At 71.9% G+C, this 107,228-nt stretch carries 94 protein-coding genes, 1 tRNA gene, 1 pseudogene and 1 riboswitch; of the genes and pseudogenes, 34 read left to right on the forward strand and 62 right to left on the reverse strand.

Going from position 1 to position 107,228, the window contains the following annotated elements:
- Nucleotides 1-153 precede the first annotated feature (153 nt).
- Nucleotides 154-324 carry a DUF3073 domain-containing protein gene (locus Pta02_RS29300; RefSeq protein ID WP_203878203.1) on the reverse strand — a complete coding sequence of 57 codons (171 nt, stop codon included), beginning with the start codon at nucleotides 322-324 and terminating at the stop codon, nucleotides 154-156.
- Nucleotides 325-573: 249 nt separating this feature from the next.
- On the opposite strand from Pta02_RS29300, the gene Pta02_RS29305 reads away from it, so the two are divergent.
- Nucleotides 574-966, forward strand: a complete 393-nt coding sequence (locus tag Pta02_RS29305; RefSeq protein WP_203878204.1) for an ArsR/SmtB family transcription factor — start codon at nucleotides 574-576, stop codon at nucleotides 964-966.
- Here the strand turns inward: Pta02_RS29305 and Pta02_RS29310 are convergent.
- Nucleotides 910-1,251: an ArsR/SmtB family transcription factor gene (locus Pta02_RS29310; protein WP_203878205.1), complete on the reverse strand. Its 342-nt coding sequence runs from the start codon at nucleotides 1,249-1,251 to the stop codon at nucleotides 910-912. The genes Pta02_RS29305 and Pta02_RS29310 overlap by 57 nt on opposite strands.
- 180 nt (nucleotides 1,252-1,431) lie before the next feature.
- On the opposite strand from Pta02_RS29310, the gene Pta02_RS29315 reads away from it, so the two are divergent.
- Both Pta02_RS29315 and Pta02_RS29320 read left to right on the forward strand, forming a co-directional pair.
- Complete coding sequence (locus tag Pta02_RS29315; protein WP_203878206.1) at nucleotides 1,432-2,259, forward strand: DUF4253 domain-containing protein; 828 nt, start codon at nucleotides 1,432-1,434, stop codon at nucleotides 2,257-2,259.
- A gap of 228 nt (nucleotides 2,260-2,487) precedes the next feature.
- Nucleotides 2,488-3,339, forward strand: coding sequence for an alpha/beta fold hydrolase (locus Pta02_RS29320; RefSeq protein WP_203878207.1), 852 nt, complete (start codon nucleotides 2,488-2,490; stop codon nucleotides 3,337-3,339).
- A 69-nt stretch (nucleotides 3,340-3,408) separates the two neighbouring features.
- Here Pta02_RS29320 and Pta02_RS29325 read toward each other — a convergent pair whose 3' ends face one another.
- The 6 genes from Pta02_RS29325 to Pta02_RS29350 form a co-directional block, all read right to left on the reverse strand.
- Nucleotides 3,409-3,780: a hypothetical protein gene (locus tag Pta02_RS29325; RefSeq protein ID WP_203878208.1), complete on the reverse strand. Its 372-nt coding sequence runs from the start codon at nucleotides 3,778-3,780 to the stop codon at nucleotides 3,409-3,411.
- Nucleotides 3,781-3,793: 13 nt separating this feature from the next.
- The gene (locus Pta02_RS29330) at nucleotides 3,794-4,174 is read right to left on the reverse strand and encodes a roadblock/LC7 domain-containing protein (protein ID WP_203878209.1); all 381 of its coding nucleotides are present in this window, start codon (nucleotides 4,172-4,174) and stop codon (nucleotides 3,794-3,796) included.
- A gap of 58 nt (nucleotides 4,175-4,232) precedes the next feature.
- Nucleotides 4,233-5,276, reverse strand: a complete 1,044-nt coding sequence (locus Pta02_RS29335; RefSeq protein WP_203878210.1) for a hypothetical protein — start codon at nucleotides 5,274-5,276, stop codon at nucleotides 4,233-4,235.
- A 3-nt stretch (nucleotides 5,277-5,279) separates the two neighbouring features.
- Nucleotides 5,280-5,660, reverse strand: a complete 381-nt coding sequence (locus tag Pta02_RS29340) for a roadblock/LC7 domain-containing protein (protein ID WP_203878211.1) — start codon at nucleotides 5,658-5,660, stop codon at nucleotides 5,280-5,282.
- A gap of 155 nt (nucleotides 5,661-5,815) precedes the next feature.
- Nucleotides 5,816-7,030: a DUF4032 domain-containing protein gene (locus Pta02_RS29345; RefSeq protein WP_203878212.1), complete on the reverse strand. Its 1,215-nt coding sequence runs from the start codon at nucleotides 7,028-7,030 to the stop codon at nucleotides 5,816-5,818.
- 3 nt (nucleotides 7,031-7,033) lie between these two features.
- On the reverse strand, nucleotides 7,034-7,681 hold the full coding sequence (locus tag Pta02_RS29350; protein WP_203878213.1) for a class II aldolase/adducin family protein: 648 nt from the start codon (nucleotides 7,679-7,681) through the stop codon (nucleotides 7,034-7,036).
- A gap of 118 nt (nucleotides 7,682-7,799) precedes the next feature.
- Between Pta02_RS29350 and Pta02_RS29355 the strand changes: the two genes are divergently transcribed.
- Complete coding sequence (locus Pta02_RS29355) at nucleotides 7,800-8,093, forward strand: 4a-hydroxytetrahydrobiopterin dehydratase (RefSeq protein ID WP_203878214.1); 294 nt, start codon at nucleotides 7,800-7,802, stop codon at nucleotides 8,091-8,093.
- Nucleotides 8,094-8,211: 118 nt separating this feature from the next.
- Nucleotides 8,212-8,778 carry a superoxide dismutase family protein gene (locus Pta02_RS29360; protein ID WP_203878215.1) on the forward strand — a complete coding sequence of 189 codons (567 nt, stop codon included), beginning with the start codon at nucleotides 8,212-8,214 and terminating at the stop codon, nucleotides 8,776-8,778.
- A 196-nt stretch (nucleotides 8,779-8,974) separates the two neighbouring features.
- Here the strand turns inward: Pta02_RS29360 and Pta02_RS29365 are convergent, their stop codons facing one another.
- Complete coding sequence (locus Pta02_RS29365) at nucleotides 8,975-9,859, reverse strand: NAD(P)-dependent oxidoreductase (RefSeq protein ID WP_203878216.1); 885 nt, start codon at nucleotides 9,857-9,859, stop codon at nucleotides 8,975-8,977.
- Between the two features lie 49 nt (nucleotides 9,860-9,908).
- On the opposite strand from Pta02_RS29365, the gene Pta02_RS29370 reads away from it, so the two are divergent.
- The gene (locus Pta02_RS29370; protein ID WP_203878217.1) at nucleotides 9,909-10,316 is read left to right on the forward strand and encodes a MerR family transcriptional regulator; all 408 of its coding nucleotides are present in this window, start codon (nucleotides 9,909-9,911) and stop codon (nucleotides 10,314-10,316) included.
- On the opposite strand, the gene Pta02_RS29375 is transcribed toward Pta02_RS29370, so the two are convergent.
- Nucleotides 10,271-10,957 (reverse strand): class I SAM-dependent methyltransferase, encoded by a 687-nt coding sequence (locus tag Pta02_RS29375; protein WP_203878218.1) that lies wholly within the window; start codon nucleotides 10,955-10,957, stop codon nucleotides 10,271-10,273. The genes Pta02_RS29370 and Pta02_RS29375 overlap by 46 nt on opposite strands.
- Before the next feature lie 189 nt (nucleotides 10,958-11,146).
- On the opposite strand from Pta02_RS29375, the gene Pta02_RS29380 reads away from it, so the two are divergent.
- Together Pta02_RS29380 and Pta02_RS29385 are read left to right on the forward strand one after the other, a co-directional pair.
- On the forward strand, nucleotides 11,147-12,349 hold the full coding sequence (locus Pta02_RS29380; protein ID WP_203878219.1) for a sensor histidine kinase: 1,203 nt from the start codon (nucleotides 11,147-11,149) through the stop codon (nucleotides 12,347-12,349).
- Nucleotides 12,350-12,475: 126 nt separating this feature from the next.
- Nucleotides 12,476-13,192, forward strand: a complete 717-nt coding sequence (locus Pta02_RS29385) for a response regulator (protein ID WP_203878286.1) — start codon at nucleotides 12,476-12,478, stop codon at nucleotides 13,190-13,192.
- A gap of 48 nt (nucleotides 13,193-13,240) precedes the next feature.
- On the opposite strand, the gene Pta02_RS29390 is transcribed toward Pta02_RS29385, so the two are convergent.
- Nucleotides 13,241-14,611 carry a serine hydrolase gene (locus Pta02_RS29390; protein WP_203878220.1) on the reverse strand — a complete coding sequence of 457 codons (1,371 nt, stop codon included), beginning with the start codon at nucleotides 14,609-14,611 and terminating at the stop codon, nucleotides 13,241-13,243.
- 337 nt (nucleotides 14,612-14,948) lie between these two features.
- On the opposite strand from Pta02_RS29390, the gene Pta02_RS29395 reads away from it, so the two are divergent.
- On the forward strand, nucleotides 14,949-16,718 hold the full coding sequence (locus Pta02_RS29395; RefSeq protein ID WP_203878221.1) for a sensor histidine kinase: 1,770 nt from the start codon (nucleotides 14,949-14,951) through the stop codon (nucleotides 16,716-16,718).
- A 23-nt stretch (nucleotides 16,719-16,741) separates the two neighbouring features.
- Here the strand turns inward: Pta02_RS29395 and Pta02_RS29400 are convergent, their stop codons facing one another.
- A complete protein-coding gene (locus tag Pta02_RS29400; protein WP_373872422.1) occupies nucleotides 16,742-17,590 on the reverse strand; it encodes a spermidine synthase in 849 nt (282 codons plus the stop codon).
- 57 nt (nucleotides 17,591-17,647) lie between these two features.
- Between Pta02_RS29400 and Pta02_RS29405 the strand changes: the two genes are divergently transcribed.
- The 3 genes from Pta02_RS29405 (at nucleotide 17,648) to Pta02_RS29415 (ending at nucleotide 20,349) form a co-directional block, all read left to right on the forward strand.
- The gene (locus Pta02_RS29405) at nucleotides 17,648-19,180 is read left to right on the forward strand and encodes a penicillin-binding transpeptidase domain-containing protein (RefSeq protein WP_203878222.1); all 1,533 of its coding nucleotides are present in this window, start codon (nucleotides 17,648-17,650) and stop codon (nucleotides 19,178-19,180) included.
- Nucleotides 19,181-19,283: 103 nt separating this feature from the next.
- The gene (gene trhA / locus Pta02_RS29410) at nucleotides 19,284-19,958 is read left to right on the forward strand and encodes a PAQR family membrane homeostasis protein TrhA (RefSeq protein ID WP_203878223.1); all 675 of its coding nucleotides are present in this window, start codon (nucleotides 19,284-19,286) and stop codon (nucleotides 19,956-19,958) included.
- Nucleotides 19,959-19,968: 10 nt separating this feature from the next.
- Nucleotides 19,969-20,349 (forward strand): PPOX class F420-dependent oxidoreductase, encoded by a 381-nt coding sequence (locus Pta02_RS29415; RefSeq protein WP_203878224.1) that lies wholly within the window; start codon nucleotides 19,969-19,971, stop codon nucleotides 20,347-20,349.
- Nucleotides 20,350-20,468: 119 nt separating this feature from the next.
- On the opposite strand, the gene Pta02_RS29420 is transcribed toward Pta02_RS29415, so the two are convergent.
- Nucleotides 20,469-21,668 (reverse strand): M20 metallopeptidase family protein, encoded by a 1,200-nt coding sequence (locus Pta02_RS29420; protein WP_239131316.1) that lies wholly within the window; start codon nucleotides 21,666-21,668, stop codon nucleotides 20,469-20,471.
- A 240-nt stretch (nucleotides 21,669-21,908) separates the two neighbouring features.
- Here Pta02_RS29420 and lat point away from each other — a divergent pair, with 240 nt between their 5' ends.
- Nucleotides 21,909-23,207 carry an L-lysine 6-transaminase gene (gene lat / locus Pta02_RS29425; RefSeq protein ID WP_203878225.1) on the forward strand — a complete coding sequence of 433 codons (1,299 nt, stop codon included), beginning with the start codon at nucleotides 21,909-21,911 and terminating at the stop codon, nucleotides 23,205-23,207.
- 67 nt (nucleotides 23,208-23,274) lie between these two features.
- Here lat and Pta02_RS29430 read toward each other — a convergent pair whose 3' ends face one another.
- Nucleotides 23,275-23,520, reverse strand: coding sequence for a helix-turn-helix domain-containing protein (locus Pta02_RS29430; RefSeq protein WP_203878226.1), 246 nt, complete (start codon nucleotides 23,518-23,520; stop codon nucleotides 23,275-23,277).
- 378 nt (nucleotides 23,521-23,898) lie between these two features.
- Between Pta02_RS29430 and Pta02_RS29435 the strand changes: the two genes are divergently transcribed.
- Nucleotides 23,899-25,212 (forward strand): xylan 1,4-beta-xylosidase, encoded by a 1,314-nt coding sequence (locus Pta02_RS29435; protein WP_203878227.1) that lies wholly within the window; start codon nucleotides 23,899-23,901, stop codon nucleotides 25,210-25,212.
- A gap of 40 nt (nucleotides 25,213-25,252) precedes the next feature.
- Here Pta02_RS29435 and Pta02_RS29440 read toward each other — a convergent pair whose 3' ends face one another.
- The 9 genes from Pta02_RS29440 to Pta02_RS29480 all read right to left on the reverse strand — a co-directional run bounded on the left by Pta02_RS29440 (nucleotide 25,253) and on the right by Pta02_RS29480 (nucleotide 34,797).
- Complete coding sequence (locus Pta02_RS29440; protein ID WP_239131317.1) at nucleotides 25,253-26,059, reverse strand: inositol monophosphatase family protein; 807 nt, start codon at nucleotides 26,057-26,059, stop codon at nucleotides 25,253-25,255.
- 59 nt (nucleotides 26,060-26,118) lie between these two features.
- Nucleotides 26,119-26,442, reverse strand: a complete 324-nt coding sequence (locus Pta02_RS29445) for a DMT family transporter (protein ID WP_203878228.1) — start codon at nucleotides 26,440-26,442, stop codon at nucleotides 26,119-26,121.
- A gap of 19 nt (nucleotides 26,443-26,461) precedes the next feature.
- A riboswitch (guanidine-III (ykkC-III) riboswitch) is annotated at nucleotides 26,462-26,528 on the reverse strand.
- Between the two features lie 209 nt (nucleotides 26,529-26,737).
- A tRNA-His gene (locus tag Pta02_RS29450) sits at nucleotides 26,738-26,810 on the reverse strand.
- Between the two features lie 85 nt (nucleotides 26,811-26,895).
- Nucleotides 26,896-27,498, reverse strand: coding sequence for an oligoribonuclease (orn, locus tag Pta02_RS29455; protein ID WP_203878229.1), 603 nt, complete (start codon nucleotides 27,496-27,498; stop codon nucleotides 26,896-26,898).
- A gap of 23 nt (nucleotides 27,499-27,521) precedes the next feature.
- Nucleotides 27,522-28,748, reverse strand: coding sequence for a DUF2510 domain-containing protein (locus Pta02_RS29460; protein WP_203878230.1), 1,227 nt, complete (start codon nucleotides 28,746-28,748; stop codon nucleotides 27,522-27,524).
- Between the two features lie 55 nt (nucleotides 28,749-28,803).
- Entirely contained in the window at nucleotides 28,804-30,261 is a 1,458-nt protein-coding gene (locus Pta02_RS29465) for a protein kinase family protein (RefSeq protein WP_203878231.1), read from the reverse strand.
- Between the two features lie 166 nt (nucleotides 30,262-30,427).
- Nucleotides 30,428-31,954, reverse strand: a complete 1,527-nt coding sequence (locus tag Pta02_RS29470) for a serine/threonine-protein kinase (protein WP_239131318.1) — start codon at nucleotides 31,952-31,954, stop codon at nucleotides 30,428-30,430.
- A gap of 118 nt (nucleotides 31,955-32,072) precedes the next feature.
- Nucleotides 32,073-34,055, reverse strand: coding sequence for a serine/threonine-protein kinase (locus Pta02_RS29475; protein WP_203878232.1), 1,983 nt, complete (start codon nucleotides 34,053-34,055; stop codon nucleotides 32,073-32,075).
- A gap of 88 nt (nucleotides 34,056-34,143) precedes the next feature.
- Nucleotides 34,144-34,797, reverse strand: coding sequence for a pyridoxamine 5'-phosphate oxidase family protein (locus Pta02_RS29480; RefSeq protein ID WP_203878233.1), 654 nt, complete (start codon nucleotides 34,795-34,797; stop codon nucleotides 34,144-34,146).
- 25 nt (nucleotides 34,798-34,822) lie between these two features.
- Here Pta02_RS29480 and pdxR point away from each other — a divergent pair, with 25 nt between their 5' ends.
- Entirely contained in the window at nucleotides 34,823-36,388 is a 1,566-nt protein-coding gene (gene pdxR / locus Pta02_RS29485) for a MocR-like pyridoxine biosynthesis transcription factor PdxR (protein ID WP_203878234.1), read from the forward strand.
- Here pdxR and Pta02_RS29490 read toward each other — a convergent pair.
- Nucleotides 36,336-37,481: a DegT/DnrJ/EryC1/StrS family aminotransferase gene (locus Pta02_RS29490; protein WP_203878235.1), complete on the reverse strand. Its 1,146-nt coding sequence runs from the start codon at nucleotides 37,479-37,481 to the stop codon at nucleotides 36,336-36,338. The genes pdxR and Pta02_RS29490 overlap by 53 nt on opposite strands.
- A gap of 40 nt (nucleotides 37,482-37,521) precedes the next feature.
- Nucleotides 37,522-38,607, reverse strand: coding sequence for a GNAT family N-acetyltransferase (locus Pta02_RS29495; RefSeq protein ID WP_239131319.1), 1,086 nt, complete (start codon nucleotides 38,605-38,607; stop codon nucleotides 37,522-37,524).
- Between the two features lie 228 nt (nucleotides 38,608-38,835).
- On the opposite strand from Pta02_RS29495, the gene Pta02_RS29500 reads away from it, so the two are divergent.
- Together Pta02_RS29500 and Pta02_RS29505 are read left to right on the forward strand one after the other, a co-directional pair.
- A complete protein-coding gene (locus Pta02_RS29500; protein ID WP_203878236.1) occupies nucleotides 38,836-39,864 on the forward strand; it encodes a phosphotransferase family protein in 1,029 nt (342 codons plus the stop codon).
- Between the two features lie 198 nt (nucleotides 39,865-40,062).
- On the forward strand, nucleotides 40,063-41,439 hold the full coding sequence (locus Pta02_RS29505; RefSeq protein WP_239131320.1) for a GH39 family glycosyl hydrolase: 1,377 nt from the start codon (nucleotides 40,063-40,065) through the stop codon (nucleotides 41,437-41,439).
- Between the two features lie 136 nt (nucleotides 41,440-41,575).
- Here the strand turns inward: Pta02_RS29505 and Pta02_RS29510 are convergent, their stop codons facing one another.
- The 11 genes from Pta02_RS29510 to Pta02_RS29560 form a co-directional block, all read right to left on the reverse strand.
- On the reverse strand, nucleotides 41,576-41,950 hold the full coding sequence (locus tag Pta02_RS29510; RefSeq protein WP_203878237.1) for a hypothetical protein: 375 nt from the start codon (nucleotides 41,948-41,950) through the stop codon (nucleotides 41,576-41,578).
- 41 nt (nucleotides 41,951-41,991) lie between these two features.
- Nucleotides 41,992-43,689 (reverse strand): aa3-type cytochrome oxidase subunit I, encoded by a 1,698-nt coding sequence (gene ctaD, locus Pta02_RS29515; protein WP_203878238.1) that lies wholly within the window; start codon nucleotides 43,687-43,689, stop codon nucleotides 41,992-41,994.
- A gap of 906 nt (nucleotides 43,690-44,595) precedes the next feature.
- The gene (locus Pta02_RS29520) at nucleotides 44,596-46,821 is read right to left on the reverse strand and encodes a hypothetical protein (protein ID WP_203878239.1); all 2,226 of its coding nucleotides are present in this window, start codon (nucleotides 46,819-46,821) and stop codon (nucleotides 44,596-44,598) included.
- Between the two features lie 44 nt (nucleotides 46,822-46,865).
- Nucleotides 46,866-48,311 carry a lipopolysaccharide biosynthesis protein gene (locus Pta02_RS29525; RefSeq protein WP_203878240.1) on the reverse strand — a complete coding sequence of 482 codons (1,446 nt, stop codon included), beginning with the start codon at nucleotides 48,309-48,311 and terminating at the stop codon, nucleotides 46,866-46,868.
- 35 nt (nucleotides 48,312-48,346) lie between these two features.
- Nucleotides 48,347-49,150 (reverse strand): polysaccharide deacetylase family protein, encoded by an 804-nt coding sequence (locus Pta02_RS29530; RefSeq protein ID WP_203878241.1) that lies wholly within the window; start codon nucleotides 49,148-49,150, stop codon nucleotides 48,347-48,349.
- Nucleotides 49,147-50,088, reverse strand: coding sequence for a glycosyltransferase family 2 protein (locus Pta02_RS29535; RefSeq protein WP_203878242.1), 942 nt, complete (start codon nucleotides 50,086-50,088; stop codon nucleotides 49,147-49,149). The genes Pta02_RS29530 and Pta02_RS29535 overlap by 4 nt, the downstream gene beginning before the upstream one ends.
- A 2-nt stretch (nucleotides 50,089-50,090) precedes the next feature.
- A complete protein-coding gene (locus tag Pta02_RS29540) occupies nucleotides 50,091-50,918 on the reverse strand; it encodes a glycosyltransferase family 2 protein (protein WP_203878243.1) in 828 nt (275 codons plus the stop codon).
- Nucleotides 50,919-51,082: 164 nt separating this feature from the next.
- On the reverse strand, nucleotides 51,083-52,210 hold the full coding sequence (locus Pta02_RS29545) for a GNAT family N-acetyltransferase (RefSeq protein WP_203878244.1): 1,128 nt from the start codon (nucleotides 52,208-52,210) through the stop codon (nucleotides 51,083-51,085).
- Nucleotides 52,207-52,578, reverse strand: a complete 372-nt coding sequence (locus Pta02_RS29550; protein WP_203878245.1) for a hypothetical protein — start codon at nucleotides 52,576-52,578, stop codon at nucleotides 52,207-52,209. Before Pta02_RS29550 ends, Pta02_RS29545 begins: the two co-directional genes overlap by 4 nt.
- 153 nt (nucleotides 52,579-52,731) lie before the next feature.
- Nucleotides 52,732-54,306, reverse strand: a complete 1,575-nt coding sequence (locus Pta02_RS29555) for a sigma factor-like helix-turn-helix DNA-binding protein (RefSeq protein WP_203878246.1) — start codon at nucleotides 54,304-54,306, stop codon at nucleotides 52,732-52,734.
- Nucleotides 54,307-54,500: 194 nt separating this feature from the next.
- Nucleotides 54,501-56,279, reverse strand: coding sequence for a substrate-binding and VWA domain-containing protein (locus Pta02_RS29560; protein ID WP_203878247.1), 1,779 nt, complete (start codon nucleotides 56,277-56,279; stop codon nucleotides 54,501-54,503).
- 250 nt (nucleotides 56,280-56,529) lie between these two features.
- Here Pta02_RS29560 and Pta02_RS29565 point away from each other — a divergent pair, with 250 nt between their 5' ends.
- The 3 genes from Pta02_RS29565 to Pta02_RS29575 all read left to right on the forward strand — a co-directional run bounded on the left by Pta02_RS29565 (nucleotide 56,530) and on the right by Pta02_RS29575 (nucleotide 60,726).
- Complete coding sequence (locus tag Pta02_RS29565) at nucleotides 56,530-57,303, forward strand: DUF4184 family protein (RefSeq protein ID WP_203878248.1); 774 nt, start codon at nucleotides 56,530-56,532, stop codon at nucleotides 57,301-57,303.
- Nucleotides 57,296-58,153 carry a TrmH family RNA methyltransferase gene (locus Pta02_RS29570; protein WP_203878249.1) on the forward strand — a complete coding sequence of 286 codons (858 nt, stop codon included), beginning with the start codon at nucleotides 57,296-57,298 and terminating at the stop codon, nucleotides 58,151-58,153. Before Pta02_RS29565 ends, Pta02_RS29570 begins: the two co-directional genes overlap by 8 nt.
- A gap of 149 nt (nucleotides 58,154-58,302) precedes the next feature.
- Nucleotides 58,303-60,726 carry an AfsR/SARP family transcriptional regulator gene (locus Pta02_RS29575; RefSeq protein ID WP_203878250.1) on the forward strand — a complete coding sequence of 808 codons (2,424 nt, stop codon included), beginning with the start codon at nucleotides 58,303-58,305 and terminating at the stop codon, nucleotides 60,724-60,726.
- A 112-nt stretch (nucleotides 60,727-60,838) separates the two neighbouring features.
- Here the strand turns inward: Pta02_RS29575 and Pta02_RS29580 are convergent, their stop codons facing one another.
- The 5 genes from Pta02_RS29580 to Pta02_RS29600 all read right to left on the reverse strand — a co-directional run bounded on the left by Pta02_RS29580 (nucleotide 60,839) and on the right by Pta02_RS29600 (nucleotide 66,929).
- Entirely contained in the window at nucleotides 60,839-63,592 is a 2,754-nt protein-coding gene (locus Pta02_RS29580) for a S8 family serine peptidase (protein ID WP_203878251.1), read from the reverse strand.
- A gap of 45 nt (nucleotides 63,593-63,637) precedes the next feature.
- Complete coding sequence (locus Pta02_RS29585) at nucleotides 63,638-63,961, reverse strand: hypothetical protein (RefSeq protein ID WP_203878252.1); 324 nt, start codon at nucleotides 63,959-63,961, stop codon at nucleotides 63,638-63,640.
- Nucleotides 63,962-64,004: 43 nt separating this feature from the next.
- A complete protein-coding gene (locus tag Pta02_RS29590; protein WP_203878253.1) occupies nucleotides 64,005-65,060 on the reverse strand; it encodes a hypothetical protein in 1,056 nt (351 codons plus the stop codon).
- Between the two features lie 189 nt (nucleotides 65,061-65,249).
- Entirely contained in the window at nucleotides 65,250-66,137 is an 888-nt protein-coding gene (locus tag Pta02_RS29595; protein WP_239131322.1) for a D-alanyl-D-alanine carboxypeptidase family protein, read from the reverse strand.
- A 201-nt stretch (nucleotides 66,138-66,338) separates the two neighbouring features.
- The gene (locus Pta02_RS29600) at nucleotides 66,339-66,929 is read right to left on the reverse strand and encodes a DedA family protein (RefSeq protein WP_203878255.1); all 591 of its coding nucleotides are present in this window, start codon (nucleotides 66,927-66,929) and stop codon (nucleotides 66,339-66,341) included.
- Between the two features lie 152 nt (nucleotides 66,930-67,081).
- Between Pta02_RS29600 and Pta02_RS29605 the strand changes: the two genes are divergently transcribed.
- Nucleotides 67,082-67,609: a hypothetical protein gene (locus Pta02_RS29605; protein ID WP_203878256.1), complete on the forward strand. Its 528-nt coding sequence runs from the start codon at nucleotides 67,082-67,084 to the stop codon at nucleotides 67,607-67,609.
- Between the two features lie 236 nt (nucleotides 67,610-67,845).
- On the opposite strand, the gene Pta02_RS29610 is transcribed toward Pta02_RS29605, so the two are convergent.
- From Pta02_RS29610 to Pta02_RS29620, 3 genes are all read right to left on the reverse strand, one after another.
- The gene (locus Pta02_RS29610) at nucleotides 67,846-71,223 is read right to left on the reverse strand and encodes an ATP-binding protein (RefSeq protein ID WP_239131323.1); all 3,378 of its coding nucleotides are present in this window, start codon (nucleotides 71,221-71,223) and stop codon (nucleotides 67,846-67,848) included.
- Between the two features lie 107 nt (nucleotides 71,224-71,330).
- On the reverse strand, nucleotides 71,331-72,392 hold the full coding sequence (locus tag Pta02_RS29615; RefSeq protein WP_203878257.1) for a lysylphosphatidylglycerol synthase transmembrane domain-containing protein: 1,062 nt from the start codon (nucleotides 72,390-72,392) through the stop codon (nucleotides 71,331-71,333).
- Nucleotides 72,393-72,426: 34 nt separating this feature from the next.
- Nucleotides 72,427-73,239: a PIG-L deacetylase family protein gene (locus Pta02_RS29620; RefSeq protein WP_239131324.1), complete on the reverse strand. Its 813-nt coding sequence runs from the start codon at nucleotides 73,237-73,239 to the stop codon at nucleotides 72,427-72,429.
- A 35-nt stretch (nucleotides 73,240-73,274) separates the two neighbouring features.
- Between Pta02_RS29620 and Pta02_RS29625 the strand changes: the two genes are divergently transcribed.
- Nucleotides 73,275-74,432, forward strand: coding sequence for a glycosyltransferase family 4 protein (locus tag Pta02_RS29625; protein ID WP_203878258.1), 1,158 nt, complete (start codon nucleotides 73,275-73,277; stop codon nucleotides 74,430-74,432).
- A gap of 404 nt (nucleotides 74,433-74,836) precedes the next feature.
- On the opposite strand, the gene Pta02_RS29630 is transcribed toward Pta02_RS29625, so the two are convergent.
- The 4 genes from Pta02_RS29630 to Pta02_RS29645 all read right to left on the reverse strand — a co-directional run bounded on the left by Pta02_RS29630 (nucleotide 74,837) and on the right by Pta02_RS29645 (nucleotide 78,354).
- Nucleotides 74,837-75,223 carry a DUF8711 family protein gene (locus Pta02_RS29630; RefSeq protein WP_203878259.1) on the reverse strand — a complete coding sequence of 129 codons (387 nt, stop codon included), beginning with the start codon at nucleotides 75,221-75,223 and terminating at the stop codon, nucleotides 74,837-74,839.
- A 457-nt stretch (nucleotides 75,224-75,680) separates the two neighbouring features.
- Entirely contained in the window at nucleotides 75,681-76,916 is a 1,236-nt protein-coding gene (locus Pta02_RS29635; protein WP_203878260.1) for a hypothetical protein, read from the reverse strand.
- A 51-nt stretch (nucleotides 76,917-76,967) separates the two neighbouring features.
- Nucleotides 76,968-77,333 (reverse strand): hypothetical protein, encoded by a 366-nt coding sequence (locus Pta02_RS29640; RefSeq protein WP_203878261.1) that lies wholly within the window; start codon nucleotides 77,331-77,333, stop codon nucleotides 76,968-76,970.
- Nucleotides 77,334-77,406: 73 nt separating this feature from the next.
- Nucleotides 77,407-78,354, reverse strand: coding sequence for a DUF2218 domain-containing protein (locus tag Pta02_RS29645; protein WP_307837509.1), 948 nt, complete (start codon nucleotides 78,352-78,354; stop codon nucleotides 77,407-77,409).
- 178 nt (nucleotides 78,355-78,532) lie between these two features.
- Here Pta02_RS29645 and Pta02_RS29650 point away from each other — a divergent pair, with 178 nt between their 5' ends.
- Together Pta02_RS29650 and Pta02_RS29655 are read left to right on the forward strand one after the other, a co-directional pair.
- Nucleotides 78,533-79,963: an ATP-binding protein gene (locus Pta02_RS29650; protein WP_203878262.1), complete on the forward strand. Its 1,431-nt coding sequence runs from the start codon at nucleotides 78,533-78,535 to the stop codon at nucleotides 79,961-79,963.
- Nucleotides 79,964-80,012: 49 nt separating this feature from the next.
- Nucleotides 80,013-80,741 carry a DUF427 domain-containing protein gene (locus tag Pta02_RS29655; RefSeq protein WP_203878263.1) on the forward strand — a complete coding sequence of 243 codons (729 nt, stop codon included), beginning with the start codon at nucleotides 80,013-80,015 and terminating at the stop codon, nucleotides 80,739-80,741.
- Nucleotides 80,742-80,766: 25 nt separating this feature from the next.
- On the opposite strand, the gene Pta02_RS29660 is transcribed toward Pta02_RS29655, so the two are convergent.
- Nucleotides 80,767-81,741 (reverse strand): ketopantoate reductase family protein, encoded by a 975-nt coding sequence (locus Pta02_RS29660; RefSeq protein WP_203878264.1) that lies wholly within the window; start codon nucleotides 81,739-81,741, stop codon nucleotides 80,767-80,769.
- Nucleotides 81,742-81,999: 258 nt separating this feature from the next.
- Nucleotides 82,000-82,284, reverse strand: coding sequence for a hypothetical protein (locus Pta02_RS29665; protein ID WP_203878265.1), 285 nt, complete (start codon nucleotides 82,282-82,284; stop codon nucleotides 82,000-82,002).
- Nucleotides 82,285-82,514: 230 nt separating this feature from the next.
- Here Pta02_RS29665 and Pta02_RS29670 point away from each other — a divergent pair, with 230 nt between their 5' ends.
- From Pta02_RS29670 to Pta02_RS29685, 4 genes are read left to right on the forward strand one after another with little or no spacing between them, the layout of a single operon-like run.
- Nucleotides 82,515-83,951: an NsdA family TPR-like regulatory protein gene (locus tag Pta02_RS29670; protein ID WP_203878266.1), complete on the forward strand. Its 1,437-nt coding sequence runs from the start codon at nucleotides 82,515-82,517 to the stop codon at nucleotides 83,949-83,951.
- Nucleotides 83,948-84,856, forward strand: a complete 909-nt coding sequence (locus tag Pta02_RS29675) for a phosphotransferase enzyme family protein (RefSeq protein WP_203878267.1) — start codon at nucleotides 83,948-83,950, stop codon at nucleotides 84,854-84,856. The genes Pta02_RS29670 and Pta02_RS29675 overlap by 4 nt, the downstream gene beginning before the upstream one ends.
- Nucleotides 84,857-84,895: 39 nt before the next feature.
- Nucleotides 84,896-85,312 (forward strand): SRPBCC family protein, encoded by a 417-nt coding sequence (locus Pta02_RS29680; protein WP_239131325.1) that lies wholly within the window; start codon nucleotides 84,896-84,898, stop codon nucleotides 85,310-85,312.
- A 31-nt stretch (nucleotides 85,313-85,343) separates the two neighbouring features.
- Nucleotides 85,344-85,583: a rhomboid family intramembrane serine protease gene (locus Pta02_RS29685; protein ID WP_239131326.1), complete on the forward strand. Its 240-nt coding sequence runs from the start codon at nucleotides 85,344-85,346 to the stop codon at nucleotides 85,581-85,583.
- Nucleotides 85,584-85,641: 58 nt separating this feature from the next.
- Here the strand turns inward: Pta02_RS29685 and Pta02_RS29690 are convergent, their stop codons facing one another.
- Nucleotides 85,642-87,399: a bifunctional metallophosphatase/5'-nucleotidase gene (locus tag Pta02_RS29690; protein WP_203878269.1), complete on the reverse strand. Its 1,758-nt coding sequence runs from the start codon at nucleotides 87,397-87,399 to the stop codon at nucleotides 85,642-85,644.
- A 74-nt stretch (nucleotides 87,400-87,473) separates the two neighbouring features.
- Nucleotides 87,474-88,340, reverse strand: a complete 867-nt coding sequence (locus tag Pta02_RS29695) for an ABC transporter substrate-binding protein (RefSeq protein WP_203878270.1) — start codon at nucleotides 88,338-88,340, stop codon at nucleotides 87,474-87,476.
- 165 nt (nucleotides 88,341-88,505) lie between these two features.
- Between Pta02_RS29695 and Pta02_RS29700 the strand changes: the two genes are divergently transcribed.
- Nucleotides 88,506-90,080, forward strand: coding sequence for a methyl-accepting chemotaxis protein (locus tag Pta02_RS29700; RefSeq protein WP_203878271.1), 1,575 nt, complete (start codon nucleotides 88,506-88,508; stop codon nucleotides 90,078-90,080).
- 15 nt (nucleotides 90,081-90,095) lie between these two features.
- On the opposite strand, the gene Pta02_RS29705 is transcribed toward Pta02_RS29700, so the two are convergent.
- Nucleotides 90,096-90,737: a response regulator gene (locus Pta02_RS29705; protein ID WP_203878272.1), complete on the reverse strand. Its 642-nt coding sequence runs from the start codon at nucleotides 90,735-90,737 to the stop codon at nucleotides 90,096-90,098.
- Nucleotides 90,734-91,891: a sensor histidine kinase gene (locus Pta02_RS29710; protein ID WP_203878273.1), complete on the reverse strand. Its 1,158-nt coding sequence runs from the start codon at nucleotides 91,889-91,891 to the stop codon at nucleotides 90,734-90,736. The genes Pta02_RS29705 and Pta02_RS29710 overlap by 4 nt, the downstream gene beginning before the upstream one ends.
- Nucleotides 91,892-92,037: 146 nt before the next feature.
- Here Pta02_RS29710 and Pta02_RS29715 point away from each other — a divergent pair, with 146 nt between their 5' ends.
- Nucleotides 92,038-92,712, forward strand: a complete 675-nt coding sequence (locus tag Pta02_RS29715; protein WP_203878274.1) for a hypothetical protein — start codon at nucleotides 92,038-92,040, stop codon at nucleotides 92,710-92,712.
- Between the two features lie 152 nt (nucleotides 92,713-92,864).
- Here Pta02_RS29715 and Pta02_RS29720 read toward each other — a convergent pair whose 3' ends face one another.
- Nucleotides 92,865-93,845 (reverse strand): aldo/keto reductase, encoded by a 981-nt coding sequence (locus tag Pta02_RS29720; RefSeq protein WP_203878275.1) that lies wholly within the window; start codon nucleotides 93,843-93,845, stop codon nucleotides 92,865-92,867.
- The gene (locus Pta02_RS29725) at nucleotides 93,842-94,204 is read right to left on the reverse strand and encodes a MerR family transcriptional regulator (RefSeq protein WP_203878276.1); all 363 of its coding nucleotides are present in this window, start codon (nucleotides 94,202-94,204) and stop codon (nucleotides 93,842-93,844) included. The genes Pta02_RS29720 and Pta02_RS29725 overlap by 4 nt, the downstream gene beginning before the upstream one ends.
- 314 nt (nucleotides 94,205-94,518) lie before the next feature.
- Here Pta02_RS29725 and Pta02_RS42360 point away from each other — a divergent pair.
- A pseudogene (locus Pta02_RS42360) lies at nucleotides 94,519-94,980 on the forward strand (DUF998 domain-containing protein); the annotation flags it as partial.
- A 138-nt stretch (nucleotides 94,981-95,118) separates the two neighbouring features.
- On the opposite strand, the gene Pta02_RS29735 reads toward Pta02_RS42360, so the two are convergent.
- Nucleotides 95,119-96,084 (reverse strand): nucleoside hydrolase, encoded by a 966-nt coding sequence (locus Pta02_RS29735; RefSeq protein ID WP_203878277.1) that lies wholly within the window; start codon nucleotides 96,082-96,084, stop codon nucleotides 95,119-95,121.
- Nucleotides 96,085-96,163: 79 nt separating this feature from the next.
- Between Pta02_RS29735 and Pta02_RS29740 the strand changes: the two genes are divergently transcribed.
- Together Pta02_RS29740 and Pta02_RS29745 are read left to right on the forward strand one after the other, a co-directional pair.
- Nucleotides 96,164-96,718, forward strand: a complete 555-nt coding sequence (locus Pta02_RS29740) for a DinB family protein (protein WP_203878278.1) — start codon at nucleotides 96,164-96,166, stop codon at nucleotides 96,716-96,718.
- Between the two features lie 60 nt (nucleotides 96,719-96,778).
- Complete coding sequence (locus Pta02_RS29745; protein ID WP_203878279.1) at nucleotides 96,779-97,315, forward strand: GNAT family N-acetyltransferase; 537 nt, start codon at nucleotides 96,779-96,781, stop codon at nucleotides 97,313-97,315.
- Here Pta02_RS29745 and Pta02_RS29750 read toward each other — a convergent pair whose 3' ends face one another.
- The 3 genes from Pta02_RS29750 to Pta02_RS29760 all read right to left on the reverse strand — a co-directional run bounded on the left by Pta02_RS29750 (nucleotide 97,316) and on the right by Pta02_RS29760 (nucleotide 101,746).
- Nucleotides 97,316-99,340 carry an alpha/beta hydrolase gene (locus tag Pta02_RS29750; protein ID WP_203878280.1) on the reverse strand — a complete coding sequence of 675 codons (2,025 nt, stop codon included), beginning with the start codon at nucleotides 99,338-99,340 and terminating at the stop codon, nucleotides 97,316-97,318.
- A 337-nt stretch (nucleotides 99,341-99,677) separates the two neighbouring features.
- Nucleotides 99,678-100,259: a hypothetical protein gene (locus Pta02_RS29755; RefSeq protein WP_203878281.1), complete on the reverse strand. Its 582-nt coding sequence runs from the start codon at nucleotides 100,257-100,259 to the stop codon at nucleotides 99,678-99,680.
- A 701-nt stretch (nucleotides 100,260-100,960) separates the two neighbouring features.
- Nucleotides 100,961-101,746 carry a ubiquinone/menaquinone biosynthesis methyltransferase gene (locus Pta02_RS29760; RefSeq protein WP_275423628.1) on the reverse strand — a complete coding sequence of 262 codons (786 nt, stop codon included), beginning with the start codon at nucleotides 101,744-101,746 and terminating at the stop codon, nucleotides 100,961-100,963.
- A gap of 54 nt (nucleotides 101,747-101,800) precedes the next feature.
- On the opposite strand from Pta02_RS29760, the gene Pta02_RS29765 reads away from it, so the two are divergent.
- A complete protein-coding gene (locus Pta02_RS29765) occupies nucleotides 101,801-102,343 on the forward strand; it encodes a P-loop nucleotide/nucleoside kinase family protein (RefSeq protein WP_203878283.1) in 543 nt (180 codons plus the stop codon).
- A gap of 358 nt (nucleotides 102,344-102,701) precedes the next feature.
- Here the strand turns inward: Pta02_RS29765 and Pta02_RS29770 are convergent, their stop codons facing one another.
- Nucleotides 102,702-105,113 carry a Tex family protein gene (locus tag Pta02_RS29770; RefSeq protein ID WP_203878284.1) on the reverse strand — a complete coding sequence of 804 codons (2,412 nt, stop codon included), beginning with the start codon at nucleotides 105,111-105,113 and terminating at the stop codon, nucleotides 102,702-102,704.
- Nucleotides 105,114-105,253: 140 nt separating this feature from the next.
- Nucleotides 105,254-106,984, reverse strand: a complete 1,731-nt coding sequence (locus Pta02_RS29775; RefSeq protein ID WP_203878285.1) for a sialidase family protein — start codon at nucleotides 106,982-106,984, stop codon at nucleotides 105,254-105,256.
- Between the last annotated feature and the right edge of the window lie 244 nt (nucleotides 106,985-107,228).

The following is a 107,228-nucleotide window of genomic DNA, read 5'->3' on the forward strand; positions in this document are numbered from 1 at the left end:
GGGCCCGCGTCCCCGGAAAGGGGCGCGGGCCCGCCGTCATCTCATGTGTCCTCCGGATCCGGGCCGGGCGTCCTGCCCGTCCGGATCGGGGTGTACGGGATCAGCCTCCCGCCGCGCGCGGCCGTCCCGGGACGGGCCGTGCGGATCTTTCGCCTATCTCCTGTCGGCGGGCTCGGCGAAGGGGTCTTCGGTCTCGTCGACCGGCGTCGGGTTGTCGCCGGAGCCGAGCTCCCTGCGCAGCCGGTCGAGATCCATGTCGTGGGTGCCGTACTTCAGCTGGCGTGCGACCTTCGTCTGCTTCGCCTTGGCTCGACCCCGTCCCATTGGCTGCACTCCCTTGTATAGGCCGCACTGGGCCTCTCGTCGCTATCGCATCGCCCGCATCTTACCCAAGACGCTTACGAGTTGAAGAACTCTGCAATTTGCTAGTTTGTAAGCGGGTCGCGCCCGCGGCCCGACGGGACCGGAGAACGGACGGGACGCGCGGAAGGCGGGGATCATGGGCGGGCCTGCGGCGGATTCATCGGCGACCACCGGCGGGGCCGGCACGCTCCCCGGCGGAACGATCCGACCATGACCGTGCCGTTGTACCAGGCCAAGGCGGAGTTCTTCCGCACGCTCGGTCACCCGGTCCGCATCCAGGTGCTGGAGCTGCTGCAGAACGGCCCCCTGCCGGTCCGCGACCTGCTGGCCGAGATCGACATCGAGGCCTCCAGCCTGTCCCAGCAGCTGGCCGTGCTGCGCAAGGCCGGGATCGTGACCGCCACCCGCGAGAGCGGCAGCGTCGTCTACGCCCTGTCGGCCCCCGACGTGGCCGGCCTGCTTGCCTCGGCGCGCTGGATCCTGACCGAGGTGCTGGCCGGCCAGGGCGAGTTGCTGGCCGAGCTGCGCGCCGAGGCCGGCCGGGAGTCAGACGCCCCGGCGCGCCGAGGTCCGCAGGTCCGCCAGGAGCTCGGCGCGCTCTGACAGCACGTCGGCGAGGATCGAGCGCGTCACGGTGAGGAGCTTGGCGATGTCCGGGCTGGTCAGCGAGTAGTGGACGGTCGAGCCTTCCTTGCGGGAGAGCACGAGGTTCGCGCGTCGCAGGACCGCCAGCTGCTGCGACAGGTGCGCGGGTTCGATCCCCACCTCGGGGAGCAGCTCGGCGACCGAATGATCCCGCTCGCTGAGCAGTTCCAGCACCCGGATGCGCGAAGGATGCCCGAGCGTTTTGAAGAACTCCGCCTTCAACTGGTACAGCGGCATGCTCATCGCGCCACTCTACCCACCGCGGGAGCCGGTGCCGGAGGCGTTCGGCCCGTCACCCGGACCTCCTGTCACCCGTAGATGGGATCATGGCGGAATGTCCCAGGCCGACCATCGGCGGCGTGCACCGTCCGGCGGGCGCCGTACAGGCAAAATTGGGGCGTGGGCAGGATCAGGACGGTAGAGATGGACGATTGCGAGCGTGGGCGGCTGTCGCCGGTGCTGGGTCAGTTGTTCACCGACGGCGGTGAGGGGCGCAGGCTCGGGATCGAGCTGCCGGCCGGAGACGTGGTCTGGCCGGACCCCGGCTACGCGCGGCTCCTGACCTACGGCCGGCCCGCGTTCTGGCTCAGCGACACCACGGTCCCCGGCGAGCTGTGGGCCGCCCTGCGGGCCGAGCACCCGCATTCGGGGCTGTGGCCCGTCCTGCTGGAGGACTCCGTCCAGCCCTGGTCGGCGGGGCAGGTCGCGCCCGACGCCGCGACCGAGATCGACAACTACCACACCGCCGCGTTCATGGCCGAGGTGTGGGCGGACTGGATCGAGAAGGCCCACCCCGACCAGCTGGAGATCCTCGACCCCTTCGGGACCCGATGCCCCGGCCCGGCCGCGCCCGGGCCGCCGGGCGCCGACCCCGACGCGGTCGCCGACTGGTACGCCGGGATCGTGGCCGAGCGGCGGACCCCGCTCGGGCTGGTGGCGGTGGAGCGGGGGGCCGACGCCCTGGCGGTGATGGGCTGGCAGGGGGCGCTGAACCACAACGAGTGGATGGTCCCGCTGGCGGCCGTGGTGCGCAGCTGGGAGGACCGGTTCGGTGCCCGCCTGGTCGGCATGGGGTTCAACACCCTCGACCTGAGCGTCGCGGCGCCTCCCCGCACCATGGAGCACGCCCTGCACGTGGCCGCCGAGCACTGGACGTTCTGCCCCGACAGCGTCGTGTACGGGGCCGGATCGCTGATCGACTACGCCGAGCAGATCGTGGGCGGGAACGCCTGGTCGTTCTGGTGGGACTGAGCCACCGGCCGGGTCGTACCCGCTGACCGCCCGCCCCCGCCGGCGCCGCGGTTCCCGCTGACCGTCCGTCCCCGCCGGTCACGGCGTGGCCGGTGCGCGGCGCAGTACCAGGTGATCGTCACTGCGGGGGCCCTTGTCGCGCCGGTCCCCGAATGAGATTCTGTTTCCTCCAGAATGAGATTCTGTTCCGGTGGACCCCCGCGGACGGACCAGCACGGCAGGAGGGCCATGACCTCGCGCGCCTCGGCGAACGGCATCGAGATCGCCTACGACACCTTCGGCTCCCCCTCGGGCCGCCCGCTTCTCCTGATCATGGGGCTCGCCTCCCAGATGATCCACTGGGACGAGGAGTTCTGCGGGCTGCTCGCCGACCGAGGCCACTACGTCATCCGGTTCGACAACCGGGACGTCGGGGAGTCCACCCACCTGCACGACGCGGGGGCCCCGGCCCCCGGCACGGACGCGCCGTACCTGGTGGGGGACATGGCGGACGACGCGGCCGGGCTGCTCGACGCGCTCGGGCTGGAGGCGGCCCACGTGGTCGGCGTCTCGATGGGCGGCATGATCGCCCAGTCGATGGCCATCCGTCACCCGGGCCGGGTGCTCAGCCTCACCTCGATCATGTCCACGCCCAGCCCCCAGGCGGCCCCGCCCACCGACGCGGCCATGGCGGCGCTGATGTCGCCGCCCTCGCCGGACCGGGAGACGGCGATCGCGCGGGCGCTGGAGACCTGGAAGGTCATCGGATCGCCGGGATACCCCCTCGACGAGGAGCGGATCGCGAGGATCGCCGGGCTGAGCTACGACCGCGCCTACGACCCGGCCGGGGTGGCCCGGCAGCTCACCGCGATCATCTCCTCGGGCGACCGCGCGCCCCGGCTCAAGGAGCTGTCGGTGCCCGCTCTGGTGCTGCACGGGGAGCAGGACCAGCTGGTGCCGCCGGCCGGCGGGATCGCCACGGCGGACGCGATCCCGGGAGCCAGGCTGGTCACCTACCCCGGCATGGGGCACGACCTGCCGCGCGCCCTGTGGGGTGATTTCGTCGCGGAGATCAGCACTCTGACCTCCGCGGTTCGCTGACCGTTCCGCGGGGCGGCACGGCCCCGCGGCCCGGTACGGCCCGCGCCGGACGCGGGCCGTACCGGTGAATCAGACCTCGAGCTTCTCCTCGATGCCGCGTAGAGTGTGCCGCGCCATCGCCAGGTTGGCCCGGTTGCGGTCGAGCGCGAGATAGAGGAAGAGCCCCTTGCCGCTGCGGCCGGTCACCGGCCGGATCACGTGGTAGGCACCGCTGAGCGTGATGAGGATGTCCTCGATGGAGTCCTTCAGGCCCAAGGAGTCCATCGTGCGGAGCTTGGCCTTGACCACCTCGGTGTTGCCCGCAGCCGCTACCTGGAGGTCCAGATCCTTGGAGCCGCCGAGCGAGCCCAGCGCCATCCCGCTGTTGTAGTCCACGACCACCGCGCCGACGGCGCCGTCGATCGCCATCATCTCCTTGAGAGAGATGTCCATGTTCGCCATTACTTTTCTCCGATCACTGAGTGAGTGACATCCGGGTGGTGATGGCGGCCAGATTCGCCGCCGTTCTGCGGCCCTCCAGTCGCAGCAGCCCGAGGTTGGCCCCCGGGCGGGCGAGGACTGTGAGGACGATCTTGGGGCCGGCGGCGTAGAAGGCCGCGTAGCCGTTGGAACCGGAGATCAAGGTCTCTTCGAAAGTGCCCTTGTCGACCATGCCCGCCATCCGGCGGCTGAGGGCCAGCAGAGCGGAGGAGAGAGCACCGGCCTGCTCGACGTCTCCGGACATGTCGCTGGCTATCGGCAGGCCGTCCACGCTGCACGCGATGCTTCCGTTCACCTCGGGCATGCGCTGGCGCAGCAGGACCATCTCCTGGCGCACCTCGTCCCTCAGTTCCACTGGCATCCTCCTTCCGATCCACTTCAGGGCCCGCAGCCTCAGCGGCATGAGGACTGCCTCACGCGAGTGCCTCCAATGCGTTCCTGAGCCGGATGAGCAGATTCACGTCGCCGGGGTCCGCCGTCGCCGCCGGGAGACCCGCGGGGAACGGGGCGGCCGGGGAACCGCCGGGCTCGCGGTCCGGGGTCCTCTGGCCACCGCCCCGCCGGGGCAGCGCCGGGCCTCCCTCCGGGGGATCGCCCCTCCGGGGCAGTACCGGGCTCTTCTCCGGGGTGTCGCCCCGCCGGGGCGGCGCCGGGCCTCCCTCAGGGGGGCCGCTCCGCCGATCCGGGACCGGGGCCCTGTCCGGGGAGTCACCTCGCCGGGGCGGCACCGGGCTCTTCTCCGGCGGGTCGCCCCGCGGGGCCGGGGCCGCCTGCGCCTGCGCCGCGTCTCCGGCCGCGGCCTCGGGCGTGCACAGCAGTCCCGCCGCGGCGAGCTGCCGTACCGCCAGCAGCACCGAGTAGGCGGGCCGTCCCAGTTTGCGGGCCAGGTCGGCGGGGGTCGCCGTACAGTCCGCACCGACCAGGACCTCCCACTGGAGCGAGGTCAGCACCACCCGCTGGGCGGGGATGCGCGCCACCGGGACGACGGGCAGCGTGTCCAGATCCGTGGACGGCCAGGCCTGGTCCAACTGCACTCTCCTTCGCTTGCACTCCCTGACCAGTCCGGTCGCGTCGAAATACCACTGGGGCCCGAGCCAGTGCCGCTCTCCCGGCCGGAAGCGCGGCCGGGGACCGGCCAGCTGGAGCAGGAAGAACACGGCGTCCATCACCGCTCCGAGCACGCAGAACTCCAGCTCACCCCGGGTGAGCACACCCCGGTCGACCAGCCGGTCGCCGCCCCACCGCTCCTCGCCCGCCGCCTGCCTGGCCTGCCGTACGGCATAGGCGGAGACCCGGCCGCTGGCGGTCAGCAGGTCCTCCACCCGGGGACAGGAAGGGGTCTCCGCGTAGGTGACCCGGCCACCGGTGAGGTACAGCACCCCGGCCTTGCCCAGACGCAGGGCGCCGGTCGCCCGGTCTCCGGCGAGGCCGGTGAGGATGCTCTCGACGGTCGGCATGGCTCAGGTGGTGACGAGCCGGTCGGAGAGCGCCTGGAGCCGATGCCGGGCGAGAGCCAGATTCGACCGCTCCAGATCGAGCCGTACGTATATCGCCAGCGGCCCGTCGAAAACCGTCTCCAACGACCTCAGTAAGTGATATCCGCTGTCCGTGCTTATGATCATGTCGCTGACCCGGACCGCCCCGGTGGGCGACATCATGGCGAGCCCGTCCAGGGTCGCCCGGAGCGTCTCGCTGATCCCCGCGGCCGATTTCTCCACATCACCGTTGAGGCTTCCGCCGCCGGCGGCCACGACCATCCCGCTGGTCTGGTCGATCACGATCGCGTCCAGCGCACCGGGGATCGCCATCACCTCGGTGAGGCATTCTTCGATTCCGAGCACTCGATCTCCCTTGCGATGCGTCTGCGGAAAACGTCGCGGAGAACAGAGTAGGGATATGCCGAAGAGTGGTAAGTGGTCCGATTAACGGATAGATGGAAGGAGAGGCAGGATTTAACTACCGAGTAGAAGGATGTGCACTCCGGGTGGAATGTCGCTTACAGGGAGTCCGTAATCAAGGCCTGCTCATCCGGCCGAAAAACAAGAATGTTCTTCACGTATGAGTCCACGGCGGCCGGCAGCCCGACGTCGTTTCCCGCCGCCTCGGACAGGTACCACCGGTGGTCGAGGACCTCGTGGAAGAGCTGGGCCGGTTCCAGCTTGTGCCGCAGCTCCTGCGGGACCGCCTCGACGGTCGGCTGGAACACCTCGGCCAGCCAGCGGTGCGCCACGATCGCCTCGTCCTCGTGGCGCAGGCCGTAGGAGACCCTGAAGGAGTCCAGGTCGTTGAGCAGCCGCCGCGCCTGGTTCTCCTCCACGTCCAGGCCGGTCAGACGCAGCAGCCTGCGCTGGTGGTGACCGGCGTCCACGACCTTGGGGCGGACGATCAGCCGGCCGGTGCCGGCCTTGCGGCGCACCATCATCTCGGCGACGTCGAAGCCGAGCCGGTTCAGCCGCCGGATCCGCTGGTCGATCATGTGCCAGTCGACCTCCTCGATGATCTCGTCGGAGGTGAGCTCGCCCCACAGGCGGTGATAGCGCGCGCAGACCGAGTCGGCGACCTCCTCGGGGTCGATGGAGGAGTGGAGCAGGCCGCCGGCCTCCAGGTCGAGCATCTCGCCGTAGATGTTGGTGTGCGCGACGTCGATGTCGTGCAGCCGCTGCCCCTCGCTGATCATCGGGTGCAGCTCGCCGGTCTCGGCGTCGACCAGATAGGCCGCGAAGGAGCCGGCGTCCCGGCGGAAGAGCACGTTCGACAGCGAGCAGTCGCCCCAGTAGAAGCCGCTCAGGTGCAGCCGGACGAGCAGTACGGCCAGCGCGTCGAGGAGCCGGTTGAGCGTCTCGGGACGCACCGTCCCCGACATCACCGCCCGGTAGGGGAGCGAGAACTGCAGGTGCTGGGTGATCAGCGCCGAGTCCAGCGGCTCACCGGCCGGGGTGGTCCGCCCGGTGACCACGGCCACCGGCTCCACCGACGGGGTGTCCATCCGGCTCAGGTCCCACAGCAGGCGGTACTCCCGCTTGGCGAAGTGCTCGCTGATCTCCTTGATCGCGTACACCTTGCCGGACAGGCGCGTGAAGCGCACCACGTGCCGGGAGATGCCGCGGGGCAGGGAGACGATGCGGTGCTCCGGCCACTCCTCCAGCGGGATGTCCCAGGGAAGGCGGATCAGGTCCGGATCACTCGGGGCGCCGGTGAGTTGCAGAGGCATGGGTCAACCTTCTCGGACCGGGAAGACGGGCGGGTGGAAGGCACGCTCGACGACGGCCGCGAGCTGCTGGTCGGTGAGCACCCGGGGCTCGCCCACGGCCTTGGCGCGCACGTAGACCTCGCACAGCCACTCCAGCAGGCGGGTCGCCTCGAAGGCCTTGTCGATGTCCGCTCCGATGGTGACCCCGCCGTGGTTGGCCAGCAGCGCGGCCTGCCTGTCCTTCAGCGCGGCCCGTACGGAGGCCGCCAGCTCGGGGGTCCCGTAGGTGGCGTAGTCGGCGACCCTGACGGTGCCGCCGAGCAGCAGCGCGTTGTAGTGGATCGGCGGCAGCTCGTCCATGGTGGTGGCGACCACGGTGGCGAAGGTGGAGTGGGTGTGCACGACGGCCTGGGCGCCGGTGGTCGTGTAGATCGCCAGGTGCATCGGCGTCTCGGAGGAGGGCTGCAGCCCGCCCTCCACGAGGTGGCCCTCGACGTCGACGACCGGGCAGGCCGCGGGCTCCAGCCGGTCGAGGGGGACCCCGCCGGGGGTCACCGCGACCAGGTCACCGGAGCGGATGCTCAGGTTCCCCGCGGTCCCGACGACCAGGCCCGTGTCGGCGGCCCTGCGGCCGTAGGCGCACAGCAGCCGACGCTGCTCGACCAGCAACATGCCCCAAACGTAGGGCGTTGGGATAATTCGTGGCAAATGCCGAGAGTCGCTCCGGACCGGTCTTCATCCGGGCGCGGCGCGGTTTGTCGCCCGCGGGCCGGCGTGATCTGCTGGGGGGATGGACCTGCTTGATGACTCCGAGGTACGGCGGCGGCTGGACGAGGTGCCCCAGTGGCGGCGCGAGGGCGACGAGATCCGCCGGACCGTCAAGGCCCCCGACTTCCCCACCGCGATCCGCATCGTCGACGAGATCGCGGTCGAGGCCGAGAAGCTCAACCACCACCCCGACATCGACATCCGGTGGCGCACCCTGCACCTGGCGCTGACCACGCACGACAAGGGCGGCCTGACCGGCATGGACTTCACCCTGGCCGCCCGCATCGACGAGATCGCCGCCGCCAACGGGGCGTGAGGGGACCGGCCGGGCGGCGTCGGCCGGGGAGTCGCGAATCTTTTCGCAAACACTGAGCGTAGTCGCATGACTACTGGTTAGAGTGAGGCGTCCTCGCCTCACTGACCTAGGAGATGCGATGCGCCTCCCCGTGGTTCTCTCCGCCCTCGCCCTGCTCGCGGCGGCCTGTGGTGGTGCTCAGGAGGCGGTGCATCCCGCGGCGCACGCCGTCACCGAGGCGCCGCCCGGGGTCAAGCTCGTCGGAGGCGGCCCGCTCGGAGCGCCCGCGGCGGGGAGCGCCGCGGTCGCCTACGACAGGAAACTGGTGCCCTCCGGCGCGTCGGCGCGCGTGACGGCCGAGTCGGGGGCGGTCCTGGCCACCTCGACGATCACGGTCGAGGGCTTTCTGCCGCGCCGGACGTACGGCGTGCACCTGCACACGAAGCCGTGCGGCCCCAAGCCCGACGACTCCGGGCCGCACTACCAGCACGCGCACGACCACGCCAGCGCCGACAACGAGGTGTGGCTCGACTTCACCACCGACGGCCAGGGCGCGGCCACCGCGACGGCCAGGCAGGACTGGGCGTTCCCGCCCGACAGGGCGCCGCGCTCCATGGTGATCCACGCCGAGCGCACGAAGGCGGCCGGAGCCAAGGCGGGCTCCGCCGGCCGCCGGATCGCCTGCGTCACCCTCAACGGGGGCTGACCCCCGCCGCCCCGGCGGCCATCCGCTCCGGCGCCGGCTCGTGCCTTCCTCGGGGGAGGGCATGATCCGGCGCCGTGTCGTTCTCCGCCCGCCCGGCCCGGTTCCGCCTCCGCTCGGCCTGCCTCCGTACGGCTCTGCCTTCGCTCGGCCCGCCTCCGTACGGCCCCGCGTCGTCGTACGGCCGCGCCGATCGCCGTCAGCGGGCCCGGGGCCTGCCGAACTCCTCGATCAGGACGGGATACTGCTCCCCGCCGTGTCCGGCGGCGATCGAGCGGTCGGCCATCGCCTTGATCAACCTCGGCAGTTCGGCGTTGACGCCCGCCGCCTCGCTCTCCTCGACCAGGTGCGCCATCGCCCGCGCGTCGGTCTCCAGGGCCGAGACCTCGGCCGGGAAGGAGCCGCTGTCGATCTGCGCGGCGTATCCGGGCAGCCATCCGGCCACGCCGGCGGCGATCTGCTGCGCGAACGGAGCGTACGCCGCGGCCTCGACACCGGCCGTCCGAAGCAGGGCGGTGCCCTGGAGCCAGGCGTTCAGGACGCTCCACATCATGGTGAGGCCGGCCGCGTCGTACAGGGACGCCAGCCCGTGGTCCGCGCCGAGGTGGATGACGGTGCCGAGAGCGTCGAGGATCGGCTTGTGCTCCTCGAAGTCCGCCTGCGGCCCGCTGTGCAGGATCACCGCCTCGGCGGTCCCGATCGCCGGCGGGACGGCCATGACGGCGCCGTCCAGGTAACGGGCGCCGCGCTTGCCGGCCCATCGGGCGCTCTCCCGGGCCTGGGCCGAGGTGCCCGACGTCAGGTTGACCAACGTCGTGCCGTCCGGCTCGGCATCGCCCGCGCCGAGCAGCTCGTGCACGGCCCGGTAGTCGGTGACGCAGATGATCGTCAGAGGGCTCGCCCTGAGCGCGTCGCCGGCCGTCGGCGCCAGGTGTGCCCCCTCGGCCACCAGCCGGTCGGCCTTGGAGGCCGTACGGTTCCACACGGTCGTGGGGTGTCCGGCCTTCAGGAGCGCACCGGCGAGCGCCTGACCCATCAGCCCGAGTCCGATGACCGTCACGGATGTTTCGGTTCTGTTGTTCATGGCAGCATCGTCAACGTTGATACCGGTATGAAGGTCAAGTGAGGTTCCGATGCGGATCGGGGAACTGAGTCGCCGGACGGGCGTCAACTCCCATCAGCTGCGTTACTACGAGGCCCAGGGCCTGCTGGAGGCCGGGCGCGGTGCGAACGGCTACCGCCAGTACGACGAGAGGGCCGTACTGCGGGTGAGGCAGATCCGTCACCTGCTCGGTGCCGGGCTGTCCTCCGAGGACATCGCCTACCTGCTGCCCTGCGCGGTCGGAGAGGCACCGGAGCTTCCCGGATGCCCCGAGCTGCTGGACGCGATGCGGTCACGGCTGCGGCGGCTTGAGGACCAGATGAACAGGATCGCCCGGTCCCGTGACGCCCTCGCCGGCTACATCGCCGCGGCCGAGCGGACGGGCGGCGAGGGCTATCCGCCCTTCGACGGCGCCGAACTGGAGTCCGTCCCCGCCTGAGCGGCCGGCTGCGCCGGACCGGGACCTCCGGGGGCACGCCGCGCGGAGAAGAACGCGACGGCGCCGTCACGCTCGACGCCGACGTCGTCGAAGCCGGCCGCGCAGAGCCAGGATGACAGCTCCCCGGCCGTCCCCACGGTCGCGAAGGGCCCGGCCCGGCGCAACAGCGAGATGATCGCGTCCTGTCGCCGGCCGCCCCCGCGCACCACCGAGGTGCCCCGCAACCGCCCGCCCGGTCGCAGGACGCGGGCCATCTCCGCCAGGGCCGCCGGCGGATCGGGGAAGCAGTGCAGGCCGAAGTAGCTCAGGCACAGGTCGAAGGAGCCCGCGGGGTGGGGCAGCGCGGTCACGTCCCCGCGCAGGAGGACGATGTCCCGCAACCCGTGCCGTGCCGCGTTGGCCCGTGCCCGCCCCACCATCACCGGGGACAGATCGAGCGCCACGTACCGGTGGGAACCCTCCCCGGGCAACCCCCGGAAGGCGACGCCTCCCCCGCAGGGGACGTCGAGCACGCGCCCGCCGTCCGCGAGCGTCCGCAGCTCCTCGATGCCGCGGTAGAACCGCCGCAGATCCGCACCCCACAGCAGCCTGCCGCCGGCCATGCCGATCCGCTCGTGCTCGACCCCGGCGTCGTACGTCACAGCCGTCAGCCGGGCACGTCGCCAATGAGTCACAGCCCAACTTCTCCCGCCTCGCGGCCACCGTCAACGAGCCCCGCCGTCGCCGTCGGCGCGGAGGCCGCAGCGGGCCGGTCGTATGACCGGGGACAGAGGCCGATGTCCTACCGTGGGCAGATGCCGGATGATCTATGAGGCGATACCTTTCCCGTCATGGAATGGGCTGGATGGCGGTTCGGCGGGAAAGACGTCGCCGACGCGGCGGCGGCGGTCGTCGTGGCGCTTCTCATCAGATACGCCATAGTCGATCCGCCGGGACCGTCCTCGCCGTTGCCCACCTGGCTGGCCTGGCCGGTGGCGGCGGTCCTGAGCTTCCCGATCGCCCTGCGGCGGCGCCGGCCGAGAGCCATGCTCGGGTTCGCGTGCGCCGCCGCCGCGGTGGCGACCGCGGCCGGCGCCGTCGCGGCGGGCGCGATCTGGCTGTCGTTCGCGCCGACCGTGCTCGTGCTGTACCTGGTGGCCTCCACCGCCTCGCTCATATGGTCGGCGGCGGCCCTGGCGGCCTGCCTGACCGCCGCGGCGACCGCGATCCTGACCTTCTACATGCAGGTGTTCCCCGGTCTCGAGGTCGGGACCGCGCCCAGCGAGATAGCGCCGGCCTGGCCGGTCGAGATCAGCGTGAACGCTGTGCTGCTGACCGCGGCCTGGGCCCTGGGGGCGGTCGTGCGCTGGAAACGGGACACCACCGCCCGCCTCGTCCGCCACCTCGCCGAGTCCGCGGTGTCCGACGAACGCCGGCGCATCGCGCGGGAACTGCACGACGTCATCGGCCACAGCATGAGCCTGATCACCGTCAAGGCCACCGTGGCCAACCACGTCGCCGACGCCCGCCCGCAGGAGGTGCGCGCCGCGCTGGCCGTCATCGAACAGACCAGCCGGAGCACGCTGGCCGAGATCCACCGGGTGCTCAACCTGCTGCGCTCCGAGGGCGAGCCGCAGCAGGACCACCTGCCCGTGCCCGGCATGGCCGACCTGCCCGAACTGGCCGCCCACGCCCGCTCGGCCGGGGTCGAGGTGGACCTGACCGTCCGCGAGGAGGCCGAGCTGCCCCCCGCGGTCGCGATGTCGGTGTACCGGATCGTGCAGCAGGCCCTGACCAACGTCGTCACCCACGTGGGCCCCACCCGCTGCACGGTCACCGTGGACGTCGGCGGACGGGAGGCCGTGATCGAGGTCCTCGACGACGGCCCCCGCCACGGCCGGCCGCCACGGCCCAAGCACGGCGGGCACGGTCTCGTCGGCATGCGCGAGCGGGTCAAGATCTACGGAGGCGCGTTCAGCGCCGGGCCCCGGCCCGAAGGAGGCTTCCGTGTCTCGGCCCGCCTGCCGTACGGCCTGAACGGCACCGCGACATGAGCACGACACGGGCACCGCGATATCGAACACCGGGACATGAGCACAGTGAGGTTGAGCGGCGACGACATGAACAGTGACGACAGGGTCGGCGACGACACGAGCACCGAGCACACGAGCACCGGGGACATGAGCATCGACACCGCGCAGCACGATCAGCACGACCCGAACGATCCGCCGCCCCTGCGGGTCCTGCTCGCCGAGGACCAGGTCCTGGTCCGTGACAGCTTCAAAATCCTCATCGGCGCCACGCCGGGGATGTCCGTCGTGGGCGAGGCGGGCACCGGCTCCGAAGCCGTGCTCCTGGCCCGCCGGCACCGGCCCGACGTCGTCCTCATGGACGTGCGCATGCCCGAGATGGACGGCATCGAGGCGACCAGGCACATCTGCGCCGACCCCGCGAGCGCCGGCGCGCGAGTGCTGATCCTCACCACGTTCGACCTGGACGACTACGTGTACGCGGCGCTGCAGGCCGGCGCCAGCGGCTTCCTGCTCAAGAGCGCCACCGCGAACGAGCTGCTGTCCGCCATCCGCGTCGTCGCCTCCGGCGAGGCGCTGCTGGCGCCCACCGTCACCCGCCGGCTCATCACCGAGTTCCTGCACGGCCCCCGCCAGGCCCCGGCCGCGCGCGACCTCAACGACGTCACCCAGCGCGAGCGCGAGGTGCTCGCCCTCATCGGCAGGGGCATGTCCAACTCCGAGATCGCCGAGCACCTGCACCTCACCGTCGGCACGGTCAAGACCCACATCGGCCGCCTCCTGGCCAAACTGCAGGCCCGCGACCGGGCCCAGCTCGTCATCGCCGCCTACGAGGGCGGGCTCGTCGCCGGCTCCTCGCCGCGATGACCCGGCCGCCCCCGCGGGGGCGGCCGGGTCACCTTCCGCAGGGGCCGGTCACCTCTTCTTCGAGGCGAGGGCGAAGCCTCCCCGGTCGAGGGAGAGCAGTTCGGGGGCGGCGACGGCCTCGTCGATCACCTTGGTGGAGTCGTTGGTCAGCGAGGTGACGACGTAGGTCCTGCCGTCGGCGGAGCGGGCGAGGAAGGCCATGCTCAGGACGCCCGCCTCCGAGCCGCCCTTGGCCCAGACGAGCGGCCACTTCCCGCTGTCGAGTCCGAGTCCGAGGTCGTTGGCGGACATGACCTCGTGCAGCGTCCTGCTCTTCATCGACAGCAGCCCGGCGAAGGCCTGGCAGACGTCGCGCGGCGAGCCGAACCACTCGATCGTGTGGATCTCCCGGGGCGTGGTCCACGGCTCGAGGCCCTCGAAGGACTGCTCGGCGACCGTGTTCCTCAGATAGGCGCGCTTGCCGGCGGTGCCGAGGGAGAGGTACTTGCGGGCCTGCTCCGGATAGTTCACCGCCTTGAGCAGGGCCCACTCGCGCGTGGTGAGGAAGGGGGTGTTCCGCTCGACGTCGCCCGACCACTGGCGGACCTTGGCCTCGACGGCCCTGCGGCCGACCGTGTGGATGAGGATGTCGGTGGCGGTGTTGTCGCTGATGGAGATCATCAGCTTGGCGGCCTCGCGGACCGTCACGGTGCTGTTGTCCGGGCGCTCGTGCAGCCCGCCGTCACCCGGAGTGCCCGGGACCTTCCACTCGGGCTTGACCGTGAGCTTGTCGTCCCAGCGCAGCCTCCCGTCGCGGACCTTCTCGGCCACCGCGCCCAGCACGTAGACCTTGAAGATCGAGCCCAGCGGCTGCGCCTTGTCGGCGGCCACGCCGTGGACGGTCTTGCACCGGCCCCGGGAGCCGACCTCCGCGGCGAGGAAGCCGGTCTCGGGGGCGACCTTGCGCAGCCGGGCGTCGAGCTCGGCCCAGCTCCCCGGAGCCGGCGGCTCGGGCGGGAGCACCCCGATCTGGTTGATCTTCCCGTTCCCGTCCACGGCGATGCGGATCACGAATTCCTGCCCGCCGAGCCTCCCCGTACCGGCCAGGGCGGTGGGCGTGACCTGGGTCAGCTTCTCCAGGGTCAGGCCCTTCGCCTGGGCCAGGAAGTCGTTGAAGCCGGCGACGGTCAGCTGCTTGAGATAGTCGGCGTTGACGTGCCCGGCCAGCTCGCTCTCCGCGAGCGGCGCCCGGTTCGGCGCGTCGAGGAACCAGCGCAGCTGCCTGCCCGCCGGGCTGTCGGGGATCTCCGGTGCGGCGACGACGGCCCGGGCCGGGGGCGCGGCCGCCGCGTGCCCCGCGGCGGCGAGAGTCGTCACGGGGACGGTCGCGGCGACGAGGGCGAGGGCCAGAAGGCGGGTCGGTCGGGAGGGCAGTCGCATGTGCGGCTCCTTGTCGGTCTCGATGTCGTGGTCTCGCGGTGTCGCCGGCCCTCCGGGGCCGGTCCGGCGGGTTCCGGGTTCCGGATGGCTCCCGTCATCCGGAGGGGGACCGGAGCCCGCGAGGACCGGTCGGTTCCCGGTGACGCGGCGGGCCGGCGGGTTCCGTGAGTCGCGGGGCGGGCGGTGCGCCGATCTCCGCCGCCCCTCTTCGAACCTAGGAACCGCCGGGGCGGCGCGGTACCCGGCGAACCCCCGTCCCGCGGGGTGCGGCAAACTGCACCGGGTGTGCGGACAACCTCATAGACGGCGTGGCCGGTGGCAGGTCACGCTGCGGTCCATGGCATCCACGGCTCCGGTCCGCCCGCTCGCCGTCGTCATGGCCGCGGTGGCCGTCGCGGGGGTGGCGGCCGGAGCGATCATGGAGACGGGCTTCCCCGCCCCCTTCGGCCAGTGGTTGTTCATCCTGGGGTGCACGGCCCTGCCGGCGCTCGGCCTGCTCGTCGCGCTCAGGCGCCCGGACAACGTCTACGGCTGGCTGCTGCTGGTCACCGCCGACTGCCTGGGGCTGGGGGCGCTCGGCGTCGGGATCCTGCTGAGGGTGTCCGCCGACCAGCGGGCGATGACGATCCTCGGGGTCCTCCTGGCCTCGCTGTTCGTCGTCTTCTACGGCCTGAGCTGGATCTTCGTGCCGCTGTTCTTCCCCGACGGGCGGTTGCCCTCGCGCGGGTGGCGGGTGGGGGCGTGGATCGCCGTGGCGGCGATGGCCGTCCACTGGCTGGGCCTCCTGCTGGGCCACAACAGGCTTTACGGGATCTTCCCCACCGGCAACCCACTGGGGCTGGAGGGGGAGGCGGGGCTGTACGCCACCGCGCTCATGACCACCGGGGGGCAGGCGGCGGTCATGCTGACGGCCCTGACGGTGCTGGTCTCCCTCGTCCGGCGGTGGCTGCGGGGGAGCCCGGACGAGCGGCGCCCGTTGCGGTGGGTGATCGCAGGACTGGTGGCGACCCTGAGCGGGTTCGTCCTGATGGAGGTGTTCGGCGGCGGCGGCCAGGAGACGGCCCTCTACGTCAGTCTCCTGCTCGTCATGGCCGCGCTGCCCGCGGCGATCGCGGCGGCGGTCGTCCGGCACAACCTCCTCGACATCCGGGTGGGGATCAGGGGCTCGCGCTTCTTCCTGGTGTTCGACCTGCGGCCGACGGTCGACGAGCTGCTGACGGAGCTGGGGCCCGAGCTGGAGGAGGCCGACCCCGCCGAGCAGCTCGGGCGGCTGGCGCGGGCCGTACGGGCCGGGCTGGAGATCCGGTGGGCGGCGGTCGTGCTCCCCGACGGCACGCGGCTGGTCGCGGGGGAGGAGAGCGGGCAGGCGGTGCTCACCGTGCCGGCCGGGCTGGGGCACATCGCCTGCGGTCCCAAGACCGCCGGGCGGTTCACCGCCGAGGACCGGCGCCAGCTCGGCGCGCTGGCCGTACCGGTCGGGCTGGCGATCCAGAGCGCGGCGCTGGCGGCCCGGCTGGTCGACGCGGGGGAGGCCGAGCGGCGGCGGATCGAGCGCAACATCCACGACGGGGCGCAGCAGCAGCTCGTCGCGCTCATGGCGGGCCTGGAGCTGGCCAGGGCGACCGGGGGCACGCCGGAGACCCTGGCGCTGCTGCGGGAGCAGGCCCGTCAGACCCTCGCCGACCTCCGCGAGCTGGCGGCGGGCATCCACCCGTCCGTGCTGAGCCAGGGCGGACTGGCCGAGGCGATCGAGGAGCGCTGCTCGCGGCTGCCGGTGACCACCACGGTGACGGCCGATCCCGGACTGCGCACGCGGCGCTTCCCCGACCAGGTCGAGGGCGCCCTGTACTTCACGGTGAGCGAGGCGCTGGCCAACGCGCTCAAGCACGCCTCGGCCTCCCGGATCGAGGTACGGCTGGCGCACACCGCCGGGCGGCTGCAGGCCACGGTGAAGGACGACGGGAAGGGCTTCGACCCGGCGGCGACCGGCCGCCGGGGGCTGGGCCCGCTGGCCGACCGGCTCAGCGCCCTCGGCGGCGGCCTGGACTTGTCGAGCGCGCCGGGGGAGGGCACCCGGCTGCGGGCCTGGGTGCCCGCTCCGGGCTGAGCGTCCGATGCGGGGGCGGCGCCTCAGCCGAACACGGCGGGCGGCGGGACGGGGACGACGACCGGGTCGCCGTCGTTCAGCGGCGGGGCCCCGGCGACGAACCTGCTCAGGTCCTCGCCGTGCAGGCAGCGGGCCTGGGTGAGGCCACCGGCGGCCTTGCGGGTCAGTCCGGCCAGGGGCAGCTCGGCGCGGGAGGCGGCGACGATGAGGTTGCCGAACCGGCGGCCGCGCAGCACGCCGGGCTCGGCGAGCAGCGCCAGGTGGCGGAAGGTGCCGCCGATCGTGGCCAGGACCCGGCGGGCGAAGACGAGGCCCTTGCCGTCGGCGATGTTGACCAGCAGGGTCCCCGCCGGGCGCAGGACGCGGGCCACGTCGCCCATGTACTCGCCGGTGGCCAGGTCGATCGGCATGGTGGCGCCGCTGAAGGCGTCCAGCACGAACAGGTCGGCGGAGGAGTCGTGGAGCCCGGCGGTGGCGCTGCGGCCGTCGGCGATCCGCACCTTGAGGCGGGGCACCGACTTCAGCCGGAGGTGGTCGCGCACGAGCTGGACCAGGTCGCCGTCCGGCTCGGCGACGATCTGCCGTGAGCCGGGGCGGGTCGCCGCCACGTAGCGGGGCAGGGTGCAGGCGCAGCCCCCGATGTGCACGGCGTCCAGCGGGCCCTCGGTCATCAGGTCGATCACATCGGCCATCAGCCGGACGTACTCGAAGTCGAGGTAGGTGGGATCCTCCAGGTCGACGTAGGACTGGGGCACGCCGTCCTTCGAGATCACCCAGCCGGAGGGCCGGTCGAGGTCCCGCAGCAGATCGACCTCGCCGAAGCTCACCGGGTAACAGCCCGGCATCGGCTCTCGCGGTTCCCGCCTGACCATCCCTTTGGTCCTCTTTCCTTTGATATACACCGGGTGGACACCCCTGGGAGAAACCGTATGCGCCGCCGGCCCCTCCTCGTGCTCGTCATCGTCTTTCTGACGATCGTCGGGGGAAGCGTCTACGCGCTGACCAGGCCCACGCCGTCCGGGGGCAAGCCCGCCGCCGGGGCCGAGGAGACGGCCAGGGCCTATTTGACGGCCTGGGAGGAGAGCGACCTGGCCACGATGAACAGGCTGGTGTCCGGCGCCCCGGACGACTTCATCGAGCGGCACCGTACCTTCAGCCAGGACCTGGGGATCGAGTCGCTGACCATCACCCCGGGGCGGATCAGCTTCCAGGGCGGGCAGGCGGCCGAGATGCCGTTCGACGGGGTCAGGGAGGTGGAGGGCCTCGGCGAGTGGCCGTTCTCCTCGACGCTGAAGCTGGCCGTCAAGGACGGCCGGTGGAAGGTGCTGTGGAGCCCGGAGACGCTCCACCCGGCCCTCAAGGACGGGGGACGGCTGCGGATCAGCGAGATCTCCGGGGAGGAGGCCAGCCTGGTCACCCGGTCGGGGGAGCCGTTCCCGCACGACAACGGGGCCGAGGCGTACCTGCAGACGCTCGGGGCGGAGCTGGAGGGCCGGACCTCGGAGGGCGGCTACGCCCTGGAGGCCGTCACGCCCGCCGGGGAGGTCGAGCGGCTCCTGACGGACGAGCCGGAGAAGGGGGAGGAGGTCCGCACCACCTTCTCCCGCCCGGTCCAGGCGGCGGCGGCCCGGGCGCTGGACGGGGTGGAGGGCCCCGCCGCGATCGTCGCGGTCCAGTCGGGCACCGGGGAGGTCCTGGCGATCGCCGACCGGCTGGGCGGGCAGAACGCCTTCCTCGGCCTGTACCCGCCGGGCTCGACGTTCAAGGTGGTCACCGCCGAGGCCCTGCTCTCCGCCGGGCTGGCCCCGGACTCCCCGGTGGCCTGCCCGGCGACCTACTCGCCCCCCGGAGGGCGGCCGTTCCGCAACGCCGGCGACTACGCCGCGCCCGGCCCCGTGACGCTGACCGAGGCCTTCGCGGTCTCCTGCAACACCGCCTTCATCGAGCAGGCCGTCCAGCTGCTGCCGGACGGCGGCCTGGTGGGGGCAGCCGAGCTGCTCGGATTCAACAAGCCGCTCAAGGTCCCCGCGGTGAACTGCCAGATCAAGGCGCACTCCACCGACGACGAGCTGGCCTCCGACGCCATCGGTCAGAACTCGGTGCTGGCCAGCCCGTTGTGCATGGCGCTGGTCGCCGCCGCGGTGGAGAGCGGGACCTGGCACCAGCCCCTCATGATGGAGCGCGCGGCGGAGGAGGGGGACGCCGTCGAGCTGCCCCGCGACGTGGCGCAGGGGCTGCGCGCCATGATGCGGGCGGTGGTGACGGACGGCACCGCCTCGGAGATCCCCCTGCCGGAGGGTACGGCGGGCAAGACGGGCACCGCCGAGGCCGGCGGAGGCCGGGAGCACGCCTGGTTCGTCGGCTACCGCAACGGCGTCGCCTTCGCCGTGCTCGTGGAGAACGGCGGCAGCGGCGCGCAGTCCGCCCTGCCGGTGGCCGCGCGTTTCCTGCGCGCGCTGTAGGGCAGACGGCCTTCCGCCGATCCCAGGTCGCGGCGGGAAAAGGGCCGGACGTTGTAGGGAAAATCACAACTTACGGTTACGTAACTTACGCTACCGTAGGTTCATGGCCCCGATCGTTGCTGAGAAGATGTCGCTGCCGGAGTCGATCAAGCCGCGTCTGCGCGGCTGGCTGCACGCCGGAGCGCTGCCTGTCACGCTCATCGCCGGATTCGTCCTGGTCGCCCTGGGACCCACCCTGCAGGCGCGGCTCGCGTCGGTGGTCTACGCGATCACATCCGGCCTGCTCTTCGGCATCTCGGCCACCTACCACCGCGGCACGCTCTCGCCGCGGGTGGAGGAGGTGCTGCGCCGGCTCGACCACGCCAACATCTATCTGATCATCGCGGGCACCTACACCCCCTTCGCGCTGCTGGCGCTGGACGGCGCGGCCCGCGTGGTGGTCCTGTCCGTGATCTGGGCGGGGGCGATCGCCGGGGTGCTGTTCCGGGTGCTGTGGACCCGCGCGCCCCGCTGGCTGTCCACCGCTCTGTACATCGCCCTGGGCTGGACGGCCGTGTTCGTGCTGCCGCAGCTGATGGAGGGCGCGGGCGTGGCCGCGGTGGTGCTGGTCATCGTGGGCGGCGTGCTGTACACCGCAGGCGGGATCGTGTACGGCCTGCGCCGCCCGGATCCCTCGCCCCGCTGGTTCGGCTTCCACGAGGTCTTCCACGCCTTCACCCTCGCCGCCTACCTGGTGCAGTACGTCGCGGTGTCCCTGGTGGTCTACGGGGCGGCGTAGGGTGCCCACCATGACGAGCATCGCTGATCTGGCGACCGAGCAGTACGTCTCGGTGACCACCTTCCGCAAGGACGGCACCGGCGTCCCCACCCCGGTCTGGGCGGCGCCGGACGGCGCGGGCCTGGTGATCTGGACGCCGGCCTCCGCCTGGAAGGTCAGACGGATCAGGAACAACCCCGAGGTCACCCTCAAGGCCTGCGACCTGCGCGGCAACACGCGGGGCGAGGAGGTCAAGGGACGGGCGGAGATCCTGTCCGCCGAGGAGACCGAGCGGGCGCGCGGCCTGCTGCGCAGGAAGTACGGCCTGCAGGGCCGGCTGGTCATCCTCGGCAGCAAGATCCGCCGGGGGAGCGCCGGCACCGTCGGGATCCGCATCACCCCCGCCGGCTGAACGCACCCCCGGGCCGGGCGTGTGAGGTCCCCGGCCCGGCGGTGGCGTGGACGCCCGGATCGTCCGCCGTGTGAGCGTCCGGATCGTCCGCCGCGTGGACGCCCGGATCGTTCGTCGCTTCAGCTCGCGGCGAGGCCGAGGCGGCGGGCGGCGAGCTCGGCGTAGAGGGCGGCGCCGTCCGGGAGCACGGCGTCGTCGAAGCGCGCCTCCGGGGCGTGGTTGTAGGCGGCCTTGCCCGGGTCGAGGTCCGACGGGCACGCGCCGAGCGCCACGAACGCCGAGGGGACCTCGTTGCACACCAGGGAGAAGTCCTCCGCCCCGGTGAACGGCTGCGGCGCCGTGACGAACCGCTCCGCGCCGTAGACCTCCCTGACGGTCGCCCCGACGAAGTCGGCCTCGGCCCCGTCGTTGACGGTGACCGGGTAGCTCATCGGGAAGGAGGTCTCCACCTCGAGCCCGTGGGCCGCCGCGACGCCCTCGACCACGGTGACCGCCCGCTCCCGGACGCGCTCGTGGGAGGCGGCGGAGAACGACCGGATCGTGACCTCGAACCGGGCCTCCTCCGGGATCACGTTGTCGGTCGTCCCGGCGTGGAAGCTGCCGACGGTGACGACCACCGGGTCGAACACGTCGAAGCCGCGCGTCACCATGGTCTGCAGAGCGAGGACCATCTCGCACGCGGCCGGGATCGGGTCCTTGGCGCGGTGCGGGGCCGAGCCGTGCCCTCCCGCGCCGCGCACGGTGACGATGAGGGTGTCGGCGGCGGCCATCATCGGCCCGCCTCTCGTGATGAACATGCCCTGCGGGAGCACCGAGCTGATCACGTGCAGGGCGTAGGCCGCGACCGGGCGCTCGCCCGCCGCGTCCAGCACGCCCTCCTCGATCATGAACTTCGCACCGAGGTGGCCCTCCTCGCCGGGCTGGAACATGAAGATCACGTTCCCGGCGAGCCGGTCGCGCCGGGCGGCCAGCAGGTGGGCCGCCCCGGCGAGCATGGTGGTGTGCAGGTCGTGGCCGCAGGCGTGCATCCGGCCCTCAAGCGTGGAGGTGACCTCCGCGTCGCCGCGCTCGGAGACGGGCAGGGCGTCCATGTCGCCGCGGAGCAGCACGGTCGGGCCGGGCAGCGTGCCCCGCAGCACCGCGGTCACCGAGCTCAGCCGTTCGCCGAGCCGTACCTCCAGCGGCAGTCCCGACAGCGCTGCCAGCACCTTCTCCTGGGTCCTGGGCAGGTCGAGGCCGAGCTCGGGCTCCCGGTGGAGGGCGTGACGCAGGCGGGCCAGTTCGTCGCGCATGTCGGCGGCGGATTCGCGGAAGGACACCGGGCACTCCTCTGAGGTTCCGTACGTGGACGCTCTGACCGCACCCTAGCCGCGTTCGGGTGATTTGTGGCCTTCGTCGCAAACCCTCGACGGAAGACCGGCGGGAGGTCGTCCGGCGGCCGGACTTCCAGGCCATTGAAATGTGAAGAATCTCCACTCAGAATGCTGTTCGAGCGTAATGTCTTCAGGTAGACGCACCGAAGACGGGGAATCATCTTTCCAGCTCACAGTGGAGGGGATATGGACGTTCACGGCCGCCTCGCCCGTCACCTGCTGGTCGACGGCTACCGACTCGTTCTGGACCTGGAACGCAGCCGGGGTTCCCGGCTCGTCGACGCTCGCACCGGCCGTGAATACCTGGACTTCTACACCTTCTTCGCCTCCGCGCCGCTCGGCGTGAACCCGTTCGACGACGATCCGGAGTTCCTGGCCCTGCTCGGCAGGATCGCCGCGAACAAGCCCGCCAACTCCGACCTCTACACCGGGCACCTGGCCGACTTCGCCGAGACCTTCACCCGCGTGCTCGGCGACCCGGAGATGCCCCACCTGTTCTTCGTCGAGGGCGGCGCCCTCGCCGTGGAGAACGCGCTGAAGTGCGCCTTCGACTGGAAGAGCCGGCACAACGAGGCCAACGGGCGCTCCGCGGAGCTCGGCACGAAGGTGCTCCATCTGACCCGGGCCTTCCACGGCCGCAGCGGCTACACCCTCTCGCTGACGAACACCGACCCGGTCAAGACCGATCGCTTCCCCAAGTTCGACTGGCCCCGCATCGAGGTGCCCGCCGTCCACTTCGGGGACGTCGAGGCCGCCGAGGAGCGCGCCCTGGCGCAGGCGCGGGCCGCCTTCGCGCGCCACCCGCACGACATCGCCTGCTTCATCGCCGAGCCGATCCAGGGCGAGGGCGGCGACAACCACATGCGCGCCGAGTTCCTGCAGGCCATGCAGGACCTCTGCCACGAGCACGACGCGCTGTTCGTACTGGACGAGGTCCAGACCGGGGGCGGGGCCACCGGCACCCCGTGGGCCTACCAGCAGCTCGGCCTGCGGCCCGACGTGGTCGCCTTCGCCAAGAAGGTCCAGGTCGGCGGGGTGATGGCGGGCCGCAGGGTGGACCTGGTGCCGGACAACGTCTTCCGGGTCAGCGGCCGGATCAACTCGACCTGGGGCGGCGGGCTGGTCGACATGGTCCGCTCCCGCCGGATGCTGGAGATCATCGAGCGCGACGGCCTGATCCCGCGGGCGGCCGAGCTGGGGGAGGAACTGCTCACCGGGCTGCGGAAGACGCAGGCGAGCCTGCCCGAGCTGGTGGCCAACGTCCGGGGCCGCGGCCTGATGTGCGCCTTCGACCTCCCGTCGCCGGCCGACCGCGACGAGCTGGTGACCAGGCTCAGGGAGGAGGAGGGCGTGCTGGTGCTGGCGTGCGGTGAAAGGTCGGTACGGCTGCGCCCGGCGCTCTCGGTGACGTCGGAGGAGATCGGCGAGGGCGTCTCCGCCATCGCCGGGACCCTGACCGGGTGGGATCTGCGGATGTCGGCGTAGGCCCCCGGATCCGTCACACCGCCGTCCGCCGTCGCCGCCCGGTGGCGCCCTGAGGCGTCACCGGGGGTCAGAGGGGGTCGTCGCGGGTGGCCCGCTGCCACAGGCCGATGGCGGTCACCCGCGAGTCCACGCCCAGCTTGGCGTAGATCCGGTTCACATGGTTCTTGACGGTCTTCTCACTGAGGAACAGGTGCTGGGCGATCTGCCCGTTGGAGTGACCGTTCGCGATCAGCTCCATGACTTCGGTCTCGCGCCTGCTCAAGCCCGTCACGACTTTGGGTTCGGCGTTGAACCCGGCATCGTCGACTCTCATCCGGCCTCCGTGGCAGCAACACGGTCAGGTCGCCGAGGCCCCCGGTCTTACGGCGTAGCGATAGCAGCGAGCATAACCCGCAATATCCATTTTTGGTGGACAAGTCGAAACTGGGGAGAAAACACGACGACGCCGTGAGTGCCCGGACAAATCCGATCTTCGTGGAGATCCGGGCGACCTATGGCGATCCCCGGCCAGGCGCATAACGCTTACCTGTGAAGCGTGTTGCGATTTATGCCACTCATATCCTGTTTGTGGAACGCTCCGGCCAGGGCGAATGCCAACGATCAGGTGAGGGGTCAGATGCTATCGGGCAACGGTGGATCGGCGTGGCGGCGATCCGGTCGGACGGCCGTCTCGGCCGCGGGAGTCGTCGCGGTGGCGCTGACCCTGGCGAGTTGCTCGTCCGGCGGCTCCGAGGACCGGGCGGTCCCCGCGGGGCAGCCGTCCACCGCGTCGTCGTCGCCGCCGGCGAGCGCGGCCACGGACATCGCGAAGCCGCCGGCGGTGGAGGCCGGATGGCCCCGGTGGGGGTTCACCCACACGGGGGTCAGCGCCAACAACATCACCCCGCGGTTCGAGCAGACCGTCGCCGACCGGCTCTCCCGGACCCCGATGCTGCAGAACCAGCACATCATGGGGTTCGGGGCGCTCAACCCCCAGCCCTATCCGAAGGAGTTCTACTGGGAGGACCTCGACAGCCGGACCAACCTCATGAAGGAGTCCGGCGGCAAGCAGATCATCACGCTCTGCTGCGCCCCCGACTGGATGAAGGGCGGTCCCGAGGGGCCGACCGAGGATTCGGCCTGGGACGAGCACCTGGAGGACGCCCCCTACCCCCGGCACTTCGACGACTTCGCCAAGCTGTCGGCGGCCGTCGCCGAGAAGTACCGCGACGTCGAGTACTTCATGGTCTGGAACGAGTTCAAGGGCTTCTGGAAGGACCACTCCAAGCCCGCGGACTACAAGGGCTACACCGAGATGTACAACAAGGTCTACGACGCGGTGAAGGCCGTCCGGCCCGACGCCAAGATCGGCGGGCCCTACCTCGGCTTCGACAGCAACAAGACCGGCAAGTCCGAGCTGCGGGGCCCGTGGGGCGTGGTCAACCAGAACGCCCTGGACGCCTTCGAGTACTGGTACGCCAACAAGAAGGGCGCCGACTTCATCGTGGTCGACGGCGCCTCGCTGACCGACGCCCACGAGATGCTGCCCGACGAGTTCGGGGCGCTGGGCAAGTTCAGCGCGGTCACCTCCTGGCTGCGCGAGCGGACCGACGACATGCCGATCTGGTGGTCGGAGTGGTACTTCGTGCCCGAGGACGGCACCACCTGGCCCGAGCCCAAGCGGCTGGCCGTCCAGGCCGCCTCGATGATGGAGTTCGCCAAGAGCGGCGCCGCCACAGCGCTGTACTGGAACCCGCAGGCCAAGGAGGGCGCCTGCCAGGGCTGCATGTGGGACCCGAAGACCGGCGCCGAGCTCCCGACCGGCCGGCTGGTGAGCGACTTCGCCACGTGGTTCCCCGCCGACGTCCGGCTGGAGGAGGTCGCCTCCGCCGACCCCGCCGTCCGGGTGCTGGCCCAGCCCGAGCGGATGGTGATGGTCAACACGACCGGCGGGAAGGTCACCACGACCGTGGACGGCGACGAGGTCGCCCTCGGCCCCTACGAGATCAAGTGGAGCGACCGCTAGCACCTGCCCGACGTGGGCCGGCGGTCCCGGCGGGCCGCGGTCACAGCCTCGGGGCCCGGCTGCGGATCATCGACATCAGCAGCCCGTGGGTCTCGGCGTCGGCGGCGACCACGAGCCCGCGGCCCGCCCGCCCGATCGGGGCACCGTCGATCCCGGTGACCACACAGCCGGCGGCCCGGCACAGGGCGATGCCGGCGGCGAAGTGCACGCTCCCGGACAGGTCACCGCCATCGGTGACGTACGCGGCGCGTCTGCCGGCCGCGACCCAGGCCAGCGCCAACGTCGTGGACACCACCCGCGGCCGGAACCGCTCGACGAACCCGGCGTGGGCCAGCAGGTCCACGGCCCGGAATCCGGGCGCGCCCGGGAACGGCGGGTCCAGGTTGACCTCCACCAACCGGGTGGCGGAAGTGGGCGCCAGCTGCGCGTCGACCCCGTCGTGCCGTACCCGGGCGGACTCACCGTCGGTGAAGAAGACCTCGCCGCCGAACGGGTCGGCCACCGCCGCCGCCCCGTCGCGCAGCGCCACGTTGACCGCGACCAGCATGCTGCCGGCGGCGTAGTTCAGCGTGCCGCACAGGGGATCCACCAGCCACCGGCGCACGGCGCCGGCCGCGCCCCGCCGCCCGCCCTCCTCGCCGAGCACCGCGTCGTCGGGCCGGGCGGCACGGAGGATGCCGAGGATCGTCTTCTCGGCCTCCACATCGGCGGTCGTGGCGAAGTCCCCGGCGCCCTTGTCGATGCGGGCGAGCCGCCGGCCGTACATGTCGCGCACCACGTCCGCGCCGGCGCGCGCCGCGGCTATCGCGACCTCGGCGTCGTCGGGGCTCACGTTCGAGTCGATCACGCCGTGCAGAGTACCGGGGCGAACCCGACCCCCTCCGCACCCGGCCCCGGGAGCGGCCTCTAGTGGCCGCCGCCGGCCAGGTTGAGGCCGACGACGCCGGCGAGGATGAGGACGACCGAGGCCACCTTGACGGGGGACACGTCCTCCCCGAGCGCGATCATGCCCAGCGTGGCGGTGCCGACGGCGCCGATGCCGGTCCAGACGGCGTAGGCCGTGCCGACGTCGAGGCTCTTGAGGGCGAGGGCCAGGAGACCGAAGCTGAGCAGGGCGCTGACGGCGAAGCCCAGGCTCGGCAGCGGCGCGGAGAACCCGTCGCTGAGCTTGAGCGAGTAGGCCATGGCGACCTCGAACAGACCCGCGGTGATGAGCATGAGCCAGGCCATGACGGCTCCCTTCCTTCAAGGAGCGTCGTCTTTGCAGGCCGGGTACGGCGCGTCTCGTCCGGGCGGGTCCCGGATCGGGCCCGCATCGGCGACAACGGGGACGGAGGCGTGCGCATTCCCGGGCGCTCTTCTCCCGCGCTCTTCTCCCGCGGTCCTCTCCCGCGGTCCTCTCCCGCGGTCCTCTCCCGCGGTGACACGGTTCCGCGGTGACACGGTTCCGCGGTGACACGGTCGTACAACGCAGAGGGCCCGATCACCGGAGTGATCGGGCCCTCTGACGTGGTGCTCCATCTAGGGTGAGCGAGGGGACTTGAACCCCCGGCATCCAGGACCACAACCTGGCGCTCTGCCAACTGAGCTACGCCCACCATGTTCGCCGCGACGGTGTCCGCCGCAGCAGCACATGAAAAGTGTAGCGGTGTTTGGGAGTCCTCACGCACTCCATTTATCCGGTCAGCCCTGGTTGGCGGAGACGCTCTCGGCGAGCTCGCGGGCGGTGGCGGAGTCGGGGCCGGGCTGGGGCACGAAGACCGCCGCGCGGTAGTAACGCAGCTCGCGGATGCTCTCGGTGATGTCGGCCAGCGCCCGGTGCCCGCCCTGCTTCTCCGGGGAGGCGAAGTAGACCCGGGGATACCAGCGCCGGGCCAGTTCCTTCACCGAGGAGACGTCGATCATCCGATAGTGCAGGAAGGCGTCGACCAGAGGCATGTCGCGGGAGATGAACGACCTGTCGGTGGCGATGGAGTTCCCGCAGAGCGGGGCCTTCTTGGGCTCCGGCACGTGGCTCTTGATGTAGTCGAGAACCAGGGCCTCGGCCTCGGCCAGGGTGACGCCGCCGCCCAGCGCGCTCAGCAGGCCGGAGGCGGTGTGCATCTCCCGCACCACGTCCGACATCTGCTCCAGCGCCTCCGGCGGGGGCTTGATGACCACGTCCACCCCCTCGTCCAGCCGGTTGAGCTCACCGTCGGTCACCACGCAGGCCACCTCGATGAGGGCGTCACGTCCGAGGTCGAGCCCCGTCATCTCACAGTCGATCCAGACCAGGAGGTCACTCATAGCTTTCAGAGTAATGCCCCCCGTCACGAGAGCTTCAGTGACTTCAGCACGCGGCTGGTCACCGAGAAGTCGAGATTGTCCGGGATGGACATGTACAGCACCGCCGGGCGCTTGCCCGCACCCCGGTCCACCAGGACGAAGGTGACCCGCTCCTTCTTCCACTTCCACCCGTAGGCCTCACTCGACCGGGAGAAGTCGAAGTCGAGCGTGAACTGCCATGCGGGCTTGCCGCTGACCTCGATGGCCTTGTTCTCGACGACCTTGCGCAGATGCTGCGGCTTGTAGAAGACCGGCTCGAAGGCGTGCAGCAGCGTCGCCGCCGTGGCCTTCATGCTCTGGACGCCGTCGTAGCTGTAGGCGTCCGGCAGCTCCCCGGTGTAGACGTTGCCGAGCCAGTTGCCGCCCTTGCCGTCGTAGTTCTCGTGGGAGGTCGTCACGATTCCGCTGGTCCAGGTGAACCCGAGCTGGTCGGGCCCGCTGAGCGGCGGGACCTGCCACCTGTCGTCGGGGTACTCGTAGGACAGCCCGGTGGTGGAGTCCGAGACGCGTCCCGCCTCCGGCTGGGGCAGCTCGGTGGCCGGCGGAGACTGGGCCGGCTCGGTCGGCGTCGGAGTGGAGCTCGGCGTCGGGTCCGGGGTGGGCTGCTGCTGCGAGGCCGTGGGCGCGGACGTGGGGCTGCTCACGTTCCGCGTGCGGTCCGGGTTGAACACGAACATGGCGGCGACCACGATCCCGACGACCAGGACGACCGCTCCGGTGCCGCCCAGGATCCACGGCAGCGGGCTCTTCTTGGCCGGCTGCTGCGGGCCGGGGAAGGCGCCCTGCGGGCCGGGGAAGGCGCCCTGGGGGCCGTACCCGGGGGACGGCATCTGCGCCGTGTCACCGGGGGCGCCGCCCCACGAGGGCTGCTGCAGCTGGGCCGTACCGCCACCCTGCGGGGGAATCGGAGGATACTGCGGGCCGGTGCCCTGCGGGGGCAGGGGGGCGTGCTGGGGGCCGGTGCCCTGCGGGGGCGCCGGAGAGTACTGCGGGCCGGTGCCCTGCGGGGGCGCCGGAGAGTACTGGGGACCGGTGCCCTGCGGGCCCGCGGGAGGGGACGACGGGCCGGTCTGCGGGCCGGGCGCGGCGGCCTGACCGGCCGGTGCGTCGGTCTGATGGGTGGCGTCGGTCCACTGGCTACCGTCCCACCATCGCAAATGGGGAGAACCGTAGGGATCGGGATACCACCCTGCGGGGGTCTGCGTGGTCATGGGCGCCAGAGTAGTAAGAACCGGAATGTGCTGCATTCCGGACCTTCTATGACGTTCATGAACATCTGTAGGTGAAGGTCGCCTTGTCCTCGATCGACGCACCCTCGGGAACCGGTGAGAGCAGCCGGAGCGTGGCCGTCCCCTTGAAGCTCCCCTCGCCCTTGACGGTCCAGGAGAGGCTCACCTCATGGGAGGTCTTCCCGGCCTCCACCGTGTCGGTCTGGTCGATCGGCGCCTTGCGGTCGCTGCGTTTCCACTGGTAGCGGATCTCGCCGGCCTCGCCGTTGGTGGTGAGCACGCCCCGGATCTTGACCGTCGAGTTGCAGCCCTGCGTCTTCTTCGGTGTGATCACATCCACCTTCGCCACCGCCAGAGGCTGCGACGCCCCCCGCAGCAGCCAGGCGACCAGGGCCGCCACGACCAGCAGGGCCACCGCCACCGCGGACAGCGCCGTACGGCGGCGCTGCGCGGCGGCCGCCCGGGGCGCCCGGGGCGTCCGGGCCGTCTGCAGCCGCTCGGCGGGCAGCATGGTCTCCTGCTGGTGGCGGCCCGCGCGCCAGATCTGCTCGGCGGTGGTCTCCAGCGGGACCCCCGGGCCGAACCGCATGACGACGTCGTCGGTGCGGCCGCCGCCGTTCCCGGTACCGATACCGGTGCCAGTACCGGTCCCGGCGCCGGTGGAGCTCTCGCCGTTCCTGGGGACGTGCAGCAGGGTGACGATGTCCCCCTCGTCGGGGACGGCCGGGACCGGGTGCCCGGCCTGGGCGGGGAGCTCGCGGGCGGCCCACCAGTGCAGGGTCTCCACCAGCCTGTCGCGGGTGGGGAACCCCTGCGGCAGCAGGTCGCGCCCGGCGAGCAGGACGTCGCGGGCCGCGGCGAGACCGCGGGTGGAGGCCGTGGCCGCCGCCCGTTCGAACAGTTCGGCGGAGCGGGGAGTGTCCGCGGCCCAGGTGGCGGCCAGGCCGAGGGCGAGCGAGGCCCAGGCCGTGACGTCGCGCTCCGGCGCCGCAGGACGCCCGTTCAGGGCGTCGGCCAGCCCGCGCTCGGAGAGCAGGGCCGTCCCGCTGGGAGCGATCACCACGGTGCCGGGATGCAGCGCCCCGTGGGCGAGCCCGGCGGCGTGCACCGCCAGCAGGGTCTGCGCGGTCTCGGCCAGGATGACGGCCGCGCTGCCCGCGTCGGGCCGGGGCGCACCGGGCGTCTCGGCGAGCAGGTCGGTCAGGGTCGGGCTGACCGGCTCGGCGGTGAGCAGCCAGAGCTCGTGCTGCGCGGCGATCAGGTCGGCGACCGGGACCAGCCCGGTCAGCCCCGCCTGGGCCAGTCTGCGGTCGGCGACCACGGCCGCGACCAGTTCCTCACGCGTCGCCGGATGGGCCACCATCCGCGGGTCGAACCTCAGCACGCTCGCGGGCCTGCCGTCGGCCGAGACCGCCGCCGCCCACGTGCCCAGTTCGCCGATCCATGTCCGGCCGGTCAGCCGGAAGCCGCCGATCTCCCCCCGATCGGTGTTCATCGCCCTGCTCGCCCCGTCATCCAGATCGTCCTGTCATCTGTCACCGCCTGCGGCACCGTACCGCCGTCCGGCGGCTCACCGTCAGTGTGAACGGAACCGCGCCGCCCGTCACCCGCCCGGCGACGACCGGCACCGGGGGAACGGCCGGGAGACCGATCCCGTCCTCTCACCGCGGAGTCTCGGTGGGAGTGTCGCTCGGGGTGGCCGTCGCGGTGGGGGTCGCCGTGGTGGGCCTGGTGGTGGGCCGGGTGGGCCTGACGGTGGGCGCGGCCGTCGTCCGCGTGGGCGTCGGGGTCGGCGTGGGGGCGGTCGTCCTGGTGGGGGGCGCGTCCGGCTGGCCCACGTCGGAGCTCTCCTCGGAGGTGGGCGAGGGGGACGGCTTCTTCGTCGGCGCCTTCGTCGGTGCCCTGGTGGGCGCCTTGGTCGTCGGCTTCTTGGTGGGCTTGGCGGTCGGGGTCTCGGGGGCGGCCGTCGCCGGCGGAGGAGCGGCCGTGCCGGTGGGGGCGGCGGTCGGCGTCGGGTCGGGCTCCGGGGTCTCCTCCGCCGGATCCTCCGCGGGTTCCTCGGTCTCCTCGACCGGGACGATCGACTCCTCGGGGGAGGAGGGTTCCGGGGTCGGGGAGCTGGCCGCGCTCTGCGTCTGGATCGCGGGGGTGTCGTCGGAGCCGACCAGCACGATGGTCACCCCGGCGATCACCGCGACGCACGCGGCGCCGACCAGGAGCTTGGTGCTCAGCCTGCCGAGCAGGGACCTGAAGCCGCCCTCGCCGAGGTCGGTCTCCGCGAGCGAGGTGTCGGTCTCCGGCGCCTTCTCCTCCAGCGGGAACAGCGCCGCCAGCAGCCCGGCGAGCGCGGCCAGCCGGCGGCGGCCGCGCTCCTGCCAGTCGGGGCCGTAGGCTTCGGCGGCCACCGCCTCCAGCTCGGAGAGGAACGCGGCGGCGGTCGGCGGCCGGTCGGCCGGGTGCTTGGCCAGTCCCCGCTCCACCAGGCCCTGCAGCGCCGGCGGGACCTCCTCGACGGGCGGCGGCATCACCTGGTGCTGGCGGGCCAGCGCGGGCACGCTCTGCGCGCGGAAGGGACGGGTGCCGGTCAGGCACTCGAAGAACACGACGGTGGCGGCGTAGACGTCGGTGGACGGCCCGGCGGAGGAGCCCGTCCACTGCTCGGGGGCCATGTACGGCGGCGTGCCGGCCGGGGCGTCCCCGTCGCCGGCGCGCACCGCGATGCCGAAGTCGACCAGCCTGCTCGTGCCGTCGGCCTCGACCATCACGTTCTCGGGCTTGAAGTCGCGGTGCACGACTCCGGCCTTGTGGGCGGCGGCCAGGCCCATGAGCGAGCCCCTGAGCACCAGCAGCGCGGCCTCGGGGCCGGTCGGGCCCTCTGAGCGCAGGAGGGCGCGCAGGGCGACGCCGTTCACCAGCTCCATGATGATGGCGGCGCCCTCGCCGGTCTCCACGTAGTCGTACAGCCGTACGGCGTGCCGGTCGTTCAGGCTGTGCAGGACCCTGGCCTCGTGCCGGAAGCGGGCCACGAAGCTGACGTCGCTCCGGAGCTCCTCGGACAGATACTTGATCGCGACCAGGATGCCATTGGCATCGTGCCGCGCCATCACCACGCGGCCGGCGGCGCCGGCGCCCAGCTCGCGAATCTCCGTGTAACCGGGGACCCGCCAGGCTGATGGCATGCCGTGCATAACGGTCTCCTCCGTAGCCTGGGCCCCCACCCGTAACAGACGGACCGTATTTTAGCCATAAGATCATAAATCCCGCTGATAAATCATGAATCGCCCTCAGGGCGAGGGTGCTCGGAGATCACCCCGTCTGCTCGGACTCGGGAGCCTCACCCGAGGGCCGGCTCGTCTTCGTGGACGACCCTTCTCCCTCTCCCGGCCCGTCCGGCGTCTTCTGCGGCACCTTGCTCGGTGTCTTCTGAGGTGTCTTCTCCGGTGTCTTCTGGGGCTTCTCGCCGGGCGGGTCGGCGGTGGGCGTCGCGGACGGCTTCGGGCAGGCGGGGATCCTGCCGCTGACCCGGTCCGCCCTGCCCGGGGGCAGCCCGGTCGCGGTCACGCTCCACATGGAGCCGCAGGCGGCCTTCGGGAAGGAGAACCGGACCGTCCGGAGGTAGGAGGTCGCCCCGGTCAGGGGGACGACCCGCTGCCGGGTCGCCTGGCCCACCCGGAAGACGACGCGCAGGCGCACCGCCCGGGTGTCGGCGGAGTTCACCGTGACCGAGACGACGGCCGCGCCCCCCGCGGTGACGTTGGCCCGCACCACGTTCACCCGCCGCACCTCCGGCCGCGGCGTGGGAGTCGGCGTGCGCGTCCGGGTGGGTGTCGCCGTCGGGGTGCGGGTGCGCGTCGGGGTGACCGTCGGGGTGGCGGTCCGTGTGGCCGTCGGGGTGCGGGTCGGCGTGGATGTGGCTGTCTGGGTGGCCGTCGGCGTGCGGGTCGGGGTGCGGGTCGGGGTCACCGTGCGCGTGGGCGTGGTGGTGGCCGGCCCCGACGACGTGCTCGCCGTGGAGGTGGAGGTGGAGGTCGCGGTGGAGGTGGCCGTTCCCGCCGGAGAGGTCCCCGGCGCGGTGGCGGTCGGCTCGGTGAGCCCGCCCGCCCCGGGCGGACTCCCGACCGGCCCCGGTGGCTCCGCGGAAGGCGGCTCCGCGCCGGAGGAGGTCTGCGGGGAGTCCGGGGAGGAGGAGCGGACCGGCGGGGTGGGGAACGCCGGGATCGGGGTGGAGGGCGGCGCGGCGGCGGCGATGTCGATCCGCTGCGGCGCCGGGGGCCGGTCCGCGGCCAGCGCGTAGTAGCTCGCGCCGACGGCGAGGACCGCCAGGCCGGTGGCGCCGGCCACCACGCCGGTGGCCTTGGTGCGCGCCGCGTCGAGCACGGTGCGGAACAGGGTGCTGCCGCCCTCCGGCTGCGGCGGACCGCCGCGGAACAGCAGCGGCAGCAGCAGCGCCAGCGCGGCCAGCCGGCGCCGTCCCCGCTCCTCCCAGTCCTCGCCGTACCCCGCCGCCGCGGCGGCCTCCAGCTCGGCCACGAAACGGGCGGCGCCGGACGGGCGGTCGTAGGGATCCTTGGCCAGCCCGCGGGCGACCAGCCCCCGGACCGGTTCGGGGACCTCGTCGATGGGGATGGGGGCGCTGCGGTGCTGGTGCATCAGCACCACCCGCTCGGTCGCCCGGTACGGCCGGTAGCCGGTCAGGCACTCGAAGAAGACCGTCGTGGCGGCGTACACGTCCGTGGCGGGGGAGGCCGGGGCGCCCGCCCACTGCTCGGGCGCCATGTACGGCGGCGTGCCCGCGGGCCGGTCGGCGTCGCCGACGCGGACGGCGATGCCGAAGTCGACCAGCTTGCTCGTGCCGTCCGCCTGGACGAGCACGTTCTCGGGCTTGTAGTCGCGGTGCACCACGCCGACCCGGTGGGCGGCGGCCAGGCCGGTGAGCGAGCCCTTGAGCACGACGAGGGCGGCCTCCGGCCCGGTGGCGCCGTGCTCGCGCAGCAGCTCGCGCAGGGAGACCGAGTGGACGGCCTCCATCACGATGGCGGCGTTGCCCGACTGCTCGACGTACTCGTAGAGCCGCGCCACGTTCGGGTCGACGAGCTCCACCAGGAGCCTGGCCTCGGCCCGGAACCTGGTCAGGAAGTCCGGCTCGTCCCTGAGCGACTCGGCCAGGTACTTGACGGCCACCTGCACGCCCGACGCGTCGTGGCGGGCGAGCACCACCCGGCCGCCGCCGCCCACGCCGAGCTCGCTCAACTCGGTGTATCCCGGCGCGATCCATCCACTGGCCGTCATCGCGCCCTCCACTGCTCGGGTGCGCGTTCTCCTACGAGGGTCCTCCTATGAGACGTGTGTTTCCGCTGACCGGTTTGCGCGAGCCGCCTTACCTAATGGTTATGGTTCGCGACGCGATGTGCGGGGGAACCTCCACGTCTCCGGCCATCGCGGGGTCCGGCTCGGGATCGCCCCACGTCGTGCGCAGCGGCAGCACCCCGGCCCAGATCGGCAGCGCGTAGTCCTCCTCGTCGTCGACCGGCGGGCCCTGCCGCACCTTCACCGACGCCTCCTCCAGGGAGAGGGCGAGAACGGCCGTGGCGGCGAGTTCCTTCCTGGTCGGCGGGCGGGTGGCGGCCCACTGCCCGGGGGCGAGCTGCTCGGTGATCGCGCGCAGCCCGGCCAGGTGCTCCTCGGGGTCGTCCACGAGGCGCGGGACGCCGTAGATCATGGCGGAGCGGTAGTTGACCGAGTGGTGGAAGACCGAGCGGGCCAGCACGATGCCGTCCAGATGGGTGACGGTGACGCAGACCTCGCCGCCGGAGCGGCCGGCGCGCAGGGAGGCGGCCCCGGTGGAGCCGTGGATGTAGAGGGTGTCGCCGATGCGGCCGTATCCGGTGGGCACGACCATCGGGGCGCCGCCGGCCACGACGCCCAGGTGGCAGATCAGGCCGGCGTCCAGCACGGCGTACAGGTCGTCGCGGTCGGTCCTGGCCCGCTGCCTGCCGCGGTTGAGGGTGGTACGGGAAGTCGTGGAGAGCATGCCCCTAACCTAGGAAGAAGTGGACATGGGAAACACGTCCACTTCACGGAGCTTCCGGGAGACCACTTTGCCGCGCCCGCTCGTCGACCTGCCCGTCTCGGTGGACCGGGGCCTCGCGGTCCCGCTGTCGGCCCAGCTCTGCGACGAGCTCCGCGCCGCCATGCGCGACGGCGCGCTCAAACCGGGCGAGCGCCTGCCCTCCACCCGGGCCCTGGCCGGTCAGCTCGCCGTCAGCCGGACCGTCGTCACCGAGGCCTACCAGCAGCTCTACGCCGAGGGCTGGCTGGAGGGCCGGCACGGCTCCGGCACCTACGTGGCCGACCTGCTGACCCCGGTACGGCCCGGCGCCGGACCGCCCTCCGCCGGCCGGTACGGCGCGGCGTCCGCGGAGCCCGCCATCCGGCTCCCCGCGCCCGTCCTGGCCCCCTCCGGCAGGCTCCGGCACGGCCGGACGGACGGGCGGCGCACGCCTGCGGCGCCGTACGACGGTGAGACAGGGGGAACCGGGGAGGCCGGGGAGCTCGTCGACCTGCGGCCGGGGCGGCCGTGGGTGCGCGACTACGACCGCGCCGCCTGGCGCAGGGCGTGGCGCGGCGCGGCGGACCTGCCGCCGGGGGACGACCCCGATCCCTGCGGCCTCCCCCGGCTGCGTGAGGCGCTGGCCGGGCACCTGCGCAGGACCAGGGGCATCCTGGTCGGCCCGGAGAACATCATGGTCACGCGCGGGACCGGCAACGGCCTCGACCTCGTCGCGGCCACCCTGCTGCGCCCGGGCGACCGGGCCGGGGTGGAGGAACCGGGCTACCGGGTGGCCAGGAACGTCTTCGCGGCCCGGGGCGCCGAGATCGCGCCCTGCCCGGTGGACGCCGACGGCGTCGTCGTGGACGGGCTCCCCGGCGATCTGCGGGTCCTGTACACCACCCCCGCCCACCAGTACCCCCTCGGCGGGCGCCTGCCGATGCCCCGGCGCGAGCGCCTGCTGGCCTGGGCCCGCCGTACCGGGGCGCTGGTCGTGGAGGACGACTACGACGCCGAGTTCCGTTACGACGTCGCCCCGCTGCCCGCGCTGTACGGCCTGGACCCGCGGCGGGTGGTGCTGCTCGGCACGCTGTCCAAGACCCTGTCCCCGGACGTCGGCGTGGGCTGGATCGTGGCCGCCCCCGAACTGCTCGACGCCGTGGCCCTGACCCGCGACGCGCTGGCCGACCGGACCGCCGGCCCGGTCCAGCAGGCGGTGGCCGTGCTCCTGGAGAGGGGCGACCTGGAGCGGCACCTGCGCCGCATGCGGCTGGAGTACGCCCGGCGGCGGGCCGCGATCGTGGAGATCCTCGGCCCCCGAGTGATGGGCGACACCGCGGGCCTGCACGTCATGGTGGAGCTGCCCGGACACGCGGTCCGGCCCCTGGTGGAGGCCGCCCGCGAGCGCGGCGTGCTGCTGGAGACCCTCGGCCGCCACCACCACGGGCCGCCGCGCAGGCACGGCCTGGTGATCGGGTACGGCTCGGCCTCGCAGGCTCAGATCAGGCGGGCGGCCGCGGTCATCGCGGAGCTCGCGGAACGGGCGGAGGCGGGGCCGGGGCCAGGGACCTGACCACGGGCAGCGCGCGCCGGGCGTACAGCGGGTCGATCGGGAGCACGTGCCGTCCCCACCAGCGCGCGACCTCCGGCGAGGGGGAGGCCTCGGTGTACTCCGGCAGATAGTCGTCGTAGGGCGGGTCGTAGAGATAGCCGGTCGCCACGCCGTGGCGCTCCAGCTCGGCGATGGCCTCCTCCCGCTCGGCCACCAGCAGCGGGACCCGGAAGAGCGGCTGGTCCAGCTGCCGGCGCACGCCCGCCGCCGCGGTCGGCAGCTCCGCCAGCGTCCGAACCCCGGCGATCCGCCGCTCCCGCTGGCCGGGCAGGGCGCTCAGGCGCCTGGACTGGTACCACCGGGCCAGGGGGCCCCGCCGGGTGCGGTAGTCGTGCAGGTCGGCCCGGACCCAGGAGTCGAAGGCCGGCAGGTCGGGAGCGTGCTTGAGGGCCAGCTTCACGTCGGCCGGCCGCGCGGCGATCCGGTAGCCGTCCCTGGGCTCCTCGATGCCCAGCGTCCGCGCCGTCCGCAGCGCGGGCCTGACCATGTTGAGGCGCAGCGCCATGTGCCTGGCCGTCGAGGTGAACACCGAGTAGGCCTCGTGCAGGAACGTCCCGGGCAGCAGCAGCCGGTCGCGCTCGCGTTCCAGCACCCGCAGGTCCGACTCGCGCTCGACCGCCAGCACCCCGCCGGAGCCGGCCCCCGGATGCTTGGAGAGGCTGTAGACGCCGGCGGCGCCGAAGGTGCCCAGGGGACGGCCGCCGACCGTGGTCTCGATCCCGTGCGCGACGTCCTCGATCAGGGTCTTGCCCGCGAACGCGGCCACCCGGTCGGGCAGGCCGTACAGGTTCGTGGTCAGGACCGCGTCCACCGTGGACAGGTCGACCGCCGCCGTGTCGATGTTGCCGTCGTCCGGGCTGAGCGGGGCGATCACCGGGCGCAGGCCCGCGGCGAGAACCAGGAACAGGATCTCGTCGGCGGAGATCGGCGACATCAGTAACCGCTCGCCGGGCGCACACCAGTGGCGTAAGGCCAGGTAGAGGCCCAGGCGGTTGGACGGCAGGACGAGACAGCGGCGGCCGGTCAGGGCGGCCACCTGTTCTTCGGGGCTCACCCGATCGAACCGGAGGTGGTCATCACCATCCGATGATGACCTACGAAGATTGCAGCGAAGTGCGGATCCGGCCGAAAGTTTTCAAAGCCTTGTCCGCAGTAGTACGCAGAGCAGGACTGGCCAGGACCGTGCCCCGCGCCTTGCGGACCGGGACCCGGAGCATCCAGTGGACCCCCGCGCCGGGGGAGGTGCGGGCGATCCGGCCCTCCACGACCTCGTACTCGCCGTTCTTGAGCTTCTCCTTGTACTCCTTCTCGCCGCGGCCCATGTCGATGACCTGGATCCCGGCCCCGGCGGCCTTCTCGGCCATGGCCAGGTGGTGGATCAGCCCGGGGGAGTACTTGGCGAAGGCGGTGTCGTAGGCCGGGAACCAGCCCGCGAGGGTGGTCGCGGTGCGCAGCCCGAAGTGGCCGGCCATCGGGCGGCCGTCCACGTAGACCATGTCCAGCGTCCCGGCGAAGTGCTCGGTGTCGGTGGCCAGCAGGCGCTCGACGAGCTCGACGATCCACGGCTTGGAGAAGCGGTCGTTGCGGCCGGTCCGGCGGTACTGGTCGGTCTTCCAGCCGAGCAGCGTGCGCAGCGCGACCGGATCGGTGGTGGCGTAGTCGTGCCGGAGCGGTCCGACGTCCCGCTGGAGCTTGCGGCTCTTGTAGGCGGTCGTGCGGTAGGTCTTGCCCGAGGTGACCTTGATCGTCTCGATGTAGGCCTCGTAGCCGTCGCGCATGTCGATGATCGGCGACGGGTGGCGGGTGTGCCGGGCGGGCAGCAGGGGCTGCGTCGAGACCAGGTGGTCGAACTCGAGCACGGCCAGGCCGCAGTCCTTGAGCAGCTGCTGCGGGTCGAACTCCAGGTCCTTGGCGTACACCATCCCCTGCGCGTCGGTCAGGCCGGCGGCCACCGGCTGGCCGATGCCCAGCGGATGCCGCTCGAACGGCAGGAAGCCCACCATGTCGGGTCCGTCGTGCATGATCGCGACCCGGACGTGGTCTCTCAGGCTTCCCACCGTGACGGTGAACTCCGGAGACAGGAAGGGGCTGTCGAAGGCCGGTGTGGCGGTCTGGAGCTCTCTCCAGCGGCCGATCTCGGCTGCTCCGAGGTCACGGGGGTGAACGATAGAGACGCGCATGGGCTCCTACTGGGACTTGGGGTGTGCGGATTCCCCTACGCACTCCAGCATGACTATCAGGGGTGTCGATCTACTGACCATCTTGCCGGGTGGCGCGTAATGTAACGGTAAAGGATGGGAATGCCCGCTAGGGCACCGGACATGCATGTTTTCTTGATTCTCAGGGACCTCGCAGGGGGACGGACGCGGGGTGGCGCTCCGTCTAGAATAGGTTTCTAATTGCAGGCTATGAACACTCCTGGCATCGACCGGGCCCGGCTGGCCACCTGGATGTCCGTCAATCTCCCTGAGGCGGGAGAACCCGCTGACATCTCCCTCATATCCGGCGGACGCTCCAATCTGACCTATGTCGTCGAGACCCCCGAGCGCCGTCTGGTGTTGCGCCGCCCCCCGCTGGGCCACGTCCTGCCCACCGCCCACGACATGCGGCGCGAGTGGCGGGTGATCTCCGCCCTGGCCCCGACCCCGGTGCCCGTCCCCGAGCCGCTCGCCTTCTGCGGCGACGAGGACGTCATCGGGGCGCCCTTCTATCTCATGGGACACGTGGACGGCGCCGCCGTACGGAGCCAGGAGGACGCCGGGAGCCTGACCCCCGGGCAGACCCGCCGGTTGTCGGAGCGGCTGGCCGAGGTGCTCGCGGCGATCCACGCGGTCGACTACCGGGAGGTGGGCCTGGGCGACTTCGGCCGTCCCGAGGGATACATGGCCCGCCAGCTGGAGCGCTGGGGCCAGCAGTGGGAGCGCTCGAAGACCGCCGACCTGCCCGGGCACGACCGCCTGGCGGCCCGCCTGCGCGAGCGCCTGCCCGCCCGCTCCGCCTCGACCCTGGTGCACGGCGACTACCGGCTCGACAACACGCTCGTACGGCTCGCGCCCGAGCCCGACATCCTCGCCGTCGTCGACTGGGAGATGTCCACCCTCGGCGACCCCCTGGCCGACCTCGGCCTCACCCTGACCTACTGGCAGGACCCCGGCGACGACGAGCGCGCGTCGATCCCGGTGGCCGCCGGGGTGACCGTCGCCCCGGGCTTCCTGACCGCCCGGGAGTTCGCCGCCCACTACGCCAAGGTCTCCGGGGCCGATCTCACCGACCTGGACTTCTACGTGGCGTTCGGGAACTACAAACTGGCGGTTATCGTGGAGGGCATCCACGCCCGCTTCCTGCAGGGCAAGACCGTCGGGGAGGGGTTCGAGCACATCGGCGACGGCGTCCCGACGCTCATCGAGCGCGCCCACCGGGTGCTGGACGGGCTGTAGCCCTCCGGAATCCCCGGTACGGCGCCGGCCTCAGGTTCAAGTGGCCTGCAAGCGCTCCCGATACGGTAGGAATGCAGCACAACCCCTTGTTCACACGCAGCCATAACGCTTCCCTGTGAACACGCGTGCGCGCACGGTCATGAAGCCGGCCGCCGTGGAACGCTGTAATCCGCCGAGACGAGGATCGAGGACGCACCGGTGATACCGACGAAGGGAAGGCACCAGAAGAGGCGCCCGAGCTGGCCGGTCGCGCTGGGGGCGGGGGTCGTCACACTGGCGCTCATCGCCGCGATCGTCGTGTACTCCTCGGGCTCCGACAGGCCGCGCGGGCAGGTCATGACGATCCCCCCGTCCGAGGCGGCACCGTCGCTCGCCCAGCCGCCAGTGACGGAGTCCTGGCCGCGCTGGGGGGTCACGCACACCGAGTACAGCGCGACCAACGAGACGGCCGGGGTCAGGGACGAGGCCTCCCACGTGCTGAGCCGGGTGCCCCTCGTCCAGAACCAGCACATCATGGGCTGGGGCGCGGGCAACCCCGAGCCCGCACCCGGCAAGTACGACTTCCGTGACCTCGACCGTCGCGTCAAGTTCATGTCCGACTCCCAGGCCGTCCCGGTCATCACGCTCTGCTGCGCGCCCGACTGGATGAAGGGCGGCAGCGAGGGCCGCACCGACTGGAGCCAGAGCTCATTGGAGACCGCGCCCCAGCGCCAGCACTTCGACGACTTCGCCAAGCTGGTCACGACCGTGGCCAAGCGCTATCCCACGGTCAAGCACTACATGGTCTGGAACGAGTTCAAGGGCTTCTGGAACAACGCGCAGAACCGCTGGGACGCCGAGGCCTACACCGAGATGTACAACAAGGTCTACGACGCTCTGAAGGCCGTGGACGAGGACATCAAGGTCGGCGGGCCGTACGTGCCGATCCTGAGCAACAAGAACGGCCGCGGCTCGGAGCTGCAGGGACCCTGGGGCGTCGCCGACCAGCGCGACCTGGACGCCGTCGAGTACTGGATCAAGAACAAGAAGGGCGCCGACTTCATCGTGATCGACGCCGCCTCGGTGACCAGGGACGCCGGCATCCATCCCGACGAGTTCACCGCGCTCGGCAAGTTCAGCGCCCTCACCACGTGGCTGCGCCAGAAGAGCGGCGACATGCCCGTGTGGTGGGCGGAGTGGTACGTCGCCCCCGACAACGTCGACTGGACCGAGGAGCGCCGCACCGCCGTCCAGGCGGTGGCCATGATGGAGTTCGCCGCCGGCGGCGCCGCCACGGCCCTGTACTGGAACCCGCAGCGCAAGGCCGGGCAGGACTGCCCCGGCTGCCTGTGGGTCCCGGGACAGGGGCAGGAGATGCCGATGGCGGGTCTCCTGAGCGGGTTCACCAAGTGGTTCCCCGGCGGCGTGACGCTGGAGAACCTCACGTCCTCGGACCCCAAGGTGCGGGTGCTGGCCCAGCAGCGCATGCTGGTGATGGTCAACACCAGCGACGCGCCCGTCACCACCACCGTGGACGGCAAGCAGTTCGAGCTGAAGCCCTACGAGATCAAGTGGAGCGAGCGCGGCGGCGCCTGATCCGGCCGGATTCGGGGAGCGGGCACGCGGAGCTCGATCCGGCCGTCGGGCGGGGCGGGCACGTGGAGCTTGATCCGGCCGAGACCGGGGAGCGGGCGCGGCGCTCGCCCGCTCCCGTGCCGGTGAGTACGCCTGCTCACCGGGTCTTCGGGGTCGTGCCGTACCGGGAGGGACGGGCCGCGGTGGGCTCCGCCTCCGTCCTGCCGCTCTCACACGACGCCGCCGCCCCCGTGGGGGCGATCGAGGAGGCCGCCGGTCGCGGCGGCCGCGGCCGGCAGGACGGTTCGGACATGACGACGGCGAGGCAGACGGGCACCAGCGCCACGGTCAAGGTGGCCAGGACGACGTAGACGATCTCCCGCCGGGTCACCGGGCAGCTGAAGCACCGGCCGGCGCGCGCGGGCCGGGCGGCGTTCAGGGCGTCGATGCGACGGGCGAAGGCGCGGTCCCCCTCCCGGAGCATCCGCTCGATCTGCATCAGGATCCGGTCCTCCCCGCTCGGCGGGCTCATGGGACACGGCTCCCGACGCAGATCACATCGGGCATGCGAGATCAGCCCTTCCGCGCGGGACCGGCCGGTTCATGTGGCGGCTGCACGTCCAGCAGGGGATGGTGCAGGTCGAAGGCGGGCCGTTCGGAGCGGATGCGCGGCAGCGAGGTGAAGTTGTGCCGCGGCGGCGGGCACGAGGTGGCCCACTCCAGGGAGTTGCCGTAGCCCCACGGGTCGTCCACGGTCACCCGCGGCGCGTGACGGGCGGTGTGCCAGACGTTGTAGAAGAACGGCAGCATCGAGATGCCCAGGATGAGGGCGCCGATCGAGGAGACCAGGTTCAGGTCGGTGAAGTCGTCGATCGGGCTGTAGTCGGAGTAGCGACGCGGGAAGCCCTGCGCGCCCAGCCAGTGCTGCACCAGGAAGGTGGTGTGGAAGCCGATGAACAGCAGCCAGAAGTGCACTTTGCCCAGCGGCTCGTTGAGCATCTTGCCGGTCATCTTCGGCCACCAGAAGTAGAAACCGGCGAACATCGCGAACACCACGGTGCCGAAGAGCACGTAGTGGAAGTGCGCCACCACGAAGTAGGAGTCGTGGACGTGGAAGTCCAGCGGCGGCGAGGCCAGGATGACGCCGGTCAGGCCGCCGAACAGGAAGGTCACCAGGAACCCGACCGCCCAGAGCATCGGCGTGCGCATGGCGATGTGACCGCGCCACATGGTGCCGATCCAGTTGAAGAACTTCACTCCGGTCGGGACCGCGATCAGGAAGGTCATGAACGAGAAGAACGGCAGCAGCACCTGGCCGGTCGGGAACATGTGGTGCGCCCAGACCGCCATGGACAGCCCGGCGATGGCCATGGTGGCGCCCACCAGGCCGACGTAGCCGAACAGCGGCTTGCGGCTGAAGACCGGCAGGATCTCCGTCACGATGCCGAAGAACGGCAGCGCGAGGACGTAGACCTCCGGATGGCCGAAGAACCAGAACAGGTGCTGCCACAACATCGGCCCGCCGGTGGCCGGGTCGAAGATGTGCGTGCCCAGCCTGCGGTCGGCGGCCAGCGCCAGCAGCGCGGCGGCCAGCACCGGGAAGGCCATCAGCACCAGCACCGAGGTCAGCAGCACGTTCCAGGTGAAGATCGGCATGCGGAACATGGTCATGCCGGGCGCGCGCATGCAGATGATGGTGGTGATGAAGTTGACCGCGCCCAGGATCGTGCCCAGGCCGCTCATGGTCAGGCCCAGGACCCACAGGTCGCCGCCGACGCCGGGCGAGGCGATCGAGTTCGACAGCGGGGTGTAGGCGGTCCAGCCGAAGCTGGCCGAACCGTCCGGGGTCAGGAAGCCCGAGACGGCGATGAGGCTGCCGAACAGGAACAGCCAGTAGCTGACCATGTTCAGCCTGGGGAAGGCCACGTCCGGCGCGCCGATCTGCAGCGGCATGAGCACATTGGTGAAGCCGGCGAACAGCGGCGTGGCGAACATCAGCAGCATGATCGTGCCGTGCATGGTGAACATCTGGTTGAACTGCTCGTTGCTGACCACCTGCAGGCCCGGCTGGGCCAGCTCGGCCCGGATGACCAGCGCCATGATGCCGCCGATCAGGAAGAACCCGAACGAGGTGATCATATATAGGTAACCGATCACCTTGTGGTCGGTGGTCGACAACCAGTTCGCGATCACGGCACCCTTGCGGTGCCCCTTGACCGGTGCCGGCGGTGACGTCAGCGGTTCCTCAGCCGGCGGCTTGTAGGTCGTCATCACGATCACCTCCAGCCCGCCCTGCCGCGGTGGTCCGCGGGGTTTTCGCCGTCTTTTCACGCGAAGCGGGGTCATGGGGGGCGTGTGGACGCCTGTCGGCGGTCCCGGCCCGGCTGCGCACGTCGATGGATGGATTCACTCCGGCTCCTCGCGGAGAGGGAAGATGCGTCACATCTCGTGCCGCGCGGGCTTGTTACCCCAGGTCAGAGCTCCGAACCGGTGATGGTGAACGCTTGGGGGAAAACCGGCGGGACGCCGAGACAACCGGGCCGCGCACACCCGTCCGGTCGTGACCGGAGGGGGACCGGGTCGAGGCCCGCCGGGCGGGTGAGGCCTGAAGCCGGAGGGCGGCGGGTACGGCGGTGCGCGCCGGGTGGTGAGTGCCTCCGTCGGCGGGGCGGGTGATGCGCCGGCCCGTGGGGCGTGTCCGCGGTTGGTCGGGTGTTGCCTGCCCGGGGCTGCGCCGCACGGCGGCCCTGCCCGCCGGTGGGGGTGTTGTGCGGCGGCGAGCTCGCCCGTGGGGTGGGTTGCCGGGCGGCGAGGCAGGCCGGCCCCGGGTGTGTCCGTGGAGGTCTCCGCCGCCCCGGATGCCGACCTGGCCGACCGGGCGTGCGCCTGCTGCGGGCCTGCTCCCGCGCACTCAACCCGGTAAGCGGTTGCGCAGACCGATCCGCGGCTTGACCCTCAATGACACCCTTCGTCGCGGGCGCCCCGGTGTCGTGGCCGGATTCGGCCGCCGTACTGCGGCGCAGCCTCGGGCGGGCAACACCCGGCCCACAGGGGACCAGCCCCACGGGCGGGCAACACGGGCCCACCACGGACATACCCAGGGCCGGCCTCGCCGTCCGGAACGCACCGCCGTACCAGCCCACCCTCAGCGCCCGCCCTCAGCTTGAGGACGTCCCCCTACGGCGCCTGGCTGAGGCCGATCACGATGAACCGCTCGGCGATCACCGCGACCGCCACGACGAACGCCGGGGCGGCGACCCACATCAGGGTGCGCCCCGCCTTGGCGGGCCGGTCGGCGTCGCGCAGGCGGACGAGCTGGTAGGCGAAGAGCGCGGCCCAGGCGAGCACCAGGGCGGCCAGGCCGATCGGCGTGGCAGGCGAGCTCCGGTCGCCGGGGCCCCGCAGGTTCACCGGCTCGGGGATCTGGGCGGCGGGCGGCTGGGCCCTGAGCGTGTAGACGGCGGCGTCCTGGTTGGAGTAGACCCGCTTGAGCGCCTTGGAGGAGTCGAGCGCCACCCGGAAGCGCTTGTCCCAGTCGGCCGGGAAGCCGTGGTTGAGCTGGAGATAGGCGGCCTGTCCCCGGCTGACCACGAGATAGGTGTTGCCAGGCGAGAGGGTGAGTTTGTCGATCACCGATGAGATCACGACGGGGTTCTTGTCCACGAGCACCTGCTCGTAGCGGATCTTGTCGAAGTCCCGCTCGCCCCAGGGGATGGTCGGCGTGACCTCCTCGCCGATCAGCGGCACGAGGTACAGCACGCGGCCGCTGGGCTCGTCGTGCTCGTAGATGTAGTGCATGGCCGCGACCTCGCCGGTGGAGACGCGCTCGAACTGCTCGTTGCCGTAGCGGGCGACCAGGAAGGCCATCGAGAGCACCAGCGCGCACCCCGCCGCCAGCAGCAGGGAGATCCTGCGGGTGAGGCGCGGGTCGAAGCGGATGTTGCGCTTGCGGATCGGGACCGTCTCGTCGGAGCCGTCGGCGCCGCTGGAGGGCAGGTTGGGGAAGAACGCGTAGGCGGCCAGGATGCAGGCGCCGGGCAGCGCGAACATGTAGATGCGCAGGCCGATCTCGCCGCCGTAGCTCTGCAGGCCCAGGGCGAGTACGGGGATGCACAGCATCAGCAGGGCGGCCCGGTCGCCCACCCCCCGGCGCAGGCGGCGCAGCAGGCCGGTGGCGGCCAGCAGCAGGATGACGGCGCAGATGCCCAGGCGGGCCATCAGCACGAGGGCGTGCTTGGGGTCGCTGCCCTCGATCCGGTCGCCGGTGTTGCTCTGCAGGTTGTCCAGGATCCTGCCCAGCCCGCCGAAGAGCTGCTCGATGTGGCCGCTCCAGAAGGTGGTCGTCTGGTAGCTGATCCAGGCGAGCACGATCAGGCCGAGGAAGAACGGCATGGCCCAGCTGAGCGAGCACCGCCGCAGCAGGATCAGGCCGGTCAGCGCGCCGAGCATCATGAACGGCGTGATCTGGTGGGAGGCCGTGGCGGTCACGAACAGGCCGATCAGCAGGATCAGCATGATCGATCGGTCGTAGACGCCGGTGCTGTGGCTCAGCTCACCGGGCGTCAGCCCGTCCAGGCGGGCCAGCAGGCGCCGCAGGCGGCCCTTGGCCGGCATGGGCGCCCGGCGGGGCTCGACCCGACCGAACCAGCGCAGCAGGATCGCCACGAACGCGAGATAGATCGCGTAGGTGAACCCCTGGGCGGAGAAGTAGTCCTGGCCGATCCACTGCACGATGACGAAGAGCAGGGCGGCGAACCAGCGCGCCCGGGTGGTGGCGACCACCTGGCGCAGGATCAGCACGAACGGCAGCAGATAGAGCAGGTTGGACAGCAGCGGCGTCCACTGCATGATCGTCGTGAGGTCGGTGATCCCCGCGGCCCTGGTGATGAACGCGACCAGCGCGAAGAATCCCGGCCAGGCGAAGCGGGCGTCCAGGATCGGCGAGGACTCGCCGGTGCGGGCGATGAACTCCACGAAGCCCGCGTGCACGTACGCCGTGTGGAAGCGCGGTTCGCTGTTGATCAGCGCGGAGGCGCCGTGCAGCGCGAAGGTGATCGCCGAGATCTGGAAGAGCAGCAGGAACTTGCGGTCGGTGTTCTGGGCGATGGTGACGAAGAACGCCATGATCATCAGCAGGATGGCGGCGAACGCGGCGCCGGGCAGGGCCGAGATCAGCCCGAGCCCGTCGATCTGCGTCACGTCGACGCCGCGCAGCGGCCCCGGGGACACGCGCAGCGCCAGCACGTACATGACCAGGCCCTCGACGGTGAGCAGCGGGGGCAGCCATGTGGCCGCCGCACGCATCAGCGCCGCCGGGCGCGGCTCACCGGTCGGGGGAGTGACGGGCCGGGAGGCGGGGCCGGGCGTGTCGACGCCGGTGGCCTCCGCCGTTCCGGTTGTCACGTCATTACCTGCCGATTGACTCACGTCTAACATCATGGGGGCTGTCAGGACCCCGATGCGACGGATGATTGTGAAGTTTTGCCATAATTGAGCATTTTGCGTAGTCCATTGACGATCAGAGCGGCCACCGCGAGCTCACTCAGCAGCAGCGCGTACCCCACCGCGTTCACGCCCAGATGGGGGAAGAGCAGCATCGTGCTGACGAGCACGAGGACGGCCAGTCCGATCTGGACGAGCGCCAGCTTGCGAGCCTGCCCGCGGGCCCGCAGGCCGCTGAGATAGATCTCGATGAGCACCCGGGGCAGCACCGCCAGAGCCATCAGCTGAAGCAGCAAGGTACCCCGATCGGCGAACCCGTCGCCGAAGACACGCAGGATGAACGGCCCGGCGGCGATCGTCACGATCACGATCGGAATGATGATCATGAAGGCCCGGCGGAGCGCCCGGCGCGAGTTCGCCGCCAGCGCGTCCCTGTCGAAGGAGCCCTCGACGGTGAGCGAGGTGGCCATGTTCATCGCCAGCAGCTCGATCAGGCACCCCAGCGTGTGGGCCATCGAGAAGTAGCCGAACGTCACCTCGTCCACCTGGGCGGCGATCAGCACCGGGATCAGATAGACGATCGCCAGGATCGAGAACGTGCCCGGATAGTCGCCGGCCAGGAACCGCCCGATCTCGGGGAGCCCGGGCGGCGCGGAGGTGGTCTTGGTCTCCTTGACGTGCCGGGGGACGACCTTCCCGAAGATGAAGATGTTGATCGGGATCAGCGCCATCGCCGCCGGGATGATCCAGGAGACGAAGATGCCGTCGTCGGGCAGCGCGAACGCCAGCCCCACCAGCATGACCATCTTGACCAGGCCGTAGCCGAGGCTGTTGACCGGGACCCAGGTGGCCTTGCGCAGACCGGCCAGGGTCACGTCCTGGAGGGTGAACACCGACCAGACCAGCACCGAGGCCAGGAAGAACAGTCCCTGGCCGAAACCGCCCAGGGAGGCGTAGGTCGGCCCCCACCACGGCAGCGTGAGCAGGAATCCGACCGCCGCCGTCACGCCGGTGGCCCCGGCGATCACGTAGGCCCGGACGATGAGCTCCGGCGTGCGGCGCCCGGCCAGCGGGATGAACCTGGCCAGCGCCCCCACGAAGCCCAGCGCCGTCAGCGAGGCGAACAGCCGCATCGCGGTGATCACGGCCTGTCCGTGGCCGAAGTCGGCCGGGTCGTACAGCTTCGCGGCGAGCCACCAGTAGCCCATGCCCAGTACGGCGGTGATGGCGGTGTTGGCCATGAGCGCGTAACCGTTGCGGAACAGCGGGTTGCGCAGGTCGCGGACCAGCTTGCTCCACAGTCCCGTCGGCCGCGCCGCCGTCTGCGCGGCCACGTCCTCGTGAAGGGTGGCCGATCCCGTGCCCGCGGGCGCGGCGGCCCCGTCGAAGCGCTCGGAGCCCGCGTCCGCGAACGCACCGTTCGGGATCGTCCGCTCGTCGAGTTCGCTCATGTCCTTGCCTCCCCTCACGTCCGCAGACGTGTCGCTCACGCGAGTCCGCGGACTTTGCGCAAGCCGTATCTGGTGCGCCTGATGACGGCGTAGCCCTTCGTCAGCACGCGCTCCCTCATGTAGATCAGCGGGACCCGGTCGCCCTCGACGGCCCGGCGGAACATCGTCATGGAGGTGGCGTCGGTGACGGTCAGCCTCGGCATGGCGAGCACGTCGTGCCGGTCGGCGGCGATGGCGTTGTTCACCGCGCAGGCGGCCCAGTATCCGGCCCGGCGCACCTCGCGCCGGACGCGCGCGCTGGAGTAGCCGTACGGATAGGCCATCGTGGTGACCGGGGTGCCGAGCTTGTCCTCCAGCAGGGCCTTGTTGCGGCGCAGCTCCTGCCGGAGCTGGTCGTCGGGCAGCTGGTCGAGCTGCGGATGGCTGTGGCTGTGCCCGGCGATCTCGATGCCGCAGGAGACGGCCTCGCGGACCTGGTTCCAGGCCAGCGTCCTGTCCAGCGGACGGCCGGCCGCGTCCTTGCCCGCGTCGCTCACCCAGCCGCTGGTCAGGAACAGCGTCGCGGGAAAGTCGTGCCGCTCCAGCAGGGGCATGGCCTCAGAGTGGAAGTCCTCGTAGCCGTCGTCGAAGGTCACCACGATCGGGCGCTCCGGGATGGAGCGCCCGTTGTTGCGGTGCAGCGAGGCCACCAGGTCGGCCACCGTCAGCGGCGTGAAGCCGCTCTCCTTGAGATAGGAGAGCTGCTCGCCGAAGGCCGAGGGCCGTACGGCCAGCGGCTTGGTCTCGGCGGTCGGCTTGTCGGAGACCGAGTGGTACATCAGGATGGGCACGCGGATCATGACTGCCCCAGCTTCAGGCGGAGAGAACCGACAACATAACCCCAGGTGGTCCAGGCCAGGCCGATCACGATCGCGGCGGCCCTGCCCAGGCCGGACGGGTCGCCGCGCAGCGCCTCCCCGACCCCTCGCAGCGCCCCCAGCGGCAGCGCCTTCAGCGCGTGCGCCCGCTCGCTCGCGAGACCGTCGCCGGCGCCGACGCTCTGGGTGACCAGAGCCTTGGACAGGCCCTCGGCGTAGCACCGGGACCGGAAGTACGAGAACCGGGAGCGCGCGGCCGAGACCTTGTGGCCGATCACCGCGGCCGGCTCGAAGAGCATCACCGAGCCGGGCCTGCGCTGGGAGAGCCGGATGCAGAACTCGGTCTCCTCGCAGCCCAGGGGCCGCGGCTTGCGGCCCTGGACGCTGCGGCCGATCCCGGTGTGGAACCCGCCGACCCCCGCCACGACCTCCCTGCGGAAGGCGGCGTTACCCCCCATGACGTTGCGGATCGGTGCCCGGACCGTGGGCATGCCCTCGTAGGAGCACCCCACGGTCCAGTCGAACTCGCGCGGAAACCAGCGCGGGCGACGGCCCGTCGCCCACAGCGGCCCGGTGTACCCGCCCACCCCCACGACGGACGGATCCTGGAAGCCCTCCTCCAAAGCTTCCAGCCAACCGGGCTCGGCCACCGCGTCGTCGTCCAGATAGGCCACGATGTCGCCCGAGGCGGTCGCCGCACCGGTGTTCTTGCCACCGGACAGCCCCTTCTCGTGCGCGTTCTCCACCACGATCGCGTTGGGATACTCGCGCTTGAGCATCAGGTGCAGGTCGGGGTTGTAGTCGACGACCAGAATGATCTCGTGCGGCTTGCGCGTCTGGCCCTCGACCGATGCCACGGCCTCCCGGATGTCCTCCCAGCGCTCCTCGGTGTAGACGCAGATGACGACACTGGTCTTCATGACTAGGCGGCGCCCTGGTCGGCGGCCGGGGCGGCGGTCTGGGGCTCGGGCAGCACGGCGGCCGGCTTGACGCGCCACTCCTTGATGATGGTCTTCAGCACGCGGATGCCGTCCCGGACCGCGTGGAGGTTGCTCTCCCCGTGGATCCGGCAGCGCTCGTGGCTGGGGACCTCCTGGATCTTCAACCCGGCCTTGGCGGCCCTGATGTTCATCAGGGTCTCGACCTCGAAGCCCGCGCAGTCGACGTTCAGAGCGTCAAGGTGACGCGCCCAGAAGGCGTTGTATCCGTAGCAGAGGTCGGTGTACTGCGTGCCGTAGATCTTGTTGACCAGCCCGGTGAGCACCTTGTTGCCGAACGTGCGCGTGAAGGTGAGGTCGTCGCTGCCGCCGCCGGTCGCGTAACGCGAACCCTTGACGAAGTCGGCGCCGGTGACCAGCGCGCCCACGAACTGGATGATCTCCCGGCCGTCGGTGGACCCGTCGGCGTCGATCATCACGATGATGTCGCTGGTGCAGGCGGCGAACCCGGCGGCCAGCGCGTCACCCTTGCCCTTGCCCGTCTGGGTGACCACCCGGACGTTCGGCCGCAGCCGCTTGGCGACGGCGACGGTGTCGTCCACCGAGTTGCCGTCCACCAGGACGATCTCGTCGATCCACTGCGGCAGCGTGGCGAAAACGTGCGGAAGGTTCTCCGCCTCGTTCATGGCCGGGACGACCACGCTGACCGTAGGGGAAATGGCCATGTGAGGGGTGAGCGGGGTGAAGCGCTCAATGGGAGGCATCGACCGCAGCGGAGGCTTGGCCGAGTGCTTGGTGATGTCGGGACTCATGATTACAGGTGTCCTTCCGAACGGTCGGTCGTCATGGGTGGCTGCCAGACGGACCCGGAGCCGTGCACGATCGAGACGATCGAGGGAAGTGGCGAATGCGGGTGAGGATGCATGAAGGGTCCTGGCGGAATGAGCTGCTGAGGTACTGGGACGAGTCGAGGGGCCTAACCGGCCCCCCATGGTTCCTTGACGACGGTGGCGGGCGATTGGTTCTGGACGGAGGTGCGCATCCGGCCGAAACCTTTCAGCACACGATCAGCCAGTCGATACAGTTCAGGGCGGTCGGTCACGATGGTGCGTGCTTTGTTGACAGGTGCCCGACCCATCCAGTGAACGGCCGCCGTCGGCGACGGGCGGGAGACGCGCCCTTCGGCGACGAAAAGATCACCCGTCTTTAGCCAGCCCTTGTATTCGCGGCCGCCCTTGCCCATGTCGACCTGGCGCAGGCCCGCGTTCGCCGCGTGCTCCGCCATCAGCAGGTGGTGCACGATCCCTGGTGAATAACGGGCGAACTCGGTGTCGTAAGCGGGGAACCAACCCACCAGGGTGTCGGCCGTACGGAGACCGAAATGTCCCGCGACCGGCGTGTCGCCGGCGTAGACCATGGTCAGCACGCCGGAGAAGGTGCTCGACCTCTCGGCGTGCATCTCGTCCAGCAGCTGGACGATCCACGGCTGGGCGAAGCGGTCCACCCGGCCGGTGCGGCGGTACTGGTCCGACTTCCACTGCATCAGCTGACGCAGCGCTCCGCCGTCGGCGGAGTCCCACTCGAAGCGCAGCTCGCCCTGCTCACGGCCGAGCTTGCGCTCTTTGTAACGGACAGTCTTGTAGTTCTTGGGAGAGTTGGCGCGAACCTGCTCGATGTAGGCGTCGAAGCCGACGCTGAGATCCATGATCGGCGCGGGCCGCACATCGGTCTGGTGCGCCTCGAAGGTCGGCTGACCCGCGACCATGTGGTCGAAGTCGAAGACCGAGAGCTTGCACGCGCGCAGCAGCGCGCGCAGGTCCACCTTCAGGTCCGGGACCGAGATCAGCCCGTGGCACGTGGTGAGGAACCCGCCCAGCGGCTTGCCGATGCCGAAGTTGTGCCGCTCGTAGGGGAAGAACCCCACGATCTTGTCGCCGTCCTCGACGACGGCGACGCGGACGTAGTCGCGAAGCCGCCCCATGGCCAGCGCGAACTCCACGGACAGAAACGGATTGTCCAGGGAGGCGTCGGCTCCCTGCAGGTCCCGCCAGCGGGAGATCTCGGTCTCGCCGAGGTCCCCCGGGCGAACGATGCTGATGTTCACCTTGACCTGGCCCCCTGTTCGGTCTGCAAGCTCTCGCTCCCCCGGTACAAAACACGCAGCACGTAGATGAAGCCGCTCAGTACAGCGATGGTGGCCACTCCCGCCCTGGGGGACCACGCGTCAAAAGAAAGCATGGCGGTGGCAAGTAGAACGTTTACAACGAGACTTGCCGCCGCCCCCACTGATAGTGCCGCAAGAGGGTCACGATCACGCAACAGTCCCATGACTGCCGCCCCGGGAACCACCAGAAGGAACATGGGAGTCAAAACCAGACGAAGGGGTGTATCGACACCCGCCAGGGTCAAAACCGCCCCGGAAATGCAGGCAACGGCGAGTATCCACGTGAACACTCGACGGTCGATCGGCATCTCTGGCTCCCCGGACGGACAGGTAGACGGCTGGTGGCCACCTCATGTGACCAACCGGCGCGCATCAACGTCAATGGCGACGTCTGGCATCTGTCCATGGTTTACCTGATTGCAAAGAGATGTCTGTCCCGCATCCAAGCTGTGGTCAAAAGGTCAAGACGTCTCCGGGGCCGGCGTCGACTCCGGCGAGAGGCTCTCCGAGGGGGTGGGGACGGGGTCCGGATCGGGCTCGGAAGCCGTTGGTTCTGGGCTTTCCCACATGATCGTGCAGCTCGGGTCGCCGCCCGCGGACCGGAACGAGACCCGTCCGGAGCCGTTGTTCCCGTTGTCAGAATAAGTGACCCAAATCACTCCTGTCGCACCAGCCTTGAGCCGTCCCCGCCGTGGCTGGACGATCAACCCCCCTGACGTGGCCGCCGACCAGTCGAGGGCGGCGTTGCGCGCGGTGATCCGGATCTGCCCCGCTCCCTGGCTGATGTCCGAGGGGCACGCGACGGCCAGCCGGGCGGCGGGGCGGGGGGCGGCGGTGCGCGCGGGGCGGGACCGCTGGGGCACCGTACGCCGGGCCGGGCCGGGGGCGGGCACGGCGGAGGGCGTCACCGAGGGGACCGGCTCCGGGGTGGGCTCGGCTCGCGGGGTGTCCTCCGGCGTCGCCTCCTGCGGCGAGGTCGTCTCGGGGCCGGGCTCGAAGGTGATCGTCGGCGGTACGGGCTCGGGCGCGGCCTCGGCCAGGCCGGTCGAGCCGGAGCCGATGTCCTGACCGGTGAGGGCGATCATGCCTCCGGTGGCCGCCAGCAGGCCCACCGCGGCCACGACCATCGGGACGCTGCGCTTGGTCCGCTTGCGCCGGGCCGCGCGGCGCGGCCCGGACTCGCGGGAGGGCCGGGCGGTCACGACGGGGAAGCCCGACCGGTCGAAGCGGTCGCCCGCCTCGACGACGGCGGCCCTGGTCGCGTCGAGGGAGGGGTTCACGCACGTCTCGATGACGCGCCGGCGCAGGGAGAGCGGCGGGAAGATCACCGGAACCAGGTCGAGCAGCCGGCCGGCCGAGACGTGCCGGTCCCGGCGTTCGATGCAGACCTCGCACCGGGCGATGTGGCCCGACAGCCGCCTGCGCAGCATCTGAGGGAGCGGCCCCTCCAGCGAGTCCACCATCGCCGACAGGTCGGGGCAGTGCGCCCGGCCGACCCTGGCGAGCACGACCGCGGCGGCGGCGTTCTCCACGTGGTCGCGGGCCCGGCCGAGCCGCGTCGTGACCTGCCGGGAGGTCAGCCCGACGACCGCGGCGACCTCGCCGGCGCCCAGGCCGTGCCGGAGGGAGAGCTCCAGAATCTCCCGCTCCGGCCCGCTCAGCTCGGCCAGGGTCTCGTACACCAGCCAGGCGAGTTCTCGCTCCTGAGGGTCGTCGTGGCCTTCCGGGGAGGGTAAGGGCGTCGTCCCCCCTTCGCCCTGGGGGCGGATCGTGCAGCGGAAGCGGGTGAGGGCGTACAGCCAGGGGCGCAGGCGCCCGGCGTCGCGCAACCGGTCTATGCATCCCTGCGCGGTGACCAGGGCGTCGTGCACCGCCTCCGCGGCGCCGTCCCGGTCGGCCAGCAGTGAGCCGGCGTAGTCGGTCAGGCGTTCGGCGTAGGCGTCGTAGAGGCTCGCGGGCGCCTGCGTGTCGGCGTGCCTGAGCGCCTCCACGAGTCGTTGGTCGTCGGCTCGGCCGACGGTCGGCCATCCGGGCACGGACTTTTCCTCCCCGTAGGACGGTTGCGTTCACGGGCCATGCCCGAGACCCCACACGCGTGGGACGCCACTGATTCATTAGGGGTTGTCCTGATATGCCGACCTGGCATGAGCTGGGAAAACTGAAACGGCCGGTGCCCGTGGGGCACCGGCCGTCCAGAGGAGACGGGAGTGACGAAGATCGGCGGTTGGGATCAGCAGTTGGGCGAGCAGAGGCGGCGCTTCATGCCCTCCAGGAAGAACTTGCGGATCTGGAGGATCTCCGTGGCGATGTAGGCGTCGCCGTGGGTCGCCTTGGCCAGCGCGTCCATCTGCCGCTTGCCGCCGGCCGCGTCGGGGCTGTAGGCGATGAGGATGATGCTGACCGGCTTCTCCGGGTCGAACTCCTGCTTGAGGAAGTTCACGATCTCCTTGTTGCTCATCCCGCCGTCGGGGTCGTCGTTGCCGGCGCCGTCCGTCAGGATGAGGATCGTGTTGATCTTGTCGCTCTTGTAGGTGTCCTTCATCTTCTTGTAGGCGGCGGCGAGGGTGTCGTTGAGACCGGTGTCGCCGGTCGCCTTGGCCTGGACCGTCGACAGCTTCTGCCTGATCAGGTCCCGCCGGAGCACGCCCTCCACGTTCTCGGTCAGCGGGCCGACCGGGACCGCCTCGCGGTAGTCCACGCCCTGGCCGTCGAGGTGGGTCGAGAACTCCCACAGGCCCATCTCGCTGTTGGTGGGGAACAGCTGCATGCCCTCAAGGGCGATCTTGGAGATCGCCTGCATCCGGGTCAGGCCGGTGCCGGGCACCGGCAGCGCCATGGTGCCGGAGACGTCCAGCAGGGTGACGAGCCGGGTGCCGAGGTTGAGCCGCGACCACGACTGCGACAACCGCGCGACGGTCTTGGCGTCGGGCACCTCCAGCGCCTGCGGGGCCTTGGCCTGGAAACCGCCCGTGTCGGAGATCGCCTTGCCGCCCTTGCCGTCGGGGGTGCGGAAGCCCTGGTCGCGCAGGGTGGTCTTGGCGGCGTCGGTGCCGAGCTCCTTGGCGAACTCCTCGGCGACCTTGCGCGTGCCCTCGTCGCGGGACATGACCACCACGGGATAGTCCAGGACGAAGGTGCCCTCGGCCGGATAGAGCGGCACGGCCGGGACCTCGGGCTTCTTGCCGGTGTTGAACGCCCAGACGCCCTGCTCGGAGGAGATCCCCAGCGGGGTGCGGCGTCCCTTGACCCCCAGGCTGGCCAGCAGGGCCTCCTGGTCCTTGACCGTCGAGCCGGACAGCGTCTTCATCGCGCCGACCAGCTGCTCCTCGCCGACGCCCGCGGCGGTGGCCACCCCGGAGGCGGCCAGCAGCGCGCCCAGCCCGGCGGCGTTGAGCGAGGGGTCCAGCGCGAGCACGCGCACCTTGCGGCCGGGGCCGTCGACGTTGGCCGCGTTCGTGGCGTTGATCATGCCGCTCCAGCTCGCCTCGCCGAAGCTCTTCTTCAGGTTCGACACCATCGATCCGGCGGCCACCATGACCACGGGGGACTGGGCGACGGAGCCGGAGGCGGCGGGCACGGCCGGGTTCTTCGCGCGCAGGCCGGTCACCCACAGGGACGAGTCCGGGATCCACAGGTCCATCGCGCCGACCTTGCCGCCGTTGCCGCCCAGCCCGGCGGCCACCGTCGCCGAGGCGGCCTTGCTCACCTTGACGCTCGCGCACCCGCCGTCGACCTCGTGGCCGGCCTTGTTGAACCGGTCGGCGATCTTCGCCAGGGCGGGCTGGATGTCGGGCGAGGCGGTGACCCGGAGCGCGACCGGGTCCCCGGAGCACCCCCGGTCCCGGTTGATGATCACGAAGGCGGCGACTCCGAGCAGCACGGCCAGGGCGACCGATCCCGCCAGCGGGACCAGTACCTTGCCCCGCCCCCCGTTCCGTCGACGGCGGGCCGGCTCGTTGTATGAGGTGTAGCCGTCGTCGAGTTCATCTGTCCGGTGCCGTCCGCCCACGATGCCCTCTTCGGTGTCGATGTCATGAAGCTAGCGGGTCACCCTATCCAGAGGTAAACCGCAATATTCACGGAACTGTACTGGGAACGCTTAGTGTGGCAAAACACCTCTTTTGGTGCTGTTATCACTCTACGTAGCGGTAGTGAATGCCTGTGTCTCATGAGCTGAGACAGGTATGGCCGTACACGTCACGGGATTCCCCGCCACGTAGGCTGCCTCGGGGGACCAGTCGCCGGACCGGGGGGAAGCCGTGCCGTTCACGCCCAGTCACATCGCCGCTGTGCTGCCGCTCGTCTCCTCGGAGCGGATGCGCCGCCTGCTCGATCCGTGGGCGCTGACGCTGGGTGCGATGGCGCCTGACCTGCCCATCTTCCTGCCGTTCCTGCCCGACTACCGGATCTGGCACTCGGTGGCGGGCGTGCTGACCCTGGTGCCGGTGGCCGTCGTGCTGCTCATGGTCGGCTTCCACGGCCTCCTGCGTGAGCCGCTGACCGCGCTGCTGCCCGCCTCCCTGGCCGGTCGCGCGGCCGATCTGGCCCCCGGCCGGTACGGCGTGCGCCGCCTGCCGGCCGTGCTCGCCGGAGGCGTCGCCGGGGCGTTCACCCACATGGCCTGGGACTCCTTCACCCACTCCTACAGCTCGGCCGTCTGGGGGTGGCAGTGGCTGGACGCCCGGGTGGCCGGGCTGCTGCCGGTGTTCCGCGTGCTCCAGTACCTGTCCACGCTCGCGGGCCTGGCCGTCGTGATCTGGTGGGCCCGGCGGCGGCTGATCCGCATGGAGCCCCGGCCGGTGCCCGCCCGCCTGGCCATGTCCGGCCGGACCCGGCGCCGGGTCCTGGCGGCGACCGTGGTCGCGACCCTGCTGGGGGCGGCGGCCTGGCCGCTGCTGTTCCCGCCGGACAGCCCCTCCGCCGTGGTCACCCGGCTGGGCGCCGGGGCGATGGCCGGCTGCTCCCTCGGGCTGCTCGCCTACGCCGTGACGTGGCGGTTCAGGAAGACCGTGACAGTATTCGAAGGTGTCTAACGCCCCGCATCCCGGCCTGGCCGACTACGCCAACCTGCGCGACGTCGAGCTCCGCAAGAGCCTGGAGGCCGAGCACGGCCTCTTCATCGCCGAGGGCGAGAAGGTGATCCGCCGGGCGGTCGCCGCCGGCTACCCGGTCCGCTCGGTGCTGCTGACCCGCCGCTGGGTGACCTCCCTGGCCGACGTCCTCGACGGGCTCGGCGACCGCGTCCACGTGGTGGACGAGGAGGTCATGGACGCCGTCGCCGGGTTCCCCGTGCACCGCGGCGCGCTGGCCTCGATGGAACGGCGGGCGCTGCCCCCGGTGACGGAGATCCTGCGCGGGGCGGGCGTTCCTCCGGAGGACGGCGGAAAGGCGGACGGGGCGGCGCCCCGGCGCGTCCTGGTCCTGGAGGACCTCGTCGACCACGGCAACGTGGGTGCGATCTTCCGTTGCGCCGCCGCCCTGGGCGTCGAGGCCGTGATCCTCTCGCCCCGCTGCGCCGACCCCCTCTACCGCAGGGCGGTGAAGGTCTCCATGGGCGCGGTCTTCGCGATCCCGTACGCGCGGATGACCAACTGGTACGACGGCCTGGCGGAGCTGCGCGCCGCGGGCTTCCGGACGCTGGCGCTCACCCCCGACCAGTCCTCCGTCCCGCTGGACGAGGCCGCCATGGGGGAGCGGGTGGCGCTGCTGCTGGGCTCGGAGGGGGACGGGCTCTCCTCCCGCTGGCTGCACGAGGCCGATGAGTCCGTGTGCATCCCGATGAGCCCGGCCGCCATGGATCTGGGCGTCGACTCCCTCAACGTGGTGGCGGCCGCGGCCATCGCCTGCCACGGCCTGATGCGCGGCGCCCAGGAGCGGGCTTAGGGGAATCCCTAGGTCGGTTCCCGAGGTACGGCCCGGCGGCGGGGGCTAGATTCGAAGGTCGGCCGCCGCGGGGCGCCCGGGAAGGCGGGCGGTCGCGCCGGTGCGGGACGGGACATCTCAGCGTCGCGATTCTCGTCTGGAGGTCCGGCATGCTTCTCGGCAAGGTGGCCGTGCCGCTCCCGGAACTGCGCTGGCCGGTCCAGGTCGTGCTGGAGGGACCGGCCTGCGGAGCACGGCACGACATCGTCGCCCCGGAGGGCTACCTCGTCGAGGCGCGGCTGGCCGCCGACCTCCTCGACCGGGACCCCCGGCTCCGGTGGATCCGGCCCGAGCCCCACGAGATCGAGCCCGCCGGTCTGACCAGGCTCGTCGCGGCGAGCCCTCCGTCCCCGGGCGGCTCCGCACCGGACCCGGCGCCGGCCGGTGACGCGCCGGACGCCGCGGAGACCGGCGAGGCGCCCGACGGCGCGTGGAGCGGCGGTGTGCCGGACACGGCGCGGGCGGGCGGGGCGGCGGGCGCGGCGTGGGCCGATGCCGTACGGGGTGGTGCCGTACGGGGCGATGCCGTACGGGATGCGCCGCGGACCGGCACCGCGGTCATCCAGCCGGCGGTGGGATGGGCCCTGGACCGGTCCGCGAGGCCGGTGGTGGGGGAGGAGCTGGTTCTGGTCTCACGTCTGGGCGGGAGCGGGACCGGGGCCGCGGACCTGGCGGTCGGGATCCCGGCGGCGATGGAGGCCGCCGGGCAGCTCGGCTGCTCCGTGCCCGGGGAGAGCGTCGCCCGGCTCGTCGAGGTGACCGGCGGCAGGGCGGCCGTCGTCGACTCCGTCCTGCGGGCGCTGCGGGGTCGCGACGGCGACGCCCTGGAGACGTGCGTCTGGCGCGCGGCCGACCTCGACGGCCTCATCGCCGGGATCTGCACGAGACTCCTGCACGGGGCCGACGCCGTACGGCTGCACGCCGTCGTCCTGGCGGCGCGCCTGGGTTACGCCCACGGCGGGCTGCCCGCCCTGCGCCCCGCGCTCCGCGACCCCGAGCGCGAGCCGTGGTGGCAACCGCTCTCCGGCGGCTGGTACCGCATGCAGCCCCTGTGGGCCACCGCGCTCCGCGCGATCAGGGTGCGCGGGGACGAGGCCTTCCGGGACCGGCTGACCCGGCTGGTGGGAGAGCTTGAGGGAGCGCGCGCCTATGAGGAGGCGGTCGACCTCTGCCTGGGCGCGGGCGCCTTCGAGATCGGCGCGGCCCTGGTGGCGGAGGCGGCCGGGGAGCTCGGGTCCGGCGGGCGGCCCGGCCTCCTCGGACACTGCCTGACCGGGATCCCCCGCTCGGTCCTCGACCGCCATCCGGTCCTGGCGGAGCTGAACCGGGACACGGTCCGGGACACGGCGGGGCAGGACGGCGGGGCGCTGTGGAACGAGGTCCGTGCGGCGCTGATGAACGGCAGGTTCGGGGCGGCCCTGGCCGCCGGGAAACGGGCCCGTCAGCTCACGGCCAAGAGCGGGCGGAGTGTGCCCGGGCACCTCGCCCACGCCCTCCGCCTCGCCCGGCGCGCCCGGTGGACCCGCTCGACGGAACGGCGCATGCGCCTGCTCCTGCGGGTGGCCGAGGCGGCGAGCCTGCCCTGCGACCTCCCCTCCCGTACGGACCGGGCCGCGTCCCCGGCGTGGACCGGGGAGGCGATCCCGTACGCCGGGCCGGTCGTGAGGCCGGACGAGGGCACCGAAGGCGGCACCGAAGGCGGCCCTGAAGGCAGCGCTGAAGGCAGCGCTGAAGGCGGCGTCGACGGGGGCGCCGGTGGGGGCGCCGGTGGGGGAGCCGTCATGCGGGCGCGGTTGCTGGGCGGCCTGCGGGTGACGATCGGGGGGCGTCAGGTGACGGGCTGGTCGGGGCATCTGGGCCGGGCGGTCCTCGAATACCTCCTGCTGCGGCATCCCAAGCCGGTACGGCGGGACGCTCTGGCCGACGTCTTCTGGCCCGGGGTCCCCGAGTCGTCGGCGCGCAACCGTCTCAACGCGGTGCTGTACGGCCTGCGCGGCGATCTCAGGAAGGTCACCGGTTCGCCGGTGGTCGTCTACGAGCGGGAGGGCTACTCCCTGGCCGCGGGTCTCGACGTCCGGCTGGACACCGAGGAGTTCATGGCCGGGCGCGCCGAGGCGATCAGGCTCCGGCGGGCGGGTGACCTGGAGGGGGCGATCGGCCGTCACGAGGCGGCCCTCGCGCTGTACTCCGGCGAGCTGCTGGAGGACTCGCCGTACGTGACCTGGGTGATGCCGGAACGCGAGCGGCTGAGCGCGGCCCATCTCGACCTGACGGAGAGCCTGGCCGGTCTCTATCTGGAGGCGGGAGCGTACGCGGCGTGCGCCGACGCCTGCCGCCGCCTCCTGGTGCGCGACCCCTGCCGGGAGGAGGCGCACCGCCTCCTGATGCGGTGTTACGCCCGGCAGAACCAGCCGCACCGGGCGGCCGCGCAGTACGAGCTGTGCAGGCGGGAGCTCGACGCGGTCCTCGGCATGACACCGGATCCCGAGACGGACCGCCTGTACGAGGCCGTGCTCCGGCACCGGGCGATCTGACCGGCGGGGCCGGCGGGCTGCGCGCTCCGACCGGCCGGGACCGGTGGGTCGCGCTCCGGCGGAGACCGGCGGGGCCGCCCGCCCGGACGTCCCCGCCGGTCTCCGCCCCGGATCACGTTCCGCCGGGGCCCTCTCCCAGGCGCAGATCGCCGCGCTCCTCGATGAAGGCGAGGATCTCGCCGAGGTCCCAGCCCCGGACGCTCCTGGCGTCGCCGGTCTGGTGGTGCGACACCTCGCAGGCCAGCGCCTCCCGCGTCCGCGCGTCCACCGTGATCGCCAGGGTGAACGACTGGCGGTGGACGCGCCCGGGCGGGGCGGAGGCGGCGGGCCGGTCCGCCTCCGCGGCGGCGAGCGCCGCGGCCTGGCCGAGCCAGTCCTGCCTGACGATCTTCTCGGGTCCGATGCCGATGCCCTCGGTGAGCGAGGCCACCTCCTCGGCGGACCGGGCGGCCAGGTCCGCGAAACGGATGATCCCCGCCTCGCGCAGCAGGTCGGCGGCCTTGGGCCCGATCCCCTTGATCAGCTTCAGGTCGTCGCCGGGGCCGCCGTCCGGCGCGCTCTGCGCGATCGGCGCGCCGGCGGGGACGACGTCCGCCTGCGGTGCCCGCTCGCCGGATTCCGCGACACCGGCGGGGACACCGGCGGGGGCACCGGTGGGGGCACCGGTGGGGGCACCGAGGGGGACGCCGACGGGGACGAGGTGGGACCGGCCCGCGTCGTCGTCGCGGGTCCAGAACCCGTCGGGGGAGAAGACCACGATCTCGCACGCGTAGACACCGGGGCCGAGCGCCGACAGGTCCACCCGGTGCCGTCTGCCGGGGGAGGTCCCGGTCCGCTCGCCGAGCGCCCTGCCGAGCAGGAGCCGTCCCGGCACGGTGTGGTAGCGGACGCTCCAGGTCGTGTCCGTGTCGGTCTCCCAGGTGAGCGTGGAGCCCGTGACGCCGGCCTCCAGGATCCGGGGGAAGGCGGCCGTCCGGGCCAGGGCCACGGCCGAGGCGGCGTCCAGCTTGCCCGCGCCCCACGCGTCGTCGGGCGCGGCGGCGCTCGGGCCGTCCCGGCGCGCGGACCGCGTGAGGATCTGCCCGACCTGCTCGCCGGTGAGCTCCGGCCGCTGGGACAGGATGAGCGCCGCCGCTCCGCAGACGTGCGGGGCGGCCATGCTGGTGCCCGCCATCAGGGTGTGGCCGCCGTCCGGCTGGGGGAGACGGGCGCTGTTCCGGCACCGGGCGGAGGTGATGATCTCACCGGGGGCCGCCAGGTCGGGCTTGCGGTCGCCGAACCGGGTGGGGCCCGCGCTGCTGAAGTCCGACAGCCCGCCCAGGGAGGCGGGGTCGAACGCGCCCGAGGGCCGGATCATGTAGGAGGCCACCGTGATCACGCGGCGGGCGGTGCCGGGGACGGAGATCGTACGGGACGGGTCGGCGGAGCCCGGGGCGAAGCGGCTCTGCTCGGCGGCCCCGGGCCCGGTCCTGGGCGCCCGCTCGATCCACGCGTCGTAGCGGCCGTCGTGTACGGCGTCGCCGTACAGGACCAGGCGCCACAGGCCGGCCTCGAGTCCCGCCGCGTCCCCGGCGGTCAGGATGACCGTGGTCGAGGTGTCGCCGGTCCCGGCCGAGTCCTCCTCGCTGTCGATCGTGACCAGGTCGCCGCGGTCGGTGGTGAACAGCCGCAGCTGCCCGGGGGCGACGGCCGCGGAGGCGGACCCGGTCGGCGGCACGACGGCGACGTCGAGGCGGTCCCCTCCGGGGAACCAGATCTCGATGATGTCGTCCTGCCGGTCGCCCGGCCGGACGAGCACGTCGAGGGAGACCGTCTCGCCCTGGCCGATCACGCCCCCGGCGTGGACGTCCCATCGCCGCTCGTTGCCGGCGGACTTCACGATCGCCACGCCGGGACGCCGGGCGAGGTCGTCCAGCGCCCGCTCCACGAGCGTCTCGCCGCAGTGGCCGCCGCCGTTCATGCCCTGGCTGATGGTGACGGCGACCGGATGCCCCTCCGCCCGCCGTACGGCGTAGTCCACCGCCTCGACCAGCTGGGCGGAGCGGCCCAGCGAGACGCCGGGCTCCCCGGCCAGGGCCACGACGACGAGGTCCGCCTCCGGCGCGATCCCCGAGTAGTCCCCGCCGAAGCCGCTCTCGTCACCGGCGGCGATGCCGGCCACGTGCGTGCCGTGGCCGGTCTCGTCGTCCCGGTGCGGCACCACCTGCAGGGGGTCGGCGTCGGCCAGCGCCTTGTCGAGGTCCGTCTTGAGGTACTCCGCGCCGTAGGGGACGGAGCCGCCGGATGCGGCCGGCGCGGCCTGGTCCCACAGGTACAGGACGCGCGAGCTGCCGTCGGCGTGCCGGAAGGAGGGGTGGGTGTAGTCGATGCCCGAGTCGATGATCGCGACGATCGTCCTCTTGCCGCGGACGGGTCCCGTCTCGCCGTCGATGAACACCTCGGCCCGGACGTCGGGCCGGGAGACGTTCAGCTCGGGGAACATCAGGCGGGAGGCCTCGACGCGCTCGACCGCCGGGTGCGCGGCCAGCCGTTCGAGCCGGTCGAGCGGCACCCGGGCGGCGTACACGCCGGTCCCGGTCTCCGGTGCGGCGCCGGTCGCGGCCTCCGGTCCGGTGCCGGAGGCTGATCCCTGTCCCCGGCCGCTCCCCCTCTCCGGGGACAGGGCCGGGGACAGGGGGGACACCTCCTCCGCGAGCTCCCCCCATCCGGCGCCCGCGGCACGGACGAGCACGTCCACCGTCCCCGCGCCGTCCCCGGGCCGCCAGCCGACGCGTTCGGCCGGCGGCGGCGCCACGGCCCGCGGCCGGTCCGGCCGTTCGGCGACCGTGCGCAGGAGGTGCCGGAGGCGGACGTCGAGTGTGCTCATGATGCTCCCCTGCCTGTTCCCGCTGCCTGTTTCCGCTTCCTGTCCCTAGGGACGGTCGTGCCCGCCGGTGTCCGCGGCGTTCGCCTCCGGGCCCGGCCGCTCCGGATGGGCACGGCGGGCCGGCTCGATCCGCAGCACGAAGGGCAGCTCCGCCACCCGCCGCAGCGCCGCGGCCCCCTCGACCCGGCCCGGCAGAACGCTTCCGCCGGCGGGGCGGGCGTGGAAGCCCGCCTCCGCCAGCGCGGACCGCTGCGCCGGACCCGGCGGCCCGTCGGTGAGCACGAGGAGTTCGACCGCCCCGGCGAGGCGCCCGCCGGACAGCAGGTGCCGGCCGCGGGCGTCGAGCTTGTCCCGCCAGTCGCGGGTCACCGTGGCCTCCCCGCGCCCGGCGTCCGCCGGGTCCCCGGCCCGGTCAGCTGTAGACCATGACGCGGACGGGGCTCTCCTCGACGAACCCGGGAAGGATGTCGGGCGCGCCGAGGAAGGCGGGCTGCAGGTCCGGGTGGAACCAGCGGGTCGCGAATCCCGCGAAGGGCGGCAGCCCGATGCCGGGACCGAGGACGTCCACCGTGATGTAGATCTCCAGCAGCCGGGGCCGGCCGTCGGCGGGGGCCGGCACCGTGGGGATCCGCATGGGGAGGATGTTGATGAACCCCGGGCCGAACGCCGCCGGGGGAAGGGAGAGCACCGGGCCCTGCGAGACCGTGTTGAGGTCGACGGTCAGGCCCCTGATCTGGTAGGTCAGCGGCGCCATGACCGCGGCGGCCGCGGGACCGCCGGCCAGCGGGGTCGGGTTGCGCCACAGCACGGCGAACAGGTAGGCCTCGTACCCGCTCTGGATCACGCGGCTCGGCTGGAGCGGGCCGCCCGGCACGACGCGCTGGTAGGGGCCGACGGCCATGAGGTCGAACCAGAGATAGGGGACGGGCAGCGGGGTGATCGGCGTGGTCTCCTCCGGAGAGATGCCGGACTCCTGGTAGCCGGGACGGTACATCGCCTGGGCCTGCTGACCCGGCCGGCCCTGCTGGTAGACCTGGCCCGGCTGGATCTGCTGCGTCCACTGGCCCTGCTGGCCCTGCTGCGACTGCTGCCCCGCCTGCCCCTGCTGATAGCTCTGCCCCTGCTGGTAACCCTGGCCCTGCTGCATGCCCTGGGACTGCTGGTAGGCGCCCTGCCCCTGCTGGTAGCCCTGCCCCTGGAGGCTCTGGCCCTGCTGGTGGCCCTGCTCCTGCCGGCGCATCTGCGCCTGCTGCGCCCTCTCGGTGAGGACGCGGTACTTCCTGCGGTAGATCTCGGTGTACTGCTCGAGCTTGCCCCGGATCTCCTGGACGACCTCCTGCACCACCGCCTGGTCCTCCCCGGTCTCGAGGATGGCCTGGGTGAGGTCCCCGGTCTGGGGGCCGGGGTACTGCTGCTGGGTCGTGGAGCCGGAGGAGCGCTGCGCCATGGAGGATTCGCTCATCGTCATGGGAATCTCGCCTTCGGGAGCCGGGCGGGAGGTGACCTCCCGCGTCCCCCCGACCGTGGCACGGCGCGCTTAGCGGGCGCTCAGGCCGCGGCGGAGCCGGGACTCAGTTCTGGCTGAGAAGTCCCTCCCGCCCTGGTGGGACGCCCGCGCCGCGGCCCGGGGCGCGGGCGTCCGCCGCTCAGGTCCCGCTCAGGTCCCGCTCAGATCCGGCTCGGAGGCCGCTCCGTAGTCGGAGCTCTGCTCGCCGTACCCGGTGGCCTGCCCGGCCCCCCAGTCCAGCAGCCGCCTGGCGGACCGGAAGCGGCGCTCGGACGTGCGGTCGCCGAGCACCACGCCGACCAGCAGGTGACCCTCGCGCGCGGCGGCGAAGGCCAGGCAGTAACCGGCGGCGCGGGTGTAGCCGGTCTTGACGCCCAGCACGCCGGGAACGGTGCCGACGAGCTTGTTGGTGTTGGTCCAGGTGTGGGCGCGGTGCACCGCCGTCCTGGGCACGAGGTGCCTGCGGGTGGAGACGATGGCCGACAGCACGGGATCGCGCAGCGCGACCGCGGCGAGCCTGGCCTGGTCGAAGGGGGTGGAACGGCCGCCACGCGGCTTGGGCAGCCCGTCGGCGTTGGTGTAGAGGGTGCGGGTCATGCCCAGGGCGCGGGCCACGGCGTTCATCTTGGCGGTGAACCGCTTCTGCCCGGGACCGTAGACCCTGGCCAGGGCGTGGGTGGCGTCAGCGCCGGAGGGCAGCATCACGCCGTAGAGCAGGTCCCTGACGGTCAGCCGCTCCCCGGCGCGGAGCGAGGCGTCGGTGGCGTCGTTGCGCCTGGCGTACTTGACGTCCCCGGACGTGATCGTGACGACGTCGTTCAGCCGGGCCCGGCGCAGCACGACGTAGGCGGTCATGATCTTCGTCAGGCTGGCCACCGGCACCGGGGTGGTGGCGTTGCGGCTGTAGTGGACCGTTCCGGTGGTGGCGTCGATCAGATATCCGGCGCGGGCGGTCAGCGCCGGTACGGCGGGCGCGGTCAGGGCGGGTGCGGCGGGTGGAGCCGAGGCGGGTACGGCGGGCGTGGTCAGAGTGGGCATGTGGGCGGGTGCGGCGTCGGCGGGTGCGGCCGGTCCGGCGACCAGGAGGGCCGGGGCGGCTAAGACGGCACAGGCGATCAGGCGAATTCCCCCGTTATGCATGGGAATCATCGTGACAGGGGGAGGAGCTGATATGCGGTTTCTAGCGATTCCGGTAATGAAACCTTGGCATCCGTGGCGCCTGGTGAGGAAAGCCGGAAATCAGCCCTGCGTACCCGAGGCCGGGGTCGTCTCGGCCGTCACCGGTCCCTCGGAGACCGCCGGACCGTCCGTGTCGTCCTCGCTCACCGGGCCGCTCACATCCGCCCGGCGGGAGCGCGCGCGGCGGCGCCGTACCAGCAGGACGACCGCCGCGACCGCGACCGCCGCGACCGCCGCGGCCGTGAGGGGGGACTGCCCGGCCAGGGCGAGCCAGCCCCAGATGACCGAGTAGAGGCCGAAGTACGTCACCGGGCACCAGGTCAGGCAGCCGAGCGCGCTGGCCAGGAGGTACTTGGGATAGGAGATCTTCAGCACCCCGGCCACCCAGGGCAGGGCGTGCCGCACGCCGGGCACCCAGAAGCACCCGTAGACCGACAGGGCCCCCCAGCGCGCGACGAACCGCTCGGCCTTGAGGATCCGCTCCTCGCCGATCCTCCTGCCCAGGCGGGAGGCGTAGATCCTGGGACCGAGCACGTGGCCGATCCAGTAGTAGGCCTGGAAGGCGGCGAACAGCCCGACCATGCCGACCAGGAACAGGATCCACACCGCCGGGGACAGGGGATCGGGGACAGCAGCCGCCGTACGTCGCATGACCGAACACCACCGCCAGGATCGTTCTACCGTTTCCTCGATATTAGGGCAGCCTTACCTCATTTTGGGTTACAGGATGCCTGCAAGCGGGCCGCAAGCACTGAGCAACTCACCGGGCGTACACCTTAGGACGACGAAGGAAGGTGCGTGCCATGAGTCCGCGAAGCAGAGTGAAGCCGGTACTGGCGAGCGGGACCGCGAGTGTCGTGAAGCTGCTGGTCGCCACTCTCGCCTTCGCCGGGGCGTACGTGGGGGTGGAGGCGTCCGAGAACGCCTCCGGCCAGGCCCGGGCGAACGCGGCGGACTCCCGCGTGGAGACGGTCAACCTGTCGTCGGACGCGCTGTCGGTTCCCGCGACCGAGGCCCTGAAGTCCGGCACCGTCACGGTCAGCGCGGTCGTCGCCACCGCCCAGGGGTGCGACAAGCCGTACAAGGTGCAGAGCGTGATCGACAACGAGGACCCGCAGGACATCGTCTTCTACGGCTGGAGCCTGGAGCGCTGGAGCCCGGCCGCCAAGAAGTGGCGGACCTACCTGACCGCCGACTCCGGCTTCACCGGCAGGACCCGGGTCGTCGAGTGGCAGCCCCGGATCGTCGACAACCCCGGCTGGTACCGGGTGAAGCTGTCGATCACCGACCAGGGCGTCGTGGACAGCGAGAAGTTCCAGGTCAGCTGCTGAGGCGGTGGCCCTGACGGCCGGTCCGGCGCGTTCGCCGGGCCGGCCGTGACCATCCTGAAGACTGCCCGCCCGGGAGTGCGGCCCGGGCGGGCGCCGGACCGGCCGACGGACCACCCGGGCCGGTCGGGCGCAGTATCGGCCGACGGATCATCCGGGGCCGGTCGGGCGTCACCCCGGCGCAATGCTCCGTCCCGGGACGCGGCCTTTTCGCGGAGCCGCGTTCCGGGACGGTCCGCTCAGGCGTTCAGCGAGCGCTGCGCCGCCTCGACCCAGCGCGGCACGCCGACCCGCCGGGCCACCTCCAGGGCCTTCTCGTAGTGCGGCTTGACCGCGTCGGCGAAGCCCAGCCGCAGCGCCAGGTCGCCGAGCGTCAGGGCGACCGGCCAGAGCGCGACCACCCCGGTGCCGGCGCCGGCGATCCGGTCGGCGAACGGCTTCAGCGTGTCGTAGGCCTCGACCATCCGCTCGCGGTCGTCGAGCAGCATGCCCGCCAGCGCGCGCCAGATCATCGCCAGCTCGTACAGGAAGTCGGGACGCACCGGGGTCTTGACCGCCAGCAGGGCCCGCGCGTCGCGCATGTGCCCCGCCGAGGCCAGGGCGACCGCGTAGGCGTCCAGGGTCCACTTGGCGCCGCGCTGGTGGGCCTCGGCCAGCAGCTCCACCATCTCCCCGGCCTTGCCGTCGACCAGGTGCAGGCAGAAGGTGGTGATCACCGGCAGGTCCTGGCGGCCCTCGAGCATCCCGGCCCGGGCGGTCAGCCGCGCCGCCTCCTTGTAGGCCTGCGAGGCGCCGGCGAAGTCACCGGCGATCATCAGGCGCTGCCCGGCGTACCAGGCGCCCACCGCCATCGGCGCGGGCAGGCCGTACTGCCGGGCGAGCTGCTCGGCGGCGGCGACGTGCGCGTCGGCCTCGGCGAACGCGCCCGAGGCGGCCGCGCACTCCATCAGCACCAGGTGGGCCAGGGCCTGGACGGCGACCTGACCGCTGGCCTCGCCGACCTCCAGCAGCTCCCGGCCGATGACCTCCCGCTCGCCGACCGGCGTGATGCCGTAGGACTGGCGCAGGCGCCCGCTCAGCGCGGTCGCCAGCAGGGCGGGGTCACCGGTCCTGCGGGCCAGCTCCTCGGCCTCCAGGGAGGCCTGCTCGCCGCGGGAGGTGGCCGAGCCCTCCAGCTCCAGAGCGAGCGTGGCCAGCAGGCTCGCCCGCAGCGACTGCTCGGCGGAGGGCAGCTCGACCAGGGCCTGCTCGGCGACGTCGACGATCTCCCACGCGGTGCGGGTGAAGTCGCGGGCCATGCCCTTGTGCGGTACGGCCAGCGAGGCGGCCACCCGGGCGGTGAGCTCCAGGTTGCCCAGCGGCCTGGCGGCCTCCATCGCCTCGCGGCGCCGGCGCCGGGCCGCGGCCATGTCGCCGCACAGGGCCAGCGCCTTGATCAGCCGCAGCGTCAGCAGCAGCCGCTCGTGGACGGTCTCCGGGGTCTGGGCGGCGCCGGAGCGGTCGAAGGCCGCGATGGCCTGCTCCCACAGCGTGGCCGCCTCCCGGTGGGCGAAGCGGCGCTCGGCCTGCTCGGCCGCCAGGCCCGCGTAGTGCACCGCCTTGGCGGCGGTCTCCGCGGTCCCGGCCGCGTCGTAGTGGTGGGCCAGCGCGGCCACGTCGGAGGGGTTGCGGCGCTCGATCACCGCGGCCACCGCGGCGTGCAGCCGGGAGCGGCGCAGCCGGGAGGCGTCGGAGTAAAGCGTGTCGCGGACCAGGTCGTGGTCGAAGCGGAGCATGCCGGGGCCCGGCTCGGTGACCAGGCCCGCCAGCAGCGCCGCCTCCACGGCGTCGACCACGGCGTCCTCGTCGCCCGCCACGTCGACCAGCACGTCCACGTCGACGTCGCGGCCGATCACCGCGGCCTGCAGCAGGATCTGCTGGGCCGCCGCGGGCAGCCGGGAGATCCGCCGCCGCAGCACGTCGCGCACGCCGGAGGGAACCCCGGAGAGCACCTCGGAGGCCGTGGCGCGGTCGCCGACCGCCTCGGCGTCGAGCAGGCGCACGGTCTCCCGGACGAAGAACGGGTTGCCGCGGGTGCGCTCGACGATGCTCTCGACCGCCTCCTGGTCCACCTCGCGCACGCAGGTCGCCCGGACCAGCTCGGCCACGGCCTTGGGGTCGAGGCCGGACAGGGCCACCCGGACCGGTCCGAGCCGGGCCAGCGCGGCCAGCACGTCGGCCTGCTGGTCGGTCAGCTCGCTGTCACGGCAGGTCACCAGGAGCAGCACCCGGCTGCCGGCCAGCAGGCTCGGCAGCGCGCGCAGCAGCGCGAGGGTCTGGTCGTCGGCCCAGTGCAGATCCTCCAGCGTCAGCAGGATCGGGGTCTCCCTGGCGACCGAGGCGAGATAGCCGCCCACCGCCCGGTGCAGCCGGAAGCCGCCGGAGGCCTGGTCGTCGTCGGGGACGGGCGCCGCGTCGTCCAGCAGGGGGGCCAGCAGCGGGGCGTACTCGCCCGCGCCGGTGACCTCCACCAGGGTGCGCAGGATCTCCACCCACGCCCAGCCGGGCGGGGTGGCGCTGCTGTCGGGGCAGGCGCCGGAGGCGGTGCCCCAGCCGTCGGCCGACAGCCGGTTGGTGAGCTGGCGCACCAGCGTGGTCTTGCCCGCGCCCGCGTCACCGCTGATCACCGCGACGGTGAAGCGGCTGGTCCTGGTCGCGGCGGAGACCAGCCGGTCGAGCTCGGCGTCCCGGCCGACGAACGGCTCGGGCTCCAGCGGCGGCGGCTCCACCGGGATCATGGTGGGCCGGGGCGGCCAGGTGTCGGCCGCGACCGCGGGGCGCTGCCGCGGGGCGACGGGCAGCTGCAGGCCGGGGTCCTGGGCCAGGATGTCCGACTCCAGCTTGCGCAGCGCGGGGCCGGGGTCGATGCCCAGCTCGTCGGCGAGGATCGTGCGGGCCTTGCGCAGCGCGGCCAGGGCGTCGCCCTGACGCCCGCAGCGGTACAGGCCCAGCCCGAGCAGGCGCCAGCCCTCCTCGCGGAGCGGGTGCTCGGTGGTCAGCGCCTCCAGGTCGGGCACCGCCTCGGCGGGCATGCCCAGGCGCAGGCCGGTGTCGGCGTGCCGCTCACGGGCGATCAGCCGCAGCTCGGTCAGCCGGTTCACCTCGGCCTCGGCCCACGGCTGGTCGGCGAAGTCGGAGTACGGCGTGCCGCGCCACAGGGCCAGCGCCTTCTCCAGGCCGAGCCGGGCGGAGCCGGGGTCGTCGGCGTCCAGCTGCTCACCGGCGGCCCGGACCAGCGACTCGAAACGGAGCGCGTCGACCTGGTCCGGAGCGATCCGGAGCGCGTAGCCGGAGGCGACGGTCACCAGCAGCCGGTTGGGGCCCCCGCGCGGGCGGCCGGGCTCCAGGACCCGGCGCAGGCGGGAGATGTAGACCTGCAGGCCCGACTGCGCGCCCTTGGCGGCGTCGTCGTCCCACAGGTCGTACAGGAGCGAGTCGACCGGGACGACCTGTCCACGGGCGACGAGCAGACGGGCGAGGACGGCACGTTGCCGCAACCCGCCCAGGTCGAGCGCGTCGTCACCGGAGTGCGCCTCGACCGGACCGAGAACCCGGAACGCCACCATGTCAGCCGCCACGGTATGCGTGCTTTCGAATCGCGCACAAGGTCTTTCCCAATCTGGCAGATGCGAGCACCCCTCAGAGTGCCCGTGAATCTCCGCCTGAGTGGAGACCCGCGCGCATCCTAACGGCTGACCGGCTCCTTGTCGGGCGCCGGGACGACGCCCTCGCGCCTGCGCAGCAGCGCCCACGCGCCCAAGGCCAGACCGCCGAAGGGGATTTCGACAGTGTAGGTCCAGAAACCGAACAGAAGTGCAGCGGCGGTGGCCGAATCCAGTGGAGCGCCGAAGAAGACCAGTGCGCCGACGGTCCCGGCCTCCATGATCCCGGCCCCGCTCGGGGTGACCACGGCGGTGGTCAGGACCCGCGACAGGGCGAAGACCGCGATCGACTGGGCCAGCCCGGGGTAGGCGCCGGTGGCGTGCAGGCAGGTCACCAGGATCAGCCACTGCAGGCCGAGGAAGGAGATCATGCCCAGCGTCAGGCCGGGCCAGCGGCTCCGCACGATCGTGGAGGTGTCGGCGCGCAGCCGCTCCAGGGCCCCGGAGGCGGTGTGCTCGGCGGGCCGGATCCGCCGGGGCGCGAGCCGGACGAGCGCGTCGAGGACCCGGCCGAGCAGCGCGGCGGCGCGGTCCCAGTAGAGGGCGGCGGCCACCGCCGTCACCAGGATCAGGATGGACACGGCGCCCACCCAGCCCGCGTTGACCACGGTGGGGCTGAGCGCCTGCCCGCTGGCCAGCAGGGCGACGATGCCCAGGGCGGGCAGGATGAACCGGAACAGCGTGTTCCAGATGCCGCTGGCGAGGGTGGAGACCACGACGGCCCGGACGGGGAAGCCCCAGCCCTTGGTCATGGCGAAGGTCAGCGCGACCCCGGCCGCGCCGCCGAAGGGCAGCAGGTTGCTCACCGCGCTGCCGGCGGCGTTCAGCGTCAGGGCCTGCGGGTGGCTCAGCCCGGGAAGGGAGGCGGTCAGCACGAAGGTGTAGGCCAGCAGGCTGGCCAGCCAGACGACGGCCATCAGCGCGACCGTCTGCCAGCCGAGCGCGGCGAAGCGGGCGCCGACCTCGCTCCAGGAGACCGTCTTGCCCGTCAGCGCGTGCACGATCTGCGGCAGGAAGACGACGAGCGCGGTGGCGAGCCCCAGCGACACGACCGACAGGCCGATCTGGACCCACTTGTTCTTCATGTCACCCCCTGGACCAAGTGTGCCGGTCTCGGGGTCATCCTTTCGGAGGAACTTCGAAGGGGTGCCTCAGCCGGGTGCCGGGCGGCAGGCCGCGCTGGACGTACCACTCGGTGCCGAAGATCAGGCGGTAGAGCGGCCCCGGAACCTTGAGCATCACGCCCAGGGTGCGGGTGTCGGCGCCGGTGGCCTGGGTGGCGTGGGCCGCCATGCTCGCCCGCTTCTGCCGGGCGAAGCGGCGCACGTTCACCCGGTGGGTGATCTCCTCGCCGGGGGAGTAGGCCCGCTCGAAGGCCCGGATGTCCAGCTGCGGGTAGAACCTGCGGACCAGCTTCAGGCCCCGCAGCAGGGGGTCGCGGTTGACCGTGGCCTCCAGCACGACCGGGGTGCCCGCGATCTCCGCCGCCCGGCCGCCCACGCGGTTCACCTGGACGTGGTCGGGGTGGCCGTACCCTCCGGCGGGGTCGTAGACCGTCAGCAGGTCGGCCTCCTCCTCGGCGAGGATCCCGGCCAGCCGCCGCGCAGCCTCCTCGCAGTCGGCGTCGATGAACGCGTCCGGCGGCCGGTCCTCGGCGATCCCCCCGCCGGGCGCCAGCCCCGAGTCGCCGTAGCCGAGGTTGACCACGCGGGCGCAGCCCAGCGCCGCCGCCGACTTGTACAGCTCGGCGATCCGGGCCTCGCCGAGCGCCTCGCCGGGGGCCAGATCGGCCTGCCCGCGCTCGCCCGAGGTCGCCACCACCAGGACCACGCGGTGCCCCTGCGCGGCGAGCATGGCCATGGTGCCCGCGGTCAGCAGGGCCTCGTCGTCGGGATGGGCGTGGAAGAACACTGCTGTCATCGAAGCGGCCACGCAAGCATGATCTCATGCGGCACTACCCTGGCAGCGTGAGGATCCTCCACGTCAGTGACTGTTACCTGCCGCGCCTGGGCGGGATCGAGGTGCAGGTCGCCGATCTGGTCCGGATGCAGCGCGAGGCCGGGCACGAGGTCGAGGTGGCGACCGCCACGCCCGGCGAGCCCCTGCCCGGGGTGCACCGGATCGTCGCGAAGCTCCCCTTCGACCTGCCGGTCCACCCGACCGGGACGGGGCACCTGCTCCGGTTGATGGCCGCCCGGCGGCCCGACATGGTGCACGTGCACACGGGCGCGGTCTCGCCGTTCGCCTGGATGGGCGTGCGCGCGGCGGCCCGGGCCCGGCTGCCCGTCGTCGTGACCGTGCACAGCATGTGGGATCCGGTCACCCGGGGGCTGTACCGCGGGCTGCGGCTGCTGTTCGAGTGGCACCGCTGGGGACTGGTGGGCACCGCGGTCAGCGAGGCGGCCGCCCGGCCGATCCGCGCCGTGGCCGGCCGCGGCGTGCCGGTGCACGTGGTCTCCAACGGTCTCGACGTGTCGGGCTGGCGTCCTCAGGGGGAGGTACGGCCCGCGCGGGCGCCGGAGGCGTCCGAGGCCGTGCGGGGACCCGGGGGCGTCGCGGACGGCGAGGCGGTGCACGTCGTGGCCGTGGGGCGGCTGGCGCCGCGCAAGCAGCCGGTCAGGCTGCTGCGGCTGCTGAAGGAGGCGCGCGCCCGGGTGCCGTCGGAGGTGCCGCTGCGGGCCACGATCGTCGGGGACGGCCCCGCCCGCGCCCAGATGGAGCGTTACCTGCGGGCCAACGGGATGACGGGCTGGGTCTCGCTGCCCGGCCGCTACAGCCGCGAGCAGATCCGCGCGCTGCTGGCCTCGGCGGACGTCTTCGTCGCCCCCGCGCCCCGCGAGTCCTTCGGGCTGGCGGCGCTGGAGGCCAGGTCGGCCGGGGTCCCCGTGGTGGCCAGGGCGCAGAGCGGCGTGGCCGACTTCGTCCACCAGGGCAAGGAGGGCCTGCTCGGCCGGAGCTTCGACGACCTGGTGAGTTCGGTGGCCCGGCTGGCCCGCGACCGTGACCTGCGCGAGTCGATCGCCGCGCACAACCGCGAGACCGAGCCGGTGGCCAGTTCCTGGCCGGCAGTCCTGGAGGGGTTCGACCGCTGCTACGAGCAGGCGCGCGCGAGGCGGGGAGGCTGAAGCCGGCGCCGGAGGGGAGCCGGAAAGGGAGGAGCCGGCACGGAGAACGGGGGCCCATACCGTGCCGGCGGTCTCTCACCGGTGGCGCCGGGGCGGAGCCGGCGCCGGGCCGTGCGCCCGGCGGGAAGAGGTCCGGGCGCACGGTGGCGTGCTGAGGGCCGGCGCACCGTAGGGCGGGCGGATCGGCGGATGCCCGGCCGTACGGTGAACAGGCTGAAGGGGGTTGCGCCGTACGGCCGGCGGATGCCGTACGGCGGGGGTACCGGACGCGGCCGTCGCGCCGCACCGCCCCCCCGGCAGGCGGTGCGACCGCCGCGTCAGACCGTGCCCTCCGCCCCACCGGAAGGCACGGATCCGCGGATCGGTGTGCCTGCCGCCCCACCGGAAGGCACACGTCCACGGGGTCAGGAGCAGGCGCTGGCGAGCTTGGTGGTGGCCTGCTGAGCCTTCGTGCCCAGGTCCTGGACGGCGCTGGCGGCCCCGGCCGGGTTGTTGGGGTCGATCTTCAGGGCGCCCCAGGTCGCGGAGAAGTCGTTGAGCGCCGAGGCGAGCTCACCGTCGGCCTTGGCGGCCAGAGCCTTCAGGTCGGCGGAGAACTTCTGGTTCGCCTCGTTGAACTTGGCGAGGTCGCCCGAGATGGTCGCGGCGTTGCTGGAGTAGTCCGTGAAGAGCTTCTGCGCCTCGTTGCAGAGGGCGGTGTTGCTGCCGGCGCCACAGGCGGCGGTCAGCGAGAGGAGTACGGCCCCCGCGGCGACTGCGGCGATACGACGGGGGGAGAGGACGGAGAACATTGTCTGCCTTTCATTGCAAACTGTGACGATCAGTACGTTAGGGGTGCCGCCTTGCGGTTCGCTTTCACGGCGCTTACAGATGGGCATCGGTCGTCCTGCCGCAGGCCGCGGCGGAGAAACCCCATCTGCTGGGAGAGATCGTCCTCACCGGTGCAAGGTGGGCGAAATTCCTGTTTCGTTACTGTCCGTCACCGTAATGAAGGCATTGGGGCCGTCACGACCGGCGGGCGCGCCGCGGCGGCGGGCGCACCACGGGCGGTGACACGGCTAGAAAGGCAGCGGACGTCCTGAGGGCGTGCGCAGGTCGAGCGGGACGGGCTGTCGCGGCGGCCGGGGCTTCTGGAGAATTTGAACCCTTTTCATGTCCTACTCCCTTTTGTTGGAGTTTGGGAGAGACTACGCCATCCGACCGACAGTTTCGTCCGCTTTTTGAGACCTCCCGTCTCGAAACCGGGACTCAGTGGCGCAGCGCGAAGCCCGCCTCGGTGTCCCCCCAGCCCACCGCGCCCACCGCCCACACCGTCCGGGAGCCCGGGACCGCGGTGACGACGGTGCGCCTGACGTCGTCGGAGACCTCGTACTGCTGCTCCGGCCCGGGGGTCCGCAGCAGCGGGCCGTACCGGGCGGTCCACTGCGCGCCGTCGAAGCGGAGCATGAGCGGCCGGCCCGGGTGGTCGGCGTCCACGCCGCCGACCCAGACGTCTCCGCCGGAGGCCGTCACGCCGTGCAGGGAGCCGCGGGCGACGGGAATCTGCACGCGTGCCCACTCCGACCCGTTCCAGTGCATCACCAGCGGCTCGGCCGGACGGTGACCGTAGATGTCCTCGGGGCCGGTGGAGACCTCGCCCACCGCCCAGACGTCCGACGGCGAGACCTGCCAGACCTGGTTCAGCCTTCCGCCGGGGATCTCCGGGAATCCCTGGGACCCCCAGCTCTGCCCGGTGCCCTCGATGATCACCGGTCCCTGCGCCCCGCTGTGGCCGACCGCCCAGACGCGCCCGTCACCGACGGTGATCGCCTCGATGGTCGAGGGGCTCTGGAACACGTTGCGGAAGCGGTCGCCGGTCCACTCCACGACCGACGCCCCGCCCGGGCTGTTCGAGACGAACCAGGCTCGCCCGCCGGAGGCCGCGACGTCGCTGAGCCTGTGGTCCTGCGCCACGCCGAAGGGCCGGTGCGGGGTCCAGCGCCGCCCGTCCCAGTGGGCGGTGAACGCGCTCTCCCCGTTGCCGGCGATCCACACGTCGTCCGGCCCGCCCACGCTGACGCCCTCCATGTGGTAGACCTCGTCCGCGCCCACCTTCATCTCGCGCCACCGGGATCCGTCCCACCGCACGACGGCGGGCATCCCCTCCCGGTCCTCCGCGCCGTACTGATAGCCGACCGCCCACACCTCCGAGGGGCCGGACGCGGCCACGTCCACGAGCGAGTGGCTCGGCTTCAACGGGGGGTCGGGCACGGTCTTCCACTCCGGCGCCGTCTCGATCCGCCCGGTGGGGCGCGGGGCCGCCGTCGCGCCGGAGGGGGCACTCGCCGGGCTCGGGGTCGTGCCCGGCGCCGTCACGCCGGGGGCGGCGCTCGACGGCGGGGTACGGCCCGGCGGGGACGCCGGGCCGGGCGCCGTCGGGTCGGCGCCGCACGCCGCCGTCAGAAAGATCCCGGCGGCCGCGACCGCCGTCCACACCCGCGCCATGATCCGCACCTTCCCAGGATGCCGGTGTTCAGCCTTCGGGGTGGGCGCGATTCACTCCTGATACGTGTGCAGCCAGACCACGCCGTCGGGCGACGGATCGAAGGCGTGCCCGCGGTCGAAGGCGATGATCGCCTCGGCCACCGCCTCGTCGAGGTTCGCCCGCACGACGGGCGCCCACGACTCGGCGTCCTGCGACGACACCGAGTCGTCCCTGGCCGGGAAGCGGTAGCCGGCGGACTTCACGGGAAGACGGTCGTGGCGGAAGAGGAAGACCACCTCCGCGGGCGGTCCCGTCCCCTCCACGTGCACCGAGTCGAGCATCACCCCCGGGACGGGCAGCAGATCGAGCTCCCGCCGCATCAGGCCGGCGAGAACATCCTCGTACGTCTTGTGTCCAGTGGGTTGTTCCTCTGCCATGCGACCAGGATAGAAAAGCCTTCGCTGCCCGGATGGGGAGGATTCCGGGCCCGGCCCTCCCCACCGCGGGAGGTCAGCGTCTGCGGGCGAGCGTGACGCCGTCGCGCACGGGCAGCATGACCGAGTCGACCCGCTCGTCGTCGACGATGATCTCGTTCATGCGGCGCATGGCCGCGGAGCTCTCGTCCTGGAAGGCGGGATCGAACACGCGGCCGCCGAGGAACACGTTGTCCAGCACGATCAGGCCGCCGGGACGCATCCGCGGGACCAGCTCCTCGTAGTAGGCCGGATAGCTCGTCTTGTCGGCGTCGACGAAGGCGAAGTCGATGTCCGGTTCGGCGGGGAGCGCCCGCAGCGTCTCGATCGCGGGCGCGATCCGCAGGTCGATGCGGTCGGCCACGCCCGCGCGCTCCCAGTAGCGCCGGGCGATGGAGGTCCACTCGGTGCTGATGTCGCAGGCGATGAGCCGGCCGTCCGCGGGCAGGGCGCGGGCGATGCAGATGGACGAGTAGCCGGTGAACACGCCGATCTCGACGGCCCGGCGGGCGCCGGTCATCCGGGCCAGCATGCCCAGCAGGACGCCCTCGTCGTGGGAGACCTGCATCCCGGCCGAGCCGCCGGTGGCCGCGCGGGTCTCGGCGGCGAGCTCGCGCAGCAGCTCGTCGGCCGGCGTGCAGTGGGCGAGCAGATAGTCGCCGACGACGGGGTCGATCAGGCGGACGTCACCCTGGGTGGAGGAGACGGCCCATTCGACGCTGAGCTCCTCCTGGGAGGCGAAGCCCAGCAGATGGCGGGTGACGACGTCCTGGACGCCGGTGAGGGACGCGAGGTCCCCGGCCGTGGCGGTCATGCTGAGCTTGCCGGGGGAGGGGATGAGCACGCACGTCCCCTGGGAGAAGGTGATCGTCCCCCGGCCGTCGTCGGCCAGCTCCGCGGTGGCCCGGTGGGACATGTGCGAGATCAGCTGCTTGATGTATCGCTCGGGGCGAGGGGTTTCGACGTGTGCCGTCGAGGAGGGCATCGAGGTCCTTTCGGCGGGGGATGCGGGCCCGGAGGGCGGGCGCGGGCGCACCGGCCCGGCGGGCCTGCCAAGCCTCCGCTGCTTTGCCTGCCTTTGCAAGGGATTATCGAGGCATGTCGTACGACATTCGACGACCTCCCCACCTGACAAGCCCTGAAGTCGGGAGGATGTAACCGACATGGATGTCGGCGACATCGACGTCGCCGACATCCATGTCGGTTACGGTGGTCTCATGCCTTTCGTCGGTCGACAGGAGCAACTGCGAGCCCTGAAGGAGTGGTGGGAGGGACCGGACGCCCGGCCCGCCCTCGTCTGGGGGCGAAGGCGTGTGGGGAAGACGGCCCTTCTCCAGGAGTTCGCCTCGGACAAGCGAGTGGTCTTCCACACCGGGGGGAACCGCACGCCCCGCCGCGAACTGGCGGAGTTCTCCCACCGGGCCGCGCACGCCGCCCGCTCTCCCATGAGGGATCTTCGCACGCGCCCCTTCGGAAACTGGGATGAGGCGTTCGACCATCTCGGCCGGGAGGCGCGGGACGAACCGCTGCTGCTGGTGCTCGACGAGTTCCCGGAGATGATCGGGCAGGCGCCGGAGCTGGAAGGGGTGCTGCGCGCCTTCCTCGACCATTCCCACGGGCAGACCGGGCTCCGCATCGTCCTGTGCGGTTCGGCCGTCCGTACGATGCAGGCGATCCAGGAATACCGGGCGCCTCTCTACGGCCGATTCGACCTGACGATGCAGTTGCACCCGTTCCGCCCGCACGAGGCGGCCGAGATGCTGTCCGGACTGACCCCGCCGGACCGTGCTCTCGTGTACGGAATCCTCGGCGGCATGCCTCTCTACCTCTCGTGGTGGAGACAGGAACTCCCGGTCGAGGACAACCTCAGACGGCTCGCCTGCCGTCCCGACGCGAGGATGATCCGCGAGGGGGATCTCGTTCTCGCCACCGAGGCGGGACAGGGAGCTCATCTCGCCGCCACGCTGCAGGCCATCGCCGACGGGTGCACCAAGCACAACGAGATCGCCGACGCGATCGGCGCCGACCCGACGCGCACGCTCAACGATCTGCTGGCCCTGCGCCTGGTGGAGAGACTCCAGCCGGTCACGGAGTCCGCGCGCACCCGCCGTAAGGTCTACCGCATCACCGACAACTTCCTCGCTTTCTACCTGGGCACGCTCTCGCGCGTCATGCCGGAGATCGACCGGGGTCTCGGGGAGACCGTCCTGCCGGTGCTGACGGCCTCCCTGGACGATCACATGGGGGATGCCTGGGAAGAGGCGTTCCGCGATCACCTGAGACTGCGGGCCCCGGAGATCGGACCCGAGGTGGTGGCGATCGGGCCGTGGTGGCGCGGCGACGGTCAGCACCAGATCGATGCGGTGGCGCTCAGCGGCCGGTCCAGGACACCCATCCTGGTCGGCGAGGCGAAGTGGAGCAGGAAGGTGAACGCGGGACGGATCAGAGCCGAGCTCGCGGCGAAGGCGGCGCAGTTGACCGACGACCCCGGGGAACTCCGCTACGCGGTGTGCGCCAGAGAGTCCGTCACCGACGCGGACGCCGAGGTCATGTGTGTGACCGCCGCGGACATCTTCGCCCCGCGACCGTCCTGACCGCCGATCCGCCGGGAATAGCCGTTCCCCCCGCGGGGTTGGCGGGGGAATGGAACCGATCACGCGTGGGCGCGTCCGGATCGAACCATCGGCCAAGAGGGTGCGGGCCTTCCTCGGCGGCCGGGCCGTCGCCGACACCGTCCGGCCGCTGCTCGTCTGGGAGATCCCCCACTACCCGGCCTACTACATCCCCCGCGAGGACGTCGTCGCCGAGCTCAAGCCCAACGGCGGGACCAGGCGGTCGCCGAGCCGCGGCGACGGGGTCCTCTACGACCTCGCGGGCGTGGCCGACGCCGCGCTGGCCTACCCCGACTCCCCGATCGAGGAGCTGCGCGGATACGTGCGCCTGGAGTGGGAGGCGATGGACGCCTGGTTCGAGGAGGACGAGGAGGTCTACGTCCACCCCCGCGACCCGTACTCGCGGGTGGACGTCCTGCCCTCCTCCCGCCACATCAGGGTCGAGGTCGACGGGGTGACCGTCGCCGACTCGCGCAGCCCCAGGATCCTGTTCGAGACCGGCCTGCCGCCGCGTTACTACCTGCCCAAGACCGACGTCCGCCTCGACCTGCTCACCCCCACCGGCACGGTGACCCGCTGCCCCTACAAGGGACAGGCGGAGTACTGGAGCGTCAACGGGCACGCGGACCTGGCCTGGTCCTACCGGACCCCGCTGGAGGAGAGCCAGCGCGTCGCCGGGCTGATCTGCTTCTACAACGAGAAGGCCGACATCTACGTCGACGGCGTCCTCCAGGACCGCCCGAAGACGCCGTTCTCCTGACCCGCTCTCCCGGCCCCGGCCCGGGTCAGGAGGCGGCCTGACGGCCGGTCTCGGCGTCGATCAGGGCGGCGAGGGACTCCGGGGACATCGATCCCGGCGGGAGGTGCTCGCGGGCGGCGCGGTCGGCCTCGCGGCGCAGGACCTCGTTGGCGGGGGCGGGGACGCCGAGCTCGCGGCCGAGGAGCACGATCTCGCCGTTGAGATAGTCGGTCTCGATGGAGCCGCTGGACCTGGCCAGGCTCTGCCAGGAGGAGCCGCCGCCCCGCTCGGTGCCCTCGATGGGACGCAGGTCGACCTCGTCACCGCGCCGGGCGCGCTCCTCCTCGGGGGAGGCGTAGCCGATGCCGGCCGCGTCGAGCACGGCGCGGCCCTCGGCGCGCACCCGCTTCATGATCTCCTCGCCGCCGGAGGCCCGGCCGCAGAGCGCCTCGTAGGCGTTGCCCAGGTTCCCCAGCAGCTTGGCGTACTTCCAGCGCATCACATCCGGTACGGCCAGGCCGACGAACGAGCTCTTCGACAGGTCGGCCGCGATCTTCCCGGCCAGCGCGTCCACGCCGTCCGGATAGCGGCCGAGCTGGAGCAGGCCCGACTTCGGCGCCCCGTAGGCCGCCACGACGCCGGGCTCCAGATGAGTGGCCGGCAGCCACACGCACATGCCGTAGACCCGGGCGAAGCGGCGCAGCGCCATGCGCTCGTTGGCCACGCCGTTCTGCGCGCACACCACCGGCACGTCGCGGGGCCAGGGGTCCAGCGCGGCCACGGTGTCCTGGGACTTGACCGACAGGATCAGCACGTCGTCGTCGCGCAGCCGTACCGGCTCGCGGGTCACGGGGATGTCGAGGGTCTGGGTGGAGCCGGGGGTGATGAGGCGCAGGCCGCCGCTCTTGAGCGCGTCGTGGTGCGCGCCCCGGGCGACCAGCAGGACCTCGTGGCCGGCCTGGAACAGTCTTCCGCCGATGGTCCCGCCGACGGCTCCGGCCCCCACCACGATGTAGCGCATGATCGGCATGGTGCCACACCGGTGACCGGTGGGCCCGCGCGGGTCGGGGGCGGGGCCGAAAAGCGCTGGAAGGGACGGAAAGGGCTGGAAGGGGTGAAGGGGGTTAGAAGGGGAGAACCCGACCCGAGGGGGTGCGCAGGTCGAGCGACACCGGCTTACGTGGCGGACGCGGGCGCTGCACGATCTGGACTCGCTTCATGATGCCGCTCCTTTCTCCTCATGATCACCTGTGTTACCCATGTGGCGTACAAGAAACACCTATCGGCGGATCACGTGCAGCACGCTCGCCACCCGCTCCGCCACGGTCGCGATGTCGTCGGCGTGTCCCAGACGTCCGGCCCAGGAGAGCCAGAACCACCATTGGCCGTCCTCCTCGTGGGAGGCGAGGACGTCCTCCGTCATGGCCGGGACCATCGGGTTGACGACGTGGAGACGGGGGAGCGGGTCCTCCGGGGCCTCCAGGTCGACGAGGAAGGAATGCGCCTCCAGCTGGGCTGCCAGACGCCGTAGGTGGCCGACTGCGTCGCCGGGATCAGCAATCATCCCGATCACTCCTGACGGGCGCTGAGGGTGTCTCTTAAAGCGTGATATCCGTTATCAAGCGGGGGCAATCAGGCATCATTTCGCGAAGGCTTGGGAAACCGTGGAATCACCGGGAAACCCAACGGTATTCCGTGCGGAAACCACGGATAACGGGAATGCCAAGCACAAGCGCGCTCGCTTCGTAACGCGCCGTGGTTAACCTTGCGTTGACACCGGGCAGGAGGGGCTCCGTGGCCAGAGGCGAACACTCACCCGCCTGCGCCAGGCGCTGGCGGGAGCAGGCGGCGTCCCGGCAGTGGACTTTCTGGCAGACCGCCCAGGCCGTCCACGGCTGCTGCGGGGTGAGCCTGCTCAAGGCGCACCGCCTGGCCAGGGGGTGGTCGGCCAGGCAGGCGGTCCAGGAGCTGGAGGAGCTGTGCGGCCGTGAGGGCCTCGGCGAGGCCCGGGCCAGCATCGACCTGCTCAACGCCTGGGAGAACCACCGCGCCAGGCCCCGGCCCCAGACCATCGAACTGCTCGCGCGGCTCTACCGGGCCAACGCCGTACGGCTCGGCATGGCGGGCGACTACTGCGAGGACGGCGACGACGCCCAGGTCGTGGTCGTCGCCGGAGGCGACGACCGGGCACCGTACCGGGCCGGGCCGCACCCGGACGACGACGTGGAGCGGCGCGCGCTGTTCCACCACGCGCTGCTGGCGCCCCGCGTCGCGATGAGCGGGCGGCTGATGGCCGAGGTCGAGCGGGTCCGCCAGGACCTCGACCGCACGCTCGCCGCCGGAGGGGTGACCGAGGAGCAGCTCGACCTGCTGGACGAGCAGGTGCTGCGCTACCGGCGCGAATACGTCACCAGCGCTCCGCTGCCGATGCTCTACCGGCTGATGCTGGAGCTGTCGGAGGTGCGGATGATGGCCGCGGCCCGGCAGCCCGCGATGGTCCAGCGCCGTCTGCTCAACGCCACCGTGATGCTGGCGCTGCTGTCGGCCGACGCGCTGATGAAGCTCGGTGACACCCGCCAGGCCCACGCCTGGTACGGCACCGCGCGCACCGCCTCCGACGACATGGGCGACCTGCGGCTGCGCGCCCTGGTCCGGGCGCAGCAGGCCATGCTGCCCTACTACTACGGGGACCTGGCCGAGACCGTACGGCTGGCGCGCGAGGCCAGGATGCTGGCCGGGAGCGCGCCGAGCTCCCCGGCGGCGCTGGGGGCGGCCGCGGAGGCGCGGGCGCTGGCCAGGATGGGCGAGCACAAGGCCGCCAGGATCGCCCTGGCCGAGGCCGAGCAGATCTTCGCCAGGATGCCCCCGGAGGGCCACGACCACCTGGCCTTCCGCTTCTCCGAGCGGCGGCTGCAGTTCTACCGCGTCGGCACGCTGATCGAGCTGGGCGAGGAGGCCGACTGGACGCCCGCCCCCACCGGCGCCTACACCATCGACCCGATCCTCATCCTGCTCGACCGCGCCGCCCACCTGGTGCGCGGCGGCAAGGGCGAGGAGGGCTGCCTGCTGGCCGAGAAGGCCCTGATCCAGGTGCCCGCGGAGCACCGCACCTCGATCGTGGTCGACCGGGCCCGGGCGCTGCTGGCGGAGGTGCCGCCGGGCCTGCGCAAGGCCCCGGCGGTCCGCCGCCTGGCGGACCTGCTGTCCGGCGTCCTGCCGGTCGTCGCATGAGCGGCGCACTCGCGCAGGAGGCGTTCACCGTCCTGCGCGAGGTGTGCGACGGGCTGGGGATCGACCACCGGGGCGCCGAGCTGCTGCGCGTGCGCAGCAACGCGGTCTTCAAGCTGCGCAGTGAGATCGTGGTCAGGATCGCCACCTCCCCCAGCGCGTCGGCCCGGCTGCCGGTGGTGCTCGCGGTGGCCCGCTGGCTGGCCGGGCAGGGATTCCCCGCCGTGCGCCCGGCCGACGAGATCTCCGAGCAGCCGGTGACGCACGACGGGCGGGTCGTCACGTTCTGGCACTACGTCCCGGCCAGCGGCCGGCCCACCACCACCGAGCTGGGCGGCATCCTGCGCAGCCTGCACCGGCTGCCGATGCCGCCGGTGGCGCTCAAGCGCCTCGCCGACCCGCTGGCCGAGGTGCGCGGGGCGGTGGACCGCTCGGCGATCCTCACGCCCTTCCAGCGGGGCTGGCTGAGCGAGAGCATCGCCGAGCTGACCGACCGCTGGGCGGAGCTGGAGGTGGACGCCTCGCCGGTGCTGCTGCACGGCGACGCCTGGATCGACAACCTGCTGCGCCGCGCCGACGGCCACGTGGTGCTGTGCGACTGGGACGGCGTGGCCGTGGGCCCCCGCGAGTGGGATCTGGTCCACACCTACCACGGGCAGCGCCGGTTCGGCCTGACGGCCGCCGAGGTGGACGCCTTCGCCGACGCCTACGGCAGGGACCTGCGGTCGTGGCCCGGCTACTCCACGCTGATGGAGGTCCGCGACATGTACGCCGTGGGCATCCACATCCGCAACGCCGCCGCCGACCCCTTCTCCCGCAGGGAGCTGCCCCGCCGCCTCGATTCGCTCAGACGAGGTGAGGAACATGCCCGGTGGTACATGGCCGAACCCGTTAGTGTCTCCCCATAAAGATCTTCATATGGGGGCGAAGCTGTGCCAAAGGTTACTTTGCGAAATACCTTCCATGTACGGAACACCCCGGCCGCGCTCCAGGCGCACCTGAGCCAGCCGCAGAGCTACGTGGGGCTCTCGCCGCTGGTCGTCGCGGTCCGCGACGTCGAACGAGGCGAGGACGAGACCCGCTACGTCTCGGTCGAGCGGTTCAGGTTCTTCGGGGTCAAGTACGACAACCTGATCAAGGTGACGCTGCGGAGCACGGACGAGACCGTGGAGGGCGAGGTGGCCAGCCCCGGAGGGGTGCGGCTGGACTACCGGTTCCGCCTGACGGGCAAGGACGACGGGACCGAGGTCGAGGACACCCTCGTCGTGCACGCCTGGGCCCGGCCGCTGCTGACCTACGCGGCCCGCAAGGCCCGCGAGGTCCAGCTCGCCCGAGCCGGCGTCCTGACCGCCCGCCTCGGCTGAGCCCCGGGCGCCGCGTCCTGAGCCTGTATTCGTGACCTTGTGTCCGGATATGGCGCTGTGCTTCGCCTACTCGTTCGTCGGCTTGATGCTGCCGCAGCCGGGGATCATCAGCTGGCAGGGGCACCTGTCCGGCTTCGTCGCCGGCCTGCTGGGCGGCTGGCTGTTCCGCGACCGCAGGCGTCCCCGCCCGCTCCCCGCGGTTCCGAGGGACCCCGCGGTCCCGCAGGGCTCCACGGCCGCGCTGCTGAAGGAGATCGAGGACCTGACCTGAACGCGGAGGGGGCGACCGGATGCCGGCCGCCCCCTCCGGTGATCGGGGATCGGCGAGCCTAGAACAGGGGCTTGCCGTCGCGGGTGAGCTTCCAGTTGGCCTCGGCGAAGGTCGCCGCGTCGATGACACCGGTCGCGGTGGCGTAGTCGATCAGCGCCTGGCGGATCTCCACCTGGGCGTTGTAGACCACCGGGGCGGTGGTGACGTGCGGGAAGCCGCCGCCGCCGGACTGGCGGTAGTTGTTGACGGCGACCACGAACTGCTGGTCGGCGGTGACCGGCCGGCCCTGGTGGGACAGTCCGGCGATCCGCTGGCCGGCGGGCTTGGCGACGTCGATGTCGTAGGTGACGCCGGAGAGCTGGTCGTAGTTGTAGTCGGGGGTGCCCCCGGCGTTGGTCAGCGCGGCCAGGTCGACCGGGGCGTCGGCGGCGAGCTGGTTGAAGTACCGGGCGGAGTACTCCAGATAGTCCTTCAGCTGGGCGCCGGTGAGCTTGACCGCCATCAGGGTGTTGTCGTAGATGTACAGGCCCGCCATGTCACGCACGCTGACCGGTCCGGCCGGGAAGACGGCGGAGCGGCTGAACGGCGCGGAGATCGACAGCACCGGCAGGGAGGCGTCGGCCGTACCCGCCATGGCCTTCTTGACCGTCTCGGTCTGCACCTTCTGGATGTAGTCCAGGATCGGGGTGTCCTTGTACGGCGACTCCGCCGCCGCCAGGGCCTCCTTGGACTGGGCGACGACCGTGTTGACGTACTTGACCGTGGTGTCGTGCTGCTCCTTCATGAGCGCGACGATCTTCGGGTCCTCGTCCACCGCGTTGGTGTTCAGCAGGGTGGAGGACTTGCCGGTGACGGTCCACTTGCCGCGCTTCTTGGCGAGCTGGAAGTCCAGCACGCTCAGCCGCTGGCCCCACTTGCCGGGCTCGGTCAGCAGCACCTGCCTGCCGGTGAGCTTGTTGGTGACGAACTTCTGCGCCACCTCGTTGTGCGCGTGCCCGAACAGCACCGCGTCCACGCCCGGGACCTGCTCGGCGACCATGGCCGAGGCGTTCTCGACCGGCAGGTCGCCGCCGTAGGAGGACAGCCCGTTGTCGCCCGCGTGGGCGGTGACCACGACCACGTCGGCGCCCATGCCGCGGATGATGGGCACCCACTTCTTGGCGCTCTGCACCAGGTCGGTGAAGCGCAGCTTGCCCTCGACGTTGGCCTTGTCCCAGATCGCCACGCCCGGGTTGGTCAGGCCGAGCACGCCGACCTTGATCGGCTTGTCGCCCCTGACCTTCATCGTCTTGATGGTGAACGGCTGGTAGGCGGGCACGCCGGTCTTGGCGAACACGGCGTTGGCGCCGAGCACGGGGGCCTTCATCTGCCTGACCCAGGTCGCCAGCAGCGGCAGGCCGTAGTTGAACTCGTGGTTGCCGAGGGTCACGGCGTCGTACCCGATGGCGTTCATCGCGCGGGCCATCGGGTGCAGCTTCCCGGTCTTGTCGACCGGCTCGATCTTGGCGTAGTAGTACGCCAGCGGCGTGCCCTGGATGGTGTCGCCGGAGTCGAACAGCAGCGTGCGGTCCGCGCCGCGCTCGGCGCGGATCTTGTTGACGAGCGTCGAGACCTTGGCCAGGCCGACGTCGTTGCCCTTGCTGTCGGTGAACTCGGCGTTCTTGAAGTAGTCCCAGTTCAGGGTGTTGCCGTGCAGGTCGGAGGTACCCATCACGGTGACCGTCACGGACTTTTCGGGGGACGCCGAGGCGGTCGCGGGGACGGCCAGGGCCGCCACCGTCACCACGCCGACGACGGCGAGCTTCTTACTGTGCATGTGACTGCACGGTAACCAAGTTAGGTTGCTGCTCGGTTACGACATTCTTACTGCTCAGAGCCGTATGTCCGGTTTCACGCGCCGCCGTTGATCGCGCCGGTCTTGAGCGAGCCCTCCGCGATCTCCCACTTCTTCAGCAGCCCGTCGTAGGTGCCGTCGTCGAACAGCTCGTACAGCGCCTGCTGGACCGCCTTCTTCAGGGTGCCCTTGCCCTTGCCGATCGCGATGCCGTACGGCGCCGCCTCGATCTGCTGCCCGGACAGGTGCAGCGAGGGGTTCTCCTGCACGGCCACCGCTCCCGGGGGGAAGTCGTCGAGGTAGAGCTCGGCCTTGCCGGCGAGCACCGCCTTCATGGAGTCGGACAGGGCCTCGACCGTGACCACCGTCATCTTCCGGCCCGCGGGGCAGCGCTTGTTCTGCGCCTGGGCGAGGCCGACGTAGATGGTGTTCGCCGGAACGGCCACCCGCCGCCCGCACAGGGCCTCGACGCCCTCGCCGTCCGTCTTCCCGCGCGCGATCACCACGGAGCCGACGTTGAGGTAGTCGACGAAGTCGACCCGCTTCTGCCGCTCGGCGGTGTCGGTGATGGAGGACATGGCGGCGTCGACCTCGCCGGCCTCCGCCTTGTCGAGCAGCTCGCCCCAGGAGGTCTGCCGCATCTCCAGCTTCAGCCCGAGCCTGGCGGCGATGGCGTTGGCCAGGTCGACGTCGAAGCCGGTCTGCTCGCCGTCCTTCATGAACTCCATGGGCGCGTACGACAGGTCGGAGCCGATCACCAGGACCCCCTCCCGCCGGATCTCCTCGGGTACGTGGGCGCGGGCGGCGGACTGCCGCGCCGCCGGGGTGCCGGTCGCACCGGAGCCCTGCGGGGCGGGATCGCCGGAGCAGCCGGTGACCAGGAGGCCGGCGGCGAGGGCGGCGAGCCAGGGAGTGATGCGCATGGGACGTCCTCGGGTGATGGGTGCTGGGTGCCGGACCGGACGCACGCGGAGTGCCCGGCCGGTCTGTCGGTCTGTCCCATGAATCGGCAGTGACTCCCGTCACTTGAGCGCTCAGCTTCGTCATCTGGTGGTCGATACATCCGGCAAGCGACAGAAGAGGCGGAAATGAGACTCACGATCCGACACCAGATCCTGGCCCTGGCGGCGGCGGGCTTCGTCATGGTCAGCACCGCGGGCCTGATCGGCTACCGGGGCATCTCACAGATCGAGGACGCCCAGGCGGAGGCGAGCGCCGCGGCGGCGGTGCTGAAGGCCGTCGGCGCGGTCGACACCGCCCGGGTGGCGTTCCGCGGCGACGTCCTGAACGCGATCACCACGCGCGACAGCGCCGAGCGCCAGGGCGTGCTGGACCTGCTCGGCTCCCACGTGGCCGACCTGCGCGGCGGTTTCGCGCAGATCGCACGGCTGCGGCCGGAACTGGCGGATCAGGTGGAGGAGCTCGGCGCCACGGCCGACGAGATGATCGCGGCCGGGCAGCGGGTGGTGACCCTGGCCAGCCGGGTGGTCAGCGACCCCGAGCAGATCGGCGCGGCCGAGGCGCGGCCCGGCTTCGAAAGCCACTACAGGACGTTCGACAAGGCGCTGCCCGAGCTGGAGGCGGCGATCGCCGAGGACGCCGCGCAGACCTCCGCGGCGGCGGCGGACAAGGCCGCCGGCGCCCGGACCCTCACGCTCATCACCGCCGGACTGGCCGCGGTGCTGCTGGGCGGCGCGGCCGTACTGCTCGCCCGGCGCGTCTCGCGCCGCATCGGCTCCTTCGTGTCGGCCATGAAGGCCCTGGCGGGCATGGACCTGACCGTGCGGGCGGACGTCGGGGGCGGCGACGAGCTCGCCGAGCTGGGCCGGAGCCTCGACGAGGTCGTCGCCACGGTCCGCGGGGCCATCGGCGAGATCGCCGACAACGCCACGGCCCTGATCTCCGCATCCGAGCGGCTCTCCGACACCAGCCGGGACCTGGCGGCGGGCGCGCAGACGGCGGCCGAGCAGGCCGGCAACGCCTCGTCCAACGTCGACCAGGTCGCCGAGAGCGTCGGCTCGGCCAACGACGCGGCGCACGTCCTGCAGACCTCCATCCGCGACATCAACGGCGCCGTCGCCGAGGCCGTGCAGGTCGCCGCCGAGGCGGTCGGCCTGGCCACGACCACCAACCGCACGATCGAGCGGCTGCGGACCTCCAGCGGCGAGGTGGGCGCCGTGGTCAACATGATCACTTCGATCGCGCAGCAGACGAACCTGCTCGCGCTCAACGCGACGATCGAGGCGGCCAGGGCCGGTGAGCAGGGCAGGGGCTTCGCCGTCGTCGCAGGCGAGGTCAAGGACCTGTCCCAGGAGACCGCCTCCGCCACCGAGGACATCGAGAGCAAGGTGTCGGCGATGAGGGGCGACACGGAGAACGCGATCGAGGCGATCGGCCGGATCGGCTCGGTGATCAACCGCATCGACGAGATCCAGCGCTCCATCGTCGAGGCGATCGAGGTGCAGAGCCAGGCCACCCGTTCCATCGGCGACGGCATCGCGGTGGTCTCCCGGTCCTCGGGCGACATCACCGGCTCGATCCAGAACGTCGCCGAGGCGACCCGGACCACCCACGACGGCGCCACCCGGACCCAGACGGCCGCCACCGAGCTCGCGGAGCTGGCGCACGGCCTCAACGCCCTCGCCGGGCGGTTCCGGCGCTGACGGCCGCCGGTGCCGTCACGGGTCGCGGGGGCGGACCAGGCCGTGTTCGTAGGCGTGGCGCACGGCCTCGGCGCGGTCGCGCAGGGCCAGCTTGGCGAGCAGGCGGTTGATGTGCGTGCCGACCGTCGACAGGCCGATGGCCAGGGAGGCGGCGATCTCGGCGTTGCTCAGGCCGCGGCCGATCAGTACGAGGACCTCGCGCTCGCGGGGGGTGAGGCCGTCCGGTCCCGCCGGGGTCCCGACGTAGCCCGCCATCACCCGGCGGGTGATCGCCGGGTCGAGGACCGCCAGGCCGCGGGCCGCGGTGCGGATCGCCGAGAACAGCTGCTCGGGCGGCGAGACCTTGAGCAGGAAGCCGCTCACCCCCATGCGCAGGGCGCCTTCCAGGTTGTCCTCGGTGTCGTAGGTGGTGAGCATGACGACCCTGGGCGGTGCGGGGTCGGCCAGGATCTCCCTGGCCGCGGCGATCCCGGTCATGCGGGGCATCGCGATGTCGAGCAGCGCCACGTCGGGCCGCAGCCGCCGGACGGCCTCCACCGCCTCGCGGCCGTCCGCGGCCTCGCCGACCACCCGCAGGTCCGGCTGGGTGCCGATGATCAGGCGGAGCCCGCGGCGGACCGTGGCCTGGTCGTCGGCGAGCAGGACGGAGACGGTCATGTGACGACGCTGATCCGGCCGGACAGGGGCAGGGAGACGCGCACGCCGTACCCGCCCCCCGGCAGCGGCCCGGCCGACAGGCGGCCGTGGAACAGCGCGACCCGCTCGCGCATGCCGACCAGCCCGTGGCCCGTCCCGTTCCTGCCGGGGTCGCGTCCGTCGCGCGGGCCCTCGTCGACGATGTCCAGGCAGAGCATCCGGGACCGGTAGGAGACCGTCACCTCGGACCTGGTGGGGCCCGCGTGCCGGAGCGTGTTGGTGAGCGCCTCCTGGACGATCCGGTAGGCCGACAGGTTCAGGCCCGCCGGGAGCGGCACCGGATTGCCCTCGACGGTCAGGCGCACGTCGAGGCCGGCGGCGCGCACCTGCTCCAGCAGTTCGTCCAGGCGGGCCAGGCTCGGCTGCGGGGCCAGCCCGTCGTTGCCCGCGTCGGTGCGCAGCAGGCCGACCACGCGCCGCAGCTCCTCCACCGCCTCGCGTCCCGTCTCCTCCACCACGGTCAGCGCCTCGCGCTGGGTGTCCTGGTCGGGGCGGAGCATCAGCCGCGCCGCGCCCGCCTGCATGACCATCACGCTGACGCTGTGCGCGACGACGTCGTGCAGTTCGCGGGCGATGCGGAAGCGCTCCTCGCTGACGGCCTCCCGGGCGAGCAGTTCGCCGCGTTCCTGGGCCTGGAGGGCGATCTGCCGGTGGTAGCGTACGGCCGCGCCCGCGCCGCCCGCGAGGGAGGTCATGACCAGCAGGATCGCCACGTCGCCGGGTGCGACGCTCTCGGTGGCCGTCGCCAGGACGACGACGAGGAACACGGCCGTGACCGACAACCCCATGATGACCCGGCGGTCCTTGGGCGGGAACACGCTGAGCAGCGTGAACAGCAGGAGGAGATGGACGTAGATCTGCCACGCGGCTGACAGGTCGCCGTAGTAGGCGGTCAGCGGCGTGTTGACCACCGTGTAGCCGGTCAGCACGGTGAACGGCGCCCGCCTCCGCAGGAGCACCAGGATCGCGGCGATCAGGACCACCGCGATCCACCACCGGGGACGGCCGGTCCCGCCTGGGGTCAGGACTCCGTCGAGCTCTTCGGCGACGCCGAACAGCAGGACGGCCAGGGAGACCAGCCAGTCGATGGGTGCAGGGGGCGAGCGGTGAACCATGAGGCGAGGGTAGAGGGGACATTCACTGTCAGGGATCCACCTCGCGGCGGATAAGAGCGGATCGGACGTCATCCTTCGCGGGGCGGATGCCCGGTCGAGGCCTGCCTTGACGACGCGGGGCCGGGCCCGTGCCTAGCGTCACCGCCATGTTCAGCTTCACCGATCCCGACGCCTTCCGCCGCTGGGCCGCGGGCGTCAGTCTCGTGCTCGCCCCGCTGTGCCTCCTGCTCGGCATGATCGTCGACCCGCTGACGGCGGGAGCCGACGAGGTCCTCGGCTACGCCCGCAACCCCGTCGCCACCGGGGTCAGCGCCAGCCTGCTGCACTACGCCTGGGTGCTCTGGGTCCCCGGCGTGCTCGGCCTGGTCCACATGGTGCGCGGGAAGGGGGTGGTCCTGGCCAACCTGGCGGGGACGGCCGCCGTGCTCGGCCTGATCAACTTCTCTTCCCTGATGATCTCCGACTTCTTCGACATCGTGCTCTACCAGCGGCTTCCGGAGGAGCAGGCCACCATGATCCTGGAGGAGGCCGCCCAGCCCGCGATGATCATCGCGTGGCAGATCCCCGGCATGCTCGGCTCCCTCTTCGGGATGGTCGCGGTGACCGTGGCCTACGCCCGTGCCGGGCACGCGGGCTGGTGGTTCCCGGCCGGGACGCTGGCCGGCCTGGTGATCTGGATCGCCGGGACGCGCGCCGGGATCCAGCTGGTCAGCTGTGCCGGGCCGGCGATCCTCCTGGTGGTCTTCGGCGCCGTGGGCGTGGCGATGGTCCGGATGACCGACGAGGAGTGGCGGCCGGCCAGGCAGATGTCCACGGTGTGAGCGGTCGTCCTCACCGCGGGCGGTCGTCCGAGGTGTGACGGTCCCGGCCGTGGGCGGGTCCGGATCCCCCGGGAGGCGGATCGCCTCCCGGGGACGGGAGCGGGTCCGGGCCCGCGATCACCTCTCCGCGGGCGACACGTCCGGGTCCGCGGTCACTTCTCCACGGACGACATGTCCGGGTAGCGGTCGCCGGAGGCGGAGCCGGCGGGCACGGCGGCCTCCAGCGCGGCGAGCTGATCGCCGGTGAGCTCGACGTCGGCCGCCGCCGTGTTCTCCTCCAGATAGCGCAGCCGCTTGGTGCCCGGGATCGGGATGACGTCCTCGCCTCGGGTGAGCAGCCAGGCCAGGGAGAGCTGGGCCGGGGTGCAGCCCACCTCCTCGGCGATCTTGCGGATCTCGGCGACGAGCGCCTCGTTGTGCGCCCCGCTCTCCCCGGTGAACCGCGGGAGGTAGCGGCGGAAGTCGTCGGCGGGCAGCTCCTCGGCGGGCGGGAGGGTTCCGCCCAGCAGGCCGCGGCTGATCGGGGAGTAGGCCACCAGCGCGATGCCCAGCTCCCGGGCGGCCGGCAGGATCTCCTCCTCGATGCCCCGGGTGAACAGGGAGTACTCGCTCTGGAGGGCGGCGATCGGGTGGGTGGCCTGCGCCTTGCGGAGCGTGTCGGCGTTCACCTCCGACAGGCCCAGGTGGCCGACCTTGCCCGCGGTGACCAGCTCGCCCATGGCGCCGACGGTCTCCTCGATCGGCACCCGGGTGTCACGGCGGTGCATGTAGTACAGGTCGATGTGGTCGACACCGAGCCTGCGCAAGGAGGCGTCGCAGGCCCTCCTGACGTACTCGGGGCTGCCGTCGATCGCGCGCGCGGCCGGGTCCTCACCCCTGACGATGCCGAACTTGGTGGCCAGCGCGACCTCGTCCCTGCGCCCGGCTATCGCCCGCCCGACCAGTTCCTCGTTGTGGCCCTTGCCGTACATGTCGGCGGTGTCCAGGAAGTTCACACCGAGATCCAGCGCCCGGTGGATGACCGCGATCGACTCGGACTCGTCGGCCGAGCCGTAGAACTCCGACATTCCCATGCAGCCGAGCCCGATGGCGGAGACTTCCGGGCCGCCGGCGCCGAGGCGTCGCATCTTCATGACTTCTCCATGGTGTGGTAGAGATCGATCTTGTAGTCGATGACCGCGAGGTCCTCGCCGAGCTGGGCGATCCGCTCCAGAACGCGTTCCCGGTGGGCCTCGAGCATCCGCCGCCGCTCGGCCGCGGTCGCCGGGCCCCGGCGGCGCAGCTCGGCGTAACGGCACATCTCGGCGATCGACATCCCGGTCGTGCGCAGCTTGGTCAGGAAGTCCAGCCACTCGAGGTCGGGCTGGGTGTAGCTGCGCCGGCCGCCGGTGTCGCGGCCGACCTCATGGATGAGGCCGACCTGCTCGTAGTAACGCAGAGTGTGCGTGCTCAGCCCCGACACACGCGAGGCCTCCTGGATGGTGATCCCCATGAACTTCACCCTGCACCTTCGAGTGCACTTCAAGTCAAGCGGGCCCCCCGTACGGCGTGCCGACCCTGATGGGGACAGCCCTACCCCCGGGGGACTTCGTGCACTTCACCGGTGCGACAGAGCGGACACCCCCCTGAGGAGGGCCGTACCCCACCCCGGGGTACCTACGGGATCGCTCAGGGACGCTTGGGGACTATTTCGGATATCTCGTGACCTGCCCGGACGCGAGGGTTTAAGCCATGTGGAGCAAGGCGTTTTCGAGATCCGGGATGGTCCTCGGCGGGTACGCGGCGATCGGCGCCGGTGCCGTCTCCATGCTCGGGCTGCACGTGGCGACGGGCCTGAACCCGGTGCACACGGTGATCAGTGAGTACGCGTTCGAGCCGGACGGCTGGCTGCTGCCCACCTCCCTCACGCTGTTCGCCCTGGCCGCGACGGTCTTCGCGACCCTGCTGGCCCGCCGCGGACAGGACCGCGGGGCGGCGCTGCTGGTCGGGCTCTGGGGCCTGTGCATGCTGCTGATCGGCGCCTTCCCCACCGACCGGCCCGGGGTGCCGCTGTCGATGTCGGGCGGCATCCACCGCTACGCCGCCTTCATCGCCTTCCTGGCGATGCCGATCGCCGGTCTGATCCTGGCGCGGCGCAACGAGGGCCGGCCGTACGCCCGGGTGGTGAAGGGGCTGAGCATGGCCTCACTGGGCGTGCTGGTCCTGGTGGTGCTCCCGTACGTGGTGCGGATGTTCGGCGTCGACCTGAGCAACGACGACATCCCGGCCGGGGTCACCCAGCGCCTGGTGGTCGTCTTCGAGGTCGCGGTGCTGACGGTGTCCGGGCTGGTGCTGAGCAACGGAATCGGCCGGGACCGCACCCGCATCGGCACCCGTACCGCCGGCGCCGGTACCCGCACCGAGCCGTCAGCCCAGTCTGCGGCCCAGCCCGCGGTAGGCGGCCAGGGTCAGCTCCCAGAAGCGGTCCACGTCGAGGCCGGTCGCGACCAGGGCGTTGGCCGGCCCGCGCGGGCGCAGGTCTGCGAGCGTCGTCCCGGGAGCGGGGCCGGTGTCCGGGTCGGGCCGCGCGCCGGGCTCAGAGCGGTCGCCGGCGGTCTCCACGGTGACCGCGGCGGGTACGGTCACGGTCACCGCGGGATCGATCACGTGGGCCACCGCGCAGACGTCGTAGACCGCGGGGCCGCCGGCTCCCCGGGCCCGGCCGGGGAACTCGACGCACGGGACGAGCAGCTCACCGCCGAGCCGGCCCGTCGCCCGCATCGCCTCGACCACGGCGCCCGGCGCGCGGGCGCGGCCCGCGATGTCGACCCCGATCGCGGTCACCGTCCAGCCCGCCCCGAACACCACCGCGGCGGCCTCGGGATCGGCGGCCATGTTGAAGTCGGGGGCGGCGGGACGCCGGGTGTAGGAGCCGCCCAGCAGGACCAGGCCGCGTGCCCACTCGGCCAGGCGCGGCTCCGCGCGCAGGGCCAGAGCGATGTTGGTCAGCGGGCCGACCGCGACCAGGGTGACCTCGCCCGGACGGGACCGCACGGTCTCCACCAGGAAGCCGGCCGCGTGACCCGCGGCCGGTGGCCGGGCCGCCTCGGGCAGGACGACGGTGCCGAGACCGGAGATCCCGTGGGGGCGGTCCTCGCGCGGTGCGCGGTCCCCCGACAGCGGACCGGGACTCCCCGTGACGACCGGCACCTCGTCCATGCCCAGGAACTCCCGTAACCGCAGCGCGTTGGCGGTCGTCCGGTCCAGATCGACGTTCCCCGCGACCGTGGTGATCCCCAGGATCTCCAGCTCCGGACTGCCGGCCGCCAGGGCGAGGGCCATGGCGTCATCGATGCCGGGATCGCAGTCGATGATCACCTTCCTGGCCGTCACGGGAGCAGGCTATCCCGCCGCCCGGGCCGTGGCGCCGGCTCCATGGCCGCCGGCGCCGCCGCGCCGTAACATCGGCCCCATGACCGTCGACTGGAACCACGAACTGGCCGACCAACTCGACTTGCTCTGGCGCACCCAGCTCAGGCAACGGCTCGACGGCATGACCGTCGAGGAGTACCTGTGGGAACCCGCCCCCGGCTGCTGGAACGTGCGCCCCCGGGAGCAGGCCGATCCGGCTCGCGCCGTCGGAGCCGGGGACTTCACCATCGACTACGAGTCGCCCGAGCCGGACCCGCCACCGGTGACGACCATCGCCTGGCGGCTCGGGCACGTCATCGTCGGCGTGCTGGGAGCCAGGAACGCGGCGCACTTCGGGGGGCCGCCGGTCGACTACGGGAGCTTCGCCTACGCGGGAACCCCCGACGAGGCGCTGCGCCAGCTCGACGACGCGTACGACCTGTGGATCAAGGGTGTGCGGGCGCTCGGCACCGAGGGGCTCGACCGCCGCTGCGGACCCGCCGAGGGCCCGTACGCCGACCACTCGCTGGCCGCCCTGGTCCTGCACGTCAACCGGGAGGTCATCCACCACGGCGCGGAGATCGCCCTGCTCCGCGACCTCTACCGTCACTGCTGACCGGTCTCCCTCCGCCCCGGAGGTGATCCGGATCCGGGAGACACGTCCTAAGGTGTGGGCATGCTTCGCGGAGACAGAGTTCTGCTCAGGGCCGTGACCAAGGACGATCTGGCCGAGCTGCACCGCCTGTACCAGGACGTGGACACGGCGATCCTCGCGCAGGCGACGCCGTGGGTGCCCGAGACCCTGCAACAGGCGATCACCCGCTATGAGGAGCGCGAGCCAGATCCGGACAACGTGCCCTTCACCGTGCAGTCCGCCTCCGGGGACGAGGTGCTCGGCAACGCGGTGGTCTGGGGGATCGACACCTTCAACCGCCACGCCCATCTGGGCCTGTCCCTGCTGCCGGAGGCCCGCGGTCACGGATACGCCCCCGACGCGCTGCGGGTGCTGTGCGACTACGCCTTCCGCATCCGCGGACTGCACCGGCTGGGACTGGAGACTCTCGCGACCAACGCCCCGATGATCGCCGCGGCGGAGAAGGCGGGCTTCCGCCGGGAGGGCATCCTGCGCGCCCACGCCTGGGTGGCGGGCTCCTTCGTCGACGAGGTGCTGTTCGGGCTGCTCGCCGAGGAGTTCTCCCACCCGGGGTCGTGATCAGCCGCCGTCGCGATCTCCGGAAGGCGCGTCGTCGCTCCCGGTGAGGGCCGCCTGCCGGGGCTCTCCGAGGGGATCGGAGTTCTCGGCCAGACCCGGGGCCATCTCCGGCATGAGCAGATACGCCCGCTCGTTGAGGCGGGGCCGTACGAGATCGCCGGGGCGGCCGTTGACGATGGCCGCGAGGTTGCGCAGGGAGACGGAGCCGGGGTCCCAGTAGCTGGAGTGCGCCTCGTTGAGGACGGAACGTTCGACGTGGAAGCGGCGGGCCCCGAAGGAACGGTGGCCCGGGTCGTGGGAGAAGCGGCCGAGGTCGGCCACGAGGTCGTTTCCCGCCTCGCCGACCCAGACGCGGTCGGCGGGCAGGCCGAGCTGGGCCGCGTGGGCTACGCCGACCCCCGGGCTGCCGATCAGGACGATCTCGTCGGCCAGGCGGCCGGGCCGCATCCGGGCGGCCTTGCCGGTGACCAGCGACCCGTAGCTGTGACCGAGGACCAGGCAGCGCGCGGGGACCGCGGGGGAGTGCGCGGCGTGGAGCCCGTCGTGGAAGGCGGCCAGCGCCCGGGCGCCGCGGACGGCGGGCAGGTCGGTGGCGACCGAGCGGTCCGGCAGGAACAGGGAGCCGTCGAGCTGGGGCGCGGCGTAGTCGAGCCAGGCGATCGAGGCGATCGGCCCGTCCCCGGCCGTGTTCCCGCTCCCGGTCGTGTTCCCGCTCCCGGTCGTGTTCCCGCTCCCGGTCGTGTTCCCGCCCTCGGTCGTGTTCCCGCCCTCGGTCGTGTTCCCGCTCCCGGCGGTGTCTTCGCTCCCGGCCGTGTCCTGCGCCTGACGCCACAGGGCGCGGGCCCGTTCGATGTCCCCGATGAACCCGGACAGGCGGCTGCCGAGGCCGGGAACGTAGGTGACGGTGGTGTGGGCGGTGTCCGGATCGCCCCAGGAGACGATGATCCGGCCGAGTCCGGTGAGATCCAGCCCCAGCAGATAGGCGTGCGGCCGGTCGGTGTCGCCGGGGGAGAGGGCCCGTTCCACCATTCCGATCTTCGCCAGAGCCTTCAGCGGAGCCTCTCTGGCCAGCACCAGCGAGGGTTCGCCCAGACGCGAGACTTCCAGGGTCAGCCGATCGAGCTCCGCGGTCAGCCGGGCCTTCTCCGCGGCCAGCAGCATCCGGTTGGCCCGGTCGCGGTCGACGGCGGGCACCCCGTCGAGCGCCCCGATCCCCACGCCCGGGATCCGTCCGTACGGTGCCCCGCTCGTCCCTCCCGCCTGGCCGGGGACGGCGGCGCGGATGAGACGGTCGCGCACCGGTACGGGCAATCCCCGCCACCACGCGTTGACCCGGCCCGCGAGATCCTCGCCGGTCCCCTGGTCCTGCAGCGCCGACAGCGCCGCGAGAGCCGCGCCGTCCCCGGCGGCGACCCGGTCCAGCAGGTCCGAGACACCCAGCGGATCCCCGGCGAACCCCCCGAACACCTCGAACCCCGTGACGCTCGCGGGCAGCCACGCCTCCCGCTCGGCGTCCAGGACCAGCGCGAGCCGCCGCCGCAGGTCGCCCGATCCCTGCCCGGCCCATTGCCCGGCCCGCGCCAGGGACCGCGCGGGTTCCCCGTCCAGCCCCGCCCCGGTGAGCTCCGCGTGGAGCCGCTCACCCGCGGCGGCCAGCCGCTCCCAGGCGGCCGCCAGACAGGAGACCAGCGCGGTCATGGCACGGGGGTCGACGGCCCGGTAGGTCCCGTGGCCGGAGGTCGCCATCGCCAGAGAGGTACGGACCTCGGGAGGCGCCGGAGCCGTGCCGCCCCGCCGTACGATCAGCCGGGCGAACGACGCCAGCGCGGCCTCCAGGGCGCACTGCACGGCCGTACGGTGCCGGGCGGCCTCGCAACCGAAGCGCGGAGCCCCGCCGCCGACCCACGCGTGGGCGTTCATCGACCGCACCACCGCGTCCAGATCGGCGCGATGCTCCCCGGCCAGTACCGCGACCCGCCGGAACGCCTCCCTCGCCGCCTCGCGTCCCGCATCCGTCTCGGACATGACCGCCCAGAGTGCCAGGTCCCCGCCGGTCCCCGCAGACGATCGACAGATCACGGGCCTTTCCCACGGATCTCCCCGATTCGTGCGGGACAGAGCACCCATAACCCGGCAGATCTCAGTCCCGGGCGCGTTCCCCGTGGGGCGAGTCCTCGCCTACCCGTGGGGCGCGTCCGTGGTGGGCCGGGTGTCGCCCACCCGGGCTGCGCCTCGCAGCAGCCGAGCCTGTCCGCGAGATCGGGAGGACCGAGTCGCGAAGGGCGGTGAAGGCCGAGTCATGAAGGACGGAGGACCGAGCCGCGAAGGGCGGTGAGGATCAAGGACACGGCGTCCCGGGAAGTCAGCCGGGGACGGCGGTCAGGAGGGTCCGCCGGGTGCGCCGGTAGTACGACCAGCCGGCGACCGGCAGTGCGATCATCCACGCGAGGAAGACGGGCAGGCCGATGAAGGCACCGGTCAGGGTGAACGGATCGTCTGTACTCGCCTCGGCGATGGCACGGGGGAACTGTACGGGCAGGGTGAGCGCGTAGCCCACCAGCAGGCCGGAGCCCAGGACGGTCGGGGTGAGCGGAAACCACTGCGGGACCCGGCGTCCGCCCAGCACGGGGATCCACCGGGGATAGACCAGTCCCCAGTCGCTGATCAGGCCGAGTGACAGGATCCCGCCGAGAATGGCGAGCAGCGTCAGCACCCCGAGGTACACGGCGCCGCCGGGGATGCCCAGGATCCCGTCGGAGAAGCCCTCCGTGCCGTGAGCGCGGCCGTGGTACCAGGCGTCGAAGCTCGCTTCGTTCGCCAGGAACGGGATGCCGAGCATCCAGGGGATGTGCAACGGCACGAATCCGAGGATGGGAGCCACCCAGCCCACCGTTCCGGCGATACGCGCCCAGCGGGGCGGCGGGGGGACTGCAGTTCGCGTCATGGTTGCATGATCCACGGCGCCGCCTGTGATCAGACTGAGAGACGCTGATGAGTCTCTCAGCCCCGCTCACCGGTGGCCCATCGCAGCAGCCGGACCCCAGTCCACCACGGTGAGGACCGGAAGGACCCGGCACCGGGGAGTAGTTTGAGGGGTGCCCGGTGGGGTGCATCCGTGGTGGGCCGGGCGTCGCCTACCTGCGGGGCGTGTGCGTGGTGGGCCGGGCGTTTGCGCCGGACTCCTGGAGCAGCAGGGACCTACAGGACTCGACAAGGACTGCGTGCCACCGCCTCCAGCAGTCGCTATGCGGTCGAGCAGACCGTGATCCGCCGGTTCGGCTCCGCCTTCGACCACTTCGGCGTCATGCGACGGCGCGGCAACGGATTTGAATATCCGACTTTCCGGATGAGTCCGTTGCCATTGTTCATGTTCCTACCTCATCGAGCCTGTCCCACATGTCCGCTCGGAGGGGTCGCACTTCTGGATGCGGACGTTGCCGATCACGGTACGGCGCCTGCCCCGGAACCTGCCGTGTCTGTCGATGGTGGCGTCGCGGCGAAGGCCTGGCCTTCTTCCAGGTCCCGGATCCATGCGTCGGTGGTGAAGGCCTTTGCATGACGCCGAATTTCAGATCGTCTGTGGGCGGTGGGAGGGCCGAGCCCTTTCACGGGCCTGCCGTACCCGGCTGTCAGGACGGGAGAGCCTCACTGTTTCCGGGCTGAGATGATCATGTGAGTGCCGAAGAATCTCTTCTTCCACGTTATGGAGGCGAAGCCGACTCGGTGAAGGATCGCGACGACCTCCTGCGGAGTCATGAATCCGAGGGTGGATTTCTGTAGGTACGCGTATGACGTGCGATCGCGGGCGACTATCCGGCCGAGAAGGGGGATCAGGACGCGGACGCCCAGGGCCACCGGATAGCGGAGCGGTCCCCGTGGTGGGCAGGTCTCCAGAATGACGACCCGGCCTCCCGGTTTGAGCACCCGGTACTGCTCTTTGAGCACGCGTTCGGCGTCGTCGACGTTGCGGAGGAGATAGCCGTGGGTGACGGCGTCGAAGGACCCGTCGCCGAAGGGCAGATCGTTCGCGTCCGCGTACTGCCACACGATGGCGGAGGCGCCCGGTTTGCTCGCCGCCTCCGACAGCATCCGTTCCGAGAAATCGACGGCATGGATGGTGGAGTCCGGATACTTCTCCAGTGCGGCGAGAGCGATGACGCCGGTTCCGGTGGCGATGTCGAGCATGCTTCCGCCGGGAGGGACTTTCGCACCCACCGCGACGTCACGGCACCAGGCGGCGTGTCGCCCCAGCGTCATCAGACGATTCATCCGGTCGTAGTGGCCGGTGACCCTGTCGAACATCTGCTGGACCTCTCGGCCCTTGGAGGGCGACGGGTCCGGTGATTTTCCCACGTGCTTCCCCGATGGTCGCGGCGCCTTTTCACGCGTCGATGAACGGCCCCCATCATGCGTGCGGACCACTGTGATCACGCTGAGAGGAGCTGAGGGATCGCTCAGAAAACCTCCGGCGATAGTGTCGCGTCCGTGGATGATGTCGTGAGCGGTACGGAAGCCGACTGCGTCGCCGCCGGGCCGGGAGACGAACCCGGACGGTCCGTCGTGTTGATGTGCGGCGTCGCCGGTTCGGGAAAGACGACCTATGCGCAGGCGCTGGAGCAACGGGGTTATGTCCGGCTGTCGATCGATGAGGTGATCTGGGAGCGGTTCGGGCGGGATGGCGCACACTTCGACCCCCAGGAGTACGAGGATCACAAGGCCGCTGCCGAGGAGGCGCTGCGGCATGAGCTGGTGCGGCTGATGCAGGCAGGCCGGCCGGTGGTCCTGGACTACAGCTTCTGGCAGCGCGCGAAGCGCGACCGCTACAAGTCCTTGATCGAAAGCCATGGATACCGGTGGGAACTCGTCTATCTCAAGGCGAACCCGGAAACGCTGCGCCGACGGCTCGCCGTACGCAACGCCCTGGAGGGACCGAACTCCGTCACGGTGTCCGAGGACCTCCTGCAGCGGTATCTGGCCGGTTTCGAGGAGCCGATCGAGGAAGGCGAACGCACGATCACGCAGCCGTGAGACGAGCGCCACCAGGCCGCCATGACCGCGATGAGGGGCATCCGCCCCGGAGAAGGTTTTCCTCGCTGCGGATCCGGACGCGTCCACGGCGCCGGGCGGCCGGCACGCCGACACGCCGACACGCCGACACGCAGGCGTCTTCGGAGCGGACCCGAGGACCCACACCCAACCGAGGCGGAGGCTGCGATCGCGAGTCGCGCCCCGGGAATCTTCCCAGTCGCGGCACCGGCGCCGGGGCCGGTGGCCACGGGCAGGCGGTGCCGTACAGCAGTTGACAGCAGTTGACAGCCGTCGGACGTGCAAGCCGTACGGCCGGCGCCGGGGTGGTGGCGCCGGCCGTGGGCCGTGGGGGCAGGAGTCAGCGGTTGCGGTTGTCGCCGCCGAGGCCGGCGCGGCGCAGGGCCTCGGCCATGGCTCCGCTCGGTGCGTTTCGCTCCTGGCCTCCGCGCTGCTGGCCGCCCTTCTGGCGGTCACCGCGTCCACGCTGCTGGTCGCCGCGCTGACCGCCTCCGCGCTGCTGACCGCCCCGCTGCTGTCCCTCGCGGCGGTCGCCTCCGTCACGCCGATCGCCTCCGCCGCGTCGGCCGCCGGAGCGGTCGCGCTGGTCGGGGCGGGTGTCGGCGTCGTCCTCCAGGAGGAGGGTGAGGGAGATGCGCTTGCGCGGGATGTCGACGTCGAGCACCTTCACCCGGACGACGTCGCCGGACTTGACCACCTCGCGGGGGTCCTTGACGAAGGTGCGCGACATCGCCGAGACGTGGACCAGGCCGTCCTGGTGCACGCCGACGTCGACGAAAGCGCCGAACGCGGCGACGTTGGTGACCACGCCCTCCAGCAGCATGCCGGACTGGAGGTCGGAGATCTTCTCCACGCCCTCCTTGAAGGTCGCGGTCTTGAAGGCCGGACGGGGGTCGCGGCCGGGCTTCTCCAGCTCGGTCAGGATGTCGGTGACCGTCGGCAGGCCGAAGGTGTCATCGACGAACTCCTGCGGCTTGAGGGACCGCAGCGTCGCGCTGTTCCCGATCAGCTGGGTGATCTCGCACCCGGTGGCGGCGAGGATGCGGCGGACCACCGGGTAGGCCTCCGGGTGCACGCTGGAGGAGTCGAGCGGGTCGTCGCCGCCGGGGATGCGCAGGAAGCCCGCGCACTGTTCGAAGGCCTTGGGGCCGAGCCGGGGCACGTCCTTCAGGGTGCGGCGCGAGCGGAACGGGCCGTTGGCGTCGCGGTGGGCGACGATGTTCTCGGCGAGCCCGGAACCGATGCCCGACACCCGGGTCAGCAGTGGAGCCGAGGCGGTGTTGACGTCGACGCCGACGGCGTTCACGCAGTCTTCGACCACCGCGTCGAGCGAGCGGGAGAGCTTGGTCTCGGCCAGGTCGTGCTGGTACTGGCCGACTCCGATGGACTTGGGGTCGATCTTGACCAGCTCGGCCAGCGGGTCCTGCAGACGGCGGGCGATGGACACCGCGCCGCGCAGCGAGACGTCCAGACCGGGCAGCTCCTGCGAGGCGTAGGCGGAGGCGGAGTAGACCGACGCGCCGGCCTCCGACACCACGATCTTGGTCAGTCCGGGGATCAGCTTGACCAGCTCGCCCGCGAGCTTGTCCGTCTCCCGGGAGGCGGTGCCGTTGCCGATCGCCACGAGCTCCACGCCGTGGTCCCCGGCCAGCTTGGCCAGGGTCGCCAGCGACTGGTCCCACTGGCGGCGCGGCTCGTGCGGGTAGATCGTGTCGGTCGCCACGACCTTGCCGGTGGCGTCGACCACCGCGACCTTCACGCCGGTGCGCAGGCCGGGGTCCAGGCCCATGGTCGGGCGCGTCCCGGCCGGGGCGGCCAGCAGCAGGTCGCGCAGGTTGGTGGCGAACACGCGCACCGCCTCGTCCTCGGCGGCCTGCCACAGGCGCATCCGCAGGTCGATGCCGAGGTGGACGAGGACGCGGGTGCGCCAGGCCCAGCGCACGGTGTCGGTCAGCCATTTGTCGGCGGGCCGCCCCTGGTCGGAGATGCCGAAACGGCGGGCGATGGCCCCCTCGTAGGTGCCGGTGGGCTCCTGCTCCGGCTCCAGGGTCAGGGTGAGGATCTCCTCCTTCTCGCCCCGGAACATCGCCAGGATCCGGTGGGAGGGAAGCTTGGTGAACGGCTCGGAGAAGTCGAAGTAGTCGGAGAACTTGGCGCCCGCCTCCTCCTTGCCCTCGCGCACCGCCGAGAGCAGACGGCCCTTGCTCCACATGCGCTCGCGCAGCTCGCCGACCAGGTCGGCGTCCTCGCTGAAGCGCTCGACCAGGATGGCCCGCGCCCCCTCCAGCGCGGCGGCCGCGTCGGGCGCCCCCTCGCCGACGAAGGCCGCGGCGGCGGCCTGCGGGTCGACGGACGGGTCGCCGAGCAGGCCGTCGGCCAGCGGCTCGAGACCGGCCTCCCGGGCGATCTGCGCCTTGGTGCGCCGCTTGGGCTTGTAGGGCAGGTAGATGTCCTCAAGGCGGGCCTTGGAGTCGGCCGCCATGATCTGGGCTTCGAGAGCGTCGTCGAGCTTGCCCTGGCTCCGGATCGACTCCAGGATCGCGGTGCGCCGCTCCTCCATCTCGCGCAGGTAGCGCAGCCGCTCCTCGAGCGTGCGCAACTGCGCGTCGTCGAGCATCCCGGTGGCCTCCTTGCGGTAGCGCGCGATGAAGGGCACCGTGGCCCCGCCGTCGAGCAGCTCGACCGCCGCCCGCACCTGCCCCTCGCGCACACCCAGCTCGTCGGCGATCCGCTGATGAATAGAAGTCGTCACGGCCTCTTCCTTTGTGATGGACGTCCCAAAGCTACCGCGTGGCACGGGCCTGCGAAGGGCGGCGCCTCCGGACCTGTGGACGACACGCGGACGGGAGCCCCGCCTGTGGACGACCAGGCCGCTCACACCTCCGGGAAGGACTAGACGTCCGGGAAGGGCCGGGCCTCCGGGGAGGCCGGGGTGAGGCGGGTCCACTCGACGGTGGCCGCGGCGGCGTCGCCGCCCGGGGTGCCGGTCACCCAGTGGGTGAGCTGCGGCCTGTCCCTGCTGTCCTGGACCACCCAGACGGCCCCGGTGTCCGCGCCGTCCCGGTACAGGCGTGCGACGCCGGAGCTGTCGACGGTCACCCGCCAGGTCGCGAGCCGCCCGGCGCCCTCCAGCGAGTGGACCTTCTCCCAGACGGACGAGCCCTTGCGTATCGTCCAGACCCCGCCGCGCTGCACGGTCAGCATCAGCCGCCGGGCGCCGTTGGCCACCTTCGCGCCGAGACAGACCCCGTCGCCGGTGCGGGGGTTCAGCGCGCTGTCGTCGTCCACCCGTCCCCGGAACTCCAGGGTGAAATCGCAGCCGCGCCGTACGTCGAGCGCGCAGGTGGCCCCGCAGTCGCGGGCCGAGGCGCTGCGCAGGACGAACCCCCCGCCGGGAGTCCGCCGCGCGCCGCCGTACAGCTCCCACTCCCCGGACAGCAGGTCCTCGCCGGGGAACTCCCGGGAGATGTCCAGCCTGGCCACCCTGATGTTGGTCTGGTTGTGCTCCCAGACGACGAAGAACCTCCCCGGTTCGTACTCGTCGGCGCTCGGATAGACGTCCCACCCGCGCGCCGCCCCCGTGGTCAGCCTCCTGCCGTCGGCGAAGAGCCGGCCCGGACCCCACGGCTCGCCGGGCCGCCTGACCTTGTAGTGCAGGACCTCCCGATACTGGTCGGGCTTGCTCTGCGCCGGTCCGGTGAACGGGCCGGCCAGCGTGTTGTAGATCGCGAGATGCCGCCCCGCGGAGTCGGCGGCGAAGAAGGTCTTGACGTAGTAGTTCGGCAGGTTCTCGTCCAGCGTCATCGGCGACCAGGTCAGCCCGGCGTCGGTGCTGGTCGCGGTGGCGCAGTGGGTCGCGCTGACGCGGTAGTGGGCGTCGCGCGCGGCCGCCGAGACCCCGCCGCGCAGGTCCAGCGTGCGCGTCACCATCACCAGCGTGCCCGGGTCGCCGGAGGCGGGCGCGATCTGCGGCTCCTCGACCGCCACGCCGGGCGGGTTCACCGCGAGCGCGCCGGAGGTCCACGTCCGCAGGTCCGCCGAGCGCAGCACGCCGGCCCGGGTGGTCCCGCCGGCCTGCCTCCAGTACGGCACCAGCCACTGCCCGCCGTACCTCAGAGGCCTGCCCGCCACGACGACGCCCCTGCCGTTGCCGGGCACGTCGACGGTGATGGGGAAGTCGGTCCAGGTACGGCCGGCGTCGGTGCTCCTCTTGGCCGTCATCGTGGTCGGGAAGCCGTCCACGTCGCCCTCGCGATCCCGGTCGCGCCCGACGTCGATCAGCCCGAGCAGCGCGTAGATCGTGCCGCCGTCGTCGAGGAACATCACATAGTGATGGCGGCGGGCGGCGGTCGCCGCCGCCAGCGTGCCCACCGTCCAGGTCGCCCCGCCGTCGTCCGACCGGCCGTACATGATCGCGCCCTGGTCCGTCGGGGTCGGGTCCAGGGCGTCCCGTACCCCGGCTCGCCAGCCCACCAGCAGCCGCCGGGCGTCCAGGGCGACGATGTCAGGAACGCGGTTCCCCTCGTGGGCGAGCTCCCCGCCGGGGGTCAGCGCGACTTTCCCGTAGACGGTGACGGGGGTGCTCACGTGCGTTCCGACGACGTCGATGTGCGGCCATGACATGGACGACAGCGAACAGGCGGAAGATGGCCGGAAGGTGGCCGTGAGGCGACGCCCGGAGGTGGCGTCCTCTCATTGAGGCCATGACTCAGAGATCAGGACTCAGAGATCAGGACTCTGAGATCAGGACTCTGAGATCAGGACTCTGAGATCAGGATTCGACGGGCAGGGCTGTGGCGGGTGGCGCGATCGGGTCCGGACGATCCGAGGGGACCGGGTCCGGGGCGGTCTCGACGACCGGTGCGGG

The sequence above is a fragment of the Paraplanobispora takensis genome (genome assembly GCF_016863195.1).
GTDB lineage: Bacteria > Actinomycetota > Actinomycetes > Streptosporangiales > Streptosporangiaceae > Planobispora > Planobispora takensis.

Excerpts from the sequence above, each read along its gene's own strand:
- Pta02_RS29300 (WP_203878203.1), bottom strand. The coding sequence starts at position 324 with ATGGGACGGGGTCGAGCCAAGGCGAAGCAGACGAAGGTCGCACGCCAG.
- Pta02_RS29305 (WP_203878204.1), top strand. The coding sequence starts at position 574 with ATGACCGTGCCGTTGTACCAGGCCAAGGCGGAGTTCTTCCGCACGCTC.
- Pta02_RS29310 (WP_203878205.1), bottom strand. The coding sequence starts at position 1,251 with ATGAGCATGCCGCTGTACCAGTTGAAGGCGGAGTTCTTCAAAACGCTC.
- Pta02_RS29315 (WP_203878206.1), top strand. The coding sequence starts at position 1,432 with ATGGACGATTGCGAGCGTGGGCGGCTGTCGCCGGTGCTGGGTCAGTTG.
- Pta02_RS29320 (WP_203878207.1), top strand. The coding sequence starts at position 2,488 with ATGACCTCGCGCGCCTCGGCGAACGGCATCGAGATCGCCTACGACACC.
- Pta02_RS29325 (WP_203878208.1), bottom strand. The coding sequence starts at position 3,780 with ATGGCGAACATGGACATCTCTCTCAAGGAGATGATGGCGATCGACGGC.
- Pta02_RS29335 (WP_203878210.1), bottom strand. The coding sequence starts at position 5,276 with ATGCCGACCGTCGAGAGCATCCTCACCGGCCTCGCCGGAGACCGGGCG.
- Pta02_RS29345 (WP_203878212.1), bottom strand. The coding sequence starts at position 7,030 with ATGCCTCTGCAACTCACCGGCGCCCCGAGTGATCCGGACCTGATCCGC.
- Pta02_RS29350 (WP_203878213.1), bottom strand. The coding sequence starts at position 7,681 with ATGTTGCTGGTCGAGCAGCGTCGGCTGCTGTGCGCCTACGGCCGCAGG.
- Pta02_RS29355 (WP_203878214.1), top strand. The coding sequence starts at position 7,800 with ATGGACCTGCTTGATGACTCCGAGGTACGGCGGCGGCTGGACGAGGTG.
- Pta02_RS29360 (WP_203878215.1), top strand. The coding sequence starts at position 8,212 with ATGCGCCTCCCCGTGGTTCTCTCCGCCCTCGCCCTGCTCGCGGCGGCC.
- Pta02_RS29365 (WP_203878216.1), bottom strand. The coding sequence starts at position 9,859 with ATGAACAACAGAACCGAAACATCCGTGACGGTCATCGGACTCGGGCTG.
- Pta02_RS29370 (WP_203878217.1), top strand. The coding sequence starts at position 9,909 with ATGCGGATCGGGGAACTGAGTCGCCGGACGGGCGTCAACTCCCATCAG.
- Pta02_RS29380 (WP_203878219.1), top strand. The coding sequence starts at position 11,147 with ATGGAATGGGCTGGATGGCGGTTCGGCGGGAAAGACGTCGCCGACGCG.
- Pta02_RS29385 (WP_203878286.1), top strand. The coding sequence starts at position 12,476 with ATGAGCATCGACACCGCGCAGCACGATCAGCACGACCCGAACGATCCG.
- Pta02_RS29390 (WP_203878220.1), bottom strand. The coding sequence starts at position 14,611 with ATGCGACTGCCCTCCCGACCGACCCGCCTTCTGGCCCTCGCCCTCGTC.
- Pta02_RS29395 (WP_203878221.1), top strand. The coding sequence starts at position 14,949 with ATGGCATCCACGGCTCCGGTCCGCCCGCTCGCCGTCGTCATGGCCGCG.
- Pta02_RS29400 (WP_373872422.1), bottom strand. The coding sequence starts at position 17,590 with ATGGTCAGGCGGGAACCGCGAGAGCCGATGCCGGGCTGTTACCCGGTG.
- Pta02_RS29405 (WP_203878222.1), top strand. The coding sequence starts at position 17,648 with ATGCGCCGCCGGCCCCTCCTCGTGCTCGTCATCGTCTTTCTGACGATC.
- trhA (WP_203878223.1), top strand. The coding sequence starts at position 19,284 with ATGGCCCCGATCGTTGCTGAGAAGATGTCGCTGCCGGAGTCGATCAAG.
- Pta02_RS29415 (WP_203878224.1), top strand. The coding sequence starts at position 19,969 with ATGACGAGCATCGCTGATCTGGCGACCGAGCAGTACGTCTCGGTGACC.
- lat (WP_203878225.1), top strand. The coding sequence starts at position 21,909 with ATGGACGTTCACGGCCGCCTCGCCCGTCACCTGCTGGTCGACGGCTAC.
- Pta02_RS29430 (WP_203878226.1), bottom strand. The coding sequence starts at position 23,520 with ATGAGAGTCGACGATGCCGGGTTCAACGCCGAACCCAAAGTCGTGACG.
- Pta02_RS29445 (WP_203878228.1), bottom strand. The coding sequence starts at position 26,442 with ATGGCCTGGCTCATGCTCATCACCGCGGGTCTGTTCGAGGTCGCCATG.
- orn (WP_203878229.1), bottom strand. The coding sequence starts at position 27,498 with ATGAGTGACCTCCTGGTCTGGATCGACTGTGAGATGACGGGGCTCGAC.
- Pta02_RS29460 (WP_203878230.1), bottom strand. The coding sequence starts at position 28,748 with ATGACCACGCAGACCCCCGCAGGGTGGTATCCCGATCCCTACGGTTCT.
- Pta02_RS29465 (WP_203878231.1), bottom strand. The coding sequence starts at position 30,261 with ATGAACACCGATCGGGGGGAGATCGGCGGCTTCCGGCTGACCGGCCGG.
- Pta02_RS29470 (WP_239131318.1), bottom strand. The coding sequence starts at position 31,954 with ATGCACGGCATGCCATCAGCCTGGCGGGTCCCCGGTTACACGGAGATT.
- Pta02_RS29475 (WP_203878232.1), bottom strand. The coding sequence starts at position 34,055 with ATGACGGCCAGTGGATGGATCGCGCCGGGATACACCGAGTTGAGCGAG.
- Pta02_RS29480 (WP_203878233.1), bottom strand. The coding sequence starts at position 34,797 with ATGCTCTCCACGACTTCCCGTACCACCCTCAACCGCGGCAGGCAGCGG.
- pdxR (WP_203878234.1), top strand. The coding sequence starts at position 34,823 with ATGGGAAACACGTCCACTTCACGGAGCTTCCGGGAGACCACTTTGCCG.
- Pta02_RS29495 (WP_239131319.1), bottom strand. The coding sequence starts at position 38,607 with ATGCGCGTCTCTATCGTTCACCCCCGTGACCTCGGAGCAGCCGAGATC.
- Pta02_RS29500 (WP_203878236.1), top strand. The coding sequence starts at position 38,836 with ATGAACACTCCTGGCATCGACCGGGCCCGGCTGGCCACCTGGATGTCC.
- Pta02_RS29510 (WP_203878237.1), bottom strand. The coding sequence starts at position 41,950 with ATGAGCCCGCCGAGCGGGGAGGACCGGATCCTGATGCAGATCGAGCGG.
- ctaD (WP_203878238.1), bottom strand. The coding sequence starts at position 43,689 with ATGACGACCTACAAGCCGCCGGCTGAGGAACCGCTGACGTCACCGCCG.
- Pta02_RS29525 (WP_203878240.1), bottom strand. The coding sequence starts at position 48,311 with ATGAGCGAACTCGACGAGCGGACGATCCCGAACGGTGCGTTCGCGGAC.
- Pta02_RS29530 (WP_203878241.1), bottom strand. The coding sequence starts at position 49,150 with ATGATCCGCGTGCCCATCCTGATGTACCACTCGGTCTCCGACAAGCCG.
- Pta02_RS29535 (WP_203878242.1), bottom strand. The coding sequence starts at position 50,088 with ATGAAGACCAGTGTCGTCATCTGCGTCTACACCGAGGAGCGCTGGGAG.
- Pta02_RS29540 (WP_203878243.1), bottom strand. The coding sequence starts at position 50,918 with ATGAGTCCCGACATCACCAAGCACTCGGCCAAGCCTCCGCTGCGGTCG.
- Pta02_RS29550 (WP_203878245.1), bottom strand. The coding sequence starts at position 52,578 with ATGCCGATCGACCGTCGAGTGTTCACGTGGATACTCGCCGTTGCCTGC.
- Pta02_RS29575 (WP_203878250.1), top strand. The coding sequence starts at position 58,303 with ATGCTTCTCGGCAAGGTGGCCGTGCCGCTCCCGGAACTGCGCTGGCCG.
- Pta02_RS29580 (WP_203878251.1), bottom strand. The coding sequence starts at position 63,592 with ATGAGCACACTCGACGTCCGCCTCCGGCACCTCCTGCGCACGGTCGCC.
- Pta02_RS29590 (WP_203878253.1), bottom strand. The coding sequence starts at position 65,060 with ATGACGATGAGCGAATCCTCCATGGCGCAGCGCTCCTCCGGCTCCACG.
- Pta02_RS29595 (WP_239131322.1), bottom strand. The coding sequence starts at position 66,137 with ATGCCCACTCTGACCACGCCCGCCGTACCCGCCTCGGCTCCACCCGCC.
- Pta02_RS29600 (WP_203878255.1), bottom strand. The coding sequence starts at position 66,929 with ATGCGACGTACGGCGGCTGCTGTCCCCGATCCCCTGTCCCCGGCGGTG.
- Pta02_RS29605 (WP_203878256.1), top strand. The coding sequence starts at position 67,082 with ATGAGTCCGCGAAGCAGAGTGAAGCCGGTACTGGCGAGCGGGACCGCG.
- Pta02_RS29615 (WP_203878257.1), bottom strand. The coding sequence starts at position 72,392 with ATGAAGAACAAGTGGGTCCAGATCGGCCTGTCGGTCGTGTCGCTGGGG.
- Pta02_RS29630 (WP_203878259.1), bottom strand. The coding sequence starts at position 75,223 with ATGTTCTCCGTCCTCTCCCCCCGTCGTATCGCCGCAGTCGCCGCGGGG.
- Pta02_RS29635 (WP_203878260.1), bottom strand. The coding sequence starts at position 76,916 with ATGGCGCGGGTGTGGACGGCGGTCGCGGCCGCCGGGATCTTTCTGACG.
- Pta02_RS29640 (WP_203878261.1), bottom strand. The coding sequence starts at position 77,333 with ATGGCAGAGGAACAACCCACTGGACACAAGACGTACGAGGATGTTCTC.
- Pta02_RS29645 (WP_307837509.1), bottom strand. The coding sequence starts at position 78,354 with ATGCCCTCCTCGACGGCACACGTCGAAACCCCTCGCCCCGAGCGATAC.
- Pta02_RS29650 (WP_203878262.1), top strand. The coding sequence starts at position 78,533 with ATGGATGTCGGCGACATCGACGTCGCCGACATCCATGTCGGTTACGGT.
- Pta02_RS29655 (WP_203878263.1), top strand. The coding sequence starts at position 80,013 with ATGGAACCGATCACGCGTGGGCGCGTCCGGATCGAACCATCGGCCAAG.
- Pta02_RS29660 (WP_203878264.1), bottom strand. The coding sequence starts at position 81,741 with ATGCGCTACATCGTGGTGGGGGCCGGAGCCGTCGGCGGGACCATCGGC.
- Pta02_RS29665 (WP_203878265.1), bottom strand. The coding sequence starts at position 82,284 with ATGATTGCTGATCCCGGCGACGCAGTCGGCCACCTACGGCGTCTGGCA.
- Pta02_RS29675 (WP_203878267.1), top strand. The coding sequence starts at position 83,948 with ATGAGCGGCGCACTCGCGCAGGAGGCGTTCACCGTCCTGCGCGAGGTG.
- Pta02_RS29690 (WP_203878269.1), bottom strand. The coding sequence starts at position 87,399 with ATGCACAGTAAGAAGCTCGCCGTCGTCGGCGTGGTGACGGTGGCGGCC.
- Pta02_RS29695 (WP_203878270.1), bottom strand. The coding sequence starts at position 88,340 with ATGCGCATCACTCCCTGGCTCGCCGCCCTCGCCGCCGGCCTCCTGGTC.
- Pta02_RS29700 (WP_203878271.1), top strand. The coding sequence starts at position 88,506 with ATGAGACTCACGATCCGACACCAGATCCTGGCCCTGGCGGCGGCGGGC.
- Pta02_RS29705 (WP_203878272.1), bottom strand. The coding sequence starts at position 90,737 with ATGACCGTCTCCGTCCTGCTCGCCGACGACCAGGCCACGGTCCGCCGC.
- Pta02_RS29710 (WP_203878273.1), bottom strand. The coding sequence starts at position 91,891 with ATGGTTCACCGCTCGCCCCCTGCACCCATCGACTGGCTGGTCTCCCTG.
- Pta02_RS29715 (WP_203878274.1), top strand. The coding sequence starts at position 92,038 with ATGTTCAGCTTCACCGATCCCGACGCCTTCCGCCGCTGGGCCGCGGGC.
- Pta02_RS29720 (WP_203878275.1), bottom strand. The coding sequence starts at position 93,845 with ATGAAGATGCGACGCCTCGGCGCCGGCGGCCCGGAAGTCTCCGCCATC.
- Pta02_RS29725 (WP_203878276.1), bottom strand. The coding sequence starts at position 94,204 with ATGGGGATCACCATCCAGGAGGCCTCGCGTGTGTCGGGGCTGAGCACG.
- Pta02_RS29740 (WP_203878278.1), top strand. The coding sequence starts at position 96,164 with ATGACCGTCGACTGGAACCACGAACTGGCCGACCAACTCGACTTGCTC.
- Pta02_RS29745 (WP_203878279.1), top strand. The coding sequence starts at position 96,779 with ATGCTTCGCGGAGACAGAGTTCTGCTCAGGGCCGTGACCAAGGACGAT.
- Pta02_RS29750 (WP_203878280.1), bottom strand. The coding sequence starts at position 99,340 with ATGTCCGAGACGGATGCGGGACGCGAGGCGGCGAGGGAGGCGTTCCGG.
- Pta02_RS29755 (WP_203878281.1), bottom strand. The coding sequence starts at position 100,259 with ATGACGCGAACTGCAGTCCCCCCGCCGCCCCGCTGGGCGCGTATCGCC.
- Pta02_RS29775 (WP_203878285.1), bottom strand. The coding sequence starts at position 106,984 with ATGTCATGGCCGCACATCGACGTCGTCGGAACGCACGTGAGCACCCCC.